Origin of the sequence: Nocardia puris (assembly GCF_003315035.1) — a bacterium.
GTDB lineage: Bacteria > Actinomycetota > Actinomycetes > Mycobacteriales > Mycobacteriaceae > Nocardia > Nocardia puris.
In genome coordinates, this window is the sequence record NZ_QNRE01000012.1 from 57,672 (window position 1) to 170,235 (window position 112,564).

The following is a 112,564-nucleotide window of genomic DNA, read 5'->3' on the forward strand; positions in this document are numbered from 1 at the left end:
TACGCCGTCCTCGACGAGCACTACAAGATCGTCCAGGACATCCAAACGCTGCACAACGTCATCAAAGACCGCTACATCGCCGCCGACGCCGAGTTCGCCCAACGCGTCAACGCCCTCCTCGAACGACTACCCGAGCACCCCACCCCGATCCGGGCGGTCCCCAGCCAGCCCGGTGTCACAACCGCCTCACCCCAGCCCGAACCGCTCTCCCCGTAGGGCGATCGCGACATGACCCAGAACGAACAGACCCGCATCACCGACGGCGGCGAGAACCCTCGCAAGTACAAGCACGTCGATATCAGCGCGGCGTTCAACCCGTTGCAGCCCGGCTCCGGGCACGATATCGCCTCGCGCTACAGCGCTTTGGCCACCCAATGGGAAGCCGGTGTAGGCGTGTTCGATTCGAGTATCAAGAAGTCGATCTCGACCGCGTGGGAGGGCGAAGCCGCGACGCAGTCGAAGGACGCGATCGAGCGGTACACGAAGTCCGCGCACGAGATGACCGACCCGTTGCGGCTTCTCGGCACGCGGGTGGCCGCCGCCGCGCAGGCGATCTCCGAGACCAATAACCGTCTCCCCGAGCCCGTCGAGGAAAAGCACCCCCTGCACAAGGATTCCTGGCCGTGGGTCGGCACCAACCGCGACTCCGTGATCGAGGATCGTCAGGAAGAGGCGCAGGCGGTCATGAGCGACTACTACGTCAAACCCTTCCTCGGACTCGACGGCCAGATCCCCGTCCTCCCGAAACCGGTCGACCCGACCAACCCCCTCGACATCTCCACCCCGACGGGCGCCAACAGCGACGATCCGGGCGGCACGCCGGGCTCCCCCGGCCCTGGCACGCCAGGCCCGGGCACGCCCGGCCCGGGCACGGGGGAAGACCCCGCCACGGAGGAGCCGGAGGAGGAAGAGCAGCCGGACGACGAGACTCCCGACGACACGGACGACACCTCGACCGACCCCGCCTCGACGGACCCGTCGTCGACCAATCCCGCTTCCACGCAACCGGATCAGAACCGCCCGACCACCCCGACCGTCCCCTCGGGCACCAACCCGGCGGGCACGCCCGGCTCGCCGGGACCCGGCACTCCCGGCTCGCCCGGACCCGGCAGCACGCCGTCCCCGGGCCGCAGTGTCCAAAGCCTGCAAGGGGTTCCGGGTTCCGGTTCCGCCGGCGCGGCTTCCGCGGCGACGAACCGCGCGATGTCGGGCCTCGGCGGTATGGGCATGCCCGGCGCGGGCGCGCGCGGCGGCAAGGGTGACGAAGAGTCCAACCGCGGCGTCCCCGACTACCTGATCAACCAGGAGAACACCGATGAGCTGCTCGGTGAGATCCCGAAGACCATTCCCGGCGGTGTGATCGGCGAGCACCCGTCCGACTAGCCCACCGCCGACCGGCCCGCCGCGGGAGCGCCGCGGCGGCCCGCAGTACGACCGAATGGATATACCGATGCTCGAATGGACCTGGGACCCCGAGGATTTCGCCGCCCTCTGGTACAGCGACGCCAACGACCGCTTCCCACGCCCGCTGAAGTACCTGAGCCGCTTCGCCTTTCAGAACGATTTCGCCCGCCACCGCCTGACCGTGCGCGGCCGCTACCCGGCCGGCGAGCTGGAGCGGATCGAGCTCGCGCTGCACACCCTGTCCACCTCGGAGATGCGTATCGAGATCCTCGGCGGCACCCGCAAGCACAAGGACAGCACCGGCGATGTGAAGCAGTACCGGATCGTCGGCGCGCGCAACAGATTCAGCGCGGTCGTCGCGTTCCAGACCGTGCGCGCGGAGGTGAACGGGCCCATCCGTCTGCGAGCGGTGAGCACGGAATCCCTTGCGGCGCATATCGTCCGCTCCATCCCCGCCTGCCGTCCCGGCTTGGAACCGCCCGCCACCTTCCACCCCGGCGACCTGCGCGCCGACCAGGGCACCTACCTGCGCGACAACGCCCGCAACACCCCGCGCGAACGCTACCGCCGGCTCCTGCACCGCCCCGCCGACGGTGGCGGCTCCGCCGGGCTGCGGGTGGGGCCGCTGCACTCGCGCCCCGAGGCCGTCGAAACCCTCCAGTGGTGGGACATCAGCGGCGACGGCCGCTACACCGAGAGCACCGGCCAGAACATCACCGTGCGACCCACCACCCCCGCCGAACTCGGCGCGACCTTCACCGGCTGGCTCGACCGCGCCGAACGCCGCCTGCGCGACGCCGAAGCCGAACGCGAGGAATGGGTGTAGGCCTGCCGTCGACCTCTGGCCGGATACCTCCGTCGCTCAGGTCGCGATCCGGCAAGGCGGAGTCGAGCTGATACTCGGCGTCTCGGGATGACGACAACCCGCGGGCACACGAGCCCGACCGCGCGACAGCGACACGCACCACGCTGCGCGAGGAACGCGGCCGCACGTCGGGGCCGGGTGGGATCGATACGGGACCGGCGCGACGATCGGCACTGCGGCCGTCCGCGTGAACGAGCGGGCCTGCGCGCGGGACGTCTCGGCTGTCCTGTTCACTCCCTGACGATGTCGACCGGATCGGTCAGCGCCAGCGCGATGGCGGACTGCTGCGCGGCGCCGCGCATCGGCAGCGCCTCGATGGCCTTGCCGGTCTGGGTGTTGAGGTTGCCGACAATCTGCTGGAGCTGGGTGACACCGCCGGTCATCATCGAGATGGCCTCCACCAGCTGGGCGCCGCCCTGTTCGGCCAGCTGCGGCAGGCCCTCCGCGAGCTTCGCGCCCTCGTTGAGCTGCGCGCTCGCACCCTGCAACCGCCCGACGACGGTGCGCAGCAGCGTGCCCAGATCGGTGTTCGGGTCCACCGCGCCGCCGACCAGCAGGTCCAACCCCTCGAGCTGCGCGCCCGCCTGACTCGAGACCGCCCGCAGCCCTTCGAGTTTCGCGATGATGTCGGCCACCGCGGGATCGCCCGCGAAGGGCAGCGCGCGCAGCAGCGGCAGGATCTGGTCCAGGCCGCCGCTGACGGTCCCGGCGGTCTGCTGCACCTGCGCGATGGTCACGCCCGTGGAATCCAGCGCGGAGGCCAACTGTTCGGCTTGGGCGGCGGCCCCGTCCACGGTCTCGTTGAGGATCGCGATGGCCGAGGTGAGTTGCGCGGAGCCCTCTTTCGCGAAGTCGAGGAAACCGAGCAGCTGATCGGCGCCCGAACTGAACTGATCCGCGCCCTGCGCCGCCGCGTTCACGCCCGCGCTCAGCAGCTGCGCGTTCAACTGCACACCGCTCAGCTGGGTGCGCGCCTGCGAGACGACCGCCAGCGCCGCGTCCACGCCCGCCGCGCCGATCCGGTGCGTCACCTCGCGCGCCGCGCCGTCGACGAACGCGTCGTCGGCGTTCTCGTGCGCGGTGACGGTGACCTTGGCCCGCTTCGGCTCCGTGGTCGCCAGGGTCCCCATCGACTCGGTGAGATCCGCGGGCAGGGTGATCACGGCCGCGTAGTCGTCGGCACTCGCGCCGGGTTCGGCGACGGTCCACTCGTATCCGCCGCCGTCCTGCTGCAACGCCTGCGCGATCCGCTCCCCCGTGGGACCCGCGTCCTGGTTCACCAGCGCGATCCCGGTGGGCGCGTCCCCGCCCCCGGAGCAGGCCGTCACCACACCACCGATCGCCCCGGCGGTAAAGATCCCGACAACGAGCAGCACCCAGCGTCCGCGATTTCCGATCACACCAGAACGCTAAACACCGCCTCTGGCAACACCATCGGCGATTCTCTGAGAATTCGGTAAGGGTCCCAACCCTGAAACGCGATATGCCCCATGTTCTCTAGAGAACATGGGGCATACGCGTTCAGCGTCGAACGGCAGAAATCAGTTCGCGTTCAGCAAATCGATGACGAAGACCAGGGTCTTACCCGCCAGCTGATGACCCGCACCCGCCGGCCCGTAGGCCAGCTCCGGCGGAATGGTGAGCTGACGACGTCCGCCGACCTTCATACCGGGAATGCCGTCCTGCCAGCCCTGGATGAGGCCGCGCAGCGGGAACACGATCGACTCACCGCGGCTCCACGACGAGTCGAATTCCTCACCGGTGTCGAATTCGACGCCGACGTAGTGCACTTCGACGGTGCCACCCGGCACGGCCTCCTTGCCCTCGCCCTCGATGATGTCCTTGATCACGAGCTCGGTGGGCGCGGGGCCCCCTTGGAATTCGACAACCGGCTTGGTCATGCGGCTATCCCCTTCGATAGTTGGTTCAGCGGTTGGTGATCTCACGGTATTCGCGCGCGCCGTATCCGGTGTAGATCTGGCGCGGACGGCCGATCTTCAGCGGCTCGCTGTGCATCTCGCGCCAGTGCGCGATCCAGCCGGGCAGCCGGCCCATCGCGAACAGCACGGTGAACATGCGGGTCGGGAAGCCCATGGCCTTGTAGATGACGCCGGTGTAGAAATCGACGTTCGGGTACAGGCGGCGCTCGATGAAGTACTCGTCGGTGAGCGCGGCCTCTTCGAGCGCCTGGGCGATGTCGAAGAGTTCGTCGTCGCCGCCGAGCTTGCGCAGGATGGCGTCGGCGTGCTTCTTGGCGAGGGCGGCGCGCGGGTCGTAGTTGCGGTAGACGCGGTGCCCGAAGCCCATGAGCTTCACGCCGTCTTCCTTGTTCTTGACCATGCGGATGAACTCCTTGACGTCGCCGCCGGAGGCCTTGATGTCGTCGAGCATCTCCAGCACGGCCTGGTTCGCGCCGCCGTGCAGCGGGCCCCACAGCGCGTTGATGCCGCCCGAGACCGAGGTGAACAGGTTGGCGTCGGAGGAGCCGACCAGGCGCACCGTGGAGGTGGAGCAGTTCTGCTCGTGATCGGCGTGCAGGATCAGCAGCATGTCCAGCGCGGCGGCCACCTCGGGGTCCACCTCGTAGGGCTCAGCCGGGAAGCCGAAGGTCATGCGCAGGAAGTTCTCCACCAGGCTCAGCGAGTTGTCCGGGTAGAGGAACGGCTGGCCGACCGACTTCTTGTAGGAGTAGGCCGCGATGGTGGGCAGCTTGGCCAGCAGGCGGATGGTGGACAGCTCGACCTGCTCGGGGTCGCGCGGGTCCAGCGAGTCCTGGTAGTACGCCGACAGGGCGTTCACCGCGGAGGAGAGCACCGGCATCGGGTGCGCGTTGCGCGGGAAGCCGTCGAAGAACCGCTTGAGATCCTCGTGCAGCAGCGTGTGGCGGCGGATGCGGTCGGTGAACTCGTCGAGCTGGGCCTGCGAGGGCAGCTCGCCGTAGATGAGCAGGTAGCTGACCTCGATGAAGGTGGAGCGCTCGGCCAGCTCATCGATCGGGTACCCGCGGTAGCGCAGGATGCCTGCCTCGCCGTCGATGTAGGTGATCGCCGACTTGGTGGGCGCGGTATTCATGAAACCGGGGTCGTAGGTGACGTACCCGGTGCTGGCCAGCAGTTTGCCGAGGTCGATACCGTCGTTGCCTTCCGAGGCTCCGGTGACGGTCATGGCGTATTCGCCACCGGGATAGCTCAGGACCGGCTTGGCGTCGTTGATGTGGTCGTTCTCGGGCACAGAAGGATCCCTCTCAGGCTAGGACCGTCGGCATCGAAGTGCGGTCGGCACGGCGGTGCGATTACCTAGACGCTAGTCGCTGTCCACTCCGCCCGGCCACGAGGGTGCCCACCCGGCGACCTCACAAACCTGTGGGCCTCACGTGAGGTTTCCGCCGTCATCCGGGCAGCGGAGCGGGGTGCGTCCGCGCTACCTTGTACCGCACGAACGCGGGGAACGCCACGGCGGCGAGCATCACGCCCACCACGACGAGCACACCGCCGCCCGCCGAGGCCACGGCCGTACCCAGGCTCGCCGCGGCGAAACCGTGGGCAACATCACCGATGCGCGGCCCGCCCGCGACCACCACGATGAACACCCCTTGCAGCCGCCCGCGCATCTCGTCGGTCGCCACGGTGAGCAACATGGCGGTGCGCAGCGCGGCCGAGACCATGTCCACCGCGCCGCCGAAGGCCAGGAATCCCAGCGCGATCCACAGCCACACGCCCAGCCCGAACCACTGCCCGGCCAGGCCCACCGCGACGCCGAATCCCACCATCGCCACGCCCCACAGCGCGATGCAGATCAGCACGGCCAGCCCTTGCCTGCGGATGCGCGGTATCCAGCCGGAGAAGACACCGCCGAGCACCGCGCCCGCCGACATCGCCGCGAACAGCAGGCCCAGCGCCACCCCGCCCGTGGCGGGGTCGGCGAAGGTCTCGTGCGCGATCTGCGGGAACAGGGCGCGCGGCATGCCGAACACCATCGCGATGACGTCGACGACGAACGAGGCCAGCAGGACCGGCTGGGTCGCCAGGTAGGAGAAGCCGTCGAACACGGCGCGCAGCCCGGCGCTGCGGGTGGCCCCGGCCGGCGGCATGGCGGGCAGCCGCCATACCGCCCACAGCGTGATGGTGAGGGCCACCGCGTCCACCAGGTACAGCGTGGACAGCCCGATCACCGGGATCAGCGCGCCGGCCAGCACCGGGCCCGCGATGGCGCCGACCTGCTGCACGGTCATGCTCAGCGAGCTGGCGGCGGCGAGCTGTTCGGGCGGCAGCAGGCGCGAGATGGCGGCGCTGCGGGTGGGCTGGTTCACCGCGAAGAAGGCCTGCTGCACGGCGAACAGCGTGAGCACCAGCCACACGTTGTCGAGTCCGGCGGCGGCCTGGGCCCAGAAGAGCACGGCGGTCAGGGCGGTGCCCGCGGTGGTGATGATCAGCAGCACCCGCCGGTCCATCGCGTCGGCGAGCGCGCCGCCCCACAGCCCGAACACGACCAACGGCACCAGGCCGAACAGCCCGGACAGCCCGACATAGCCGGAGCTGCCGGTGATCTGGAAGATCTGCGTCGGCACCGCCACCACGGCCAGCTGCGCGCCGATCACGGTCACGATGTTGGTGGTCCACAGGCGCCGGAAATCGGGGTAGCGCAGCGGTGTGGTGTCGGCGAGCAGCTTCACGCGACGGGAGAGTAGCGCGTCAGCGCGAATTCATCACATGTATATGGGTCACGGTTGCAGGCGGTCGACCGTCATCCGGCCGTCGATCACCCGCACCCGGATCCGGTTGTGCAGGCGGCCCCGGCGACCCTGCCAGAACTCGACCTCGTCGGGGCGCAGCAGGTAGCCGCCCCAGTGCGGCGGCACGGGAATCTCCTCGACGCCGGCGAAGCGCTCGGCGGTCTCGGCCAGCGTGCGGTCGAGTTCGGCGCGCGAGGAGATCGGCTGGGATTGCCGCGAGGCCCACGCGCCCAGCTGCGAATCGCGCGGCCTGGCACGCCAATACACGGCGGTCTGCTCGGCGGAGGTCTTGGTGACCGGGCCGCGCACGTGCACCTGCCTGCCCAGCGCGGGCCACAGGAACGTGGCCGCCGCGAACGGCACCTCGGCCAATTGCCGCCCCTTGGCGGAGTCGTAATTCGTGTAAAAAGTCACACCTTCCGGCGAGAGCCCTTTACACAGCACGGTTCTCGCGACCGGGCGAGGTTGCCCGCCGGTCACCGCGACGGTGGCCACCACCATCGCGTTGGGCTCGGGGATGCCGACCGCGGTGGCCTGCTCGATCCAGTGCCGCAGCAGCGGCTCCCAGCCCCCGGCCAGCCAGGTCTCGTCCAGATCGGTGTCCTCGCCGGAGCCGAACGGCGGGCCGCCGTACTCGGCCCGCATCGCGGACAGGTCGGTGGGCCCGGGCGCACCGGTCGTCTCCGGGCCCGGCGCGGTCGGGATCGGCGCCGCGGCGGGCGCCTCATTGTCCAGGTCACGCATGGGGCAGACGTTACTCCGCGGTAGCAGGGAGCTAAGGTTCTGGTGATCGGCATGTGCTCGGCGAGCGGCACCCTCATCGGCGAGAAGCGCATGCGACCCGAAGTGCAAGGAGAGTCACAACATGACTACCAGCCCCGCGGTTCCCAGTGGCCAGGCAGCGGTACCCAGCGATTTCGTCAGCGGACTCGAGGGCGTGGTGGCGTTCACCACCGATATCGCCGAACCGGACAAGGACGGCGGCGCGCTGCGCTACCGCGGCGTGGACATCGAGGACCTGGTCACCAACCGGGTGACCTTCGGCGATGTGTGGGCGCTGCTGGTGGACGGCGAGTTCGGCCGCGGACTGCCGCCCGCCGAGCCCTTCCCGCTGCCGGTGCACACCGGTGACGTGCGCGTCGACGTGCAGGCCGGCCTGGCCATGCTCGCCCCGATCTGGGGCTACCAGCCGCTGCTCGACATCGACGACGAGACCGCCCGCGAGAACCTCGCCCGCGCCTCGGTGATGGCGCTGTCCTACGTGGCGCAGTCCGCGCGCGGCATCTACCAGCCCGCGGTCCCGCAGCAGAAGATCGACGAATGCACCACTGTCACCGAACGTTTCATGACCCGGTGGAAGGGTGATCCGGACCCGCGCCACACCGAGGCCATCGACGCCTACTGGGTGTCGGCCGCCGAGCACGGCATGAACGCCTCCACCTTCACCGCGCGCGTGATCGCCTCCACCGGCGCCGACGTGGCGGCCTCGCTGTCCGGCGCGATCGGCGCCATGTCGGGCCCGCTGCACGGCGGCGCCCCGGCCCGCGTGCTGCCCATGATCGAGGAGGTCGAGAAGACCGGCGACGCCCGCGCGCTGGTCAAGGGCATCCTGGATCGCAAGGAGAAGCTGATGGGCTTCGGCCACCGGGTGTACCGGGCCGAGGACCCGCGCGCCCGCGTGCTGCGCGCCACCGCCCAGCGCCTCGGCGCGCCGCGCTTCGAGGTGGCGGCCGCGCTGGAGCAGGCCGCGCTGGCCGAGCTGCGCGAGCGCCGCCCGGACCGCGCCATCGAGACCAACGTCGAGTTCTGGGCCGCCGTGATCCTGGACTTCGCCGAGGTCCCGGCGCACATGATGCCCGCCATGTTCACCTGTGGCCGCACCGCGGGCTGGTGCGCGCACATCCTCGAGCAGAAGCGTCTCGGCAAGCTGGTGCGCCCGGCCGCCATCTACACCGGCCCCGGCCCGCGTCAGCCCGACGAGGTCGCGGGCTGGTCCGCCATCAACCACCTGTAGGACGCGAAGACCCGCGAGCCGGGTGCCTTCGGCGGCAAGGGCCCTTGCCGCCGAAGGCACCCGGCTCGCTTCTTTCTCCGAATTCAGTTGGCCCCGATGGGCTTTCCGAAGAACGAGGCCACGGTCTCGCCGAACACCTCGGCCAGGAAGGGCAACTGCCCCGGCGTGGCGACCATCGTCGGCATATCGCTGGTGGTGCAACCCTGTTGCGCCGGAACGCCGTTCAGCCGATCCATCAGCCACAGCAGTGCCGACGGGCCGCCGGTGATCTCGGCGATGATGTGCTCGCTGGCGTGATCGCGGGTGAACTGCACGCTGGCCTTCGGGTCCCGGCAGTAGGTGTTCACCAGTTCCTCGGTGGAGCCCAGCGGCAGGATCTCGTCCCACCGCGAATGCCAGATGAACATCGGCACATCGGGCACGGTCTTGCCGAGCTTGGTGTCCTCGAGCATCGCGGCCACCACAGGGTGGTGCAGCGGGTCGCCCTCACCGCGCAGGAACCCCTTGAGGTTCAGGAACGGCAGCAGCGCCGACTGGTACTGCACGCACAGCGGAGCTTTGACCGCCATGAGAGTCTTGCCGAACGTGTCCATTTCGCTCTCGAGGAAAGCCGCGAAGTCCGGGTACTCCCGCGCCAAACCCATGATCGCGCCGAAAACCAGCCCGGAAGTGGCCTGGTTATTGGCCATGTTCAGGGTGGCGCCCAGATCGGCGCCGACACCGCCCTGCGCGACGCCCACGATGTTCAGCTCGGGCGCGTAGCTGCGGTACATCTCGGCCGCGTGGCCGGTCGGCATGGACCCGCCCGAGTAGCCGTAGAGGCCCACTCGCGCGTCCGGGCCCGCCTCCAGCGGCGCGAACGAGGTGGCGGCGCGGATGCCGTCGAGGGTGATGCGCCCGCCGAGCGGGCCCGCCGCGTAGGCCGAGTTCGGGCCCTGATGGTCGGGGATCACCACCGCCCAGCCCTGCTGCAAGGCGGCCTGGGCGAGCAGGAACTCCCCGGGCGCGACGATCTGGCCGAGGAACGGCGCGGCCGAAAGATGTTGCAGGGCATAGGAGGCTGCGCAGTAGCCGGCGGTGGAGTCCTCCGCGATCTGGAGCGAGAGCAGCTTGCGCGGTCCGGGGGACGTGCCGCGCGGCTTGATCAGCGTCGCCACGGCCGAGAGCGGTTGGTCGCGGCTGTCGTTGGACCGGTAGGCCACCTGCCAGGCGTCCACGTTGAGCGGAATCACGCTGAGGTTGGCCAGATTCACCTGCCGCGCCGCGATGATCTCGCCCGGCGCGGCGGCGGCCAGCACCTCGGGCGGCTGGTGATAGAAGGTGGGGTCGAGTTCCGGCGGCAGCGGCAGCACCCGCGCCGGTTCGATCGGCGGTACGGGGGGCTCGCCCGGATCGGCGCTCGCGGACGCACCGCCACCGGCGACCACCACGGCCACCGCCGCCCCCATCGACAACACACGCAACCGGCGCCGCAGCGCCGATCCGAATCCGGTCCCCATCGACCCACATCCTTACGATTTCCCAATTGAGACGACTGCGTCTCAATGTGGGTCACACTATGGCACGACTGTGTCCCAGATCGCAATCGGCGGGGGTCAGCGCTCCAGCGCGAGCGCGGTGAACAGCGTGGTCAGCACCTCGACCAGCACGTCGACCGGCGGGCGCGGATCATCGAGGCTCCACTGGTGCGCCACGCCGTTGACCGCACCGATGAACGCGGCCATCGCCACCCGCCACCCGCCGGGCGGCGTCCGCACGCCGGGCAGCCCGGCCGCCGCCGCCTCGACCACCGCGCCCCAGCGGTCGCGCACCTCGGCGCGATGCCGCTCGACGGCCTCGCTCACGCCGACGATCTCCACGAACGCCACCTTGGCGCGCCGGATATCGCTCACGATGGCGGCGGCGTAGGCGCGCACGGCGACCTCGACCAGCACGCGCGCGTCGGTGGTGCCGGCCTCGGCAAGAGCGGTGACCACCGCGTCGCGGGCGCGCGCCTGGATGCTGTCGTAGACCTCGACGAGCAGGTCCTCGCGGGAGGAGTACTGCTCGTAGAACTGCCTGCGCGACAACCCGGCGGCCGCGCACACATCGGTGATGGAGCTGCGCGCGTAGGTCTTGTCCGCGAACACCGTGAGCGCCGCCTCGTGGAACAGCGCCCGCCGCTCGACCTGCCGCTCGGCGACCGACTGGCCGGCGTAGTTGTGTCTGGACCGCACCGCACTCACAGCCGGCAACCCTAGTCGCCGAGCGGCCCTCACTCCTCGCCGAGCGAGGCGGCCCAGTCCACCGCGACCGATTCCCCGCGGTCGACGGTGAAGAACGCGGCCTCCAGCCGCCTGCCCAGATCCACCAGGCCGATCGCGGCCAGCGGCACCGGCTGGGTGAGCCGCACCCGCCACGGCCGCGGCTCGTCCCAGGCGCGCAATTCGAGGTCGAGGCGCAGGACGGGATCGTCGCGGCCGGTGTAGTCGGCGGCCACCGGGGTGGCGGCCAGCACGGTGGCGTCGGCGCGGCGGCCGTCGGCCAGGATCTTGGCGATGCTCACCCGGACGGCCTCGTCCGCGTCGGGGACGTAGAGGACCAGCCGGTCGCGATCGCCGGGATCGACGCGGCAGCACACCACGTCACCCGGCTGCATCGCCGCCAGGTCGGCGTCGCGCACGCGCTGGCGCACGCGGGTCTCGTAGGGCTCGGCGCCGTCGATCGCGACGCGCACCCAGAAGAGGTGATCCGGATCGCGGTCACCGTCGCCACCCACGCCGAACGGCAGCGCGAATCCCGGCGAGGACGCGGAGCGCACGCCGAGAATCGTGGCCGAACCGGCCGTGCCGCGCATCAGGAGTTCGCGCCGCGCCGCGCTCGTGAGCGCGTTCGCCCGCTGACCGGAACCCCAGGATCTCCGACCGCGCAGCCGCCACCCGGGGTTCACCGCCGCCATGCCCATGGCCGCAGATCGTAACCTCGTTGTGTCGCAGCACACACCGATACCCGTCGCCTATGAGGGGTTGATCACAACCGCGCCGATTTCCGGACGTCGCGGCCGCCGACCGGCTACCCACGCGAACCGGCCAGGTCGGACACGCTTTACCCTGTTGGCCATGACCACTGCGTTCCCGACCATTCCCGCCGATCTGCTGCCAGCCGACGGACGATTCGGCTGCGGCCCCTCCAAGGTGCGCCCGGAGCAGCTGGAGTCCCTGGTGAAGGTGGGCGCCTCGGTATTCGGTACCTCGCACCGGCAGAAGCCGGTCAAGGACGTGGTCGCGCGGGTGCGCAGCGGTCTGCGCGAGCTGTTCTCGCTGCCCGAGGGCTACGAGGTGGTGCTCGGCAACGGCGGCACCACCGCGTTCTGGGACGCCGCCGCGTTCGGCCTGATCCGCGAGCGTTCGCTGCACCTGACCAACGGTGAGTTCTCCAGCAAGTTCGCCTCGGTCGCCAAGGGCAACCCGTTCATCGGCGACCCGATCGTGGTGTCCTCGGAGCCGGGCAGCGCGCCCGCGCCGGTGGCCGACCCGAACGCCGACCTCATCGGCTGGGCCCACAACGAGACCTCGACGGGTGTCTCGATCCCCGTCTCGCGTCCGGCCGGTTCCGAGCACGCTCTGATCGCCATCGACGCCACCTCGGGCGCGGGCGGCCTGCCGGTGACCATCACCGACGCCGACGTCTACTACTTCGCCCCGCAGAAGTGCTTCGCCGCCGACGGCGGCCTGTGGATCGCGCTGATGAGCCCGGCCGCGCTGGCCCGCGTCGAGGAGATCAAGGCCTCCGGCCGCTGGACCCCGGAGTTCCTGTCGCTGCCCGTCGCCATCGACAACAGCACCAAGGACCAGACCTACAACACCCCCGCGCTGGCCACGCTGCTGCTGTTCGCCGATCAGATCGAGTGGCTGGGCGGCAACGGCGGCTTGGACTGGGCCGTGAAGCGCACCGCCGATTCGTCCTCGCGCCTGTACTCGTGGGCCGAGGCCAGCGAGTACGCCACCCCGTACGTCACCGATCCCGCGCACCGCTCGCAGGTCGTGGGCACCATCGACTTCGCCGAGTCGGTGGACGCGGCGCAGGTCGCGAAGGTCCTGCGCGCCAACGGCATCGTCGACACCGAGCCCTACCGCAAGCTGGGCCGCAACCAGCTGCGCATCGGCATGTTCCCGGCCATCGACCCCGAGGACATCACCCAGCTCACCCGCAGCGTCGACTGGGTCGTCGAAAACCTCTGACCTGCACAAGGATTGCGGCCCGTGCTCCTTCGGAGCGCGGGCCGTTTCCGTATCGGCGGCCCGGCCGCGCGCGCAAACAAACACAGAAGATTAGCGGGTTATGTAACCTGTTGGCAGATATTCGTGCCGCGTGTCTTGCGTCGAGATCATCAACTGTGCACTACTGTTTCGGAAAGTGGGCGGTGTCGCGAGTCGACGCGATAAGGAGGTAACGGTGCGTGAACTTCGAGTGATCGGGGTGACGCCCGACTCCACCCACATCGTGTGCATCGACACCGAGTCCGGTCAGAAGTTCCGCCTGCCCGCGGACGACAAACTACGAGCCGCCGCGCGCGGAGACCTTGCCCGATTCGGCCAGATAGAGATCGAAATGGAAGCTTCCATGCGTCCCCGCGATATCCAGGCCCGTATCCGTGCCGGCGCCTCCGTGGAACAGGTCACCGAGGAGTCGGGCATGCCCGCGAGCCGGGTGGAGCGTTTCGCCTACCCGGTGCTGCTCGAGCGCGCCCGCGCCGCCGAGCTGGCCCAGAAGGCGCATCCGGTGCGCCCCGACGGCCCGGCCGTGGAAACCCTGATCGACGTCGTCACCGCCGCGTTCACCGAGCGGGGGCACACCCTCGACAATGCCGAGTGGGATGCCTGGAAGGACGAGAAGGGCTACTGGGTCGCCCAGTTGCAGTGGCAGAACGGGCGTTCCGAGATCGCCGCGCACTGGCGCTACCAGCCCGACGCGCACGGCGGTTCGGTCTCGCCGCTCGACGATCCCGCCACCGATCTGATCGACCCCGATTTCGGCCGGGCCCTGCGCGGTCTGGCCACGGTGCTGCCGCCGCAGCAGGAGCTGGAGCCGCCCGCGCCCGCCGAGCCGGTCGCCGAACCGCACCGGGAGCCGCCCGCCCCGGCCTCGCGTCCGGCCACCGCGCGTCAGCAGCCGCCGCAGCCCGCGCTGGACGAATACTACGAGCAGCGCGCCGTCGCGGCCGGTGGCAGCGCGGCCGCGATTCCCGCCGCGGCCGTGGGCCCCACGGTCACGGCGGGTGCGGCGACGAACGGCACCGCCGCGTCGGCGCCCGCGCCGAAGGCCCCCACCGCGCCGAGCGCGGGCACCGCGGATAAGCAGGCACCGCCCCCGGCGCCCGAGAAGGAGCCGGCCGAGCCCGCCGCGGCGGCGGAGCCGCCCGCCGAAGAGCCGGCGAAGCCCGCCAAGCCCGCGCAGTCCAAGCCCCGCACCAAGCGTGGCAAGGCGCCGATGCCGTCCTGGGAGGACGTGCTGCTCGGCGTGCGCAGCTCGGGTCACTAGCCGTTTCCCCCGGCGTGCGCGCAGCGGTTGCCCACACCGGCGCGCGCGTCGATTTCCCGGTGCGCCCGCGTGTTCGGGCACCGAAGGTCCGTCGCGGAACGTCCGAGGCGGGTACATTTCCGGATGAGTCGTACCCGGCGGGCGCCGGCTGGTAGCGAGAAGTTCGCGCAGGTGTTTCGCACAACCATCGGGAGGTGCCGGAAATGCTGTCCAAAGCCTCGTCCCTCTGGTATGTCGACGCGGCGGATCCGCCCGCCGTGCTGCGCGCGGAGCACGAACCCGATCCCGACGCGGCGCTCGCGCTGGCCAAACAGCTCTACGCCGACCGCGATGTGGTGCCGATCATGGTCGGCACGCTCGGCGGCTGCGCGGGTCCCGATCCCGACGAGGTGTATATCGGCTGCTATCCCGGTGTGACCGTGGTCTGCTCGGCGCAGGCGGCGATTCCCAAACCGACCAAACTGCCCGAATTCCTGGTGCGGCCGTTGGCATCCGAGCACACGTATCTGGTGTCGTTCGACACCGCGTACGGCTGGGGAGCGTTCGCGCATTGGGAGCGGGGCGAATTACGGCGCTCGTTCAGTTCGTCGCGAGTGAACATCCTCGAAGACGTCGGTCTGCCGCTGGTGTGGGAGCGGTCGTTCTGGGCGGGTGAGCATCCGGTGCGATGGCGGGCCGGGGAATTGCCCGACCCGCAGACCCTTCCGTTCGACCCGCCGGATTTCGCCGACGCCGCCAATGACGAATGGATCGGATTCCACTACCGCGCACCGGCCGCCGAGGACGCCCTGGCGCCGGGCGATATCGCGGTGTGCGGGTTCACGCTGTATCCGAAAGGCGAAGCGCCCGACCACGCCAGCCTCATCGAGCCCGAGGTGCCCGAACCCGAGCCAGCGCGGCCGCGGCGCGGGCTCTTCAGATGGCTCCGCGGCCACGACCGCGTCTCCTGACCCCTAGAGCGACGAAAGTCCTTTCACCACCAACGCGAACCAGCCACACGCGACGCCGATCCCCGCCCCGAGCAGGACCCAGCGCGCCACCGGGGTAAACCGCCAGCGCCACGCACTCGGCGCGGCCCCGCCGACCGCGACGAGGTTGACCAGGATCGCCAGCAGCGGATGCACCTGCGCCAGTGCCGCGCCGAACGCGTAAACCGCCGAGGTGACCAGCGCCGCCACCAACCCGGCCACGGCCAGTCCGGCCGCCCACGGTGTGGGCTCGTGCGTTGTCTCGGCCATACTCACCTTCCTTCCGCAGTCCGGACGCGTTCGTAGAATGCCATCGCGGCGGCGGTCGCGACATTGAGGGAGTCGGTGCCCGGCGCCATCGGGATGCGCGCGCGAATGTCGGTGGCGCGCATGGCCTCTTCGGTGAGGCCGGGGCCCTCCGCGCCGAGCAGCAGCGCCACCCGCTCACCCGTCATCGCCGTGGCCAGGGTGGGTGCGGCCGGATTCGGAGTGAGGGCGATGATCTGGAATCCCTTGTGCCGCAAGACTTCCAGATCGTCGGGCCAGGTGTTCATGCGCGCGAACGGCACCCGCAGCACGTGGCCCATCGACACCCGCACCGAACGCCGGTACAGCGGGTCGGAGCAGCGGTCGCCGAACAGGATCGCCTCCGCGCCCAGTCCGGCGGCGTTGCGGAACATGGAACCCAGATTCTCGTGGTCGTTGACGCCCTCCAGCACCGCGACGGTGCGCGCCCCGTCCAGCACCTCGTCCACCGTCAGCTCGCGCGGCCGCCGCGCCACCGCCAGCACGCCCCGGTTGAGGTGGAATCCCACGATCCGCGCCATCACCTCGGCATCCACCCGGTAATACGGCACCTCCACACCGTCCAGATCCGCCGCCAACTGCTCGTACCGCCGCGCCACCCCCAGCAGCGCATCCGGCCGGAATCGCGAGTCCAGCATCCGCTGCACCACCACAACCCCTTCGGCGATCACCAACCCCTTACGCCCCGGCAGATCCGGCCGCCGGTCCGCCGACGCCAGATCCCGGAAATCATCCACCCGCGGATCCCCGGGGTCCTCGATATCGATCACCAGCGCCACGCGCCATATCCTGCCCGGTGCGGTCGTCCACCCCGACACCGGCGTCCCCACGCAGCGCAGCCCGGCCATCGTGCGACACGCATCGTCCGACGAGTCCGCAACAGACGGTCGATGCCGCCCGGACTCGATCGGTTGCCTCGATCCCGATGCGCGACTCGACCACCTGGCACAGCGCGATCCCCTGGTGAGCCGTTACCCCGAGTTCCCGTCGCAATCCGAGGAAAATGCCGTGCGGCTCGGGGGCGGTTCGTGGGACGGTCGGGGTATGACACTGGGCGCTGGGATCACCATTCGGTCGGGTACGACGGGGGATCAGGGGGCCGTCGATACGTTGACAGCGGCGGCGTTCGGGGGGCGGGCCGACGCGGAGCGGACTGAGCGGCGGGCGCGGTTGTGGGATGCGGAGGAGGCGATCGTCGCGGAGGCGGGCGGCCGGGTCGTCGGGCATGTGCGGTCGCGGGATATGGAGGTGACCGTGCCCGGGGAGCGGCAGGTCGCGGCCTGCGGGATCGCCGGGGTGGCGGTGGCGCCGACGCATCGGCGGCGGGGCATTCTCCGGGCGATGTACGAGGAGCAGCACGAGCGGATCGAGGCGGCCGGGCTGCCGCTGACGATCTTCACGGCCTCCGAAGCCACCATCTACGGCCGGTTCGGCTACGGGCCCGCCGTGCGCGAGAACAGCGTGCGCATCGACCGCCGTTTCGCCGAATTCCGGCCGACCGCACCCGATCCGGGCGGTGTGGACCTGGTCGATCCGGGCGACGCGGAGGAACGGATCCGCGCCCTCTACGACCGCTGGCGCCGGCTCACCCCGGCCGCCCAGGAACGCCCCGACGCCTCCTGGGGCAACCTGTTCGCCGACCCGCCCGCCGAACGCGACGGCGGTTCGGAACTGTTCACCCTGCTGCACCCCGACGGGTACGCGATCTACCGCTACCACCACGACGAGTCGGCCATGAACGTCCGCGTGGACGAGTTCCGCGCCGTCACGGGCGAGGCGCACGCGGCGCTGTGGCGGGCGCTGCTGGGCCTGGACCTGGTCACCGAGGTGCGCGCGGCGATCGGCGACAACGACCCGCTCCCCTATCTGCTCACCGACTCCCGCCTGGTGCGCACCCGCTCCCGCCACGATTCGCTGTGGCTGCGGCTCATGGACGTCCCCGCCGCGCTCACCGCGCGCGCCTACCGCCGCGACCTGGACCTGACACTCGCCGTGACCGACCCGTTCCGCGAGGCGGGCGGCACCTTCGCGCTGCGGGTGCGCGACGGTCACGCCGAGTGCGCGCCCACCGGCCGCGAACCGGATGTGGAGACCGGCATCGACGTGCTGGCCAGCCTGTACTTCGGCGCGTACCCGGCGCGGGTGTTCGCGGCGGCGGACCGCTTGCGCGCCAAGGACATCGGATTCGTGCACGAGCTGGAGGAGGCCTTCGGCTGGGATCGCGACGCCGAACTGGGCTGGTTCTTCTGACCGGCCGCGCCGCGGGCGCGCGGGACTCCCGCGCGCCGCGGCGACCTGGCATCCTGGACACATGAAGCCGATACAGCTGATCCTCAACATCCTCTGGCTCATCTTCGCCGGACTATGGATGGCGATCGGCTACATCATCGCGGGCATCATCTGTTGCGTCCTGATCATCACGATCCCGTTCGGGATCGCCTCGTTCCGGATCGCCGCCTACGTGCTGTGGCCGTTCGGGCGCACGACGGTGGAGAAGCCGGGGGCGGGCGCGGGCTCGCTGATCGGCAATATCATCTGGTTCCTGGTGGCGGGCTGGTGGCTCGCGATCGGCCACTTCCTCACCAGCATTCCGCTGTTCCTGTCGATCATCGGGATTCCGTTCGGGTGGGCGAACCTGAAGTTCATCCCGCTCTCGCTGTTCCCGCTGGGCCGCGAGATCGTCGACAGCGACCGCCCCTTCGGCGACCGCTCCTGAATCGATCACGCCGAGCGGAATCCCCACCGGCGCAGCGGGTTCGGCGCCCGCTCCGGTGCGGCCTACTCCGATTCGGCGACGATGTCCTTCATGATCGACACCGCGCGGCTCAGCACCGCCAGCTGCTCCTCGCTGAGGGTGGAGAGCTGCTCGGTCATCCACGCCTCGCGCGCGCTGGCCTCGTCGGCGATCAGCGCGCGGCCCGCGGCCGAGAGCGAGACGATGATCTGGCGACCGTCGGTGGGGTGCGGCTCGCGTTTCACCAGGCCGATGTCGACCAGCGAGGCGATCACCCGCGTCATCGACGGCGGCTGCACCCGCTCCTTGGCCGCCAGGGCGCCCGGCGTCATCGCGCCGTCGCGCGACAGCGTCGCCAGTGCCGACAGCTGGGTCAGCGAGATCTGAGAATCGGCGCGGCGCCCCCGCAGATGGCGCGTCAGCCGCACCACCGCCAGTGAGAGCTCCCCGGCGAGGGTGCGGACGTCCGATGGTGTTGTCACACTGGCAAACGATACGTGACACGTGCGCGACCGGTCCCGAGTTCGCGCCGCTACGCTGGGGTTCGTGACGCAGAAAGTGCCGGAGATCCCGCCGCGCCTGACCGACCCGCGCCCGGTGCTGGCCGTGGGCAGCGCGCTGTGGGTCGTGGCCACCCTGGTGGTGTACGCGGGGGGTGAGCGCTGGGCGACGGCGCGCCCGATCTGCCTGATGGGTCTGGTGGTCGGCCTGCTCGGCCTGACCATCTTCCTGATCCAGCGGCGCGGCGCCCGGCGCGGCGACAAGGGCGCGCAGACCGGGCTCTGACTCGCCGTACGAACGCGCCCGGCGCCACGGCAATCGGTCAGCGAACGTCGAACTCGGCCGTCGTCCCCGTGAACGGCCGCAGCACACCGTCAGCCCCGAGGGCGTCGGCGAAGTGCACCATCCGGTAGGTGCCGGGTGCGGCGTCGGCGGGCACATCCCAGGTGAACCGCGCGATCGACTCGGCCGCACCGCGTTTGCTCCAGTGGAAGCGCACCGCCCACTCCCCCTCGTTGGCCACTCGTCGCCAACCACCGCCGGTGCGGCGCTGCACTTCGAGGAAGGTGCCGTTGCGCCTCGGGTTGTGTTTCGGGTGGGCCGAGACGAATTCGGCTTCGACCCGCTCGCCCCGCGCGCAGGACGCGGGCTGCACCAGCACGTCGCCGAATCCGCGTCCGGGCGGCGTGACGTCCGGGCCGGGCGGGGTGCTCAGCGTCGGCTGCATCCCGGACACGTCGCGCGGCGCGGGCCCGCGCGGCACCGGTGTGCGCGCGGCGAAAGCCGTTGCCAGGCGGGCGAACTCCTGCTGATAGGCGGGCAGCGTGTAGCGGCCGAACAGCGTCGATCCGCCCTCGTACTGCTGCACGTCGTATTCCTCCGGCGTGGTGACATATTGGTGGTAGGCGTTCGAATAGCCTTGCAGCAGCACCTGATCCACCCCGACACCCAGCGCCTCGGCCACCGTGCGGCGCACGCGCAGCCCCGACACGATGGTGAACTCCCCGCCCGCCGCCGCCAGGTACAGCTCGCCGATCCGCATGATCTGGATCGGCACCACGTTCGGCACCCACGCCACCGGCGGCAGCAGGCCCAGCGGCGCGGCGATCAGCTTGGGCGCCTGGGCATCCGCGAGCCACGTGGGCGCGGGCTGATACGGATCACCGAGCGGGACGAGCGGATTGCGCACCCCTTCCGGAACGGGTCCACCGGGCAGCCCGGGACCGTCCTCCACACTGCCGGCCACCAGCGAGACGCCCGCGGCAGCGGGGGCGGTGCGCTTGGGTTGCCCGTCCGGGGTGAACCGCCCGTCCACGGTGATGGCGGCGAGGTCGATGTAACAGAGCATCGCGTCCACCGGGCCGCTGATCGAAATCGCCGCTCCCAGCGCCCTTTCGGCCGCCCGGTGCTGGCGCTCGCCGATGATCCTGGTGTTCTCGAACTCGTCCTCGGTGGGTCCGGAGCCGGGCTTCAGGTTCAGGTTCGGCGACATGTCGCCCGCGTTGGTCTGCGCGAAGGCGGACACGAAACCCGGTGCGCCGTCGAGGTATCGGACGCCGTGGTCGAGGTACTCGTGCGCGAAGGACGCGTAACCCTTGTTGTCGGAACTGATCAGCCGGTTCTGGTTGGTCATGGACGTGTTGTGGGTGGCGAACCAGGTGATCGCGCCGACCCGCTCGCCGCCCTTGACGATCGACAGCGACGTGACGGCCGGATCGATGGCGCCGGGGAAATGCGCGCGGTCGGCGGCCGGATTGCGCTCGAAGGCCACCCGCGACCGGTTGACGCTCGCATCGTGCAGTTCGGCGCGGCCCAGCGCCAGCGTGCCGGGCGAGAGGTCGTCGTGCGCGGCGGCGATCGCCTCCACGATCCCGTTCACCTCGGCGTCGTAGACCTGCTGCTGGAAGCCCATGGTCGCCAGGTTGTAGGCGTAGTCGTGGCCGGACCCGCCGCACGTCGCGTGCGAGTGCGTGGAGGTGAGCAGCACGTTCTGCTCGGTGTAGAGGTCGCCGTAGCGGCGGGCCAGTTCCAGCAGCACACCGCGGTGCACGGACTGGAAGATCACCCCGTTCTCGGCGACCGCGAACACCACGCGCCGCCCGCCGGCGGCGATCACGAAGGCGCGGGCGCGCGGGCGCAGGTGGGTGCCCGCGGTGGTCTGCTCGAACTGCGAGTACCCCATCATCCCGCATTCGGCCGCGGGGCCGGTGAGGTCGGACATGCCGATACCGATCAGATAGCCGCCCGTGGCGGGTGCGGCGCCCGCGGGCGGGGCCGTGGGTCCCGGCACGGCGCCCGCGACGGCGAGCGCGGCCGATCCGGCCGCGGCGCCCGCGACGACTGTTCTGCGTGATATCGACATGCACGACTCCCTTCACCTGGTTTGGTGAGCGAACCACACAACTGGACGCACGTCCAGTACAGATTCCTCGGTGTTCCGAATTGACTCGAAGCGTAACGGGCGCTTAACTCCCTGAGGTGTCCTCCCGATTGAGCGTCGAAGAACGACGGGCCCATCTCATCGAGGCAGCCATCGGCCTTGCCGAGAAAAAGGGCGTCGCAGGCGTGACCACGCGCGATGTCGCTCAGGCAGCCGGCGTCTCGCTCGGTGTGGTGCATTACTGTTTCGAAAATAAGGACGCGCTGATGACCGAGTTGGTCAAGGCGCTATCGATGGAATTGCGCGATTCCGTCGATGCCAATGAAACGGTCTGGCAGGACGTAGAGACTGGAAAAGAAGCGCTTCAAAAACTGATCCGCGCCGGACTGGAACTGATGTGGCTCAACATCGAGGCCACGCCCGAACGGCAGTTGCTCACCTACGAGACCACCACCTACGCGTTGCGCGAGGGTGAGCAGACGCCCGCGAAGCTGGCCATCGCGCGCGAGCAGTACGCGTTCAACGACTCCACCGTCGGCGACATCCTGGAACACGCCCGCGATGCCACCGCCACCCACTGGTCCGTACCGGTGCAGACGCTGAGCCGGTTCACCCTCAACGTCATCGACGGCGTGGTGCTGCGCTGGCTGGTCGACAACGACAGCGAGGCCGTGCGCACCCAGCTCGACCTGCTCGCGGAGATGGTGGCCCAGTACGCCGACTGACGGCGCTCAGACCCCGGCGGGCGCGAGCACGTGGGTCACCGCGCCTTCGCGCCACCACGGCACCCGCACTGCGCCCGTCACCGCGCCGCGCACCCGCACGCGCAGGTCGTCGTGCAGTACGAGCTCGCCCTCCTGCGGGGGCAGCGAGAACACGTGGCGCAGCACCACTCCCAGCGGCTCGTCCGTCCACGAGGCGCGGCGGCCCGCGCCGAGCACCTCGGCGGTGACCGATTCGGAGACCAGCGGCAGATCCAGCAGTGTGGCCAGGTCGGCGGCGGTGGCCTCGTCGCCGAAGACCAGGCGATCCGGCGGCACGACCAGGCCGAACCACGGCAGGTCCAGCACCATCGCGTCGGCGGCGTCCACGGTCGCGCCGGAGAGCGCCCGGACCCGTTCGGGCAGGACGAGTTCGGCCGGGTCCAGGCGGTGCGACGCGGCGGCCAGGCGGGCGTGCGCGCGGGTAACCACTTCGGGAGCCGGGGTTTTCGCCGGATCGGCCAGGGACTCGAGCAGCGTTTCGGCGAGATCGAGGGTGAGGGCGTTCGCGTCGGCCAGGACGCCACGCAGGACGTCCAGGTCGGCATCGGTCAGTTCGGGCACCGCGAATTCCGGGAGCAGACCGGCGAATTCGGGGTCGCGGGGGTGGCGGTGCAGACCGAGCGGAACCCCGTCCACGCGGGCGTGGGTGCGCAGCCACCACGCGGAGTAGCCGTCGCGGTCGGCCAGCAGCGGGCGGGTGCGGGGTTCGGCGAGCAGCTGGTGCAGGGCGTCGGGCCAGGCGATCTCGTCGACCAGGTCCAGATCGCGGACCGCGACCAGCTCCGGCGGGTCCTCCGGCAGGCCCGCCCACCAGGTCTCCTCGTCGTCCAAGTGGTGGTCGGGACCGGTCGGATCGGTCTCGGTGACCACCCCGAAATCCCAGCCGACGCCCACGGCGCGCAGGGCGGGTGCGCCGTAGCGGTCCACGACCTCGGTGGCGACGGTGCCGAACGGAGCGTCCTCGACCAGCAGCGCGTAGAGCGGGGCGTCGGGCAGCAGCAGTTCGTCGGCCGGGCGCGGGTCGCCCTCGGTGTCGGGCAGTTCGAGCAGGCCGAGCCAGGACGGCAGCGCGGCCGGGTCGGCGTACGCGGCCAGGCGCAGGACGGCGTCGGCCAGGTCCGGGTCGTCGGGGCGGTCCTCCAGGTCGGCCTGTAGCGCCGGGTCGGACAGCAGGTCCTCGGCGGTCTCGGTGCGGGCGCCCAGGCGCGCCAGGAGCGGATGCGCGGCCTCCGGGTGCACCAGGCGCGCCCAGTGCAGCGGGATCGGCTCGGCGAGGTTGTCGTCCAGGACGGTGGTGCGCGGGCCGGTGACCAGGCGTCCGTCGGCCAGCGGGACCGCGAGCGCACCCAGTTCCTCGGCCGAAAGCTGGTCGTTCACATAGGGTTCCAGGGCGGCGTAGAAGTCTCGCCACCAGGCCGGCGGGCGTTCCAGACCGGCGGAGAGTTCCGCGAGGCGGGCCAGGCCGAGGCGGTGCACGTCGAGGACGGCGGTGGCTTCGGTGTGGGCGCGGCCCGACAGCTCGGGCAGCAGGAGTGGGCCCACCACGTCTTCGAGCAGGGCGGCCAATTCCTCGGTGAGGTCGGGGAATACGGTCGCTCTGGTGGGGATCGCCTCGCCGTCGCCGTGGACGGGAAGCCAAGCGTGCGTGCGGAGTTCGTCTACCAGCGCTTCGCGGAGCAGCCCGTCGACCTCGCCGCGCGCGAAGCCGGGAGCCGGGACCAGGACGAGGCGGTCTCGCGGTGGTAGGGCGCGGGCGAAATCGGCGTAGCCCCGGGCTAATTCGGCGACGCGCGCGCCGGGCAGGAGGCGTCGCCGGTCGGGCTGCGTCGGGATGTCGGCGACCAGCACGGCGGGGAGGGAGAGTTCCTCGTCCGAGCGGGTGGGCGCGCGGAGCACGTCGTGGGCGGCGGGGCGCGGGCGGCCGTCGCGGACGGGGACCAGCCATCGTGTCCGCTTCGCGCGGAACTGCCACCAGACTCGTTCGTCCGCGCCGGGGCCGAGGATGCGCAGTTCCTCGAGGTTGCCGCCGAGATCGGTTATGGAGGAGGTGAATTCGGCGGTGTCAGGGCTCGTGCCGATGCGGATCGTGCGCAGGGCCGGGAGTTCGAGGAGCAGGTCCGGGGCTTCGCTCCGGAACGCGGCGAGAAGTGCTGCGGGGTCCGCGCTTTCGCGCAGCCGGATGACTATTTCGGAGTCGTAGCCCGGAGCGGGCGGGGTGGGCGAGGGCCAGGCCAGGCGTAGGGCCGGCGGGTGGAAGGACGGGTCCTCGGGTTCGCGGATGCCGTTGTCGCGCAGGGCTTCGCGGGTGCGGGTACGGGAGAAGTGCAGGGAGCCCGTGGTGGAGCGGAACTCGATGTCGTCGCCGACTGCGAGGACGGCGGTGAAGCCGACGCCGAACCGGCCGACGGACGCGTCGGACTTACCGGAAGCGCGCAGCGCTGTCAGTGCGTGTACTCCGGAAAGATCCAGGGGCACACCGGCGTTCGCGATGTAGAGGGCGTCGCCGTCCAGGCGCACGGACAGCCGGCCCGGTACCCCGGCCTTCGCGGCCGCGTCGGCGGCGTTCTGCGCCAGCTCGGTCAGCAGCCGGTCGCGGTAGCCCGCGCGCACCAGATCCGCCTCGGAGGCGGCGTCCTCGCGCAGCCGCGTCGGCGAATCCCGCCACGCGGCGAGCACACCCGCCCGCAGCCCGCCGAGCCCGAACGGATCGTCCGCGCTCAGTTCGGCGACGATGACCCGGACTCCGACCGCTCGGCCTCGATATCCGAGTTCTCGGCCTCGACGGACGCCTCCTCCGTGCCAGTCGCGGAAGCGTCGTCCGCGACGGTCGCAGGAGCCTCGTCCGCGCCGGTCGCGGAAGCCTCGTCCGCACCGCTCTCGGACGACTCATCCTGCGCGACAACCCGGTCGGAAGCGTCGCTGCGCTCGGCATCCGCAGGAGAGTCGGCAACCGACTCGGCGAAACCCTCGCCCGCCGCACCGACCTCGTCGGAAACGTCCTCCGCGACAACCGCTTCGGCATCGGCGGGCACAGCCTCTTCGGCGACCGCCGCATCCTGCGCCCCCGCATCGACAGCGGACGCTTCCGCCGCCTCGACACCGGTCGGCTCCGGGGTGATATCGGCGGCAGGCTGGTCGGACTGTCCGAACGACGCCGATTCGGTGGCGGACTCCCCCGTCTCCGCATGCTCGACATCGGCGGCCGCCGTCTCCGCATCTGCGGCGACCTCGGCGTCCCGCACGGAAGCGATACTCGCGGCGTCGACCTCGGCGACCTGCGCGACCGGCACCTCATCGGTATCCGACGAGACGTCCCCGGTCTCCGAGCCGGAAACCCCTTGGGCCGGCGCGGCTTCCACCGCGCCCTCGGCCGACTTCCGCAGTGCCTCGGCGGGGATCACATCGAAGGCGGCGTCGTCGAAGGCTTCGTAGAGGGGGCTGCCCGCGCCGGTGGGGATCTCCACGTCGGAGTGGGCGCCGCAACCGTATTCGGTGTGGACGACGCGGCCGTCGGCGCCCATCGCGTTGGCGCAGACGCCGAACGCGGCGCGCAGGGCGCCGGCCAGTGGCAGGTAGAACCCGCACAGCCCGCAGGTGGCGGGCGCGGCCTTCGCCATCTCGGTGCCGGGGCCGAATTCGGAGTACCACCGCTCGGCGGCCTCGAGGCGGCCCTCCTCGCTGAGCACCTTCGAGCGGCCGAGGCCGATCTCGAGCGCCACCTCGGCCACCTCGGGATCGCCGTTGTCGACGTAGCCGGGCACCAGGCGCGGATCGTCGGGGGCCGTGGCGAGCAGGTCGCCGGGCGACAGGTCACCGGGGCGCACGCGCTGGTCCCACGGCACGAAATCGGGCGCGACGAGCGCGTCCGGGCCGGGCAGCAGGGCGGATTCGCTCACGGTCGCGCGGTCGGCGCCGGGCGGGGCCGCCACCACCACTTCCCACTGCCACCCGCGATAGCCGGGCAGCGTGGCGGCGAAGCGGTGGGTGGCCGCGCTCTCGTCCTCGGCGTTGACGCCCAGGTGGTCGCCCACCCCGGACGGCTCCAGGTCCAGGAGCGCACGCCGCGCCAGGCCTGCGGCTTCGACGAGAACCGGTCGGACGTCGGGGTCCGAAACAGAAACTGCGCTCACGACCTACATTTTGCCGTATGCAACACACCCGCCGTTCGGTGGCCGTCGCAGTGCTCGCCGGTCTGCTCGCGACCGGCGGCTGCGCGGACCCGGGTCCCGACGCGCCCCGGCTGCGCGTCGAGGTCGTGGGCACGCGCCCGCACGACCCGCGCGCCTTCACCCAGGGCCTCGAGGTCCACGGTGACGTGCTCTACGAGGGCACCGGATTGGCGGGCCGATCCACCGTGCGCGCCACCGATCTGCGCACCGGCGCGGAACTCGCGCGCGTCGAGGTGCCCGCCCCCTACTTCGGGGAGGGCATCACCAGGGCGGGCGACACGCTGTGGCAGCTGACGTGGCGGGAGGGCACCGCGTTCGCCCGCGATCCCGTCACGCTCGCGGTGCGCGCCGAGCACTCCTACGACGGCGAGGGCTGGGGCCTGTGCGCCCGCGACGGCGGACTCGTGATGAGCGACGGCTCGAACACGCTGACTTTCCGCGACCCGGTCACGTTCGCGATCACCGGCACCACCGACGTGGATTTCGCGGGCGCGCGGCTCAACGAACTGGAGTGCGCCGCCGACGGTTCCGTCTACGCCAACGACTACCCCACCGACCGCATCCTGCGCATCGACCCCGAGTCCGGCGCGCTGCTCGGTGTCGCCGACGCGAGCGGCCTGCTCCCCCGCGATCAGCGCGCGGGCGCCGACGTGCTCAACGGCATCGCCCAACTCCCCGGCACCGACCGCTTCCTGGTGACGGGCAAGTACTGGCCGACGATGTTCGAGGTCCGCTTCGTCCCGGAGTAGGGACCCGATTCCGCTACCGGCGAACGCAAGATCCGTCACTTCCGCCCGACATCCGGCAGCACCGCCCGCCGGGTGTCGGCGGCGTACGACAGAATTGGGGGGTGACTACTCCGCGCGATCCCTACGGTGCCGAGCGTGGTCCGTGGGATGGCGAGGAGGCGCCGATCGAACGGCATCCCGGCTACGACCGGTATCCGCCGCCGAACGCCCCCACCCGGCGCAGGCCGCTGCCGCCCTTGGACACCGAGGGCGAGCCCGGCCGCGCGCCGCTGGGCCCGCTGCGCAAGCGCCCGGTGCGCCCCGATGCGCCACCGCGCGGCGTCTCCGCGCCCGTCCCCGACGACGCGGCACCTCCGGCCGACACCAAGCGCTACGAGATCCCCGACGAGACCGCCCACCCCCAGCGCGTGCCGCGCAAGCTCACGGTCACGCGCGTCGCCGCACTGCGCGGGCGCGAACTCACCGAAAAGGGCATCGCCACCTTCCAGCGCGCGGCCAAGGCCGACGGCGCGGACAAGTCGGGCCTGACCGCGCTCACCTACGCCACCATGGCGAACTTCGCGCTGGACGCGGCGATCGCGGTGTCGCTGGCCAATACGCTGTTCTTCGCCAGCGCCACCGCCGAGAGCAAGTCCAAAGTGGCGCTGTACCTGCTGATCACCATCGCCCCGTTCGCGGTGATCGCGCCGCTGATCGGTCCGCTGCTGGACCGGTTGCAGCGCGGCCGCCGCCTGGCACTGGCCACCTCGTTCGCAGTCCGCGCGGTGCTCGCGGTGGTGCTGATCCTCCAGTTCGACACGTGGGCGCTGTATCCGCTCGCGCTGTGCATGATGGTGGGCTCCAAATCGTTCTCCGTGCTCAAGAGCGCGGTCACACCCCGAGTACTCCCACCGGATATCGACCTGGTGCGCACCAACTCCCGGCTCACCGTGTTCGGCCTGGTCGGCGGCACCATCGGCGCGGGCGCGGTGGCGGCGGCCGTCGCGGCACTCACCGGGTCGGCGGGCGCGCTGGTGCTGGCCGCGCTGATCGCGGCCGCGGGCACCTACCTGAGCCTGCGCATCCCGCGCTGGGTGGAGGTCACCGAGGGCGAGGTGCCGGCCACGCTGAGCTATCACGGCGAGGACGAGCACACCGAGGTGCTGCGCGCCGGCGAACGGTCGGCCGTGCCGCCGCGCAAACGCAGGCAGCCGCTGGGCCGCGCCGTGGTCACCGGCCTGTGGGGCAACGGGTCGATCCGCGTGCTCACCGGCTTCCTGACCTTCTACGTGGCGTTCGTCGCCAAGGCCACCGAACATCGCCCGCTGCAGCAGGCCGCGATGCTCGGCGCGGTCGGCGCGGCCGCCGCGGTCGGCAACTTCACCGGCAACGCGACGGGCGCCCGCATGAAACTGGGCAAACCCGCGCTGATCGTCGTCGGCTGCACCGCGGCCTGCGCGGCGGTGGCGCTGTTCGCCGTGTTCGCCGACAACCTGCTGGGCGCGGCGGTGGCCACGCTGATCGCCGCGGGCGCGAGCGCGCTGGCCAAGGTGTCGCTGGACGCCTCGATCCAGGACGACCTGCCGCCGGAGTCCATCGCCTCCGGTTTCGGCCGCTCGGAGACCGTGTTGCAGCTGAGCTGGGTGATCGGCGGCGCGGCCGGCGTGCTGCTGCCGACGGACTACTGGAAAGGCTTCGCGGTGGTCTCGGGGATACTCGTGCTCGGACTGATCCAGACCTTCGTCAGCTACCGCGGCCACTCACTGCTGCCCGGTTTCGGCGGCAACCGGCCCCAGCACGCCGAACAGGAAGTCCCCGCAGGCCCACGCACACAAGGAGATCCGCTCAGGTGAACAAGCTCTCAGGCCGCACCGTCGCGGCCCTCGTCGCGGTCGCGCTGCTGGTGCTCGCCGGCGTCACGGCGGGACTGGTGGCCGTGGCGGTCCGCAACGCACCCGAGCACGATCCCGAGATCACCGCCTACGCGTACGGCAAGACCGTCACGGTGCCGCCGTACCACTACTGCGATGTGCGGCTGGTGGAGGGCCAGCGGCTGGAGATGTCGGACTGCCGCTCGGGCGAATCCGTCGATCTCGCGGTGCCGCAGGGCTACCCGCTGCAGATCTCGCTACCGCCCGACATCGCCGAGGCGCCGTGGCTGGCGCAGCTGGTGTATGCGCTGCCCAGCGGCGACATCGTGGACCGCGTGGTGAGCCGCAACGACTACCCGAAGGGCGCGGTGGCGATCACCATCGATTCGCAGCCGCTGCCCGAGCTGCGGCTCATCGGCGTGGAGTTCCAGCTGCCGGTGCCCGCGATCGACGAGCAGGGCCGCGAGTCCACCGTCCCGCACGCCACCTGGTCGATCCGCACCGAGTCGTGAGAGAACGCCGCGGGGCGCACGGCCCCGCGGCGTGCGAATTCCCGCGTGGGAGTTAGTGATCCAGCTCGCGCGCTACGGCGCGGACCACCTCGGAGATGGTGCGCGACATCTTGCGGTCGGGGTAGCGCCCCTTGCGCAGGTCGGGCTGCACCTTCGTCTCCAGCAGGGTGATCATGTCCTCGACCATCCCGTGCAGTTCGTCGGGCGTGCGGCGCGGACCGGCGACGGGCTCCTTGCGGCCCCCGCGCTCCTGGCCCTGGCGCACCGAGGGCGGCGCCTCGAGCAGCTTGAGACTCAGCGCCTGCGGACCGCGACGGCCCGCGGCCATCCCGAACTCCACGCGCTGCCCCGGCTTGAGCCCCTCGACGCCGTCGGGCAGCGCGGACGAGCGGACGTAGACGTCCTCACCCTCGTCCTGGGAAAGGAAGCCGAAGCCCTTTTCGACGTCGTACCACTTCACCCTGCCGGTCGGCACTGCGCTCACCCGTTCATCGTCGACACCCGCGCCACCGTGGCGCGGACACATCCTTACTACTCGAAGCCGCCCGGCGCGCGCGCCGGGCGAGACTCCTTGCAGTTTGCGAAAAGAACGCGCCCCACAAACCTGTAGGACGCGATTCACTTCGAGTCTACCCCGGTGGTGATAACGCGAGCACATCAGTTTTACGGTCCTAGGGTGACGACCCCTCCCGCCGCGCCCGGTCCGCGCCGCTCCGCCCCCTGGTTGCTGTACGTCGCGATGGGCCTGTTCCTCGCCGGGGTGCTGGCCGTGATCGCGATCTTCCTCACCGCACTCATCACCGGTTCCGCACCGGGCCTGTGGGTGTACCTGATCGCCATGCTCGCGCCCGTCGGCTTCCTGCTCGGATTGATCTACGCGCTCTGGTCGGGCCGCCGGTCCCGATAGCTGACGCGCGAATACCCCGGCGCGCGTTCCGTTACTCGATCCATCCTGTGATCCTGGTCACATAACGAGCCGATAACGGCGCCTGCGCGAGCGTGACTGTGAGCCACGCAACGGCTCCTAGCTGCACAGAAGGGATCTCGCGAGGGTCGAGACCGGTTCGAGACCCTGGCGCACACGCCGGTTACCAAATGGTGATTTTTCGCGGCGATCGTCGTACCGTCTATTCCAGCCGGGGACACCCGGCACCACCGGCCCGCCGCACCGAGCCTCGCCCCGCGGGTACCGGACCCCGACGGATTGCAGGGGTGAGGGCGGGACGGACGACCTCTCAGTCCGAACCCGAGCGAATCCTCGCAGGTGCGTACGAGAGGAAGACACCCGATATGAGTGGACGCCATCGCAAGCCGACCTCCACCGGGCGCACCGTCGCCAAGGTCGCCGTCACCGGCGCGATCTTCGGTACCGCGAGTGCCGCCCTCGCCGGAAACGCCAGCGCGGCTCCCGACTCCGACTGGGATCGCCTCGCGCAGTGCGAAGCAGGCGGCAACTGGGGTATCAACACCGGCAACGGATACCACGGCGGCCTGCAGTTCTCCCCGAGCACCTGGAACGCTCACGGCGGCCAGCAGTACGCCGCGACCGCCAACCAGGCCACCCGCGAACAGCAGATCGCGGTGGCCGAGAAGGTCCTCGCCTCGCAGGGCTGGGGCGCCTGGCCCTCCTGCTCGGCCAAGCTGGGCCTGAAGAGCTCGCCCACCCCCCGCTCGGCCCCCGCCACCCCGGAGGCCCCGCGCTGGAACCCCGCCCCTTCCGCGCCGCAGCAGCAGGCCGCGCATCCCAACCAGGAGATCTTCGAGGCGGTCGATCGCGCCATCGCGACGGTGCAGCAGCAGGGCGTGCACATCCCGCAGCCCGCGCTGGACTTCTTCAACGCCGCCAAGTCGAGCAATGTGCCGCTCGATCCCGCGGTCGTGAACTTCTACGAGGCGAACAAGGGCCTGCTGCCCTCCTGATCTCGCCCCGCACGGACAAGGCCCCCGCATCGACGAGGATGCGGGGGCCTTGTCCGTGCCTGCGGGCGCGCCGTCAGCGGTTGATCACCGTGTGGGGGTGCACGTAGGCCAGTGTCTCGGCGGGCACCGGGAATTCGGTGTCCTCGCCGTAGGGCGACAGGTTGCCCGCCCGGCTGGCCGCGAGTTCGGTGACCGCGTGGTCACCGTCGGCCGTCTCGGGCCAACCGTTGTCGACATAGGGTTTCTTCGATTTGTTCACCACGCCCACATGCTAACCCGAGCCCTCCCCCGAGCCACCCTGAGCCGCGCGATCTTGCCGCCGCACGCACGAACGTCCGCGCAAACGCACGAACCGATGCACGTGCCAGGCCTTTCACACCTGCGCACCGACACACCGGAACGCGGAAATGGGAGGATCGACTCTGTGACTTCGCGACGGATCCCGAGCGCACATGGCTGAGACTTCGAGTGTGACCGCGTCCCTGGAGGGCTGGCTCGCCGCCCGCGAGGACGCGCAGTTGGTGCGATTGCTCGAGCTGCGGCCGGATCTGGCGGTGCCGTTGCCGTCGTCGATGGCGGTGCTGGCGGCCCGCGCCGAGCAGCGCGCCTCGGTACTGCGGGCCACCGACGACCTCACCACCCTCGATTTCGCCATCGTGGAAACGCTGACGGCGCACGGCACCTCGCGCGCGCCCGGCGACGACGCCGCGCTCACGCGCACCGCCCTGCTCGCCGCGCTGAAGGGCCGCGCCACCAAGACCGCCATCGAGGGCGCGCTGACCCGCCTGACCGAGCGCGCGCTGGTCTGGCAGCACGGCGACGATCTCCACCTCGTCGGCGCGGCGGCCGAAGCGCTGCCCTGGCCGGTGGGCACCGCCACCGAACTCCCCGACGAGCTCACCGAGGACGAGACCACCGAGGCCCTGGCACGGATCTCCCCGGCCGAGCGCGCACTGCTGGACAAGCTCGCCACCACCGGCCCGCGCGGCCGCACCCGCGACGCCGCGCCGGGCACGCCCGCCGACCGTCCGGTGCCGCAGCTGCTTTCCCGCCGCCTGCTGCACCGCGTCGACGACGAAACCGTGGAACTGCCGGTCACCGTGGGGCAGGTCCTGCGCCGCGAACCCGTCACGCATCCGTACACGCTCACGCCGCCGCGCCCGACCGTCACCAAACACACCCCCGCCGAGGTGAACGCAGTCGCGGCGGGCGAGGTGGGCGAACTGCTACGCCACTGCGCCGACATCCTCGACGTGCTCGGCGAGGTTCCCGCCCCCGCGTTGCGCGCGGGCGGGCTGGGGGTGCGCGAACTGCGCCGCATCGCCAAGCACACCGGCATCGAGGAGACCAGGGCGGGACTGCTCGTCGAACTGCTGGCCGCCGCGAAACTCCTCGAGAAGGGCCAGCCCGAGCCGCCCGTCGACATCGACGGCGTGGACGACTACTGGGCCCCCACACCCGCCGCCGACGGCTGGCTGGACGCGCCGCCCGCGCGCCGCTGGACGGTGCTCGCGATGGTCTGGCTGGAGCTGGACCGGATGCCGTGGATGATCGGCATGCGCGACGCCAACGACAAACCGCTGGCGGCACTCTCGCTGGAACTGCGCAACCCGGTGGCGCCGCGCGACCGCGCCGCGATCCTGCATCTGCTGGCCGAACAGCCCTCGGGGGTGGCGGTCGATCCCGCCGATATCGGCCGGGTGCTGGCCTGGCGGCAGCCGCGCAGGCGCCGGCACTTCCGGCGCGAGGTCGTGGAGAACACGCTGCGCGAGGCGGCGGAGGTGGGGCTGCTCGGGCGCGGGGCGCTCGGCTCGGCGGCCCGCGCGCTGCTGCACGGCGCGGCGACCAGCGCGGCCGACGCCGAGAAGGAGATGGACGCGGCACTGCCCGAGCCGGTGGATCACGTCCTCGTGCAGGCGGACTTGACCGTCATCGCGCCCGGCCCGCTCACCCCGGAACTGCGGCAACGGGTGGCGCTGGTGGCCGACGTCGAATCGGCCGGGGCCGCAACCGTTTACCGGATCAGCGAGGACTCGGTGCGACGGGCGCTGGACGCCGGCATGACGGCCGCCGAACTGCACACCTTGTTCACCACGCATTCGCGCACGCCCGTCCCGCAGGCGCTGACCTACCTGATCGACGACGTCGCGCGCAGGCACGGACAGTTGCGGGCGGGCATGGCGCAATCGTTCCTGCGCAGCGACGATCCCGCGCTGATCGCGCAGGTGCTGGCCGCGCCGGTCGCGCACGAACTGGCGCTGCGGGCGATCGCGCCGACGGTGGCGATCGCGCAGGCGCCGCTCGGCGAGGTACTGGAGCGATTGCGCGCGGCGGGATTCGCACCCGCGGGCGAGGACTCGGCGGGCGCGATCGTCGACCTGCGCGGGCGTGGCGCACGAATCCTGGTGCGGCCCAACGCCCGTCAGGCGTACCGGCCCGCCCCGCCGAGCATCGAACAGCTGGAACTACTGGTCGCCGAACTGCGGTCGGGCGAGCGCGCGGCCAGCGCCCGCGCCGGGCAGTCGGTGCGCACGGACGGCACCAGAACGAGCACCGCCGCCACACTCGCGCTGCTGCAATTGGCGGCGCGGGTGCGGCGGTCGGTGAACATCGGCTACGTCGACGCGTCCGGGCGGGCGTCCCAGCGCGTGGTGGAACCGCTCAAGGTGGGCAACGGCCAGCTCGACGCGCTCGACCCGGTGACGGGCACGGTGCGGCATTTCACGCTGCACCGGATCGCGTCGGTGGCGCTGCTGGAGTGATCAGGGCTTGCCGAGGCAGAACAGGGTCTTGGGGTCGGAGACCGTGATGAACTCGGTGGCCTGGTCGCACAGCAGTTCGTCGGTCTCGCCGTCGACGCGCTGGAGCACCTTGAAGGTGGCGTCGGTGGAGCCGCAGTCGACCCACATGTAGGGCGAGGTGCCCACGTCGTTGTAGCAGGCGTCCTGGGCGAAGTTCGGCGCCAGGCACAGGAAGGCGGTGCCGCCGGAGGCGAGCTGCTCGGTGTAGCTGGTGTACTCGTTCGACGCGCAGTCGCTCTGCTGGTCGAAGCTCTGGTGCACCTTGTAGACGGCCTTCGGGTCCGCGCAGTCGATGGGCTCGCCCTCGGTGGCGGTGGGCGAGTTGTCGGTGATGTTGATGCAGTCACCGACCTCCGTCTTGGCCACGTCGGATTTGGTGGCCTCGTCGACCGCCGAACAGCCGGCCACCGCGAGCGCGGCCACCGCCAGGAGCGCGAGCACAACACGTGCCGGCAGACTCGTCCCGGGGAACTTCACGTGAAAACCTCTCTGGAGCGAAAACGTTCACGGGAGTGAACGCGCCAGAGGATACCCGGATGCTCGCGGTGACCGCACCGCCACGAGGGCGGCCGCGGGTATCAGTAGAAGCCGAGACCCGACAGCGCGAGCAGGGAGAAGCCGAGCACGCGCGGCAGCAGCTGGGTGAGGGACTGAAGTCCGAAGTAGTTCACTGGCAATGCCTTTCACAGATCGCCCACGATGTGGACGTACGTCCAATACGTGGACCTTGTCGTCACCGGACGACATGTCGTTACGCTTGGCAAGTATGACGCCAGACGAGGTCGCCGTCGACCTGTACGGTCTGCCGCCCGCGGAGTTCACCGCGGCGCGGGCGGCCCGGGTCGCCGAGGCCAAACGCGCGGGCGACAAGGAGTTGGCCGCCGCCATCGGGGCGCTGCGCAAGCCCACGGTGTCGGCCTGGGCGGTGAACCTGCTGGTCCGCGCCGAACCCGGCGAGGTGGACGCGCTGTTGCGGCTGGCCTCGGCGCTGCGCGCGGCGCAGCGGGAACTGTCCGGCGAGCGGCTGCGCGAACTGTCCGTGCAACGTCAGCAGGTGGTGAACGCGCTGGCCCGCCGCGCGGGCGCGCTCGCCGCCGACGCCGGGAAACGGATCGGCGAGACCGGGTTGCGCGAGATCGCCGCGACGCTCACGGCCGCGCTGGCCGATCCCGAGGTGGCCGAGCGGGTGCGCACCGGGACGCTGAGCGCGGCCGCGACCTACGAGGGTTTCGGCCCGGCCGGGTTGTCGCTGGTTCCGGCCGCCGCGCCCGAAGCGCCCGAGCCCGCCGAATCCGCCGAGCCCGAGGAGACCGGCGAGGCGGCGCGGCGAGAGCTGGACGACGCCCTCGCCGATCTCGAAATAGCCAGGGCGGCACTGGATTCCGCCACGGAGGCGGCCGCCGAAGCCGAGCGCCGGTTGGCCGAGGCGCGCGCCAGGATCACCGAGCTGCGCGAGGAACTCGAACACGCGGAACAACAGAAACAGTTCGCCCGGACGGGAGAACGCGCGGCCCAGGACCAAGTGGTCTCGGCGCGACGGCAAGTGGAGCGCGCGAAGAGCCGTGTGGATCGCGCCCGAGCCCGAGCCGGAGACTAACTCGGCACGAAAAGGCAATGCGCCACGGGCCTTTACGGACGCAGGTCCCCTGGGAACAGGAATTCGTCCGGCGGCGGGGTGGTGCGGTTCAACCACGCGTCGAAGAAACCGCTCAGATCCGTGCCCGACTTGCGCTGCACGAATTCGCGGAACTCCGGCATGGACGCGTTGCCGTAGGCGTGCGCGGCCGGGAATTCCCGCAGCACGCCGAAGAACACCTCGTCGCCGATCTGCTTGCGCAGGGCGTGCAGGAACAGCGGGCCGCGGTAGTAGACGGCGGTGAATTCCTTTCCCGCGCCGGGATTCTCGAGCGGCACCTCCCAGAACCTGGCGTGGTCGCGCCATTCGGCGATGGTCTCGCGATACTCCGCGTCGACGTCGACGCCCTCCTTGCGCTCCGGCCACAGGTAGTCGGCGGTGTAGCTGGCGAAGCATTCGTTCAGGCAGATGTCGGACCACTGCCGCACCGACACCGAATCGCCCCACCACTGGTGCGCGATCTCGTGCACCACGGTCGGCAGATCGGTCCACGGCGCGTAGATGGGGCGGGTCTGGGTCTCCAGCGAGAAGCTCAGGTCCGCCGACACGTAGATGCCGCCCGCCGCGTCGAACGGGTAGGGGCCGAACAGATCCCGGCCGAAGTCCAGGATCTCCGGCAGTCGCTGCTCGGTCTCCCGATTGCCCTCCGCGCCGGGCGCGAACGCGCTCAGCAGCGGCACACCGCCCCAGGTCTGCTCGAGGAAGGTGAACCGGTCGATGGCGACGGTGGTGAGGTAGCCGATCACGGGCTGGCGCGCCTCCCAGCTGACCGTGCGCTTGTCGCCCTCCACCGCGTTGCGGGTGCGCACGCCGTTGGACACCACGTCGTAGTCCGCGGGCACGGTGGCGTGCAGCGTGAAAGTCGCCTTGTCCAGCGGGGTGTCGTTGAGCGGGTACCAGGTGGAGGCCGAATGCGGTTCCCCAGCGGCGAACGCGCCGCCGTCGGGCGCGATGGTCCAGCCCTCGCCCTCGCTGTTCACGGCCTCGCCCGCGTAGTCCACCGTGACGGTGAAGCCCAGGCCCGGCAGCAGCGGCAGCATCGGGGTGACGGTGAGTTCGTGTTCGCCGTGGCGATCGAAACCCGCGGGCAGGCCGTTCACCGTGACCGCGCGCACCGGCGGCCCGGAGTAGTCGAGGTTGAACACGCGCAGCCCTTGGGTGGCGGTCGCGTCGACGCGGGTGCTGCCGGTGAGCGTGCGGGTGGGCGGGTCGTAGTCGATGGTCACCTCGTAGTGGCTCACGTCGTAGCCGCCGTTGCCGTCCAGCGGGTAGTAGGGGTCACCGGCCCCCGGCGCGCCGGCCAGTGGATCGCCGTGCGCCGGGCCCGCTCCGCAGACCACCAGCACGCCCGCCACCACCGCACCCACCGCTGCGGACCATTTCACGCGACCGACCCCTCTCACCACCCGACTCCGCTGCCGGGTGGATGCTAGCCGTTGTGACCGGTCGCGCCGCCGACGGCCACCGACGCGCCGAGCCCGACGATCATCGCCCCGCCCGCCCCGCCGACCGCCTCCAGCCTGCGCGGCGACTTCGCGAACCAGCCGCGCGCCGAGGCGGCCAGCAGCGCCCACGCGCTGTCGGAGACCAGCGCGATGAGCAGGAACACCGCGCCGAGGATCAGGAACTGCACCGGCAGCACGCCCGCGGCGGGGTCCACGAAATGCGGGAGCACCGCCGAGAAGAACACGATCGCCTTCGGATTCGTCACGCCCACGATCACGCTCTGCCGGAACACCCGCCGCTCGGCGCCCGCCCGGACCGGCTCACCCAGCGCCTCGCGCAGCGACTTGCGTTCGCGGATGGCCTGGACGCCCAGATAGATCAGATACAGCGCGCCCGCGAACTTCACGACCGTGAGAGCGACCGACGACGCCGCCAGCAGCGTGCCGAGCCCGACGGCGACCAGCACCAGGCACGCCATCACGCCCGCCGCGTGCCCCAGCACCGAGATGAGCGCGGCGCGCCTGCCCAGCGCCAGCGCGCGGCCGATGGTGAACAGCACACCGGGACCGGGGATCACGACGATGACGGTGGCCGCGACGGTGAACGCGACGAGGTTGGCCATGGGCACCATTCCCCGAGTCTAGGCCCGCGCCGCAACCGATTTCGCGGCTCAATCCCGCAGGTCGTCGGGCAGTTGCCTCGGGTCGAGCAGCAGGCGTTTGGCCGAGGTGCGGCGGACCTGCGCGGCGAGGGCGAGATTGTCGGTGAGCAGACGCCATTCGGCCTCGCTGATGGCGGCGCAAGCCCGCTCGATGACGCCGACGTCGGCGGTGCCCCAGGCGATCGGCATAGTGCTCACCGACCGCAACCCCTCCCCGGTCGGGCGCGCGGTGCGATCGTTGCGGATCGCGACGGCGGGCACCCGCTCCCCCGCGCGCCTGCGGTGGCCGGGCAGATGCCGCGCCACGCGCACCACCAGCGCGTACCGGCGCGACGCGGCCTCGGGCACCGACAGATCGACCAGCGCCATCAGCACGATGCCGCGCCGGTCGGCCTCCGACACCACGGCGGGCACCAGCTCGCCGTCGGCGTAGAGGCGGTCGACGCGCGATCGGTGGCGCGCCCAGAACGCCACCCACACGGCGGTCATCCCGCCGAGCGCGGTGGCCACGGCGAGCAGATACGACCACGGGTGGTTCAGCCAGATCAGATAGGCCGTGGCGGCCGAGGCTCCGGCGGCGGCCGCGATCGCCATGATCCACAGGCGACGCAGGTCGGCGAAGACTTCGTTCACCGCGTGCGCGTGCCCGGGGTCCACCGCGAATTCGAAGCGTCGCACGTCTTCTTTCCTAGCACACGTTGCGGAGGATTTGCCTCCGCTTATCCGACGGCCGGGCCGAGCAGATCGTCGGCGTCGGTGATGCGGTAGGCGTACCCCTGTTCGGCCAGAAAACGCTGGCGGTGCGCGGCGTATTCGGCGTCGAGAGTGTCGCGGGCGACCACCGAGTAGAAGTGCGCCTGCCCGCCGTCCTGCTTCGGGCGCAGCAATCGGCCCAGGCGCTGCGCCTCCTCCTGCCGGGACCCGAACGTGCCCGACACCTGCACCGCCACCGCGGCTTCGGGCAGGTCGATGGAGAAGTTCGCGACCTTGCTCACCACCAGCACCCGGATCTCGCCGCGCCGGAACGCGTCGAAAAGTTCTTCGCGCTCTTTGGTTTTCGTCGAACCTTGGATGACGGGCGCGTTCAGAGCCGCGCCGAGTTCGTCGAGCTGGTCCAGATACGCGCCGATCACCAGCGTCGGCGAATCGGTGTGCCTGGCCAGGATCGACTCCACCACCGCGATTTTCGTGCGCGCGGTGGAGCACAGCTTGTAGCGCTCCTCCGGTTCGGCGGTGGCGTAGGACATGCGCTCGGCGTCGGTGAGGGTGACGCGCACCTCCACGCAGTCGGCGGGCGCGATCCAGCCCTGCGCCTCGATGTCCTTCCACGGCGCGTCGTAGCGCTTGGGGCCGATGAGGGAGAACACGTCGCCCTCGCGGCCGTCCTCGCGCACCAGCGTCGCGGTGAGGCCGAGCCTGCGGCGGGACTGGAGATCGGCCGTCATGCGGAACACCGGCGCGGGCAGCAGGTGCACCTCGTCGTAGATGACCAGGCCCCAGTCGCGGCTGTCGAACAACTCCAGATGCTTGTACTCGCCCTTCGTGCGGCGGGTGATCACCTGGTAGGTGGCGATGGTGACCGGGCGGATCTCCTTGCGCTCGCCGGAGTACTCGCCGATCTCGTCCTCGGTGAGCGAGGTGCGGGCCAGCAACTCGCGCCGCCACTGCCTGCCCGCGACCGTGTTCGTCACCAGGATCAGCGTGGTCGCCTTCGCCTTCGCCATCGCGGCCGCGCCCACCATCGTCTTGCCCGCGCCGCACGGCAGCACCACCACGCCGGAGCCACCCGCCCAGAACGAGTCGGCCGCCATCTCCTGGTAGTCGCGCAGATGCCACTGGCCGCCGGTGTAGTCCAGCTCGATCGGATGCGCCTCGCCGTCGACGTACCCCGCGAGATCCTCGGCGGGCCAGCCGATCTTGAGCAGCATCTGTTTCACCCGGCCGCGCTCGGAGGCGTGCACGATCACCGTGTCGTCATCGATGCGCGCGCCGAGCATGGGCGCGATCTTCTTGTGCCGCAACACTTCTTCCAGCACCGCGCGGTCCAGACTCACCAGCGTGAGGCCGTGCGCCGGATGCTTCACCAGCTGGAGCCTGCCGTAGCGGGCCATGGTGTCCACGATGTCGACCAGCAGCGGCTGCGGCACCGCGTAGCGGGAGAAGCTCACCAGCGCGTCCACCACCTGCTCGGCGTCGTGCCCGGCGGCGCGCGCGTTCCACAGCGCCAGCGGCGTCACCCGGTAGGTGTGCACGTGCTCGGGTGCGCGCTCCAACTCCGCGAACGGCGCGATGGCCTGGCGGGCGGCGTCGGCCAGCTCGTGGTCGACCTCCAGCAGCAGCGTCTTGTCGCTCTGCACGATCAGCGGACCGTCGGTCACCTGGCCTCCTGTGTTGGTTGGCGCGCTGGTGCGCGCGTGTTCGCGGCCCTTCATGTCTCGCAACTCAGCGCTCGAGACGCGCGCTGCGCGCATGCGCTACGAGCGCTGAGTTGCGAGACGGCCGCGAACGGTCGGTCGTCGGGCTCCCTCCCCGACGTGGCTGGGAGGGTGGGGTGTGTCGGGTTCCCGGCTGGTGTTGTGGGGGCCGGGAGCAGGGTTACCCGCTTCGGAGCCATTGTTCCCGACGGTACCGACATCGCGCAGGGAGCCGGGATGTGGTCGTCGGGGCTCGGATGTACAGCGTTCGGTGGGGCGGAATTGTTCCGAGCGGGACTGTCGGCGGATAACACAGGCCGTGGTGTGACAGGCACGACTCCGGGAGCGCCCGGCCGAAGGTCGCTGTCGCCCTCCAGTCCTGACGTCTGTCGGGCCGCAGGCGGATCGGCCGGGCCGGGGTGCGGACCGCGGCAGGCCAGCGACCTCGAACTGGCCCGAGACAACCGCCGGTGCGCCCGGGGAGGATCGACGGATGATCGAGACGACTGCGGTGCTGGGGGTTGCGGCGGCGGCGCTGGGGATGGTGCTCACCCCGGGGCCGAACATGATGTATCTGGTGTCGCGCACGGTGTCGCAGGGGCGGCGGGCCGGGCTGGTCTCCTTGGCGGGGGTGGCGGCCGGGTTCGGGGTGTATCTGGCGGCGGCGACGGCCGGGATCGTGGCGGTGTTCGCGGTGGTGCCGGGGCTGTACCTGGCGGTGAAGCTCCTCGGCGCGGCCTATCTGCTGTGGCTGGCGTGGCAGGCGGTGCGGCCCGGGGGCGGGTCGGTGTTCGCGCCCTCGGAGCTGCCCGCCGATCCGGCGCGGCGGCTGTTCACCATGGGCCTGCTCACCAATCTGCTCAACCCGAAGATCGCGATCATGTACCTCGCGCTCATCCCCCAGTTCGTCACGCCCGAGCACGGCGCGGTCTGGTTGCAGAGCCTCTACCTCGGCGCGGTCCAGATCACCGTGGCTCTCACCGTGAACGGCCTGATCATCCTGGCCGCCGGCGCCATCGCCGCCTTCCTCGCCACCCGCCCCCTCTGGCTGCGCACCCAGCGCTTCGTCACCGGCACCGCCCTCGGCGCCATCGCCCTCACCGTCGCGACCGACCGCACCAGGCCCGTCCCGGCGTAATTCCACTACGCCCGAGCGACTGCATCCGGATGCGGCACCTACTCAGGCACTCGACCGAATACCAGCCCTCGCGGCGACACTTCGCGGTCGGCGTGCGCCGTGGCTTGTCACCGCGTGGGACGCTGCTGGCAGGACGGTGAAGGGAGTGGGCGTGACGCAGGTGCTGGCGCAGTGGCAGTCCGCCGTGGATTTCGCGCAGCGCGGTGGGGAGTTGCTGGGGGTGGTGTCGTTCGCGGCGTCGGGGGCGCTGCTGGCGGTGCGCAAGAATCTCGACATCTTCGGGATGGCGGTGCTGGCGTGCGGGTGCGCGCTCGGCGGCGGTGTGATCCGGGATCTGTTGATCGGGCGGACGCCGCCTGCCGCGTTCACCGACCTCACCTACCTGTGCGCGGCGGCGCTGACCGCCTTCGCCATCTTCTTCCGGCACCCTTCGCACCGCCTGACGCGCAGCGGGCTGGAGATCTTCGACGCCATCGGCCTCGGCCTGTTCTGCGTCACCGGCACCGCCATCGCCTACGCGCACGGCACCGGCGCGCCCACGGCCGCCCTGCTGGGCATGGTCACCGCGATCGGCGGCGGCGTCATCCGCGACGTGCTCGCCGGCGAAGTGCCCGCCGTCCTGCGCCCCGACCAGGAGCTCTACGCCGTCCCCGCCCTCTTCGGCGCCGCCGCCACCGCCACCCTGTTGCACTTCGGCGCCTACCGCGCCTGGTCCGGCTTGCTCGCCGCCGCCGGTGCCATCACCTTCCGCCTCCTCGCCCGCCGCTACAACTGGCGCGCCCCCCAACCCCGCCACCGCCCCGACCCCCAGCCGGACTGAGACGACCGCCCGCACACCGCAGACGCCTGAATCTCGCAGCGGCACCGACCTACCGGCGACGTCTCAGCGCCAACTCCGGAAACTCATCACACCATCCCTTCCGTCGACATTGCCTCGAGGTCGGCCAGGCCGCTATCGTCGAGGGAGGTCCGGGGGGTGAAAGAAGTCGGTATGCCCCGGGAAGGGGCAGAGGCTATCGACGAGGAACTACACCTTGAATCCGTTTCCGCGGCAGCAGCGGAAATCGTCACATCAACTCTCCGTGGATCTGAAATAGATTCGATCACCGCATAAGCACAACAACCGACCAAGCAGGGGCGAAACGATAGCATGGCACAGGAATTCAAGGTAGATCCCGACGACATTGAAACAGCAGCGCGTGAGCTGTGGAAGATCGCCGAAGACAACACCCGAGCAGTCCGATATGCCCAAGAATGGCTTGATGTCCAGAGCAGTGGAGGCATCCTCCTCTCGCCGGTACTCGATCAACTGCAGGATGCCTGCAACCAGCTGAAATCAAACTATGAGCGACTCGGCAGCGTTACCCATTCTTCATCCACGGAGCTGAATAATGCCGGGAAACTCTACCGCACACAGGATTCAAAAACATCCAAGACCATGGACTCCTACTATGAGGAGCTCGGGAAGTGACGAGTGATCCGATCGACAAGCTTGCTACACCCGATATATCGGACCCCATTCACGACTATGTCGAATTGATAATCAGCGGAAACGGGCTCAGTCTCACATACCACCTGAACAACCTGATCGCGATGGCCACATCGCCATTCGTGTCGGGCGGTGGCTTCAATACAATCAGTACGATAACCAACAATTTTTCCGGAGACTGGTCCACCCTCCAGAAATCCGCCGATGCAATACACAACCTGACCGAGTACAACCGCGCGTATCGCGAGTCGATCGATGCCGCTATGCTCAACGTCGAGAAATCATGGCAGGGCAACGCAGCCGAGAGCGCGCGCTCCTATTTCTCCGCGTTGACTACTGCCATCGACAACCAAATCGATCCTATGACGAAGGTAGCCGACGAGATCAAGGCCTACGCGCTTGCAGCTTACGGCATGGCGAACGGCATAGCTGATGCCGTCCAAACTCTCGGCGACTGCGCTCTTCAATGGCTTTTGACACAGATCGCAGCGGCGAAGGCTGCCGCGACCGGCGTAGGCGCCGGAATAGCCGCCGGATTGCAGGCCATCGCAGCAGGCCTGGTATTGATAATGACGTCGAAGATCGCCAGTATACTCAGCTCGATCGGTCATCTCGTCAACGCCGCCGAGGCTCTCACCGGCGTTATCGCAGCCGGAGTCAGTGCGGCAACGGAGGCTTCTGAAATTCCAGCACTTCCCGCGTCGTCGTATGATCACCCCGGAGTATCATAGTGAACCCCGACCACGAGCCGATGCTCGATCTGGCGAATGGCGATATCGGCATGTCACGCCACCTTTCCAAGGTTCTGAAGATTATAGCCGACGACATCTCGGACAAAGACCTTCAGAATCAGATCAACGAAGTCGCAAACGGCCGACAAAGCCTGCGAGAGTTCGCCCGAGGCGAAGCAATGATGCGACTGAGTGATGCCTATGAACCGGCCATTCGCGAGAACGCGGCAAACAAGACACGCGAGGAAATAGAACAACTGGCCGAATTGGGCGAGGATATACTTGCGCGCTATCGAGCCGACCGTTTCGATAGCGACAACAATTCGACTATTGCCGCCGGACAAGACATCGAGACGGACTCGAAAACCAAGAGAGAAGTTCCGGATGCGGCGTCCGACGCATCAACGATTTCCATAGGAGGGGATTCACTTGCGAGTGAGCCTTTCAAGCCGCAGAACACCATCCCCGGTGCCCGCAGACCTGATCGGGAACGAATTGTAGTTCCAGAAGAGCCGGACGACGACGATCGCTACTTTCAAGACCGGCGCGCAAGAGGTTGGCTGGAATAAAATGGATGAGAAGCATCTCTATCCGCCGATGACCTACCAGCGGCCTTGGACCGCCGAGGGCGACGCCACCGTGCAATTGCGCCGCTGCCGCGAACCGCTTTCGTCCACCACCCTGCTGTATCACAATGGGCCGCCGCGAAGTGTGGAGCCGCTCGAGCTGGAGATCGCCGAGGAGCTTCCGGACATCTGTAGCAATCATGGGCGGCCTGCGATATCACGCACGCCGATCCGAGTGTTGTTCTATGACACCAAGCAACATCCCAGATTTCATCGCCCCTCGGGGATCGAACCGTCCCGAATATCACCCGTGTCGACCATCGTCGTGGGGAAGTGGCCGGTTTGTGAGCGTTGCCGGCAATCCGGTCGGTCGCACCGCCTAGTCGCCAATCTTCTTCTGGGTGTGATGGCAGCGAATCTGATCGCCTTGACGATCGTGATCGTCCTGGGGTGGTCCGGAATCGTGCTCGGCACTGTGATCCGGCCATTGCTGTTGGCATTTTTCCCCGGCACGGTTCCCATTGGCTTGTGCGTGTGGATGTGGCTTGTCAAGAGAAGTTCCGAGCCGGTGACAATCCGGCCGATCTACGATGAACGATTCGCTTTCGTACAGGCTCATCCGAATTTCCGCGCGGGGCTCGATGCCCAGCGCGGCGTCGCGACTCCAAAGGGTCCGGATGCGCGCGGTTAGCGGCGGTCGGGACGGAGAGCCTCGCGACCGTCCCCCTCAGTCGAGGATGGCGTAGGCCTCCACTTCCACGAGCACGTCCGGTTCGAAGAGGTAGTCGACGCCGATGGCCGACAGGGGTGGGGGGGGTTGGGGGAGGGCGAGTTCGGTGGCGACGCGGTCGATACCTTCGAGGAAGGCCGGGTACTTGTCCGGCGTCCAGTGGGTGACGTAGAAGCGCAGGCGCACCACGTCGGCGAAGGTCGCGCCGGCGCCGGCGAGGCCGCGCGCGGTGTTGCGCAACGCCTGGGCGAGTTGCCCGGCGAGGTCGCCGGGCGCGACCGGGTTGCCGTCGGCATCGCGCGCGATCTGTCCCGCGACGTGCACGTGCCGAGTGCCCGTACTCACCGAAACGTGGTGGTACGGAACGGGAGTGAACATGCCTTCGGGGGTGCTGAGTCGCACTGCCATGGGATTTCCCTTCGCCGGAAGTAGGTATCCGAGGTATATCTGGTACTCGAAGGGAACTTCAACGAGACTAGGTGTCATGACGGATACCGCGCTCACCGCGCAGCACCGCGAACTGCTGGACCAGGTGCTCGACAAGTGGTCGCTGCAGGTGCTCGACGCTCTCTGCGCGCAGCCGCTGCGCTTCAACGAACTCCGCCGCGCGATCCCGCTGGTCACGCAGAAATCGCTGACCACCGCGCTGCGCCGCCTGGAACGCAACGGCATGGTGGCGCGCGTCGTCACCCATACCAGGCCGGTGGCCGTCGAGTACCGCATCACGGAGGTCGGCCGGTCGTTGCAGGGCCTCATCGACGCCCTGCTGCACTGGGCCACCGTCACCCTGCCCGACGTCGAGCACGCGCGCGCCCGTTTCGACGCCGAACTGCCCGGGTAGCCACGCCCGGGAAAAATCTCGAGAAAGTTCGCCAGCGGATGTCGAGAACGTCGTGACGGCTCCGTCCCAGTGGTGAGTGACCCACCGGGGTCACCGAAACCGAAAGGGAGAATCCCATGGCCAAGTACCTGCTCCTCAAGCACTATCGCGGCGCCCCGGCTTCGGTGAACGACGTGCCGATGGACCGCTGGACGCCCGCCGAGATCGAAGCCCACCTGCAGTACATGAGCGATTTCGCCGATCGCTTGCGCGACACGGGCGAATTCGTCGACAGTCAGGCGCTGTCCGCGCAGGGCGAGTGGGTTCGCTCCGACGGGGAGGGCAAGCCGCCCGTCACCGACGGCCCGTTCGCCGAGACGAAGGACCTGATCGCGGGCTGGATGATCATCGACGTCGACTCGCACGAGCGCGCGATCGAGCTGGCGGGCGAACTGTCGGCGGCCCCCGGCGCGGGCGGGGAACCGATCCACGAATGGCTCGAGGTGCGCCCGTTCATGTCGACGAAAGCGACCGGCGGCGAATGACTTCCGCCGACGCGGTGGACGAGCTGCGGGACCTGATCCCCGGTGTTCTGGCGGCCCTCGTCCACCGCGGGGCGGATTTCGCGACCGCCGAGGACGCCGTCCAGGACGCGCTGCTCAAAGCCGTCGAGACCTGGCGGACCGACCGCCCCGCCGACCCCAAGGGCTGGCTGATCACCACCGCGTGGCGGCGCTTCCTCGACTTGGCGCGCGCCGACGCGGCGCGCCGCCACCGCGAACTCCGCGTGTCGGACGAGCCGCCGCCCGGCCCGGCCGCGTCCGTGGACGAAACCCTCCAGCTCTACTTCCTGTGCGCGCACCCGAGCCTCACCCCGGCCTCGGCCGTCGCGCTGACGCTGCGGGCCGTCGGCGGGCTCACCACTCGCCAGATCGCGCAGGCGTATCTCGTGCCGGAATCGACGATGGCGCAGCGGATCAGCCGGGCCAAGCGCACGGTGAGCACCGTCCGGCTGGATCGGCCCGGCGACCTGCGCACCGTGCTCCGCGTGCTGTACCTGGTGTTCAACGAGGGCTACAGCGGCGACGTCGACCTCGCCGCCGAGGCGATCCGCCTGGCCAGGCAGCTGGCCGCCACCACCGGCGACCCCGAGGTGGCGGGCCTGCTCGCCCTGTTCCTGCTGCACCACGCCCGCCGCCCGGCCCGCACCCGCGCCGACGGCAGTCTGGTGCCGCTGGCCGAACAGGACCGCACCCGCTGGCGGCGCGATCTCATCGCCGAGGGCGTGGTCGTGCTCCAAGCCGCGCTGGCCCGCGACCGGCTCGGCGAGTTCCAGGCCCAGGCGGCGATCGCCGCCCTGCACGCCGACGCGCAGACGGCCGAGGAGACCGACTGGGTGCAGATCGTCGAGTGGTACGACGAATTGGTCGCCCTCACCGACAGCCCCATCGTGCGGCTCAACCGCGCGGTCGCCGTCGGGGAGGCGGACGGGCCGCGCGCCGGGCTCACAGCACTCGCCGAACTCGACCCCACGCTGCCCCGCTACACCGCCTCCGCCGCCTACCTGCACGAACGGGCGGGCGACCTCGCCGAGGCGGCCGACCTCTACGCGCAAGCCGCCGCCGAGGCCCTCAACGTCCCCGAACGCAACCACCTCACGCTGCGGGCGGCCGCCCTGCGCCAGCGGCTGACCGGCGAATAGCGCCGCTCACCCCAGCCGATACGTGAGTCTCGCGAACTGCCCGGCCTTTTCGACATCGACCAGCCGCAACCGATCCGAGAGCAGACGGCGCGGCAGCAGCGGCGCACCCGCACCGAGCGTCACCGGCGCGACGCCGACGATCACCTCGTCGAGCGATCCCGCGTCGGCGAACTGTCCCGCCAGATCGCCGCCCCCGCCGATCCACACCGTGCGATCCCCTGCGGCCGCGCGCATTTCGCGGTGGACCGGCGCGACATCTCCGGAGACGAACCGCAGATTGGCCCCGGGAATCGCGGGCAGATCGCGGTGGGTGAACACCCAGCACGGGAGGTCGCCGTGCATCTCGTGCCACGACTCGGGCGGTTCGTTGGCCCGGATCCACTCGTAGGTGTTCGCGCCCATGCACATCGCGCCGATGCCGTCGAAGAACCCGTCGTCCTCCTCGATCGATTCGACGCCGGCCAGCCAGTCCAGGGAGCCGTCCTCGCCGATGAGGAACCCGTCGAGGCTGGCGGCGGTGTAGTAGACGGTCGTCATGGATCGATCCTGACAGGGCGCAGGGGTCTCGCGCGGCGATACGGGTGGCCGAGTACGGCCGAGGTCCGTAGCCTCGGGGAGGTGACGGCCACCGAGGCGCCGCGGGACGGGACTGTAAGCCGGGAGCGGCGCGCGACGCGACTCGGGATCGAGTTCGGGGTGCTGTTCTTCGTCCTGGTCGGGGCGTACGCGGCGATCGGCAGTCCCGGCAGCCCGATCCCGCTGCTGGTGCTGCTGGCCGTCGGCGCGCACTTCTGGCTGCGCGGGCGCGAGGGAGTGCCGAGGGCGAGCGTCCGGGAGCAGCTGCGCACCCTGCGGGCGGAGTTGCCGTCGATGCTCGGGCTGTGGGTGGCGGCGACGGTCGCCAGCGGTGTGGTGCTGGCGGTGTTCAGCCCGGAGCGGCTGTTCGACCTGCCGCGCACCGAGCCCGCGGTGTGGGCGATGGTGATGGTGTTCTACCCGCTGCTCTCGGTCTATCCCCAGGAGCTGATCTACCGAACCTTCGTATTCCACAGGTACGCAACGGTTTTCGGTAGCGGGTGGGCGATGATCGCGGCGAGCGCCGTGGCGTTCGGGTTCGCGCACATCATCTTCGGCAACTGGATCGCCGTGGCGCTCACCCTGATCGGCGGCCTGCTCTTCGCCCACCGCTACCGGCGCACCGGTTCGATTCTCGTGGTCACCGTCGAGCACGCCCTCTACGGCTGCCTCGCCTTCACCGTCGGGCTCGGCGGCTTCCTGTACTCGGGCGCGACCTGAATCAGGTTGCGGCGCCGTCCAATCGGTAGCCGAGCTTCGCGAACTGCCCCATCCGCTCCACCGACACCAGCCGCATCCGATCCGACAGGATGCGCCGCGGCAACAGCGGCGCGCCGCCGCCCAGCGTCACCGGCGTGATCCCCACGATCACCTCGTCGAGCAGTCCCGCATCGGCGAACTGGCCCGCCAGATCACCGCCGCCCATCACCCAGATATCGCGCTCCCCGGCCGCCTCGACCATCTCCTGGTGCACCGGCTCCACCGCACCCGACACGAAACGCAGGGTGGCGCCGGGGATTTCGGGCAGGTTCCGGTGGGTGAACACCCAGCATGGGCGGTCACCGTAGTTCTCGGCCCAGTACCCGGCCGGATTGTTGGCCGCGATCCACTCGTAGGTCGTCGCGCCCATGCACAGGGCTCCGATCCCGGCGTAGAAGTCGTCCACGTCGCTGGTCGCCTCCTCCTCATCGGCCACGGCGAACAACCAGTCCAGCGAGTTGTCCGTGTCGGCGAGGTATCCGTCGAGGCTGGTCGCGGTGTAGTAACTAGTCGTCATGGCACCGATCGTCACAGCCAAACCTGACAACGCCGGTCAGGTTTTATGGCGCGAGTGCTTTGCGCAGCGTGCGCAGGCAGTTGCGCAGCGTCAGGTGCCGCGACATCCCGGTGTCGTCGTTGACCGACATCCAGGCCACGTAGGCGAACGACCAGATCATGTTCTCCACCCAGCGCGGGTCGAGTTCGGCGTCCAATTCGCCCGCGTCCCTACCCCTTTCGATGGTCCGGCGAATCTGCCCCTCGCACGGGCCGTCCTCCCAGGACGCCTCCGCGAACACCGGATCGTCGAGCGTGAGCAGCATCTGTTGCGCCGCCAGATCGAACAGTTCCACGCACAGCCGCTCCAGCGCGTCCAGCGCGGAGCCCTCGTCGAGCCGGGCCCGCTGCTGCGCCGCCGTGAGCTTGTCGCGGGTGTCGACGGCGATGGCGTTGATCAAGTCCGTGCGCTCCGGGAAGTAGCGGTGCACAGTGGTGCGCCCGACGCCCGCCTCGGTCGCCACGTCCCCCAGCGAGCCGGACGGGTCGCGCGCCAGCACCCGCACGGCGGCGTCCATGATCGCGCGCCGGGTGCGTTCCCGCGCGGGAGTGCTGACCGTCATAGGTCGCATGGTAACTCCTATACCCATAAGGAAAGGAATTGACCATAACGGAACAAATATGTTCCACTTGCGGACATGAACGTTCCCGAACCGAACGCGAAGTTCCCCAGGCTGCGGCTGCTCTGGTCGTTCGCGCGGCCCTACCCGGGCACGCTCGCGCTCGGCCTGGTCCTCGCGCTCGCCGGATCGGCGATGGGACTGGCGACGCCGCTGGTCACCAAGTGGATCCTGGATTCGCTGAGCGAGGGCGGCGGACTGGGCGGGCCGGTGCTGGCCTTGCTCGCGCTGACGGTCGTCGGCATCGTGTTCAGCTACTGGCAGTGGACGCTGCTGGGCACCCTCGGTGAACGGGTCGTGCTCGGCGCGCGTGAGCGCATGGTGCGCCGCTTCCTCACCGCCACCGTGCCCGCCGCGACCCGCCGCCCCGCCGGCGAGATGGTCACCCGCGTCACCTCCGACACCGTGCTGCTGCGCGAGGCCGCGACGTCCTCGGTGATCGGCCTGATCAACGGTTCGGTGATGCTGATCGGCTCGCTGACCTTGATGGCGGTGCTGGACCTCATGCTGTTCGGCACCACGGTGCTGGCCGTGGTGATCGTCGCGATCCTGTTCTCCACGCTCATGCCCTCGATCGCGAAGGCCCAGACCCGCGCCCAGGAGTTCGTGGGGCGCGTCGGCGGCACGCTGGAGGGCGCGCTGCGCGCGTTGCGCACGGTGAAGGTGAGCGGGGCGGAGGACCGGCAGGCCGAGCAGATCATGGTCGACGCGCGGGAATCGGCCCGCCACAGCGTGATCGCCGTGCGGCGCGAGGCGATGGCCTGGTCGATCGCATGGACCGGCGTGCAGCTGGCGATCATCGCGATCCTCGCGGTCGGCGCCTGGCGGGTGTCGCAGGACGCGATGGTCGTGTCCACGCTCATCGCGTTCCTGCTGTACGCGTTCGGGTTGATGGGCCCGATCAGCGAACTCACCCAGAACGTGACCGCCCTCCAGGCCGGGATCGCGGCGGCCGAACGCATCCGCGAGGTCGAGTCGATGCCGGTCGAGCCCCGCACGGCGACAGCGCCGCGCGGACCGGCCGGACCCAACGGCGGGCCGGTGCTGGAATTGCGCGACGTCACCGCGGGCTACGGTCCGGATCTGCCGCCGGCCGTGCGCGATCTCGATCTGGTCATCCCGCGCCACGGCCACACCGCGATCGTCGGCCCGTCGGGGGCGGGCAAGACGACGGTGCTCTCGCTGATCCTGCGCTTCCTGGAACCGCAGGATGGCGAACTACTGCTCGACGGCCGCCCCTACCGGGAGTACACGCACCGCGAGATCCGGGAGCGCCTGGCCTATGTCGAACAGGACACCCCGGTGGTGCCCGGCACCATCGGCGACAACATCCGCTACGCCCGCCCCGACGCCACCGAGGCCGAGGTCCGGCGGGTGCTCGACACCGTCCACCTGTCCGACCGCGTCGGTTCCCTCGACGAGCCGCTCTCCCCGACCACCGTGTCGGGCGGCGAACGCCAGCGGATCGCGCTGGCCCGCGCCCTGCTGCGCGAGCCCGAGGTGCTGCTGCTGGACGAGGCGACCGCCCAGCTGGACGGGCTCACCGAGGCCACCGTGCACGAGTGCATCCGGGAGATGGCCGAGCGCGGCGCGGTCGTGACGATCGCGCACCGGCTCTCCACCGTGGTCGACGCCGACACGATCCTGGTCATGGAGGGCGGCCGGGTGCGGGCCCGCGGCGACCACGGGACCTTGCTGGCCACGGATGAGCTGTACGCGGGGCTGGTGGAATCGCTGCGGCTGGCCGACCCGGTGGGCTGACGATCGGGCTCAGCCCACCCGCACGCCGGCGCGCAACCTGCGCACGCCCTCGTCCAGTGTCTCGTCGCGCTTGCAGAAGGTGAAGCGCACCAGGCGATTCCACGACGGCTTGTCGTCGGCGAAGACGCTCACCGGGACCGCGGCCACGCCGAGGGTCCCGGGGAGCGCGCGGCAGAACTCGAGACCGTCGGTGGCGCCCATCGGCGTGATGTCGGCGCACACGAAATACCCTCCGCCGCTTTCCTTCACGCCGAAGCCGGTGTCGGCCAGCGCCGACGCGAGGCGAACCCGGCGGTCCGACAAGGTATCCCGCAGGCCGGCCACCCAGCCGAGTTCGTTGTTCAGCGCGTGCGCGACGGCGGGCTGGAACGGGCCGCCGCCCACGAAGGACATGAACTGCTTGGCGGCGAGCACACCGTCGACGAGCGGCGCGGGGCCGCACGCCCAGCCGATCTTCCAGCCGGTCACGCTGAAGGTCTTGGCGGCGCTGGACACCACCACGGTGCGCTCGGCCATCCCGGGCAGCGTCGCCAGGCTGACATGTTCGCGTCCGTCGTACACCAGATGCTCGTACACCTCGTCGGTGAGCACGAGAAGGTCGTGCTCACAAGCGATCTCGGCGATGGCGGTGAGATCGGCGCGGTCCAGGACCGTGCCGGTGGGGTTGTGCGGCGAGTTGACCACCAGCATCCGGGTGCGCGGCGTGACGGCGGCGCGCAGGCTGTCGAGATCGAGCACGAAGCGGTCGCCCTCGGCCACCAGTCGCGCGGTGCGCCGCGTCGCGCCCGCCAGCGCCACGGCCGCGGCGTAGGAGTCGTAATAGGGCTCGATGAGCACCACCTCCGCGCCGGGCTCGACCAGGCCGAGCAGCGCGGCGCTGATGGCCTCGGTGGCGCCGACGGTGACCAGCACTTCGGCGTCGGGGTCGTAGGCGGTGCCGTAGCGGCGGGCGCGATCGTCGGCGATGGCGCGGCGCAGCACGGGCATACCGCGGCCGGGCGGGTACTGGTTGACGCCGTCGGCGATCGCCTGGCGCGCGATCTCGAGCATGCCCGCCGGGCCGTCGGTATCGGGGAAGCCCTGGCCCAGGTTGACCGCGTCGTGGCGGACGGCCAGTTCGGTCATCTCGGCGAAGATCGTCGAGGCGAAGGGGCGCAGGCGGGCGACGGTCTGGGGTGGAACGGACATACACGGAGAGTAGCGGAGCGGTCGCCATTGTTGCCGATAGATAGCGAACAGCTATGTTTCACTTTTCTTTTGTGCCTTTTACCTGCATGGTTGTGCGTTCTCCCACCGGCCGCTAGCCTCGCCGTGTTCCATCTCACAAACCACCGCCCCCGGGCGGTGGCATTCGGAAAGGGGCGCTCATGGCCTCGTATCTCGACCTCGTACTGAATCCGGCCGCGTCGGAGGTCGCCGGAACGGTGCTCGGTCTGGTGCGCAACGTCGCGCACGATCTGATCGCGGGCACCGGCGACTGGTTCACCGGATCCTCCACCGGTGACTGGTTCACCGGCTCCACCACCGGCAACGGTGGCACCGGTTCCTCGACGGGCGACTGGTTCACCGGGTCGACCACGCCGTGACCCTCGGCCGCCGGGGCCGGGCGATGAGGGCCCGGCCACGGCGGCTCAGCCCAGGCGCACGCCGGTCAGTTTGGCCGGGTTCGCGTGATCGTAAGCGCCCCAGATCACTCCGTCGCGCACGGTGAAGCCGACCACCCGCGCCGGATGCCAATCCTGTTCGTCGGTAGCGGAATCCAGATTCATCACCACACCCGTGCGCCCGTTCACCGTGGCGAGTTCGTAGCGGGTGGCGGCGTCGCAGGACGCGCCGATTCCGTATCGGCGCACCAGCGCCAGCATTTCGCGGGCGATCCGCTCCGCCCCGCCGACCACGGTGACCGTGGGCGTGGTGCCGTTCGCGTCGCCCATCAGTACGGCGTCGGGGTGCAGCGCCGCGACCACCGCCGCCTCGTCGCCGGATTCCAGCGCCGCCAGCAACTTCCGCACCGCCGCGTCGTGCTCGGTGTCGGAGACCGGAGCGGGCACGTCCCGCACGGTCTCGCGCCCCTGTTCCGCCGCGCTTCGCGCCTGGGCCACGGGCACTTCCAGAATGTCGGCGATTTCCTCGAACGACAGCCCGGCCTCGTGCAGCACGAGCGCCAGCCGCCGTTCCGGCGTGAGCGCGTCCAGCGCCACCATCATCGCCATGCGGCATTCCGGTTGTCGCACAACGGTTTCCAGCGGATCAGACACGCCGGACGCGGCCGGTTTGGTGACGACCGGTTCCGGCAGCCACTGCCCCACATAGGTTTCCCGGCGCGCGGGCGCACCGCGCATGTGGTCCAAGCAGATTCGGCCCACCATGGCGATGAGCCAGGGCCGCAGCTCGTCGATCTCGGACTGGTGGGTGCCGGTGAGCCGCAACCAGGTCTCCCCCACCGCGTCCTCGGCGTCGACGACGCCTCCGGTGAGCCGGTAGGCGACGGAAAGCAGGGGCGCCCGATGCGATTCGAACAGGTCTGCGAGGAGAGCGGCAACCATCGGGCAGATTCTACGGTCGTTCGATCACGGCCCGGACGCCGCCCGTGCCACGATGGGGCATGGAGATCCGGAACCCCGCCGCGGGGTGCACCCGTGGGTGACGCGCGGTTCGGCTGGTTCGCCGACACCATGGACCTGCGCCCGTCCGACCAGGTGCTCGAGATCGGTCCCGGTTCCAGCCCGTCGCCGGGACTGCTCGCCGAGCGGGTGCCCGAGGGCAAGGTGATCGGCGTCGATCGCTCCGCCACCGCCGTCACCCGCGCCGCCGCCCGCCTCGCGCCGCAGCTCGAGGCCGGACGCATCGGCCTGCTGCACGCCGACCTCGACTCGTCGCTGCCCGCCCGCCTGCGCGCCGAGTTCGGCATCGACCGCTTCGACAAGATCCTCGCCGTCAACGTCAACGTCTTCTGGACCAAGCGCCCCGTCACCGAACTGGCCACCCTCGCCGCCCTGCTCACCCCCGCGGGCACCCTCCACCTCTGCTACGGCTACGGCGACCCCACCGACCCCGCCACCTCCCCCAAACCCCCACCGGGCAAACTCGAAGCCCACCTCACCACCGCCGGCTTCCTGCCCCGCCTCCGCCAATCGGGCGACCTGCTGTGCGTCTCGGCCACGCGAGCGTGAAGCCGCCTGCGCCCCAACCTCCGCGCGCAACGGCTCGACACAGCAGGCTCGCCCACCCTGGCCTCACCCACTCAGCACCACCCGGCGCGGCGCCCCGCTCGCCCGACCCTCAGCAGACAACGCAACATCCCCACCCTCCCAGCCATCTCGGGGAGGGAGCCCGACGACCGACCGTTCGCGGCCGTCTCGCAACTCAGCGCTCGAAGCGCACGCGCGCAGCGCAAGTCTCGAGCGCTGAGTTGCGAGACATCAAGGGCCGCGAACCCGCGCGCCCCGGCGCGCCAAAAAACACAGCTCAGATGTTTCGGCGCCGACCGACAGCGTCCGCGAGGCGATCCAGCTGCGCGGCCGTGGTCTCCCAGTCCAGGCACGCGTCGGTGATCGACTGCCCGTAGGCCAGATCCTCCGAACGCCCCAGCGTCAGGTCCTGGCGGCCCGCGACGAGGAAGCTCTCCAGCATCACGCCGACCACGCCGTTCTCACCGGCGGCGAGGCGCTCGGCGATATCGGTGACGACGTCGACCTGGCGGTTGTGGTCCTTGTTGCTGTTGCCGTGGCTGGCGTCGACGACCACGCGCTGCGGCAGCGCGGCCTTCTCCAGGCGCAGGCACGCCTCGGCGACCGAGGCCGCGTCGTAGTTGGTGCCGTTGGTGCCGCCGCGCAGGATGACGTGGCAGTCGGGGTTGCCGCTGGTGCGGATGAGGGCGGCGCGCCCGTCCAGATCGGTGCCGGGGAACACGTGGCTGGCGGCGGCGGCGCGCACGCCGTCGACCGCGACCTGCACGTCGCCGTCGGTGCCGTTCTTGATGCCGACCGGCATGGACAGCGCGCTGCTGAGCTGACGGTGCACCTGGCTGGCCGCGGTGCGCGCGCCGATCGCGCCGTAGGAGACGAGGTCGGCGATGTACTGCGGGGTGATCGGGTCGAGGAATTCGCACGCCACCGGCAGACCGAGGGCGGTGATGTCGACCAGGACCTTGCGGCCGATGCCGAGGCCGGTGTTCACGTCGAACGAGCCGTCCAGGTGCGGGTCGTTGATCAGGCCCTTCCAGCCCAGGCTGGTGCGCGGCTTCTCGAAGTAGACGCGCATCACCACGTGCAGCCGGTCGTTCACCTCGGCGGCCTTGGCGGCGAGGCGGCGCGCGTAGTCCAGCGCGGCCGCGGGGTCGTGCACGGAGCACGGGCCGACGATCACCATGAGGCGGTCGTCGTCACCGTTGAGTACGTCGACGGTCGCCTTGCGGCCGGCGCGCACGGTGTCGGCGAGCGGGTCGGTGATCGGGTGCACCAGGCGCACCTCGGCCGGTGAGCGCAGCGGGCTCACGGACAGGGTGCGCTGGTCGTCGAGGTCGGAATGCCGCGCGTCGACGTCGGCTGCGGTTGTCATTTCGGTGGGTTCCTTTTCGTTCAGGCCGACCCACGGATTTCGAACACCCGACGAGCCGGTCCGTATCCGGCTCGGGGTGGAAGGAAGTCAGCGCATGTGGTTGCCGCAGACCGACCCACCCAGGGCCGGCTTGCTAAACCAAAAATATGCGTGCTGCACGACGGCGACTGTACCAGCCGAGTACGCCGAAGTGGCGCGCACGCCAACTCCACACCCCGCTTCGCGACGCAGCTCACACCGTCAGTCGAACTGGCCAGGGGTGTAGCTGCCCGCCGGTGTGCCCGCGATCACGTTCAACCGGTTGTAGGCGTTGATGATCGCGATGAGCGAGATCAGCGCGGCGATCTGGTCGTCGTCGTAGTGCTTGGTGACCAGCTCCCAGGTGCGCTCGGAGACGCCGACGTGCGCGTCGGCCAGGCGGGTGCCCTCCTCGGTGAGCGCCAGTGCCGCGCGCTCGGCCTCAGTGAACACCGTCGCCTCGCGCCAGGCCGCGACCAGGTTCAGCCGCACCTGATCCTCGCCCGCGGCGAGCGCGTCCTTGGCGTGCATGTCGGTGCACATGCCGCAACCGTTGATCTGGCTGGCGCGCAGCTTCACCAGTTCCTGCGTGGCGTGCGACAGCTCGGTCTGGCGCAGCACTCCGCCCGTATTGCCGAGGCGCTGGATGACCTTCATCGCGATTTGGTTGCCGAAGAGGTCGAATCGGGGTTCCATGGCGTACTCCTTCGTTCCGGTCGGCCGCTCGGGGGCGGCCGCTACCGGGAAGACGACGCGTGGGCCCGGAAGTGTGACAGCGCTCAGCGGAACGAGTACGTGACCCCGGTGAGCTTCTCCGACAGCTCCCACAGCCCGCGCGCGACCGCCTCGTCGCGCGACTGCTTGGTGGAACCGGAGCGGCCCGGGTAGCCGCGCATGCCCGCCAGCCCGGTGGGGCCGTAGAACGCGCCGGGCTCGACCTCGGCAGTGGCGGCGAAAAGCTGTGGGAGCGCGCCCATCTCGGGGCTCTGCGCGAACAGCCGGTTGCCGAGCGACATGATCGGATCGAGGAAAGACTCGGTGTGCGACTGCAATTCGGTCGCCGCGTAGCCGGGATGCGCGGCCACCGACACCACCGGCGAACCGGCCGCGGTGAGCTTGCGCTGAAGCTCGTAGGCGAACATCAGGTTCGCCAGCTTGGCCTGGCCGTACGCGCCCCAGCGCTGGTACCTGCGGCGCTCCCAGTTCAGGTCGTCGAGGTCGATGCGGCCGATGGCGTGCGCGCCGCTGGACACCGTCACCACCCGGTCGGCGACGCGGTCCAGGAGCAGGCCGGTGAGCGCGAAGTGGCCGAGGTGGTTGGTGCCCACCTGCTTCTCGAAACCGTCGGCGGTGCGCCCCTCCGGCACCGCCATCACGCCCGCGTTATTGATCAGCACATCGAAAGGCTCTGTGTGCTCGGCGAATTCGCGCACCGAGGACAGGTCGGCGAGATCCAGCTCCCGCACCAGCGCCCGCTCCCCGATCTCGTCCGCCACCCGCCGCCCCTTCTCCACATTGCGGCAGGCCAGCACCACCCGCGCCCCCGCCGCCCCCAACGCCCGAGCGGTAACCGCCCCGAGCCCACTGTTGGCCCCCGTCACGACGAACGTCCGACCGGCTTGATCGGGAATGTCAGCGGCGTCCCAGCGCGTCATGCCGCGAGTCTAGCGCGCCCCACCCCTCCCGTCGCTCGCTGCGGATGCGCCGAAGCCCGGTGGAACGAGTCCGCCCGGAGATATCCTCACATCCTGAGATAGGGTTACCTAACTAGCCCCCCGCCGTCAGTACCTGTGAGGCATATCGTGAGCACTGCCAGCAATCATCGTGAAGGCTTCGTGCCCTTCCCCGAGGACGCGGCCGCGAGCTATCGCGCCGCGGGCTACTGGACCGGGCGTCCGCTGGGTGATCTGCTGCGCGAGACGGCGCGGCGCACGCCGGAGCGCACCGCGCTGCTCACCGGCGAGGGCGCCCGCACTTACACCCAGGTGGACGCCGAGGCCGATCGGATGGCGCACGGCCTGCTGGCCCTCGGCATCGCGCCCGGCGACCGCGTGGTGGTGCAGTTGCCGAACGTGCCCGAATTCCTCACGGTGCTGTTCGGCCTGTTGCGCGCGGGCATCATCCCGGTGCTCACCCTGCCCGCGCACCGCAGGGCCGAGATCGAGCATCTGGCGGCGCTGTCGGAGGCCGTGGCCTACATCGTCGCCGACCGGCAGGGCGATTTCGACTACCGCGAGCTGGCCACCGCCGTGCGACCGGCCGTGCCGAGCCTGCGCCACGTGCTGGTGCTGGGCGATCCCGGCCCGTTCACCGACCTGCAAACCGTGCCGCGCGAGGGTGATTCGCTGCCCGAGATCGACGCCTCCGATATCGCGCTGATGCTGGTCTCCGGCGGCACCACCGGCCTGCCGAAGTTGATCGCGCGCACCCACGACGACTACGTCTACAACGCGACCGCCAGCGCCGAGGTGTGCGCGCTCACCGCCGACGACGTCTACCTGGCCACATTGCCCGCCGCGCACAACTTCCCGCTGGCCTGCCCCGGCATCCTGGGCACGGTGAGCGTGGGCGGCGCGGTGACGTTCGCCGCCGACCCCAGCCCGGAGAACGCCTTCGCCACGATCGAACGCCACCGCGTCACCGTCACGGCCGTGGTGCCGCCGCTGGCGCAGCTGTGGTGCGCGGCCACCGACTGGGAGGAGGCCGATCTCTCCTCGCTGCGCCTGCTCCAGGTGGGCGGCGCGAAGCTGGCCGAGGTGAACGCCAAGGAGGTCACCCCCGCCCTGGGCGCCACCCTGCAGCAGGTGTTCGGCATGGCCGAGGGCCTGCTCAACTTCACCCGCCTCGACGACGACGCCGAAATCCTGCACACCACGCAGGGCCGCCCGCTCTCGGAGTCCGACGAGGTGCGCGTGGTCGACGGCGAGGGCAATGACGTGGCACCCGGCGCGGAGGGCGAGCTGATCACGAAGGGCCCGTACACGATTCGCGGTTACTACCGCGCGCCGGAGCACAACGCCCGCGCCTTCACCCCCGACGGGTACTACCGCAGCGGCGATCTGGTGCGCCGCCTGCCCTCGGGCCATCTGATCGTCTCCGGCCGCATCAAGGACGTGATCAACCGCGGCGGCGAGAACATCTCCTGCGACGAACTCGAGGAGCACCTGCTCGCCCATCCCGCGGTCCGCCACGCCGCCGCCGTCGGCCTGCCCGACGCCGCGCTCGGCGAAAAGGTCTGCGCCGTCCTGGTCGTCGACGGCGAGATGCCCTCACTGGCCGAGATCAAGACCTTCCTCACCGAGCGCGGCCTGGCCACCTACAAGCTGCCCGACGTGCTGCGCCAGGCCGACAAGCTGCCGATCACCGCGGTCGGCAAGATCGACAAGAAGGCGCTGCGCGCCGCCGAGTGAAACGCGAAGGACCGCACACCGATCGGCCTGCTGCCCGGACCGAGAACTCGGTTCCGGGCAGCGGTTCAGATCCGGTGCGGCCCTTGTCCGTTGAACAGCGCCCCTACGCCTTGACCACGTAAGGCGCGATGCTGCCGAGCTTTTCGCAGGTCTCCTCGAACTCCCGCTCGGGCGTCGACTGCGCGACGATCCCCGCGCCCGCGCGCAGCCACGCACCCTCGGCGGTCTGGTAGACCGCGCGCAAGACGAGCGTGGCCTCCAGCGCACCCGTCGGTGAGATCGCCACCACCGCACCGGAATACAGTCCGCGTGGGCTGCCGTCGTTGCGGAACACCGAGTCCACGCCTTCGCGCTTGGGGATGCCCGAAGCTGTCACGGAGGGGAACAGCACCTCGAGCGCGTCCCAGCTGGAGCGGTCGGCGGCCAGCCTGCCGCGCACCGTGGAGGCCAGGTGCTGCACGCTGCCGCGCTCGCGCACCGCCATGAAGTCCGACACCACCGGCGTGCCCGGATCGGCCACGGCGCTGATCTCGCCGAACGATGTCTGCACGGAGAGCGCGTGTTCCACGATCTCCTTCGGATCGCTGAGCAGATCGGCGCGGGCGGCCATATCGGCCTCCAGTCCGCGGCCGAAGGCGCGGGTGCCGGCCAGCGGCTCGGTGGTGACCACGCGATCGTCGTCCACGGAGGCCACCAGCTCGGGACTGAAACCCGCCGCCTCGAGCCCGCCGAGGCGCAGCAGGAACGAACGCGCCGGGGTGTTGTGGGCCCGGCCGAGGCGGTAGGTGGCCGGCACGTCGACAGTGAACGGCAGCTCGACCTTCCTGGACAGGATGACCTTCTGATAGCGGCCCGCCCGGATCTCCTCGATCGCCGCGGCGACCCGGCCGTGATAGCCGGTGGCGTCCACGCGGATGTCGGCGGGTTGCGCGCTCGGCAGTTCGGCGTCCTGCGACGAGGCGATCAGATCGTGGATGTCGCCGGTCTCGGTAGGCGAAGCGCCCGCGACGCGAATGCCGGACTCGTCCACCCGGACCTCCACGCGCGGGATCATCAGCCGCGCCACGACGGTCCGCTCATCCAGATACGCGGTGGCGTCCAGCGACCACGCGCAGAATTCGAACCCGATCCACCCGTAGGCCCGGCGGCCCTCGGTCTGGAGCAGGCCCAGCGCCTGATCCAGCGCCTGCGCGGGCGAACCGGACCACGGGCGCACCGTGGTCTCCCCGTCCCAGGTGACGCGCAGTTCGCGCGCCGTCAACTCGATTCCGCCGATCGGATCGGCCGCGAAGATCCACTCCCCCGGGCGCTCGTACATGACGTACTCGCCGAACCTGTCCGCTGCCGCCAGCCGGGACATCGCTGCCGCCGGATCGGTCACATACTCAACGCGCACGCGTTCGCCCGTGGTCGACAACGATCCTCCAAGTAATGCTGAACCCACTTCGAGAGGTAAGGTTAGCATTACCTGACTGTTGCCACGCTGTGCGCGCTGCCACAGGCGAACCATCTTGCCCGCCCTTCCCGCCCCCGTCACGCCCCGATTCCAACTCGCCGCGCGGAGTGCCTGCGCACCGGCCCGCGGCAGGCTTGAATGGGAGGAGCGTCACTGCGGAGGGAAGAGCATCGATGATCGAACACCGCGGCGACCCGTCGACGACGACGAGGTCCGCCACCGAACCGCGCTCGGTGGTTGCGCTGGTCGACGCCGCCTCCGGGGTCGAGCGCGATCTCATCGGGTCCTGGCTCGGCGCGGGCGGGATCGCCCGCGAGACGGGCGTGGGCGCGCCCGTCACCCAGCTGGACCTGGACCCGCGCGCCGTCGCCGAACGGCTGGCGGGCCGCCGCGACGATCCGCTGGTGGTGCCCGTGCGGGTGCTCTGGCTGCCGCCGGAACGAGATGGCGTGCGACGATTGACGTTCGCCGATCTGGCCATGCTCACCAACCCCCGCAAACCGCACCGGCTGGCGCAGCGGCGGCTGGTGCGCCGCCATCCCGACCGGCACGCGGTGATCATCGGTCAACCCGCCCTGCTCAGCGAACTGCGGGCCAATAACCCGGAGGCCGCGGCCCTGCACGCCGCGGGCACCACCGAACCGCTGGCCCGCGCGGTGGTGCGCGCCGCGGTGGTGGCGCTGGAACGCGCCGAGCGCACCGTCATCGGTGACCGGTACAAGGTGCCGCGGCTGGTCACCGAGGAGATTCTCGACTCGCCCGATTTCCTGCGCCGCCTCGAGTACATCGCCGACAGCATCGGCGAGGACCCGCAGGAGGTCTACCGCCGCGCGGAGAAATGCCTCGGCGAACTCGTCGCCGCGCAGAGCAGGCTGGTGTCGGACCTGTTCACCCAGGCCATGCGGCCGGTGCACGCCTCGACGTGGAAGGTGGACACCGACGAGTCCGGCCTGGTCGCGCTGCGCGCCCTCAACCGTCGCTACCCGCTGGTCTTCCTGCCCTCGCACCGCTCCTACGTCGACGCGTTCGTGCTCGGAGACGTGCTGGCGCGCAACGACTTCCCGCCCAACCACGTGATCGGCGGCGCGAACCTGCGGTTCTGGCCGATGGGCCCGATCGCCCGGCGCACCGGCACCGTCTTCATCCGCCGCAGCTTCGGCGACGACGAGGTGTACAAGGCGGTGGTCGAGGAGTACTTCGCCTACCTGCTGGCCAAACGATTCAATCTGGAGTGGTACTTCGAGGGCGGCCGCACCCGCACGGGCAAGCTGCGCCCGCCCCGCTACGGCCTGCTCAACTACCTGGCCTCGGCGGTGCGCGCCGACCGCGTCGACGACGTGATGCTGGTGCCCGTCTCCATCACCTACGAACGGCTCAACGAACTCGGCGCGATCGCCACCGAACAGGTCGGCGGCACCAAGAAGCCCGAGGGCCTGACCTGGCTGGCCAGATACATTCGCAATCAGCAACATTCGGCCGGTCACGTCTACGTGCGCTTCGGCGAGCCGCTCTCGGCGCGCGACCGGCTCGCCGCGCACGGTGATCCGCTCGCCGCACCCCGGGTGTCGATTCCGTTGCACAGCATCGACTCCGGGCGCGACTCGGTCGCCGAGGAGGACGCCGAGATCGCCGAGCTCGAGCGCAAAGCCGTGCAGCGGTTGGCCTTCGAGGTCGCCGTGGGCATCAACGCGGTCACCCCGATCACGGTCAACGCGCTCGTCACGCTGGCGCTGCTCGGTGTGCACGAGCGCGCGCTCACCCTCGGCGAGGTGCGGGCCCTGCTCGCGCCGGTGCTCGGCTACATCGCCGAACGCGGACTGCCCAGCGGCGAGATCGACGCCCTGCGCGACGAACAGAACCTGGCCGTGGTGCTGGAACAGCTCTCGGTGGCCAAGGTGGTGACCGTGTACCGGGGCGGGCTCGAGCCGGTGTACTCCATCGAGAGCGGCGCGCACCTCGAGGCCGCGTTCTACCGCAACAGCGCGGTCCACTGGTTCGTCAACCGCGCCATCCTGGAACTGTCCATCCTGGCCGCGGTGGACGCCGGCGAACCCGATCAGCTCCAGTTCGGCTGGGACGAGGCGTTCCGGCTGCGCGACCTGCTCAAGTTCGAGTTCTTCTTCCCCGACCGGGCCGAGTTCACCGCGCAGATCACCAGGGAAGTGCTGCTCATCGATCCGGAGTGGAACACCCGCACCCGCAAGAACACCCTCGGCGCCGATGTGCTCGGCAAGCTCACCGCCTCGGGCTTCATGATGGCCCACCGTGTGCTGCGCTCGTTCGTCGACGCGCAACTGGTGGTGGCCGAGCGGCTCGCGGCGCGTGACGCGGCCGAGGAGATCGACCGCAAAGAGTTCCTGGCCGAATGTGTTTCGGTGGGCAAGCAGATGTTGCTGCAACAGCGGCTGCACAGCCCGGAGTCGGTGTCGACCGAATTGTTCGGCAGCGCACTCAAACTCGCCGACAACTACGGGCTGCTGGCGCCGGTGTCGAGCGAGTCGGCCAAGGACCGGTCCGAACTCACCGAGCGCCGGAGGGAATTCGCGGCCAGGCTGCGTTCGATCGGCGCGCGCATCACGCAGGCCGCCGCGCTCGACCCGTCCAACATCCCGGGCCGGGAGGCGTGATGAGCCACGCCGCCGCCCCCGAACCCGCCGAACCGGAACGCGCCGCACCGGCCGATCTGGCGGCCACGCTGGCCGCCATCCGCTCCGGACCGCACGGCCCCGGGATCGCGGCGTTCTTCGACCTCGACGCCGTGCTGGACGGCTTCCGGCGCCCCTGGTACCGGCGGCTGCGCGGTGGCAACGGTGTGGAGTCGACGCTGCTGGCCGGACTGCGCGACGGGCTGACCGACGGCGAGTACAGCCGCTTCCTGCAACAGCTCTCGCACACACTGGCGGGACTGCCCGAGGACGAGGCCGACGAACTCGGCACCCGGCTGTTCCGCCGCACCGTCTACGGGCACTTGTATCCCGAAGCGTGGCAACTGATCCGTACGCACGAGGCGGCCGGGCACACCGTGGTGCTGACCAGCGCGCTCACCCGGTTCCAGGCCGAGCCGGTCGCCGCCGAACTCGGCGTCGACCGGGTGCTGTGCACCACCATGTCCACCGAGGACGGCGTGCTCACCGGATATCCCGAGGGAAAGACCCTGTGGCGCAACGGGAAGGCCGACGCCGTGCGCGCCTTCGCCGACTCTGCCGACGTGGACCTCAGCGCCAGCTGGGCCTATGGCTCCGACCTGGCCGACCTCCCGCTGCTCACGCTGGTGGGCCACCCGGTCACAGTGAACCCCGAGCGCGGGCTCGGCGCCGCCGCCGACGAGAACGCCTGGACCGCACTGTCTTTCCGCCCGCGTCACGCGCCGCGGGTACTCGACTACGTGCGCACGGTCGCGGGCTTGGCCGCGCTGCTCGGTGGCGCCCTGTTCGGCGTGGTCGCCAAGTCCTACACGCGGCAGCGCCGCAAGATGGCCGATGCCCTGATGGCCTACGGCACCGGCGCGACATTACGGGTGCTGGGCGTGCGATTGCGGATCACGGGAGCGGAGCACGCGCGGGCACCGCGACCAGCGGTGTTCCTGTTCAACCACCAGAGTCAATTCGACGTGATCATCGTGCCCAAAGTGCTCGGCGGCGGCGTCACCGGCATCGGGAAAAAGGAACTCACCCGCAATCCGATTTTCGGCCCGCTCATGCGCTTCGTCGGGGTGACATTCATCGATCGGTCCGATACCTCGCGCGCCAAAGCGGCGCTGGCGCCGGTGGTGGAGACTCTGCGCGGCGGCCTTTCCATCGCGATCTCGCCCGAAGGCACCCGCTCCTACACACCGGAAGTGGGGGCGTTCAAGAAAGGCGCATTTCATATCGCGATGCAGGCGGGCGTTCCGGTGATCCCGGTGGTGATCCGCAACGCGGGGGAGATCTCCTGGCGCAATTCGATGGTGGCGCGGCGCGGCACGGTGGATGTGGCGGTGCTGGCCCCGATCGACGTGAGCGGGTGGAATCCGGCCGATCTGGACGACCGGGTGGAGCAGGTCAGGCGGCTTTTCCTGGAAACGCTGGTGGAGTGGCCGGATTCGAGCATCCAGTGATGTGAGTCACATCGGATATCTCGTGCCTTGACCTGAATATTCGTTGAGGTCTCACGATGGGATCCACACCGAGCACGTCGATCCCATCGGGAGGACACCATGACAACCACCACCGCGAACCCGGCCTCCACCGGTTCCTTCACCGACCGCATCCCCGCCCTGAGCCGCAAGGTCGCCGTCGTCGGCGCGGTCGTGGGCGCTGTGCTGGTCAACCTGGTCATCTGGTTGATCGGCGAAGCCGCGGGTGGGTCGTTCACCACCGTCGACGGTGACACCACCATCGACGTCGCCCCCGGCGGCGTGATCGTCCTGTCGGCCGTGCCGATGGCGATCGGGCTGACCGCCGCGGCCCTGCTGGCCTACAAGTGGGTCGGCGCGCTGCGCCTGGCCGCCGTGATCGGTTCGGCGCTGTCGCTGGCGACCATCGGCCTGACCGTCACCACCGACTTCGACACCCCGTCCATGGTGGCGCTGTCGGTCATGCACGTGGTGCTGGTGCCGGCCCTGGTGATCGCCACCGAGGGGATGCGCCGCAAGCTGCTGGAGCGCTGAATGCCCGGCGAATGCGACACGGCCCCGCATCCGATGGATGCGGGGCCGTTTGTCGTCCGGGCTACTGAACCGAGCGGCCGAACAGCAGCTTCCACGGCATGAGCGCCGACTCCAGCTGCACCTTGAGGCTCATCTTGGACGCGCCCTTGGTGCGCTCCTCGAACCGGATCGGCACCTCCGCGATGCGGAAGCCCTTCTTCACGGTCCGGTAGTTCATCTCGACCTGGAAGGAGTAGCCGTTGCTGCGGATGCCCGCCACGTCGATGGCGCGCAGGGTGTCGGCCCGCCACGCCTTGAATCCGGCGGTGGCGTCCTTCACGCCGAGGCGCAGGATGAGGTTGACGTAGAAGTTGGCCCAGGCCGAGAGCGCCTTGCGGTACCACTTCCATTCCTCGGCGGTGGAGCCGCCGGGTACGTAGCGGGACCCGAGGACGACGCCCGCGTCGCCTTCGTCCAGCTTGTCCAGCATGGCCGGGATGACCTCGGCGGGGTGGGAGAGATCGGCGTCCATCTGGATCACCACGTCGGCACCCTCGTCGAGCGCGCGGCTGATGCCCGCCACGTAGGCGCGGCCCAGACCGTCCTTCTCGGTGCGGTGCAGCACGCCGACGACGTTGGGCAGTTCGGCGGCCAGCTTGTCGGCGACCTCGCCGGTGCCGTCCGGCGAATTGTCGTCGACCACCAGGATGTGCAGATCCGACACCGGCAGCGCGGTCAGCCGCTCCACCGCCACCGGCAGATTCTCCCGCTCGTTGTAGGTCGGCACAACAACGGTAACCCTCAAGGGTCGCCCTCCCTGCTCACCTGGTCGAGCCCGCAGCCCACAGCGGGCGCCGAGCGTTCGTCGATTTCCAGTCACCGTACTCGATCCACCTGACGGACTCCTGAGCGGATACGGCGACCGACCAGCGTAACGCACCCCCGCCGAACGCCACGATCCCCCGCACCGAATCAGCCGCCACCCCCGAAACCCGAAACCCGTTGCCCCCACAGGGGAGCCAACGCCTTCGGCGCATTGCTCAGCATCGCGCGCCCCCACGAAGAGGTCATGGCAGCTCTCCGAGCAGTCCACCTCAGGCCCGCAACATCCCCACCCAACGCAACCACCCACGGAGGGGGTCCGGGGGCGAAGCCCGCGGGGCGGGGTGTGGGGGTCGCACCCCCACAAGACACTTGAAATGAGCGAAGGCCCATGCCCTGAATGGGCATGGGCCTCGCGGCGAATGGAACGTGGCCAGGGCCGGGATCGAACCGGCGACCTTCCGCTTTTCAGGCGGACGCTCGTACCAACTGAGCTACCTGGCCGCAGGCACCCGTTCGGAATGCCATACGCGAAGCGCCGGATTTCTCCGGCGCTTACTTGCGACCCTGACGGGACTCGAACCCGCGACCTCCGCCGTGACAGGGCGGCGCGCTAACCAACTGCGCCACAGGGCCTTGCTGTGCTTCCAACGATCCGAAGACCGTACCCCCTACGGGATTCGAACCCGCGCTACCGCCTTGAAAGGGCGGCGTCCTAGGCCGCTAGACGAAGGGGGCTCGTCCCGGGTTTCCCCGGACCGGCTTTCAACGGCTGTCCGTTGGGAGCTCGCATAGCTTATGACAGGGTCGGCGAGCTTTCCAAATCGCCTGGTCACAGGCCCAGTCCGAGCTCTTCGAGGCGGGCCGACGCGCGCCACCCGTGCAGGCGGAATTTCTCGCCCCACTCGGGGGTCGCCATGGAGTCGACGATGACCTCGAGCACTTCGGTGAAGCGAGAGCGCAGATCGGAGGCGCCGCCGAGCAGATCCATCATGTAGCGCTGGCCGGCCAGGGCGGCGGCGAGCGTGCGGGTGAACCGGTCGGGGTCGGCGTCGGCGCGCAGCTGCCCGTGTTCGATGGCGCGCACGGCGAGCACGCGGGTGGCGCGGCCGAGGATGCGCCCGCCGCCGGCGGGGACGTCACGGTAGAAGTCGGGTTCGATGATGAGCCGGTACTCGGCTTGCACGATGATGTCGTGTTCGAGCCGCAGCGCCATCTCGTCGACGATGCCGTGCAGGATGTCGAGGGGACCCAGATCCGTTCGCGCGAGCCAGCGTTCCGCCGACGAGCGATAGCGCTCGACGGCCGTGTCGAGCACGGCGCGCGCCAGGTCCTCCTTGGAGTCGAAGTGGAAGTACATGGCGCCCTTGGTGGCGCGCGATCCTTCCAGAATGCGGTTGAGCGATGCCGCGGCATAACCGCTCTTGCCGAACTCTACGGCGGCGGACCTGATTATCGCCGCACGTGTCCGGCGGGCCCGCTCTTGTTGCCGTGCCATGCTCGAAACGCCTCCGAAGCCACTCGCCACCAATCGGCGCTCCCCCGGAAGGAAACGAACCTTTGGCGCGAAGTCATGCGATTGATCAATACTTCAAACCGGGTTTTCGCCCGATTTCAAACTTTGGGTACGAAAACTGAGGGAAAACCTGAAACACACCGGCTGGTATAGTTTTCCTGCCCGGGTGCGCCGCAGGGGGTGCGCATCCGGGCATTACGTCGTCTCGGCTCAGCCTCCTGCGGCATAGACTCCTTGTTCGCCACGATCGGGCATCCCGGTCGCGACACGTTCGGGCCCAACAACGACAGGTTCAATTCCGAACCCCCGGCAGCAACGGCGATTCTTCCGGAATTCACCAAGGCGTCACCGTACCCGGAATCCGCCGCCGACACGCGGCAAACCGTGCAGCCGACCGCCCGAAACGCGCCGATATCCGTGACAGCAAACATCGCGCAATCGGAGTGCCCGGGCTGCGGGCCGCGCGAATTCGCCAGCGTCGCAGCGGCGTTCACGACGGCCACCACCGCGCACCGGCGTGCGGACACCACGCCGGTGACCACCCGGGGCGCGGGGCGCCGCCCCACGCGAAGGTGACCCCTGACGATCCAAAGCCAGTGGTAGACAACATGATTCGATGATATCCAGGTTATACCGGATTGAACAAAGCCGTACAGGTGACAATTACCGGCACCATCGTGTCCGGGCCCCTCGCCGTTACCACCGGCCCGCGCATCCGGCACCCGAATCCCCTTGCCTCGCACACCGGATCGGCGGGCGGCGCCGCCGGGATCGCCCGCACCCGTTCCCCAGAGGAACCGGTGCGCGAAACGCACGATGCTCCATATCTACCAGACGGGACACCGGAATCGGCGGGACAGCGGCCCGGGGAACTCCCCAGACGAACGGCGAGCGCGCACGGCTCGCCCCAATCGACGGTGCCCCCTGTAGGACTCGAACCTACGACCTAGTGATTAAAAGTCACCAGCTCTACCAACTGAGCTAAAGGGGCTCGGCACGACAGCATAGCGGACCGTCCGCGACGGGCACGAACGCATTGTCACCTCGCGTCCGCGGCCTCCGGCGGTGCCGCGAGCCGGGCGCGCCGCGACGCCGCAGGTGAAAGCTTCCCCGCGAAGTATCGCGGCCGGAACCTTCGGCGAATCCCGGTTCAACCCATAGGATCTCGCCCATGAAGAAAAACGCACACCGCACGATCTCCATCCTCGCCGGAGCCGCCATCGCCGCCGTGCTCCCCCTCGTGGCCGCCGGTCAGGCCGCCGCGAACCCGGTCGACGAGGCCTACGTGCAGGCGGCGAAGCAGGCCTGCGCGGACGCGGGCTACCAGTACGACACGAGCCTCGCCGTCACCGGGTTCCGCCCGGCGTCGGTGCAGTGCGTCGACGACACGCGCCTGGCCTCGGTGTTCGTGCCGATCGCCAACGGCACGGCCTGCACCATCCTCGACGGCCTCACCACCCGCGAGGGCCGGGCGCTCGACGGGGCCTGCCTGCCCGCCTGATCCAGGTCGGGCCCGGAGGCGGCAGCCCCAGCGTGACCACGCGGGGCCCGACCGGGTTCAGGCCCATCGGACACCGCCTGATTCGCGGCGCGACGCGTGCTCACAGCAAAGGGGAAACCCCACACGCCACGCGGGGTTTCCCCTACTGTGAGCGCGTCACGGGCACACCCGGGGCATCCATTCGACACAGGTGGAGCTGATGACTTCCTTCGACGAACTGCTCTCCAACGTTCCCATCGGACAGATCGCCCAGAAGCTGGGCGTCGACGAGGCCACCGCGAGCTCCGCGGTGCAGGCCGCGCTGCCGACCCTGCTCGGCGGGTTGCAGGCCAACGCCACCCAGCCCGAGGGCGCCGCCTCGCTGGTCGGCGCGCTCGGCAAGCACGACGGCGAGCTGGTGTCCGGCGCGGGCGCGGTCGACATCGAGCAGGTCGACGTCGCCGACGGCGCCAAGATCGTGGACAACGTCTTCGGCGCGGAGAAGAACACCGTGATCAGCGCCCTCGGCGCCACCGAAGGCACCGGCGGCAACGACCTGGTGGCCAAACTGCTGCCCATCCTCGCGCCCATCGTGCTCGCCTACCTGGCCAAACAGATGGGCGGCGGCGGTGCGGCGGCCCCGCAGGCGCCCGCGCCGTCCTCCGGTGGCGGTGGGATCGGCGACATCCTCGGCGGACTGCTCGGCGGCAGCGGCAACAGCGGCGGCATCGGCGGCGCGATCGGCGAGGCCCTCGCCAAGAACGCGGGCGGCGCGATCGGCAGCGTGCTCGGCGGACTGCTCGGCGGCAAGCGCTGACGCCCCCGGGTGTCGGTGCCCGGCTAACACCCCCCGGCCCGCAGCGATAGACCCTTCGCTGCGGGCCGGCCCCTCTCCGTACATCGGACACCGGACCGTGCCGGGCCTACACTCAGGACAGGCACACCTTCGTCAGCGCAGACGTATGAAGTGTCACACAGAGCACCTGAAGTAAGCCGGATGCGTTTCGCATCACACCTACGGTCCCGTAAGGTATGGCTGCATCAGCACGGTCAAACCCCGGGGGAGCCGACCTGCAAAAGCGTGCACGCACTCAATGAAGGGCTATTACATGGCAAGGGATCTGACTCAACTCGAGCTTCTGACGGAGTTGGAGCCGGTTGCCGAAGAGAACGTCAACCGGCACCTCTCCCTGGCGAAGGAATGGCATCCGCACGACTACGTCCCGTGGGACGAGGGCCGCAACTTCGCGGCGCTCGGCGGCATCGACTGGGACCCCGAACAGTCCCGCCTGAGCGAGGTCGCCAAGGCGGCCATGATCACCAACCTGCTCACCGAGGACAATCTCCCCTCCTACCACCGCGAGATCGCCGAGAACTTCTCCCAAGACGGCGCCTGGGGCACCTGGGTCGGCCGCTGGACCGCCGAGGAGAACCGGCACGGCATCGTGATGCGCGACTACCTGGTGGTCACCCGCGGCGTGGACCCCGTCGCCCTCGAAGAGGCGCGCATGATCCACATGACCAACGGCTTCGCCTCCCCCACCGAAGCCGACGCGGGCTTCCTGCACTCGGTCGCCTACGTCACCTTCCAGGAGCTGGCCACCCGCGTCAGCCACCGCAACACCGGCAAGGTCTGTGACGACCCGATCGCCGACCGCATGCTCCAGCGCGTGGCCGCCGACGAGAACCTGCACATGATCTTCTACCGGAACATGTGCGGCGCGGCGCTGGACCTCGTGCCCGACCAGGCGCTCGACGCCATCACCCTGATCCTGGAGAACTTCCAGATGCCGGGCGCCGGCATGCCCAACTTCCGCCGCAACGGCGTGCTGATGGCCAAGCACGGCATCTACGACCTGCGCCAGCACCTGGAGGAGGTCGTCAACCCGGTGCTGAAGAAGTGGCGCATCTTCGAGCGCGACGATTTCAGCGCGCGCGGCGAGGAAGTCCGCGAGCGCCTGGGCAACTTCCTGGAGAAGCTGTCCAAGGACGTCGTGAAGTTCGAAGAGCAGCGCGACCGCATGCTCGCGCGCGAGGCGAAGAAGGCCGAACTGGCTGGCGCCGCCGCGGGCTGATCCGCGAAACGACGAGAGCGCGCCGCCCCGGGAACGAATCCCGGGGCGGCGCGCTCTCGTCGTGTCCGACGTCAGTTCAGTGAGAGGGCGCCGTCGGAGCCGCCCACGTCGGTGATCTTCCAGTCCGAGTTCTCGTCCAGGGTCACGGTGTAGGTGACCGTGGTCTGCGCGCCCTCGGGGGTCTGCGCGTTGGTGGAGTTCACGGTGACGAAGACGTTCACCTTGTAGACGCCGTTCTCCTGCGACATCACCTTCGCCGAGATGGGCGCGGCGGTGGAGGTCCACTTCAGCGGGATCAGGATCTGCTCCAGCTTGGGCGCGGTGGCGTCGAACTTGGTGGACAGCTGCGGGGTGGTGTTGGCCTTCAGCTTGCCGACCCAGGCGTTGATGTCCTGGTAGTTCACCGTCGCGGCGCCCACCGCGTACTCGGTGGCGACCTGTTCGGCGCGGGCGACGTCGGCGGCCTGGGCGTCGCGGTCGTCCAGATCGCCCTTGGCCGACCACCACATCACGCCGAACACCACCACCAGCGCCGCGAGGACGGCGACCGCCGCGCCCCACAGCAGCGAACTGAGGGGGATGGAGACGGCGGCGGGCTGGGACGTCGCGGCCGAAGCGGCCGGAGCGCTCGGCGCGGCGGGCGTCGAATCGCCCTGCTCCGGCGCCTGATCGTCCTTCTTCAGGTGGACGGTGTCCTTGTCGTCTGGGGTCACGTCCGATTCGCTGTCCTCGGCTGGCATGGGGGTACTCCGATGTCGTTTTTCGATGTCAGGACGAGGGCGGGCGGCCCGTGACGCCGCGGTGCCTTCTGTCCCAGACTATGCCGTCCTGCGATTTCGTCCCCCGCGAGGTCCCTCGTCGCGGCCCGGTGGGCCGGCACACACCAGCTTCTCCGCGTGGGCGACGACACCGCCGCAGGGGCGCGCGCGGGCGGTTGCCTCGGCAGTGACGCAGGCCCTTTGCCACACTGGAAGGCGTGACGATGACTACCGAAGCGCCCGTCGGCCTGCGGATCGGCCCCTACCCGGTCGACCCGCCGGTGGTGCTCGCGCCGATGGCTGGCATCACCAACCTGGCCTTCCGCAAGCTGTGCCGCGAGTTCGGCAGCTCCACCTCGATCTACGTGTGCGAGATGATCACCGCCCGCGCGGTGGTGGAGCGCAACGAGAAGACACTGCACATGATGTCCTTCGACGCCGACGAGCACCCGCGCTCGATGCAGCTCTACGGCGTGGATCCGGAGACGCTGGGTGAGGCCGTGCGGATCATCGTCGGCGAGGGTTGGGCCGACCACATCGACCTGAACCTCGGCTGCCCGGTGCCCAAGGTCACCCGCCTCGGCGGCGGTGCCGCGCTGCCCTACAAGCGCGCGCTGTTCGCCCGGATCGTGCGTGCGATGGTCGGGGCGGCCGAGCCGGCGGGCGTGCCGGTGACGCTGAAGTTCCGCATCGGCATCGATGACGACAACCTGACCTACCTGGACGCCGGCCGCATCGCCGAGGCCGAGGGCGCCCGCGCGGTCGCGCTGCACGCGCGCACCGCCGCGCAGCGCTACTCCGGGCAGGCCGACTGGACCGCCATCGCCCGGCTCAAGGAAGCCGTCACCACCATCCCGGTGCTCGGCAACGGCGACATCTTCTCCGCCGACGACGCGGTGCGCATGATGGCCGAGACCGGCTGCGACGGCGTCGTGGTCGGGCGCGGCTGCCTGGGCCGCCCCTGGCTGTTCGCGGAGTTGCAGGCCGCACTGCGCGGCGAACCACTGCCCACACCGCCGAACCTGGGCCGCGTCGGCGAGGTGCTGCACCGCCACGGCACGCTGCTGGCCGAACACCTCGGCGAGGAGAAGGCCATGCGGGATCTGCGCAAGCACATGGCCTGGTACCTGATGGGCTTCCCGGTGGGCGCCGATCTGCGCCGCGCCTTCGCCACCGTCTCGAGCGTCGCCGAACTCGGCGACCTCATCGCCCAACTCGACCCCACCGCACCGTTCCCCCGCGACGCGGAAGGCCCGCGCGGGCGGCAGGGCTCCCCCGGCAAGGTCGCCCTCCCCCACGGCTGGCTCGACGACCCCGACGACCCGGCCGTCCCCACCGCCGCCGACGTGATGCACAGCGGCGGCTGACACGCCACGATGCCGCCCTCGGCGGGCGCGCCCGGCGCACGCGCGACGCGCCGATCGTGCGAGATCGCGCACACCGATCGCGAGAAGTGCCACCGGGCCGGACGATCGATCGGGCAAATCGCCGTTAACACGATCGGCGCAGAACAGCGCGGACGCCGACGAATTCGCTACTATTCGGCTAACGGACAGCGACGAATAGCGAACGGCTTTGCGGCGTTATCGGATCCGCTCCCGGCTGGCCCGCCGTGGCGGAATCGTTATCATTGGCGAAATCGGTCATGCCGGTCGAGCTCGGCCCAGGCGGCGGCAAAGACGAAAAGCGAGGTTCGTTGGTGGGTGACGATCGGCACGGGCGTGCGCCAGGGCCCGGAGGTCGCGCCCCGTGGGAGCGCTATCCCGCGGCGGACACCGAGCACGACGGTGCGCGCACCGGCCGGCGCTCGCGCCATGCCGACGCCGCGGCCGACGCCGGCGGCGCCCCGCTGACCGTCCAGGATCTGGTGGAGAAGGTCGACAGCGAACGTGTCGGCCGCAGGCGCCGTCGCGCCGAGGCGCCGCCCAGCCGTCCCCTCGACGCCACTCCCCGCGCCGCGGCCACGCCGACCCGTCCGGCCGACCCGGTGCCGCAGCGCCGCGCCCCCGAACCCACCCGGCGTGCCGACGAACAGCCGCGCGGGCGGCGCGCACCCGAGTCCGATCCGCCGGAGCACGCCCGCACCCGCCGCGCGTCCGATCCGGCCGAGCACGCCCGTACGCGTCGAGCGCCCGAGTCCGTCGACCCACGCCGCGCCCCCGCCTCTCCCGGCCCGGACAAGCGAACCCGCGCCCACCGTGCGCCGGAATCGGTAGATCCCCGCCGCGCCCCCGAAGGCCTCGACGAGCGAGCCCGCACCCCGCACGAATCGATCGACCCGCGCCGCGCGCCCGAATCACTCGCGCCCGACGAGTCGACCCGGTCTCGCCGATCGCCGAACGCGAACCGCTCCCCCGACGCAGCCGGACCCGAGTCCGTTCACCGCGCGCCGGCATCCCCCGGCCCCGACGACGCCCGCACGCGCCGCGCCCCCGAGGCCGCACCCCGCCGCGCGGAGAAGGCCCGCAAGAACGCGCCGCGCCGCGCCGCCTCACCCGTCGTCGACGACATCACCGGCGCCGCCCCCGCGCCGCGCCGCCTCGATGCGGAGCCCGCCGAGGCCGTCACCGACATCATCCCGCCGGTCGTCGAACCCGACGACGAGCCCGCCGAGAAGCGCACCACCGAGACCGGCTGGCCCACCACGGAAACCGTCGAGGCCAAGCCGTCCAGCGGTAAGGCCGCACCCAAACCCGTCGGCACCCAGCCGCTCTCGCGCCTGGCCGCGGCCAAACAGCGCCGCAGCCGCAGGCTCCGTGCCATGGGCCGCTCCACCGCGGCGGTGTTCGCGGTGCTCGCGCTGCTGATCACGGGAGGCGGCTGGAGCTATCTGCGTACGACCGGCAACAGCTTCACCCAGGTCTCCGCCGTGGACGGCAGCACCGAGGACGTCGTCGACTCCGCCGCCCAGCTCGGCGACGAGAACTATCTGATCGTCGGCACCGACACCCGGGCTGGCGTCAACGGGCAGATGGGCGCGGGCACTCTCGCGGACGCGGAGGGCGCGCGCGCCGACACCGTGATGCTGGTGCACATTCCGCAGAACCGCCAGCGCGTCGTGGCCGTCTCCTTCCCCCGCGATCTGGATGTGACCCGCCCGAAATGTGAGCGCTGGGACAACGACGAAGGCGATTACACGGGCGAGATGTACCCGTCGGCGATGGGCGACAAGCTCAACGCCGTCTACGCGCTGGGCGGCCCGCGGTGCCTGGTGGACGTGATTCGCAAGATGACCGGCTTGCAGATCGGGCACTTCATCGGCATCGACTTCGCCGGTTTCGAAGCGATGGTGAACACCATCGGCGGCGTCGAGGTGTGCGCGAACAAGCCGATCGAGGACAGCGTGCTCGGGACCGTCATCGCCAACACGGGCAGGCAACGGGTCGACGGCCAGACCGCGCTGAACTACGTACGCGCCCGCCACGTCTACGGCGAGGAGCGCAGCGACTACGACCGCATCAACCGCCAGCAGCGCTTCCTGGCCTCGCTGCTGCGCGAATCTCTGTCGAGTCGGGTGCTGTTCGATCCGGGACGTCTGAATCGGTTCATCAACGACTTCACCAATCACACCTGGGTCGACAAAGTCACCCCACAAGATCTGCTGACGCTGGGCCGCTCACTGCAAAAAGTCGACGCGGGTGCCGTCACGTTCCTGACCGTGCCCACCGCAGGCACCACCTCCTACGGCAACGAGATCCCTCGGGAGACCGATATCAAGGCCATCTTCAAGGCCATCCGCGACGATCAGCCGCTGCCGGGCGAGAAGCCGCCCGCAGCTCCCGATCCGGCCACCACGACGTCGGCCCCGCCCGCGCCCCCGACCTATATCGCGGTCGATCCCAGCACCGTCTCGGTGCAGGTTTCGAATGGCGCGGGCGTCACCGGCCTGGCCGGCGTCGCGGCCACCAGGTTGAGCAACCAGGGCTTCCAGATCTACACCACCGGGAACTACGCCGAAGGCGCATCCGCGACCACGAAGATCCGCTACGCGAGCGGGCACGAGGCCGAGGCCGCGACCGTGGCCAGCGCCATCCCCGGAGTTACTCTCGAAGTGGCCGACGAACTCGGCTCGATCATCGATGTGGTGGTCGGCGCCGACTCCGCGACCGGCCTGGTGGTGAACGCGCCGACACCGGTCGGCGACACCATCACCGATGTGCCCGCCACCAGCGCACCCGATACGACGCCGGTCACCCTTCCGTCCGACCTCGAGCATGTCAACGCCGGGGAGGATCTCTGCGACTGACAGCGGCACCGCCCCGGTGGACCGGCGCGCACCAGCCATTCACCCTCCGTTGGTGACTTGGACAGTGCTGGGAACTAATGTCTGGTTTCATGCGTGTCATCTACAACGAGCAAATGGCCGATCTCGCCCACCTGCTGGGCGAAATGGCCGGTCTCGCGGGTTCGGCGATGGACCGGGCCACCCAGTCGCTGCTCCAGGCCGACCTGGCTCTGGCCGAGCAGGTGATCACCGAATACGACCGGATCGCCGAGCTGATCGGCGACGCCGAGGAGAAGGCGTTCGCCCTACTGGCGCTCCAGGCGCCGGTCGCGGGCGACCTGCGTCAGGTGGTCAGCGCGATCCAGATCGTGCAAGACGTCAACCGGATGGGCGCGCTGGCCTTGCACGTGGCCAAGGTGACCCGCCGCAGGCACCCCAACCACGCGCTGCCCGAATCGGTGAACGGCTACTTCGCCGAGATGGGGCGCATCGCGGTCGCCATGGGCGCCTCGGCCCGCGAAGTGCTCGAGACGCGAGACCCCGAGCGCGCCGCACAACTCACCGAAGAGGACGAGGCGATGGACGACCTGCATCGCCACCTGTTCACCCTGCTCATGGACCGCGACTGGAAGTACGGCGTCGCGGCGGCCGTCGATGTCACGCTGTTGGGCCGCTATTACGAGCGCTTCGCCGACCACGCGGTGGAGATCGGGCGACGGGTGGTGTTCTTGGTGACGGGCGAACTGCCGGCCGACCCTGACGCCGAAAGCTAGGTTCGTCCGCCTCTCCGCGTTTCTGGCCTGCGTCAGGTGCGTGGAGGGTGTGGACGCGACAGGCGTTGGCGTGGGTGGCTGGGTTGGCCCGTCCCCGGTGAGTTACCCATGTTCTCGCGTGATACGTGGGTAGCGTCGGGCGTCCTGGCGGAGATCGACTGCTGGTCAAGGTGTTCCAACGAAATGGGCCCGCGTACACAGCGCGGGCCCATTTCGTCGAAACTCTTTATCCGAAGCGGCCGGAGATGTAGTCCTCCGTGGCCTTGTTTCCCGGGTTGGAGAAGATCTTCTCCGTGTCGTCGATTTCGATGAGCTTGCCGGGCTTGCCCTGGGCTTCCAGGTTGAAGAAGCCGGTCTGGTCGCTCACGCGGGCGGCCTGCTGCATGTTGTGGGTCACGATGACGATCGTGAACTCCTTCTTCAGCTCGGTGATCAGGTCCTCGATCGCGAGCGTGGAGATGGGGTCCAGGGCCGAGCAGGGCTCGTCCATGAGCAGCACGTCGGGCGAGACCGCGATGGCGCGGGCGATGCACAGGCGCTGCTGCTGACCGCCGGACAGGCCGCCGCCCGGCTTGTCGAGACGGTCCTTGACCTCGTTCCACAAGTTGGCCCCGCGCAGCGAACGCTCGGCGACCTCGTCGAGTTCGCTCTTGCCGCGCACGCCCTGCAACTTCAGGCCCGCCACCACATTGTCGCGAATGGACATGGTGGGGAACGGGTTCGGGCGCTGGAACACCATGCCGATGGTGCGGCGCACGCCCACCGGGTCCACCTGCGCGCCGTAGATGTCCTCGCCGTCGAGCAGCACCGCGCCCTCGACGCGCGCGTTCGGGGTCACCTCGTGCATCCGGTTGAGCGAACGCAGCACGGTGGACTTACCGCAGCCGGACGGACCGATGAAGGCGGTCACGCTGCGCGGCAACACGGTCAGGGCGACATCGGCCACGGCGTGGAACTTGCCGTAGTAGATGTTCAGGTCTTTGACGTCGATCCGCTTGGCCATTGTGGTTTCCGTTTCGCCTTCTATCGGTTCCGCGTGAGCAGCTTGTTGACACCGGCGGCCGCCACGTACAGCAGCGCGATGAGCAGGATCAGCGTGAGCGCCGCACCCCACACACGCTCACGTCCGGCGGCTTCGGGGTTGGCCAGCTCCTGGTAGATCATCAACGGCAGCGAGGCCATGTTGCCGTCGAAGAGATCGGTGTTGATCGACTTGCTGTAGCCGACCAGCACCAGAACCGGTGCGGTCTCACCCATGACTCGCGCCAGGGCGAGCAAAATACCGGAGATCATGCCCGGCAGCGCCGTCGGAATGACGATGCGCATGATGGTCTTCCACTTGGGGATGCCCAGCGCGTATGAGGCTTCGCGCAACTCGTCGGGGACGAGTTTCAGCATCTCCTCGGTGCTGCGCACCACCACCGGCAGCATGAGCAGCACCAGAGCCAGCGACACCGCGAACGAACTCTGCGGGAAACCGAGCGTGGCGATCCACAGCGCGAAGATGAACAGGGCCGCGACGATCGAGGGAACACCGGCGAGGATGTCGACCATGAAGGTGGTGACGCGGGCCAGTCTGCCCCGGCCGTATTCGACCAGGTAGACCGCGGCCATGATACCCAGCGGCACCGCGAGCACGGCGGCGACCGCCGACTGCACGACAGTGCCGTAGATCGCGTGGTAGACACCGCCGCCGGTCTGGTCGGGCAGGATGCCCCGCTGCGAATTCAGCCACCACTCCGAGGTCAGAATGGCGCCGATCCCCTTGCTGATCACCATCCACAGCACCCATCCCAGGGGGATGAGCGCGATGACGAAACAGAGCGTCACCAAGCCGGTGGCGAGGTGGTTGCGGATCCGGCGCCCGGTGCTGACGTGCCGGAAGGTGGGCGCCTTGACCGGCGCGTCGAACTTGGTCATTGTCGCCATCAGCCGTTCACCTTTCCGCCGGCGGCGAGCCGCGCCAGCGCGTTGACCACGAAGGTCAGTGCGAAGAGCACGAAGCCCGCCGCGATGTAGGCACCGGTCGGCAGCGGCGAGGAGAACTCCGCCGCCGAGGCCGCGATGCGGGACGCGAAGGTGTAGCCGCCGTCGAACAGCGACCATCCGCCCGCCTGCGCCGCGGTGCGCAGCACGACCAGAACCGCGATCGTCTCGCCGAGCGCGCGGCCCAAGCCGAGCATGGACCCGGCGATCACACCACTGCGGCCGTAGGGCAGTACGGTCATCCGCACCACTTCCCACTTGGTGGCGCCCAGCGCCTGCGCGGCCTCGATGTGCTCCCTCGGGGTGAGATGGAACACCTCACGCGACACCGAGGTGATGATCGGCAGGATCATCACCGCGAGCACCACACCCGCGGTGAAGATGGTGCCGCCGCCTGCGATGGAGACGTTGCCGTCGGAGAACAGGAAGAACCATCCGAGATTGTCGTTGAGGAAACGCTGCACCGGTTCCAGCTCAGGCGCCAGCACCAGAAATCCCCACAGGCCGAATACGATCGACGGCACCGCCGCCAGCAGGTCGACCAGCGTCGCGAAAGGCCGCGCTACCGACTTGTGAGCGTAGTGGGTCAGGAACAGCGCGATGCCGACACCGATCGGCACCGCGATCACCAGGGCGAACACCGAGCTCAGCACCGTGACCATGAACAAGTCGCGAATACCGAAGCGCAGGTGGTCGGCGTCGGAAGTGTTGAATTCGGTGCTGGTGAAGAAGTTCGCTTCGTTCGCCATGACCGAGGGCACCGCGCGGATCAGCAGGAACAGCGCGATCAGCGCGATCGCGGCCACGATGGTCGCACCGGCCGCCGTCGCCAGCGATCGGAAGATCACTTCATAGCGCTCGTTCGGAGCGGCGCGTCGCGGGGCAGGCTTATCAGCCTTCGGTTCGCTCGACATAGGCGCAGTATCTCCAGCCGCCCGCGGGCTCGTCGAGTCCGACGAGCCCGCGGGGGTCACCTCAGGGTGCACGGTCATGGCAGCGCGACGATCAGGAGATCGCGTTGATCGCGGTGGTCAGGCGGGTCTTGAACTGGTCCGGGATCGGGATGTATCCGTTGTCCTCGAGACCGGTCTGGCCGTTGGTGACCGCCGAGGTCAGGAATGCCTTGACCGCGGTGGCGGTGTCGGCGTCGGCGTACTTCGAGCACACGATCTCGTAGGTGGCCAGCATGATCGGGTACGAGCCCGCCTCGGTGGGCGTGTAGAACGAGCTGGTGTCGAGCACCAGGTCGTTGCCCTCTCCCTTGATCTTCACGCCGTCGATGGCCTTGCCCGCGGTCTCGACCGTGAGTTCCACCGGGTCCGGACCGGCCGAGGTGACGATCTGGGCGACCGACAGGTTCTGCGCCTTGGCGAAGGACCACTCGTTGTAGGTGATGGAGCCGGGGGTGCCCGCGATGGCGGCCGAGGTACCCTCGTTGCCCTTCGCGCCCTCACCGACGCCGCCGGCGAAGCTCTTGCCGCCGCCCTTGCCCCAGGCGCCGTCGGAGGCGGCATCCAGGTAGAGCTGGAAGTTGTCGGTGGTGCCCGACTCGTCGGAGCGGTAGATCACCTTGATGGTGTCGCCGGGGAGGGTGACGCCCGGGTTGAGGGCCGCGATCTCGGGGGCGTTCCAGGTGGTGACGGTGCCGTTGAAGATCTTGGCGGCGGTCGGGCCGTCGAGTACCAGGTCGGACACACCGGCCAGGTTGTAGGTGATCGCGATCGGGCCGAACACGGTGGGCAGATTCCACGCCGGAGCCCCGCAGCGCTCCTCGGCCTTGGCGTACTCGCCCTTGGACTCGCTCAGCGGGGAGTCGGAGCCGCCGAAATCGGTCTGGCCGCCGACGAATTCGTTGACGCCCGCACCCGAGCCGCTGGACGTGTAGTTGAGCGTGAAGCCCTCGCAGTTGGCCTCGTAGGCGGCGATGAAGCGCTCCATGGCGTTCTTCTGCGCCGACGCGCCACTGGCCTTGAGGGCCTCCTTGCCTCCGCACTCGAGGTCGGAGTTGACCGACACATTGCCGGTAGTAGAGGTGTTGTCGTCGCTGCCACAAGCCACGAGCGGCATGGAGACCGCGGCCAGCACACCGACGAAGGCGCTGCTGCGCTTGAAATTCACTATTCCTCCGGGAATCGCGTCCGACTCGCCCGGTCCCTCACCGGCCCGGGCGGGTGTTGTGGTGCCGTTCGCGGGGAACTTGCGCACCAGGCAGCTCGCACTGCCCACAAGTAACGTAGATTCGCCCGGTTGACAGTTGGACCAGGCTGGGTGAACGCAAGGTGAACAGCCCGGCGCGATTCCGCCCGTTATGTGTGATGTTTGCCGCAGCTTTACTGCCCGTGCCCGCAATAGTCCCGCACCGGCCGCTCGGCGGCCGTGCGGATCGGCCTGGGCCTGCCGCTCATTCGGGTGCCGAGTAGGCCACATCGACGTGCGCGACCGCGAACCCGAGGCGGGTGTAGGTGTGCACGGCGGCGGCGTTGTCGGCCTCGGTGTAGAGCAGTACCTCGCCGAGCCCGCGGTCGCGCAGGTGGCGCAGGCCCGCCAGCGTGAGCAAGCGCCCGAGCCCGCGCCCCTGGGTGGCCGGATCGATCCCCACCACGTACACCTCGCCGACCGGCGGCCGCTCGTCGAGATGCACCTTGGTCCAGTGGAACCCGAGCACCGTGCGCTCGTCGGCGGCGGTGGCGATGAACAGGCCCGCCGGGTCGAACCACGGCTCCGCGCGGCGCACCGCGATATCGCGCTCGGTCCACGCGCCCTGCTCGGGGTGCCAGGCGAAGGCGGCACCGTTGACGCGCAACAGCTCGGCGTCGTCGTCCGGTCCGGCGTAGGTGCGCAACCGCACGCCGTCCGGCACCGTCAGTTCCGGTAGCTCCGGCGTTGCCAAAGACCTGCGCATCTGCCACAGCTCCCGCGCCGTGACCAGCCCGAGCCGCGCCGCGACGGCCTTGGCGGCGGGCCGGTCGCCGTGCGCCCACACCCGCGCGCCCACACCGCCTTCGGCCAGCGCCGCGCGCACCAGCTCGGTGCCCAGGCCCTGGCCGCGCGCGGACGGCGCGACCGCCGCCTCCGCCATCGCCGGATGATCGCCGTGACCGGGCACGAGATTCGCGTATCCGGCGATCACGCCGTCGCGCTCGGCCACCAAGTGCCGCGCCGCGCCGGATTCGCCGAGCGACAGCACGGCCTGCTCGGAGACCGGTGCCACACCGTCGGCGCCGGTGGCCTCGGCGAGCAGCGCGCGCACCGCGTTCGCGGTCGCCGGGTCCACGTCATCGATCCATCGCCGCTGGGCCACGGGCCGTCCTCTCTGGCTGGTCGCCCGCGCCGGGCGTCGTCATCGTCACATCGGACAGCGCGCGACGACACCGCCGCATTCCGCGCGCGCTACGGGGCCGAGCCGTTGACCGGGGTGAGGCCCGCGTCGTCCTCGGATTCGTCTTCGGGGAACGCCACCGCCTCGCCCTTGGCCGCCGTGCGCGAGGGGCGCACCGCCTTGTAGCCGACGTTGCGCACGGTGCCGATCAGCGACTCGTACTCGCTGCCCAGCTTGGCGCGCAGGCGCCGCACGTGCACGTCGACGGTGCGGGTGCCGCCGAAGAAGTCGTAACCCCACACCTCCTGCAGCAGCTGGGCGCGGGTGAAGACGCGGCCCGCGTGCTGCGCGAGGTACTTGAGGAGCTCGAACTCCTTGTAGGTGAGGTCGAGGGGGCGCCCGCGCAGCCGCGCGGTGTAGGTGCCCTCGTCGATGACCAGCTCGCCCAGGGTGATCTTGCCCGTGTTCTCCGGGCTGGCCACACCGCCGTTGCGACCGACCAGCAACCGCAGGCGCGCGTCCAGCTCGGCGGGGCCGGTGCCGGGTAGCAGGATGTCGTCCAGACCCCAGTCCGCGTTCACCGCCACCAGGCCGCCTTCGGTGAGCACGGCCACCACCGGCACCGAGGAGCCGGTGCTCCCCAGCAGGCGGCACAGGCCGCGCGCGGCGGCCAGATCGGTGCGCGCGTCCACCAGCGCGACATCGGCGGTACCGGCCTCCAGCAGCGACGCCACCTCGGTCGGGGCGGGCCGCACGTTATGCGCCAGCAGCGCGAGCGAGGGCAACACCGACTCGGGATTGGGGTCGGAGGTCAGCAGGAGCAGCTCCACAGGCTCTCCTCCGTTCTCGTAGCTCCGGGCAACAACTCAGCACCGCGAAAAGCCACATCGCTGATCCACAGGTGATTCGGATGCAAGGTTAGCGCGTCAACCCAGGTGAGCACGCCCTACGGGTACCCCGGCGTGCGCGTGGCGACACCGTGGCTGCCGCGACCGCGCCACCGGATTACTGTGCAGAGCATGCGCAAGCTGATCATCGGACTGCTGGTACTCGCGGGTGTGGCTGTGATCGCCGACTTCGGCGTCGCCGCCTACTCGGAGTACCGCGTCTCGCGCGCGCTGCGCGACGGAGCCGACCTCGGCGCCGACCCCGCGGTCACCATCCAGGGCTTCCCGTTCGTCACGCAGGCCGTCGACGGCCGCTACCAGAGCGTGCTGATCCGCGCCGACGTGGTGCGCCCCGACATTCCGGGCGAGATCTCCATCGACGCCACCCTCACCGGCGTGCGGATCGGCCTGCGCGACCTGGTCGACGGGAACCTGCGCCGGGTGCCGGTGGAGCGGGTCGAGGGCGCGATGCGCATCCAGCCGACCGAACTCGGCAAACTCTTCAATATCCCGGACCTGCAAGTGCATTCGCGCCCGGCGGACAAATCCGACGGAACGGGCGGATCGGGCGGATCGGGGGTCACCACCGAGGGCGCGCTGGTGCTCACCGGCACGCTGCCCGGCACCGGCGCACGGCAAGGCACGGCGGGCGGACCGGTCGGCGACAAGGTCGCGGTGCAGGCCGATCTGCTGCTCGACGGCGACAAGGTGCAGATCGTCGCGACGGGCTTCCACCGCAGCAGCGACACCGACCTCACCACCACCGCCGTCGTCCCCGAAGCCGACCGGCCCGCCGTGCTCGCGCGATTCTCGCGCACCATAGATACGAAGGACCTGCCGTTCGGCGTGCTCCCCACCCGGGTGTACGCACTCGGCGGACAGATAGTGGTCGAAGGCAAAGGAGACAACGTGACCATCGACCTGGACCAGTTGCAGCGGACATGATCGAGATCACAATCCTGGCCCTGGTGCTGGTGGCGGGCCTCGCCGTCGGCCTCGCCGTGCGCGGCCGCGAGGGCAAGGTGCGCGCGGCCGCACCCGCCGCGGACACCCGCACCCACCTGCTCGCCGCCGTCGGCGTCTCCGGCACGGGTCCCGCCGTGCTGCACTTCTCCGCCGACTGGTGCGGGCCGTGCGCCGCGGTGCGCCGTGTAGTGGCCGGTGTCGCAACGGATCTCGCGGACGCGCCGAAACCGCCGCAGGACATCGAGGTCGACATCGACGCCGAACCCGCGCTGGCCAAGGAGCTGAACGTGCTCTCGCTGCCGACCACGTTCGTGTTCGATGCCGAGGGCCGCGAGCGGTTCCGCATCTCCGGTGTGCCCAAGGCCGGCGATCTGCGCTCGGCGTTGGCCCCCTTGACAGCCTGAAACCCGCGGGCCGGGCGCCCGCGCGGCCTCATCCGACGGACCCGGGGCCCATTTCCCCCGCCGAGTTGGTAAACTGCCTCTCGTGCAATCCGACCACGAGCTGATGCTCACACGACGCCGCACAGTGGATCTGTGTCGGCTCGGTGGTTGTTGCTGCCTGTGCCGCTGATCGGTCGGCCCTCCCCAGTTTTCCTGGCGCCGACCCAGCGTTTGCCGCGCGAGTGATCGTTGATCCCCCGGCAGACCGGCAATCTTTCAGCCATTCGCCGCATTCAGCGCAGGAGTACGCACGATGTCCACCGAATCCACCAAGTTCACCGAAACGTCGAACACCGACCCGGCCGCGGCCATTCCCGCGCCCGACCGCGTCGACGTGCGTGGCCCCCGCTTCGCGGCCTGGGTCACCACCGCCGTCCTGGTGCTGGTGCTGCTCGCCGCGATCGTCTCGACCGTCCTCGCCGCGGTGCTGATCGCCGCGCAGGCGGTCGTCTTCGCGATCGGGGCCGTCGCGGGCCCGCGCAAGCACCCGTACGGCCGGATCTTCGCCACCTTCGTCGCGCCGCGGCTCGCACCCGTCAGCGAGACCGAACCCACCCCGCCGCTGCGGTTCGCCCAGCTGCTCGGGTTCGTGTTCGCGGCCGTCAGCCTGCTGGGCTTCGCGCTCGGCGCCACCGTCGTCGGCGCGGTGTTCACCGGCCTCGCCCTTTTCGCGGCGTTCCTGAACGCGGCGTTCGGGATCTGCCTGGGCTGCCAGATGTACCCGCTGGTCGCCCGCTTCCGCCGGCATCCGGCACCGAACTGACCCTGCAAGTTCCCCCTCTGAAAGGAAAACAATGGCTCGCTCCGATGTCCTGGTCTCCGTGGACTGGGCCGAAGAAAACCTCAACAAGCCGGGTGTGGTCTTCGTTGAGGTCGACGAGGACACCTCCGCCTACGACAACGGACACATCGAGGGTGCCGTCAAGCTCGACTGGAAGAAGGACCTGCAGGATCAGGTTCGTCGTGACTTCGTGAACCAGGAGCAGTTCTCCGATCTGCTCTCGGCGCGCGGCATCGCCAACGACGACGAGGTCGTCCTCTACGGCGGCAATAACAACTGGTTCGCCGCCTACGCCTACTGGTACTTCAAGCTGTACGGCCACAACAACGTCAAGCTGCTCGACGGCGGACGCAAGAAGTGGGAGCTCGACGGCCGCCCGCTGTCCAAGGACGCGGTCTCGCGCCCGGCCACCCAGTACAAGGCCTCGGCTCCGGACCTGTCGATCCGCGCGTTCCGCGACGAGGTCATCGCGGCCATCGGCGCCAAGAACCTGGTCGACGTGCGCTCCCCCGACGAGTTCTCCGGCAAGATCCTGGCTCCCGCGCACCTGCCGCAGGAACAGAGCCAGCGTCCCGGCCACATCCCCGGCGCCATCAACGTGCCGTGGAGCAAGGCCGCGAACGAGGACGGTACCTTCAAGTCCGACGAGGATCTGACCAAGATCTACGCCGAGGCCGGGTTGGACGGCGCCAAGGAGACCATCGCCTACTGCCGCATCGGCGAGCGGTCCTCGCACACCTGGTTCGTGCTGCAGGAGATCCTCGGCCACCAGAACGTCAAGAACTACGACGGCAGCTGGACCGAATACGGTTCGCTCGTCGGCGCTCCGATCGAGTTGGGAGAGTAAGGAATATGTGCGCAGCACCGACCCAGGGTCAGGCCATTCCGGCGGGCGTGGACGTGGAGAAGGAGACGGTCATCACCGGCCGGGTCCTGAGCACCGACGGCCAGCCGGTGGGCGGCGCGTTCGTGCGCCTGCTCGACGGCAACGGTGACTTCACGGCCGAGGTCGTGGCGTCGGGCACCGGCGATTTCCGCTTCTTCGCGGCGCCGGGTGCGTGGACCGTGCGCGCGCTGTCCTCGGCGGGCAACGGTTCGGCCGAGGTCCGCCCCGAGGGCGCGGGCATCCACGCCGTGGACGTCGCGGTCGCCAAGTAAGCCGCATCCGACGGCCCCGGAGCACACTGCTCCGGGGCCGTCGCACTGTCCGCCGAGCGCGGTCGTTAAAATCCAGGTGTGATCCTCTTCTTCGAGATTCTGCTGGTCGCCGTATCCATCCTCATCGGGTGGTTCGGGCTCTACGTCTTCTACCGGCTGTTCACCGAATCATGAGTGACCTCGCGAGCGAAGGTTCCGAACCGGCCGAGCGAGCGAGTGACAACATGAACGGCCACGCGCCCGCCGACCGGCCGGACGGTGAGTCCCCGCGTCGCAGCGGCGACCAGGCCGTCGCCGAGGCCGCCGAACGCGCGAAATCGACCGCCGCGCGCAATATTCCGGTGCTGCCGGACCTGCCGCTGCCCGAGGACACCGCCAACCTGCGCCTGGGCCCCGACCTGAGTTCGTCCATGCTGGCGCTGCTGCCCATGGTCGGCGTGTGGCGCGGTGAGGGCGAGGGCAACCACCCCGAGCGCGGCGACTACCGCTTCGGCCAGCAGATCATCGTCTCCCACGACGGCGGCGACTTCCTGTCCTGGGACTCGCGGTCCTGGATCATCGGGTCCGACGGTGCCTACGAGGGCCCGGACCTGCGCGAGACCGGATACTGGCGGGTCGGCATCGACGGCGACGACGAAGTGCTCGAACTGCTGCTCACCCACAGCACCGGCATCGTCGAACTCTTCTACGGCACCGCGCTCACCCAGTCCTCCTGGGAGCTGGCCACCGACGTGGTGATCCGCAGCCAGTCCGGCGTCGTCGTCGGCGGCGCCAAGCGCCTCTACGGCATCGTCGAAGGCGGCGACCTCGCCTACGTCGAAGAGCGCGTAGTAGCCGACGGCCCCCTCGAACCCCGCCTCTCCGCCCGCCTCCAGCGCTACATCGGCTGAGGATCACACCCGGTGCCGGTGCGGGGTTCCGCACCGGCCTGACGGCCTATTTCGACGCGCAGTCAGCCCCGCCTCCGGACAACGGTCAGATCGATCGCGATCGGGAAAGGCACGCTGACTTCCAGCCGGTCGTGGAAGATCCCCGTCGGCACGTACCGGTTCGTGGCGGGGTCGAGTTCGTACACGTAGACCACAAGGGCGTCACCGCCGCCGCGCTCCACACGCCAATAGTGCGCGATACCTGCTTTCGCGTACTTCGGCGGTTTGGTTTCGCGATCGCGCTCTTCGGAGTCTGGCGACACCGCTTCCAGGGCGAGCACCACATCGTCGGCGAAGTAGTACGACGAGGGATCGGGCCGCTCGAACGCTTCGGCGGTGACCACGATGACATCCGGTTCCGGCATCTGGCGGTTGCTCAGCCGGACCGCCATCTCCCGGTCGGCTCGGAGATGCTGCGGCGCTTGCAGATCCAGCTCGCGACGGAACAGGTCGAGAACTTGGCGATGCCACTTCTGCTGCGGACTCACGAAGACCAACCCCCCGTCGATCAGTTCGGTGTGCTTCGGAAGTCCGCGGAGCTGTAGGAAGGCGTCGACGGTGTAGCCCCCCGCAGGCGGAATGACCCAGTCTGGTAGTGGCGCAACAGTCATTGGCCCTGCCTCGATGTCGTGGACCACCGCCGGTCCACTGTCGAAGGAGTATCCCCGCACGCGTGGGGAGCACCGGACCAGTGTCACCAATTCGATGGTCTGCCTACCGACCCCACCTATGTGAGGTCTCATCCCCGCGCGCGCGGGGAGCACCGAGCGCGCAATGGAGTTGGAAAAGCGACTAGCACCCTCGTCCCCACACGCGCGGGGAGCACCGTCATCGTACTTGACCTGGCCGATTACGTGAGAAACATCCCCGCACACGCGGGGAGGCGAGTTCGCGGACTCCTAGATGGCGCGGGCTCATCCCCACATGCGCGGGGAGCGGCGATACCTCCATTAGCACTCCCCCGGGAACAGGAACGGCCCCCGAGCCGTACCGGTGCGGGCGGTGCCTGCACGGGTCCCGGTCGGACGGACCGGGGGCTCGGGGGCCGGGTGGCTGCCTGGTATTCGCTCAGCACTTCGGCTCGGGCGGATACGCCTACAGCGGTGGTGCCTAGCGGGCAGCCACCTCACGTGTCCTGGAATTCATATTTCCGACCACCTCCTTCCTTGTGTACGGACGAAGGTAGTCCGCCCTCGATGGTCCGGCAACGGATTTTCCGTCAGGCGAACGCGGCCGGTTTCTCGGTGGCGAATTCGGCGCTGACCTGGCCCGATGCGTCGACGTGGACGACGGCGTCGGCCCGGTGCCCAGCGGGCGGCTGATGTGTGACGACCACCACAGTCCGGTCGGGTTCGACGAGTCCGCCGGACGGGTCGAGCAGGGCGCGCAGCAGGTCGGCGCCCGCCTCGGCCTCGAGGTGTTCGGTGGGCTCGTCCAGCAGCAGCACGCGCGCGGGGGCGAGCAGGGCGCGGGCGAGCAGGATGCGCCGGCGCTGACCGCCCGACACCGCCGCCGCGCCGCCGACCAGATCGGTGTGGACGCCCTCAGGTAGCGAGTCGAGCCAGTCGCCGAGGCCGACCTTGCGCAACGCCTCCTCGGCCTCGGCGTCGGTGATGTCGCCGCGCGCCACCCGCAGGTTCTCCAGCACGCTGGTGCCGAACAGGTGCGCGTCCTCGGCGAAGAACGTGACGCCGGGGCGCGGGGTGTCGAACAATCCCGCCCACGCCATGAGCAGTGTCGTCTTGCCCGCACCGCTGGGACCGACCACCGCGATCCGGCGGCCCGCGGGCAGATCCGGCAGGTCGGGCGGCGAGACGCGGCGCGCGTCGGGGGTCTCGGCGGCGTCGAGCCTGCGCAGCGCGGCCCGCGCGGTGGTGATCGCCTGCGCGGCCGCGGGCAGCGGACCGACCGCCTCGAACGCCGAAAGCGGCAGCAGCACAAGGATGGTGAGCGCCATCGGCGTCATACCGCCGGGCAGCCCGCCGCTCGGACCGTAGATCGCGAGGCCGATCAGCAGCGCGCCGAGCACGCTGACGCCGATGGCGAACGGGGTGGCCGCGGCCGCCCACGCACCGTGCCGGGCCGCCCGGTCCTCCGCCGCGACGGCACGCCGTCCCGAATCGCGCGCCGCGGCGAGGGCGGCGTCGAGCCGTCCCGCGACGCGCAGTTCGGCGGCGTGGTCGAGCACGGTGAGCGAGCGCGCGGTGAACTCGGCGCGGTCGGCCCGCACCGCGATCTCGGCCTCGCGCGCGGCCCGCGCCGACAGCCACGGCGCGAGCACGCCGGAGAGCACCAGGCACGCGGCCAGAATCCCGGCCGCCGCCACGGAAATCGTGGCCAGCAGCACGACCGCCGCGATCGCCAGCACCACGGCCACCGCGATCGGCACCAGCGCCCGCACCACGACGGCACCGAGATCGTCTATGTCGCTGCCGATCCGGACGAGCAGATCACCGCGCCGCATCCGAGCGGGACTGTCGGCCGCGGGCTCATCACCGCGGAAACCGTTCGCGGGCAACGCCTTCCCGAAGGCAGGACGCCGAGCGGCGGCGGTGGTCGGCTCCGCTCCCGAACCTCGTTCCCCGACGGGACCCACGGCCGGCGATTCGCCGCCCGAGGTCCGTTCCCGCCGCATCCACACATCCGACCGCGACAGCGCCCGATACACCCCGGCCCGCGCCGTCGTCATGGACCGCAGCGCGACGTCATGCGTCGCAAGCCTTTCCAGGTACCGGCACAACCCGCGCGAGATGCCCAGCGCCCGCACCGTCACCACCGCGACGGTCAGATCCAGCACCGGCGGCATCTGCCAGGCCCGCGCGATCAACCACGCCGCCAGCGCCGCCAGCCCGAGCCCGCTGCCGAGCGCCAACACGCCCCACCCCACCGCGACGGCCACCCGCCACCGGGAGAGCTCCAGCAACCCCCACATCCGCCGCACGTCCGCGATCAGACCGGGTCCGGACTTCGCGCTCCTCGCCGCACTGCCCGAAGCGGGCACGGCCCTTCCACGCTGCTTCATGCCCGGCTCACCGCCTCGTCCACGAGTTCCGCGCGCACCTCGACCACGTGGTCGGCGGCCGCGAGAACGGTGGGCCGGTGGCCGACCACGATCACCGTCGCACCGGCGCGCGCTCGGGCGCGCAGGGCCGCGAGGACGGCGGCCTCGCTGGCGATGTCGAGGTGGGCGGTGGGTTCGTCCAGGAGCAGGACGGACCGGTCGGTGGCGAGCACGCGGGTGAGGGCGAGGCGCTGGCGCTGCCCGAGCGACAGGCCGACGCCGCCGACGCCCACCACGGTGTCCCAGCGATCCGGGAGTTCGTCGAGGACGGCGTCGAATCCCGTGGCCGCGCAGGCCGCGTCGAGGTCGTCCAGTACGCGCACCGCGCCGTGCGCCGCGTGGTCACCGTCGTGCGCACCGAACAGTTCGAGGTTCTCCCGCAACGTGCCGGGCACCAGCACCGGCCGCTGCGGCAACCACGCCACCCGCGACCACCACTCGCGCGAATCCAGCTCCCGCACGTCGGTGCCGTCGACCAGCACGCACCCGCGGTCGGGCGCCACCAACCCCAGCAACGCCAGCAGCGCCGTGGACTTGCCACTCCCGTTGGGCCCGGCCAGCACCGTCACGGCCCCGGGTCGCATCTCCGCATCGAGCCCGGACGGAGCCCACCCCTCCCGCGCCCGCACCCCGAGCCCGCGAATCTCGATCCGCCCCAAACCTTCTGAGCTGCCGGCCGTCGACCCGTTGGACACATCCGCGCGCCGACCCGCTCGGACCGCCGAACCTCCCGGCCCCGCCGCGCCTACCTCACGATCCTCGCCCCGTTCCGGCTCGAGCACCGCGAAAGCCTTGTCCGCCGCCGCCATTCCGTCCTGCGCCGCGTGGAAGCGCTCACCCACCAACCGCAGCGGCAGGTACACCTCGGGCGCGAGGATCAGCGCCACCAGCCCGTCGTAGAGCTCCATGTTGCCGTACACCAGGCGCAGGCCGATGGAGACGGCGATGAGCGCCACGCTCAGCGTCGCCAGCACCTCCAGCACCCCGGAGGAGAGGAACGCCATCCGCAGCGCCCGCATGGTCCGCACGCGCAGGGTGTCGCCGAGCTCGCGCACGCGACCGGCCATCGTGCGCGACGAATCCTCCGGCGCGACAACCTCTCCCCCTTCCCGCCCGAGCGCGCGCAACGTCGGCATACCCGCGAAGAGGTCGAGGATCTGATCGGACAGCCGCGTGGTGGCCACCAGCGTCGCGGCGGCCCGCCCCTGGGTGAGCAATCCGATGAGGATCATGAAGATCGGGATCAGCGGCAGCGTCACCACCGCGATCCCCACCGACACCAGGTCGTGCCGGGCGATCACCACCAGCAGGATCGGCGGCACCAGCACCGAAAGCAACAGCGCCGGAATGTATCCCGCGAGATATCCGCGCAACCCGTCGAGCCCGGTGCTCACCACCACCGCGAGTTCGGTTCGGCGGCTTTCGAGTTCGCGCGGCGGCAACTGCGCACCCGCGGCCAGCACCGCCGATTCCAGCTCCGCCACCGCCGCCGCGCCGACCCGGTGCCCGATCCGCGCCTGCGCCCAACTCGCCAGCACGCGGGTGCCGAGCGCGAGGCCCAGCACCACGAGTTCGACCGTCCAGTCGTCGAATCCGCGCAGCGCGGGATCGGTGATCACCCCGGCCAGCACCCGCCCGAGCATCACCGCGACCACCACGATGCACAGCGTGATCACCACCGACAGCGCCACGCTCAGCACCAGGTAGCGCCGGGTGGACCGCGCGTGCCGCCACAGGCGCGGGTCGACGGGCGGGCGGGCCATCGCTCAGTCCCCGGCGGGTTTGAGCGGCAGGCCGATGTGGCCCGGGATCTGTTCCACCGTCAGGCGTTTGCGGAACACCCAGTACGTCCAGCCCTGGTAGCCGAGCACGATGGGCGTCACCACGATCGCCGCCCAGCTCATCACCTTCAGCGTGTACGGCGTGGATGACGCGTTGTCGATGGTGAGGCTGAACGCGTCATCGAGGGTGGAGGGCAGCACATTCGGGAACAGCGAGCCGAACAGCAGCACGGTGGCCGCGCCGATCGCCAGCGTGGTGCCGGTGAACGCCCAGCCGTCACGATGGGCGAGCACCGCCGCACCCGCGACCACGAGCCCGACCACGGCCAGCCCCAACGGAATCCACGTCCAGCCGGTGCCGTACGCCAGCTGCGTCCACACCCCGAACACGCCGACCACAGCGGCCGTCGGCACCAGCAGCCAGCGCGCGATCCGCATCGAATCGTCGCGCACCTCGCCGCCGGTCTTGAGGTTGAGGAAGATCGCGCCGTGCAGCAGGAACAGCAGCCCCGTTGTCAGCGCGCCCAGCAGCGCGTACGGGCTGAGCAGGTCCCAGGCGGTGCCGACGATCTTGTTGTCCTCGTTCATCGGCACGCCGCGCACCACGTTGGCGAACACCCAGCCCCACGCGAGAGCCGGTATCCAGGAACCGATGCCGATGCCGAGATCGCAGCGTGCCCGCCAGCGCGGATCGTCGATCTTGCTGCGGTACTCGATCGCGCACACGCGCAGGATCAGCGCGACCAGCACCAGCAGCAGCGCGAGGTAGAACCCGGAGAACAGGCTCGCGTACCACTCGGGGAACGCCGCGAACATGGCGCCGCCCGCGGTGAGGAGCCACACCTCGTTGCCGTCCCACACCGGCCCGATGGTGTTGAGCACCACGCGCCTTCGGGTGTCGGAGCCCTTGCCGAGTATCGACATCAGCATGCCGACACCGAAGTCGAAGCCCTCCAACACGAAGTAACCGGTGAACAGGACGCCGATCAGAATGAACCAGAACTCTTGCAGACTCATCGCCGGGCTCCTCTAGTACGCGAACGAAAGCTGTTCGACGGCAGGTTCTTCGGCATCGCGGTCAGGCCCGGTTTCGTCGGGTCCGGCGCCGTTCTTCGTGGACGCGGCCGGTTCCGGGCCGGCGATCACATACCGCCGTATCAGGTAGAACCACACCACCGCGAGCAGGCCGTACAGCAGCGTGAACACCACCAGCGAGGTGATCACGGTGCCCGGCGCGTGGTCGGAGACACCTTGCTGCACCGTCATGCTCAGGTTCGGATCACCGGTCGGATTCGGCACCACCACCCACGGCTGGCGGCCCATCTCGGTGAACACCCAGCCCGCGCTGTTGGCCAGGAACGGGGTGGGGATCGCGATCAGGCACAGCCGCGAGTACCACTTCTGGTCGGCGATCCGCCCGCGCCGGGTGACCCAGAATCCGGCGAACACCAGCAGCGCCGAGCCCGCGGCCAGGCCGATCATGGCGCGGAACGACCAGTAGGTGACGAACAGGTTGGGCCGGTAGTCGCCGGGGCCGTACTTCTCGACGAATGCCGCTTGCAGATCCTGCACACCCTCGAGGGTGACGTCGCTGAACTCGCCCTTGGCCAGGTACGGCAGCACGTAGGGCACTTCGATGAGGTGCGTCACGCTGTCGCAGTTGTTGTGCGTGCCGACGGTGAGCACCGAGAACTTGGGGTCGGTCTGGGTGTGGCACAGCGATTCCGCCGAGGCCATCTTCATCGGCTGCTGTTCGAACATCAGCTTGCCCTGGATGTCGCCGGTGAGCACCAGCGCGACACCCGAGACGACCACCACCAGCAGTCCGGCGCGTCCGGCCGGACGCCACATCGACCGCGCCTCGTCGACTTTCGCCGGATCGCCGCTGCGCGCGTTGCGCACCATCCACCAGCCCGCGATGCCCGCGACGAACGTGCCCGCCGTGAGGAACGCGCCCGCGATCACATGGGGGAACGCGGCCAGCGTGGTGTTATTGGTGAGCACTTCCCAGATGCTGGTGAGCTCGGCGCGTCCGCGTTCGGGGTTGTAGCGCGCGCCCACGGGATGCTGCATGAACGAGTTCGCGGCGACGATGAAGTACGCCGAGGCGTTCACGCCGATGGCGACCATCCAGATCGCCGCCAGATGCAGCAGTTTCGGCAGTCGCGTCCAGCCGAAGATCCACAGGCCGAGGAACGTCGACTCCATGAAGAACGCGACCAGCGCCTCCAGCGCCAGCGGCGCGCCGAACACGTCACCGACGAAGCGGGAGTACTCGCTCCAGTTCATGCCGAACTGGAATTCCTGCACGATGCCGGTGGCGACGCCGAGCGCGAAGTTGATCAGGAACAGCTTCCCGAAGAACTTCGTGAGGCGGTACCAGTGGTCCTTACCGGTGACCACCCAGGCGGTCTGCATGGCCGCGACGAGCGGGGCCAGACCGATGGTCAGCGGCACGAAGATGAAGTGGTAGACGGTGGTGATGCCGAACTGCCACCGCGACAGGTCCAGTACGTCCATCCGACCCTCCAGCCGATCTACGACAAGTCGTAGTACAGCCTACGCCGGAGTGGCCGAAGCTCAACGTGCTCTCGGACACGACACACTGAAGATTCGCCGGGATCACCAGTCGCCGATCGCGCCCGCCCGCTCGATGCCGCGATCCACCAGCTCCACGATCTCGGCGGCGTTGTCGGGCGCCGACATCCGCAGCCCGTCCAGCGAGTTCACCCGCGCCGCCAGCGTGATGCTCGACAGCAGCCAGATGCTGTCGCAGGTGAGCAGATCCGCGGTGTACAGCGAGTCGTAGCGGCACTCCCAGCCCGCCTTCTGCGCCTCGGCGAACAGCGCGCGCTGCGTGACACCCGGCAGCACACCGTTTTTCGCGGGCGGGGTGATGAGCTGTTTGTCGCGCACGATCACCACGCTCGAGCGCGGGCCCTCCAGCACGCGGTTCTCGGTGCTGGTGAAGATCACGTCGTCGGCGCCCATCCGGTGCGCGAACCGCAGCGCCGCCATGTTGGTGGCGTAGGACAGCGTCTTCGCGCCGAGCAGCTGCCACGGCGCGGCCTGGGCCAGGTCGATCGAGATGCCGCGCGCCAACGTGACCACCGAGACGCCCTCGGTGCGCGCCTTGGCCACCCGGTCGGGCACCGGGACCACTAGCACGTAGGACGTGGGCACCGGGACGGCGGCGGCCAGATCACCCGAGGTGACACTCGAGCGCGAGGACGGTAGCTCGGCGTCGCGGCCGCGGGTGAGCACCAGCCGCAGCACGCCCTCGCGCTCGGCGCCCCATTCCTTGGCCGCGATCTCGACGGCCTCGCGCCACTTGCCGGTCTCGGGCTCGGGTAGGTCGAGCGCCTGGGCGGAACGGCGGAGGCGACCGAGATGGAACTCGATTGCGCACGCGTTGCCGGCCCGCACCAGCACCGTCTCGAAGACACCGTCGCCGCGCAGCACCCCGATGTCGTCGGCAAACAGCAACGGCGCGTCCGCATCCCGGACCGCGCCGTCGAGGGTGACAAGAACTCGATCTACCATGCGTCGAGCGTAGGCGGTAGGCGTGTGGTCCGCTCGTGTTTGTCCCGGGCACCACACGAGCCCGCCCTGGGCGCCCGATCCGCGGCGCGCCTACAGTGGATGTGTGTCCTCGGTCGATACACCCAGCCCCCTCCTCTCCGCTCCCGGCGCCGTGCCGGGTCAACCCGGCTCCCCCGACGCCACGGTCGCCTGGCACCACGGCGATCCGTTCGGTGAACAGCGGGCCGCCGCCGAGCGGGTGGCGGTGGTGGATCGCTCGAACCGGTACGTCCTGGCCATCACCGGCGCCGAGCGGCTGAGCTGGTTGCACACCATCACCAGCCAGCACATCGCGAACCTGGGCGACGGGCGCACCGCCGAGAACCTGGACCTCGATCTCAACGGCCGCGTGCAGCACCACTTCGTGCTCACCGATCTGGACGGCACGGTGTGGATCGACACCGAGCCCGAGCGCGGGCCCGCGCTGCTCGACTTCCTGCGCAAGATGGTCTTCTGGGCCGACGCCCAGCCGCGCGAGGCCACCGACCACGCCGTCCTCAGCCTGCTCGGCCCCGGCGTGGCCGACCTCACCGACGCGCTCGGCGTCGCGGAGCTGCCCGAGGTGTACGCGGCGGTGCCGCTGCCCGGCGGCGGTTTCCTGCGGCGGATGCCGTGGCCGACCGAGGATTCCTACGATCTGGTCGTCCCGCGCGATCGGCTCGGGGACTGGTGGACCAAGCTCACCGCGGCCGGTGCGGAACCGGCCGGGCTGTGGGCCTTCGAGGCGCTGCGGGTCGCGGCGCTGCGCCCGCGCATCGGGCTCGACACCGACGAGCGCACCATCCCGCACGAGGTCCGCTGGATCGGCGGCCCCGCCGAACGCGGCGCCGTGCACCTGGACAAGGGGTGCTATCGCGGGCAGGAGACGGTCGCCCGCGTGCACAACCTCGGCAAGCCGCCGCGCAAGCTCGTGCTGCTGCACCTCGACGGGTCCGCCGACGACCGCCCCGCCACCGGCGACGACGTCACCGCGGGCGGGCGCACCGTCGGGCGGCTCGGCACCGTCATCGACCACTACGAACTCGGCCCCATCGCCCTCGCCCTGATCAAACGCACGGTCCCCACCGAAACCGAACTCGTCGCGGGGCCCAGCGCCGCCGCCATCGATCCGGATTCGGTGCCGGTGGACGACGCGCCCCAAGCCGGCCGCCTCGCCGTCGACCGGCTGCGCGGGCGTTGAGCGCGGGCGCCCTACGGCCCGAAACGCTCTCGGCGCGGGCGTATCGCACGACCGTCGTCGGCGGGCGCCTCGTGGCAAGCGCTGAACGCGCACCGGGTTCACCCTGGTGTCGTCGACAAGTGGCGGGCGGGACGCGTTCACACTCGACGGCCGCGATGTCCATCGCGGGGCCCTTCGTTGTGGCTCCCGAGCATGACCCGGACTCGCATGCACAGAGTCAGCGCAGTGCGGGCGCATCGCACCACGCCCCTCCGGCCGCTGCGGCACCGCGATGCGGTCTTTCCCCATGTCACACGAGCTGAAAGAGGAGCGCCGATGACCGATCCCCGCGTGCTGGCGGTGTGCGTGGTCCACGCCGAGCTCGAAGTACCGGGTCGCGTCGGCCGCACCGCCATCGACAAGCGGCCGGTGCCCGGTCGGGTGCGGGTGGGCACGCTCGGTCTCGCGGGCGATCACGTGTGCGACACCGCGCACCACGGCGGCACGCACCAAGCCGTCTACGCCTATGCCGAGGAGGACGCGCGCCGCTGGGCCGGCGAACTCGGCCGCGAGCTGCCCGCGGGCTGGTTCGGGGAGAATCTGCGCCTCACCGGGCTCCCGGTCAGTGACGCCGTGCTCGGCGCGCACTGGCGCATCGGCGACACCCTGCTCGAGGTGAGCGCGCCGCGCGTGCCGTGCGCCACGTTCCAGCACTGGTCGGGTGCGGCCCAGTGGGTCAAACGGTTCACCCTGCGCAGCGACACCGGCTGCTATTTCCGCGTGCTCGAGGAGGGCGCCATCGGGGCCGGCGATCCCGTCGAAGTGGTGTACGAACCCGCGCACGGCATCACCGTTCGCGACGTCTTCACCGGCGCCGATATGGACCGGCTGACCCGTTTGCCGGACGTCGAGCCCACCGTGTCCGACGATATCCGCAAGCAGATCGCCCGCCACGCCCGCCGCCACGCCGCCACGGCGGGCACCACGACAGGAGCCGCCCGATGAGCGTCGAACTGGTCGAAGTGGTCCGTTCCGGCTTCCGCGAATGCGTGCACCGCGGATCGCTGGTGGTGCTCGGCGCCGACGGCGAACCCACCCACCAGCTCGGCGAGGTGCACCTGCCGATCTACCCGCGCTCCACCAACAAACCCATGCAGGCGATCACCCTGCTGCGCAACGGCTTCGAACCCGTCGACGACGCCGAACTCGCCATCGTCACCGCCTCGCATTACGGCGAGTCCGACCACGTCGCGCTGGTGCGCCGGCTGCTGGAGCGCTTCGGGTTCACCGAACACGACCTGGCCTGTCCGCCCGACCTGCCGTTCGAGGAGCGGGCCAGGGCCGCGGCGATCCGCGCCGACGGCGCCCGCCGGATCTACATGAACTGCTCCGGCAAGCACGCGGCGATGCTGGCCACCTGCGCCGTCAACGGCTGGCCCACCGAGGGCTACCTGGACGAGGGCCACCCGCTGCAGAAGGCGGTGATCTCGACCGTCACCGAGATCACCGGCGAACCCGAGACCGATCTGGGGATCGACGGCTGCGGATTGCCGATCATCCCGGTCTCGCTGGTCAACCTCGCCCGCGCCTTCGCCACCATGGCCACGGCGGAGCCGGGCAGCCCGCCGCGCCGGGTCGCCGACGCCATCCGCGCCCATCCGCGAGTGATTTCGGGCACGGACGCACCCGATCTGCTCACCATGTCGGCGACCCCCGGACTGGTGTGCAAAATCGGCGCCGACGGCGTGCACGCCGGGGCGCTGCCCGACGGGCGGGCCTTCGCGTACAAGATCGATGACGGCCACGACCGCGCCCGCATGCCCCTGACGCTGGCGATTCTGCACGCGATGGGGGTGGACTGGACCGATGTCCACACCGAGCTGGCGGCTCCGCCGGTGCTGGGCGGCGGCGCCAGGGTAGGGGTGATCCGGGCGATTCCCGGCATACTGTAGGAGACAGCACACACGGCGAAGACCGGGCAAACGGCGTCCGTTCGGGAGATCTTCCCCCACTCCTGGAAGCGCGACCGCCGGACACACGCTAAAGTGTCTGTCAGGAAGAGTATTAATTCGAACGGGGCCGCCAACACACCCCAGGCCGCCCCGCAGTGACGCGAGGGGGTCAGCCATGGGCCGTGGCCGGGCTAAGGCAAAGCAGACCAAGGTCGCACGCGAGCTGAAGTACAGCTCCCCCGCGACCGACTTCGCGAGCCTTCAGCGTGAGCTCTCGGGAAGCCCCAGCCACAGTGGCGGTGGGCTGCTGTCCGATGAGCACGACGCGGACGAGTCCCGCTCCCGCTGGGACGACGACTACGACGACGATTGGCGCCGCTGACCCGGACATAGACACGTTGTAAGGGGGAGGCCACCCGGCCTCCCCCTTACAACGTTGTCACCGGTAGCAACGCCTCTGACGGCTTGCTGTACACGAAGAACAGCGTCCGCATCACTCACGATGCGGACGCTGTCGTCGTCTGTTCCCAACCCCTAGAAGCGGGGGTGTTCGCCCAGGAGTACGGCGCGCACGGCGTCGCTGTCCTTGGCCTTCTTCACCGTGCCCAGCGTCCAGCACTCGATGTGCCGAGCGGTCAGCACGGCCAGCGCGCGGTCCACGTCCTCGGGGGCGACGACGGCGACCATGCCGACGCCCATGTTGAACGTCTTCTCCATCTCGGGGCGCTCCACCCGGCCGCGCTGGGCGATCATCTTGAACACCGGCGCGGGGTTCCAGGTGCCGCGGTCCAGTTCGGCCACCAGGCCGGCCGGGATGACGCGGGCCAGGTTGGCGGCCAGGCCGCCGCCGGTGACGTGGGAGAAGGTGCGCACGTCGGTCTCGGCGATCAGCGCCAGGCAGTCCTTGGCGTAGATGCGGGTGGGTTCGAGCAGCTCCTCGCCGAGGGTGCGGCCGAACTCCTCCACGTGGCCGGTGAGCGACATGCGGTCGATGTCGAGCAGCACCTTGCGGGCCAGGCTGTATCCGTTGGAGTGCAGGCCCGACGAGCCCATCGCGATCACCACGTCGCCCGGGCGCACCCGGTCGGGGCCGAGCACCGCGTCGGCCTCCACCACGCCCACGCCGGTGGCGGAGAGGTCGTAGTCGTCGGGGTCCATCAGGCCGGGGTGCTCGGCGGTCTCGCCGCCCAGCAGCGCGCAACCGGCACGCACGCAACCCTCGGCGATGCCGGACACCAGTTCGGCCACCTTCTCCGGGACGACCTTGCCGATGGCGATGTAGTCCTGGAGGAACAGCGGCTCCGCGCCGCACACCACGAGATCGTCGACGACCATCGCGACCAGATCCAGGCCGACCGTGTCGTGCTTGTCCATGGCCTGGGCGACCGCGATCTTGGTGCCCACACCGTCGGTGGAAGCGGCCAGCATTGGCTCCTTGTAGCCGCCCTTCAGCGCGAACAGGCCGGCGAATCCGCCCAACCCACCCTGCACCTCGGGACGGGTGGCTTTCTTCGCCAATGGCCCGAACAACTCGACCGCGCGGTCACCCGCCTCGATATCCACGCCTGCCGCGGCGTACGAAGCACCACCAGTGGGGGTCTGTTCAGTCATTGTCGGGGAAAGCTCCAAACCGATCGGGCGGATGTTGGCCAGCTCAACCTAGCTTAGCTTCCCCGCCTCCCCGGGATTTTCGCCGGTCGTGAGAGCCACACAAGGTGATCGTCGGGCCGACAGCTGGTGGCATGGCCGGGTTCTGGACGTACCCGGCGAGTTACCGATGTGCTCAACGAGATCAGTCGCCGGCTGTGACAGGAAGATCGTCTACGGCCGACTCAGTGCGCTGGCGTTGGCATTCTCCGCCAGCAGGGCCGCTTCCGGGCGGCCGCTGAGCATTCCTTCCAGAACGTTCTTGCCGATGGCGGCTTCGGTGGGGAGGGGGATCGGGTAGTTGCCGTCGAAGCAGGCGCAGCACAGGCGGGTGCGGGGCTGTTCGGTGGCGGCGATCATGCCCTCGGTGGAGATGTAGCCGAGGGAGTCGGCGCCGATGGAGCGGCGCACGTTCTCGACCATGTCGGCGTAGTCGTCGTCGGCGCCCGCGCCGTTGGCGATCAGCTCCGCGCGCGAGGCGAAGTCGATGCCGTAGAAGCAGGGCCACTTGACCGGCGGCGAGGCGATGCGCACGTGGATCTCGATGGCGCCCGCCTCGCGCAGCATGCGCACCAGGGCGCGCTGGGTGTTGCCGCGCACGATGGAGTCGTCCACCACGATGAGCCGCTTGCCGCGGATCACCTCGCGCAACGGATTGAGCTTCAACCGGATGCCGAGCTGACGGATGGTCTGGCTCGGCTGGATGAAGGTGCGGCCCACGTAGGCGTTCTTCATCAGGCCCTGCCCGTAGGGCACACCCGAGCCCTGCGCGTAGCCGACCGCCGCGGGCGTGCCCGATTCGGGCACGGGGATCACCAGATCGGCCTCGACCGGATGCTCATCGGCGAGCCTGCGCCCGATGTCGACGCGGGTGGCGTGCACCGAGCGACCGGAGATGGTGGAGTCGGGGCGCGCCAAGTAGACGTACTCGAAGACGCAGCCCTTGGGCTCGGGGTTGGCGAAACGCATCGAGCGCACCCCGTCGGCGTCGATCGCCAGCAGTTCGCCCGGCTCGATCTCGCGCACGAACGACGCGCCGACGATGTCGAGGGCGGCGGTCTCACTGGCAACGACCCAGCCACGCTCGAGCCTGCCCAGGCACAGCGGACGCACGCCGTGCGGGTCGCGCGCGGCGTAGAGGGTGTGCTCGTCCATGAAGGTCAGGCAGAACGCGCCCTTCAGCTGCGGCAGCAGCTGCATGGCGGCCTGTTCGATGCTGGAGTCGGCGGCGCCGTGCGCGAGCAGCGCGGTCATCACGTCCGAGTCGGAGGTGGCCCCGACCGGCTGCGGCCGCCCGCCCTGCACGGGGTTGCCGATCAGGCCGAGTTCCCGTGCGCGACTTGCCAATTCGGCGGTGTTGACCAGATTGCCGTTGTGGCCCAACGCCAGTCCGGAGCCGACGGCGGTGGTGCGGAAGATCGGCTGGGCGTTCTCCCAGGTGACCCCGCCGGTGGTGGAGTAGCGACAGTGCCCGACGGCGATGTGGCCGGGCATGGCGGCCAGCGTCTGCTCATCGAACACCTGGGAGACCAAGCCCAGATCCTTGAACACCAGGATCTGCTGGCCGTCGGAGACCGCGATGCCCGCCGCCTCCTGGCCTCTGTGCTGGAGGGCATACAGCCCGTAATAGGTGAGCTTGGCCACGTCTTCGCTCGGTGCCCAGACACCGAACACGCCACACTCCTCGCGTGGCTCGTTCTCGTCCTGGTCGGGGGTGGCTGCGAGGCTGTCGACGGGTGGTTCGACGTTGGTCACCGTTTGCTCCCTGTTAGGGCGGGCTGGGGGCACACGTCATTCTACGGGTGCGCGGCCGATCCCGATCACGACCTCCGCATACCGGCAGCAATCTCCCGTGTCGATCCCCCGCGCGAGCACGGTCGCGGCGGTACCGTGCGATCGTGGTCACAACGCGGAGCGTGAGCGGGGACGATTCGGACACACCGGCGCGCAGCGTGCCCGGTTACCTGCGACTCGGCGGCCCACCGCTCGCGGTGCTGGCCCTGCTCGCCGCCCTGCTCGGCTACATGTACCTGGTCTACGTGGCCGATCCCGAGGAGAACCTGCACCACTTCCCCATCGCCCTGGTGAACCAGGACGTGGGCGAGACACTCGGTCAGCCCGGCCAGGAGCAGCGCGTCAACTTCGGCGAGGAGGTCGCGGCGGGTTTGCGCGAAGCGGTGCCCGCCGACAAGATCGACCTGCGTGTGCTCGGAATCACCGAGGCGCAGCGGCAGATGCAGACCGGCGCGGTCTACGGCGCGATCATCATCCCGGGCGATTTCAGCAAGCGGCTGGGGATTCTCGGCGTGGGCAGCGTGGTGCCCGGAGATATCGAACGGCCGATCCTCACCTTCCAAACCAACCCGCGCACCGGCGCTTTCGCTACCGCGATCGTCAATCGCATCACCGCGCAGGCGTTCCCGCAGATCAATGAACGCGTCGGGCAGCAGCTCACCGAACAGGTCACCGCGCAACTCGCCCCGCCCGACGGCGGACCCGCGCCCGAACTGTCCGGGGCCACGCGGCTCACGCTGGCCAGTCCCGTGCATCTGGTGGCGGAGGAATACCGGCCGCTGCCCGCCGGGACCGGTGCCGGGCTCACCGCGTTCTTCTACGCCCTGCTCCTGTTGCTGATCGGCGTGGTCGGCTCGATGACGATTCACACCATGGTCGATTCCGCGCTCGGGTTCACGCCCACCGAATACGGGCCCTGGTACGTGCATTTCCCGCCGACGCCGATCTCGCGCTTCAAAACCCTGCTCATCAAATGGGGCGTGATGGCGGTGCTGGCGGTTGTCGCCTCGCTGGTCTATCTGCTGGTGGCGAAGGCTCTGGGGATGCCGGTGGACCGGCCGCTGGGGCTGTTCCTCTACAGCGCGTTCGCGATCCTCGCCGTCGGCTTCACCGGTCTGTCGGTGCTGGCCGCGATCGGGTCGGCCGGGCTGCTGGTGAACCTCATCCTGTTCATCGTGCTGGGCCTGCCCTCCTCCGGCGGCACGGTGCCGATCGAGGCGACCCCGCGCTCGGTGGCCTGGCTCGCCGAATTCGAGCCCATGCACCAAGTGTTCCTCGCCGTGCGCTCCATCCTGTACTTCGACGGCAACTGGTCCGCCGGCCTCACGCGCGGCTTCTGGATGACGTTGTTCGGCCTGTTCGTCGGCCTCGCCTTCGGCGCGATCATCACCCGCTACTACGACTACAAAGGCCTGCACCGCGTGAACCGCGCGACCACCTGAATCCACGTTGGAGCGCGGTCGTACGTCGAGCCGCGGCTCCTGGGCGACACCCGTTGCGGTGGGGACGAATCGGTTGCCGCGAGTTCAGTCGGCGCGGGCGATGGGGAGCCAGTGGGCGACTTCGGCGGCACGGATGCCCGAGGCGGTGAGGGCGCCGGAGGTGGCGGCGGTGTCGAAGTCGAGCAGGCCGGTGGCGAGGAGAAGCCAGGTGCGCGGGTCGGTTTCGACGACGTTGGGTGGGGTGCCGCGGGTGTGGCGGGGGCCTGCCACGCATTGAACCGCGACGAATGGCGGGACGCGCACCTCCACCGAATGGCCGGGCGCGGTGGCGGCGAGGGTGCGGGCGGTGGTGCGCACGGCCGCCGCCAGCTCGGTGCGCGCCGGCTCGGGCACCGTCTCGTCGCGCAACCACGCGCTCACCGCCGCCACCGCCGCCCGCATCTCCGCCGGGTCCACCACCGCTCGTCGTCCCACGCCGCCAAGGGTACCGAGACCGTCCGACTCCGTTCCCGCGCCGGCCGCCCCCGCACGTCGCCACACAATCCCCGCGACGGTCACGACGGGCCGGCTCTTCGGCCTGGAGTCCGCCCGCCCGATCCCCGACCTCGATCACGGGACACGCTGCCCGGCACCGCGCGACTCGCTCACTCCGCCCAGGGTCCGATGCCGCCGACCTTCTCGATGCGGACGTGGGTGATGAGGCCGGGTGGGGCGTCGGCGGGCGGGAAGTCGATGCCGGGTGCGGCCAGGGTTTCGGCGAGTTCGGCGAGGAGTTCCGGGCCGCCGCCCTCGGTGACGTAGGCCGTGCCGGTGACGGCGAGGTATGGGGTCATGAGTTCGCCGCGCTCGCGGGAGACGACGGTGACGGCGACGCGAGGGTCGCGGCGCACATTGCGGACCTTCTTGTACTCGCCGAGGTGCCCGACCAAGAGTTCGTCGTCACCGTCGTCGTTCGTACGCAAACCCACCCACACCAGGCTGACTTGCGGGCTGCCGTCGGGATTGAGCGTCACCAAAGTCGCATCCGCGCCGGCGCCGATCAGAGCGCGCGCCGAATCATCGAGTTTCATGCCCCGAGCCAACACCATTCACGCTCGATAATTCCCGCCCACGGACCGGCGTGGTGGACCCCAACGCCGCCGCCACGTGCGTGACCAGCACCCCGCCCGCGTTGAACGCCCAGTGCAGCAGCGCCGGGGCGGTCGCGCTCCCGGTGCGGCGGCGGAGTTCTCCGAACAGCACACCACCACCGGCCGTGACGAGCACCGTCGCCGGAACGCTGTCGCCGCCGGCGCGGGCGGGGTGGATGTGCCACAGGCCGAAGGCGGCAGCGCCCAGCAGTGGGCCTGCCTTGGGAAAAGCGTTGTCCAGCAACGGTTCCAAGGTGGCGCGGAAGATCAACTCCTCGCTGTACACCGTGCCGAACGGGATGTGCACCAGCACCCATTCGGCGGTGCTCACATCCTGATCGCGCCCCGACAACTCCCCCAACCGCGCACGCACCGACGGAATCGCCAGCGCCGCACCGTAACCGGCGAAGACCACCGCACCGGCCAGCGCACCCGCGCGCGCCCCGCGCGATGACCACCACCGCGGCCGCCCACCGAGAACCGCCGCGTACCCACTCGCGAACACCACGTTGGCCGCCGTGCGCCCCCGATGATCCATCCCCAGCCTCGGCAGGACCACATTGCTCCACAGCAGCGGAAGCGCGCACGCGACAGCCGCGTCGACGAAGCGACCGCTCCCCCTCACTTGGTCTCCCGCTCCTGCTCCTCCGCCAACTCCAGGTTGACCCGGATGCGTTCGGCCAGTTCGGCATTCCAGTCGGGGGGTTCGGTGATGGCGGCCCACCCGTCGAGCACCAGGCTGCCGTAGCGGTGGCCGTGGCCGTCGGAAACCCCTTGGGCGTTGGTGAGATCGGCCGTCACCTGCCAGAACGTGACGAACGGAGCCCAGCGCATCTGCGACGACACGTCCGATCCGCGCGGCTCGGACAGCCAATCCGGTTGGGAGAAGATGAGATCCGGCGACCACCAGACGATCGGGTCGGACGGGTGCATGAGGTAGGCGATGCGCGGCGCCCGCCACTCCGGCCCCGGCACCGCGAGATCGGCCGCCTCGGCGGCGAATCGGACCACCAGCCCGTCGGCGTAGATCGGCTGCACCTCGCGCGAGCCCGGGTCGCGGCGCGAAACGAACTGCTTCCACAGGCGATTCGAATTCGGCGGCCCCACCCACAGCGCGCCGTCCACCTTCTCCCGCAGATCGGCCAGTCCCTCGAACGCGGCTTCGGATCCCTGCGAACCCAGGCTCTCGCCGTACACGAACAGCCTCGGGCGCGAGTCGGCGGGCCGCAGCGACCAGTGCGCGTACACCGCGTCGAACAGCTCGCGCCCCGCCGCGGCCGCCTTCTCCCGGTCGGACAGGAACGACAGCACGCTCGGCAGGTACGAGTACTGGCTCGCGACGATCGCGGTGTCGCCGCCGTACATGTACTCGATCGCGCCCGCCGCAAGGGAATTCACCCAGCCGGTGCCCGTGGTGGTGACCACCACCATCACCTGGCGCTCGAAGGCGCCGGCGCGCTCCAGTTCCTCCACGGCCAGCGCGGACTGCTCCTGGTCGTTGCGCGCGGACTCCAACCCCACGTACGCGCGGATGGGTTCGCGCGCGGTGCGCCCGGTGACCGCTTCGATGCGGCTGGCCGTGGGCCCGGTCGAGACGAACCAGCGGCCCTCGAAGCCAAGGGTTTCCCACGCCGCCAGCGACTGCGGGCTGCCGGAGCGCTCCGGCTGCTGCGGCTGCACGGCGTTGGGCGAGGTGTGGTCGTTGCGCACGCTGAACGCCGAGTTGGCCACCGCGGTGAACGCCCGCGACGCGACACCGTTGAACAGCGTCACCGCCAGCACCACCAGCACCAGCGCGCCCGCGGTGGGCGCGAGCTCGCGCGGCACCTTCATCCGCCGGTTGAGCTGGCGCGCCAGGAACAGGATGATCTCGCGCAGCGTGCGGTAGGCGGCCACCACGGCCGCCGCGACCGCCAGGCTCAGGAACCCGGTGCGCAGGTAGGCGGGGGTGGTGGTGCCCTCCATCCCCATCAGTGCGGTGATCTCGCGCTGCCAGCGCGCCGACTGCACCAGCATCAGCGCGGCCGTGAGCGCCGCCGTGAACAGCAGCGCCGATTTCACCGCGTACCGCACCCAGGTCGGCGGCGCGGGAATGGTCCAGCGCGGCCGCACCAGCGAGCGGAACCCCCACTCCACCAGACAGCCGAGGCCGTAGCCGAGCGCGGCGTTGATCCCCGAGATCAGACCTTGGAACAGCCAGTCGCGCGGCACCAGCGACGGCGTCACCGACAGGGCGAAGAACACCGTAGCGACCACCAGGCCGACGTAGTTCAGGTCGATGATGTCCTCGGCGCGGCGCACCACGACAGCCACGCGGGCGCGCAGCTTCGTCAGAGTGTCGGCCTTCTCGAGCACCCGAACAGTATGGCGGTCCGCGCCGACAGCCGGACGCGTTGGCGGCGGGCCACGCGGGGCGACCGGGTAGGGATCACAGTTCGGCGCGCGGCAAATACCCACGCGCCTCGAGTATTCCTACACGGTCGCCGGACCGCCCGCTCGAGCACACTCGATGACCATGAGCACTCCAAACGCCTCGCCGAAAAGCACCTCGGCATACGTGGCGCAGGCCGCGATCGCGTTCGGCGTTAGCTTGTTCGGGGCGGGCGTCGGCATCTTCTATCTCCCACTGGACGTGTGGCAGCGCGGCTTCATGGCGATGTCCGTGTTGTTCCTGGTGACCAGCAGCTTCACCCTGGCCAAGGTCGTCCGCGACCAGCACGAGGCCAACTCCACCACCCACCGCATCGACGCGGCGCGGCTGGAAAAGCTGATGGCTGAACACAATCCGTACGAACCGAAGATCTGACCACCGCGGGCGAACACTCCGCGCGCGGGTCCGGCGACGAGGGGTCCGGGCCCGCCCGGGGGTGTTCGCCCCCTTCGGGCCGGGCGCACACCGCGACCTCCGATGACGCGCCCCGCCCTACTTCAACTCGCGCTCCCGATCCGCCGACTCCTCCAGATACGCGCGCACCCGCTCGGCCAGTTCCTCGGACCAGCCCGGCGGGTCCGCGATGGCGGCCCACGCGTCGAGCACCAACGTGCCGTAGCGATGACCGTGCCCGTCGGCGACGCGCTGCGCGTTCGGCAGGTCGGCGGCGACCTGCCAGAACGTGACGATCGGATACCACGTCATGGTGGGCGTGACGTCGGGCCCGCGCGGTTCGCGCAGCCAATCCGGTTCGGTGAACAGCAGATCCGGCGACCACCACACCACCGGATCGGACGCGTGCTGGAGGTACACCACGCGCGGGTTCAACCAGGTCTGCCCGGTACTCCACAGGTCGGCGCGCGCGTCGGCGAAACGCACCACCAGCCCGTCGGCATAGATCGGCAGCACCTCGGGTGAACCCGGATCACGCCGCGTGACGAACTCGCGCCAGAGGCGATTGGAGTTCGGCGGCCCGACCCACAGCACACCGTCGGTGCGCGCCCGCAGGTCGGCCAACCCGCTGAACGCGCCCTCCGATCCCTGCGAACCCAGGCTCTCGCCGTAGACCAGCAGCTTGGGCCGCGATTCCGGGGGCAGCGCCGACCAGCGCTCGTGCACCTTGTCGAACACCAGGCGTCCGGACTCGGTGGCCTTCTCCTTGTCGGAGAGGAACGAGAGCGCGCTCGGCAGATACGAGTACTGGGTGGCGACCACGGCGGTGTCGCCGTCGAACATCAGCTCGATCGATTCGACGCTCGTGGAGTCCACCCAGCCGGTGCCGGTGGTGGTGACCACGACGAGCACCTCGCGCTCGAATGCCTTGGTGCGCTCCAGTTCCGCGACGGCCAGCTCGGCCTGCGCTTCCATGCCGTCGGCGGATTCCAGGCCGGTGTAGACGCGGATCGGTTCGCGGGCGGGGCGTCCGGTGACCTGCTGGATGGTCTCCGCGCCGGGGGCGTAGGACACGAACCAGCGGCCTTCGGAGCCGAGGGTGTCCCACGCGGCGAGCGAGGCCGGGCTGCCGGAGCGTTCCGGCTGGATCGGTGGCACGGCGTTGGGCGAGGTGTTGCTGTTGCGCACGCTGAACGCCGAATTGGCCACGTCGAAGAAGACCCGCACCAGCACGCCGTTGCCGAGCAGCAGCGCCAGCACCACCACGGTCACCACGCCGATCGGCAGCGCGACCCGGCGCGGGATCTTCACCCACCGGACCAGCTGGTTCGTCACCCAGCGCACCAGCCACCGCAGCCCGCGGGCGAGCCCGATCACCAGCGCGCACACCGCGGCGCTGAGCAGGCCGGTGCGCAGGAAGCCCGACGTGGTGGTCGGTTCCATGTCCATCAGCGCGGTGATCTCGCGCTGCCAGTAGGCCGAGCGGATCATCACCAGCACCGCCGCCAGCGCGCACACCGCCACCAGCGCGCCCTTGGCCACGGGCACCAACCAGCCGGGACGGGCCGCGATCCGCTCCTCCACCGACGCGGGCAGGCGCACCTTCGGCGCGACCCAGCGCCGGTAGGCCCAGTGCAGCAGGCAGCCGACGCCGTAGCCGATCGCGGCGTTGACGCCGCTGACCAACCCCGCGAACAACCAGTCGCGGGGCAGCAGCGACGGCGTCAGCGACCAGCAGAAGAACAGGGTGGCGACCACCAAGCCCGGGTAGTCCGGATGGAACCAGCGAGCGAATCTGCCGCCCAGACGGGCGAACCTATCGCGTAGCTCAGCGGTTGCCATCCGAGCCTCCCTGGAGGGTCAGATTGCGCTGGCTCCGAACAGTTTCGGGAGCGTGCCCTCGTAGGCGTCGCGCAATTCGGCCATGGTAACCGAGAAGTGGCCCTGCACCTCGACGGAATCGGAACCTTGGTCCACGACGCCGATCCGGGTCCACGGCAGGCCGCGCGCCTCGCACATCTTGGTGAAACGGGTCTCCTCCGACCGCGGCACCGCGACGAGCACGCGGCCCGCCGACTCCGAGAACAGCGCCACGAACGGGTCGGCGCCCTCGGGAAGCAGGATGCGGCAACCGGTTTCGCCGGCCAGCGCGGCCTCCACCACGGTCTGCGCGAGCCCGCCCTCGGAGAGGTCGTGCGCGGCGCTGATCATGCCGTCGCGGGAACCGGCGGTGAGCACCTCGGCCAGCAGCCGCTCGCGGGCGAAGTCCACCTTCGGCGGGACGCCGCCCAGGTGACCGTGCGCGACCTGCGACCAGATGGAACCGCCGAACTCGTCGTGGGTCTCGCCGAGCAGGATCAGCGTCTCGCCGGGCTCGAGGCCCAGGCCGGTGGGAATGCGGCGGTGCACGTCGTCGATGACGCCGAGCACACCCACCACCGGGGTCGGCAGGATCGCGTCCTGGCCGGTCTGGTTGTAGAAGCTCACGTTACCGCCGGTGACCGGGATGCCGAGGGCCACACAGCCGTCCGCCAAGCCGCGCACGGCCTGCTGGAACTGCCACATCACGCCCGGGTCCTCCGGCGAACCGAAGTTCAGGCAGTTGGTGACGGCCTTCGGCGTGGCGCCGGTGGTGGCGACGTTGCGGTACGCCTCGGCCAGCGCCAGCTGCGCGCCCGTGTACGGGTCGAGCTTGGTGTAGCGGCCCGACGCGTCGGTGGCCAGCGCGATGCCGCGGCCGGTCTCCTCGTCGATGCGGATGACGCCCGCGTCGGCGTGCTCGGCCAGCACGGTGTTGCCGCGCACGTAGCGGTCGTACTGCTCGGTGATCCACTTGCGGCTGCACAGCTGCGGACTGGCCAGCATGGTCAGCAGGGTCGCGCGCAGTTCGTCGGCGGTCTTGGGGCGCGAGAGCTTGTCGGGAGTGTCGGCGACCAGCGCGTCCTGCTCCTCGGGGCGCCGCACCGGGCGCTCGTAGACCGGGCCCTCATGGGCGACGGTGCGCGGCGGCACATCCACCACGGTCTCGCCGTGCCAGGTGACGATCAGGCGCTCACCGTCGGTGACCTCGCCGATCACCGTGGCCAGCACGTCCCACTTGCGGCACACGTCCATGAACGCGTCCACGTTCTCGGGGGTGACCACCGCGCACATGCGCTCCTGCGATTCGCTGGAGAGCACCTCGGCCGGGGTCATGCCGGTCGCGCGCAGCGGCACCTTGTCGAGTTCGATGTGCATACCGCCGTCCCCGGCGGCCGCGAGTTCGGAAGTGGCGCAGGACAATCCGGCGCCGCCGAGGTCCTGGATGCCGACCACCAGATTGGCCGCGTACAGCTCCAGACAACACTCGATGAGGACCTTCTCGGTGAACGGGTCGCCCACCTGTACGCTCGGCAGCTTCTTGCGGCCGGTGCCCGACTCGTCACCGGAGAAGGTGTCCGAGGCCAGCACCGAGACGCCGCCGATGCCGTCCAGACCGGTGCGCGCGCCGAACAGGATGATCTTGTTGCCGGTGCCCGAGGCGAACGCCAGGTGCAGGTCCTCGACCCGCATCACCCCGGCGCACAGCGCGTTGACCAGCGGGTTGCCCTGATAGGAGGCGTCGAAGACGGTCTCGCCGCCCACGTTCGGCAGGCCGAGGGAGTTGCCGTAGCCGCCCACGCCGCGCACCACGCCGTCCACTACGCGGCGGGTATCGGGCGCGTCGGCCGCGCCGAAGCGCAGCTGGTCCATCACCGCGATCGGGCGCGCGCCCATCGCCATGATGTCGCGCACGATGCCGCCGACGCCGGTGGCCGCGCCCTGGTAGGGCTCCACGTAGGACGGGTGGTTGTGGCTCTCCACCTTGAAGGTGACCGCCCAGCCGTCGCCCACGTCCACCACGCCCGCGTTCTCGCCGATGCCCGCCAGCATGGACGCGCGCATCTCGTCGGTGGTGGTCTGCCCGAAGTAGCGCAGGTGGACCTTGGAGGACTTGTAGGAGCAGTGCTCGCTCCACATCACCGAGTACATGGCCAGCTCGGCGTCGGTGGGGCGGCGGCCGAGGATCTCCCGGATGCGGGCGTACTCGTCGTCCTTGAGGCCGAGCTCTTTGTACGGTTGCGTCACGTCGGGGGTTGCTGCGGCTGCGCTGACGGTGTCGACCTGCGGAGTCACGGAGTTACCTGGGTCCTTTCGGCCGGGCAGAGGGTTCGGCGAACCGGCGGAGCCG

At 69.9% G+C, this 112,564-nt stretch carries 108 protein-coding genes and 4 tRNA genes (1 of these 112 running past the window's edge); 53 read left to right on the forward strand and 59 right to left on the reverse strand.

All coding sequences use genetic code 11. The features are described from left to right. The 3 genes from DFR74_RS25350 to DFR74_RS25360 form a co-directional block, all read left to right on the forward strand. Positions 1 to 216, forward strand: the 3' portion of a protein-coding gene (locus DFR74_RS25350; RefSeq protein WP_067511711.1) for a hypothetical protein. The gene continues 279 nt to the left of window position 1, outside the view; only the last 216 of its 495 coding nucleotides appear in the window; the start codon falls outside the window, past its left edge; the stop codon is at positions 214 to 216. Positions 217 to 228: 12 nt separating this feature from the next. After that, positions 229 to 1,383: a WXG100 family type VII secretion target gene (locus DFR74_RS25355; protein ID WP_067511709.1), complete on the forward strand. Its 1,155-nt coding sequence runs from the start codon at positions 229 to 231 to the stop codon at positions 1,381 to 1,383. A 67-nt stretch (positions 1,384 to 1,450) separates the two neighbouring features. Next, the gene (locus DFR74_RS25360; protein ID WP_067511707.1) at positions 1,451 to 2,230 is read left to right on the forward strand and encodes an ESX secretion-associated protein EspG; all 780 of its coding nucleotides are present in this window, start codon (positions 1,451 to 1,453) and stop codon (positions 2,228 to 2,230) included. Positions 2,231 to 2,499: 269 nt separating this feature from the next. Here DFR74_RS25360 and DFR74_RS25365 read toward each other — a convergent pair whose 3' ends face one another. The 5 genes from DFR74_RS25365 to pdxH all read right to left on the reverse strand — a co-directional run bounded on the left by DFR74_RS25365 (position 2,500) and on the right by pdxH (position 7,745). Beyond that, entirely contained in the window at positions 2,500 to 3,669 is a 1,170-nt protein-coding gene (locus DFR74_RS25365; RefSeq protein ID WP_067511705.1) for a YhgE/Pip domain-containing protein, read from the reverse strand. A gap of 141 nt (positions 3,670 to 3,810) precedes the next feature. After that, on the reverse strand, positions 3,811 to 4,170 hold the full coding sequence (locus DFR74_RS25370) for an FKBP-type peptidyl-prolyl cis-trans isomerase (protein ID WP_067511703.1): 360 nt from the start codon (positions 4,168 to 4,170) through the stop codon (positions 3,811 to 3,813). 25 nt (positions 4,171 to 4,195) lie between these two features. Continuing rightward, a complete protein-coding gene (locus DFR74_RS25375) occupies positions 4,196 to 5,500 on the reverse strand; it encodes a citrate synthase (RefSeq protein ID WP_084537956.1) in 1,305 nt (434 codons plus the stop codon). Positions 5,501 to 5,657: 157 nt separating this feature from the next. After that, positions 5,658 to 6,941: an MFS transporter gene (locus DFR74_RS25380; protein WP_084537955.1), complete on the reverse strand. Its 1,284-nt coding sequence runs from the start codon at positions 6,939 to 6,941 to the stop codon at positions 5,658 to 5,660. Positions 6,942 to 6,989: 48 nt separating this feature from the next. Then, positions 6,990 to 7,745 carry a pyridoxamine 5'-phosphate oxidase gene (gene pdxH / locus DFR74_RS25385; RefSeq protein ID WP_084537954.1) on the reverse strand — a complete coding sequence of 252 codons (756 nt, stop codon included), beginning with the start codon at positions 7,743 to 7,745 and terminating at the stop codon, positions 6,990 to 6,992. A 121-nt stretch (positions 7,746 to 7,866) separates the two neighbouring features. On the opposite strand from pdxH, the gene DFR74_RS25390 reads away from it, so the two are divergent. Continuing rightward, complete coding sequence (locus DFR74_RS25390) at positions 7,867 to 9,015, forward strand: citrate synthase 2 (protein WP_067511699.1); 1,149 nt, start codon at positions 7,867 to 7,869, stop codon at positions 9,013 to 9,015. 83 nt (positions 9,016 to 9,098) lie between these two features. On the opposite strand, the gene DFR74_RS25395 is transcribed toward DFR74_RS25390, so the two are convergent. The 3 genes from DFR74_RS25395 to DFR74_RS25405 all read right to left on the reverse strand — a co-directional run bounded on the left by DFR74_RS25395 (position 9,099) and on the right by DFR74_RS25405 (position 11,959). After that, entirely contained in the window at positions 9,099 to 10,514 is a 1,416-nt protein-coding gene (locus DFR74_RS25395; RefSeq protein WP_067511697.1) for a lipase family protein, read from the reverse strand. Between the two features lie 96 nt (positions 10,515 to 10,610). Continuing rightward, positions 10,611 to 11,240 (reverse strand): TetR/AcrR family transcriptional regulator, encoded by a 630-nt coding sequence (locus tag DFR74_RS25400; protein ID WP_067511695.1) that lies wholly within the window; start codon positions 11,238 to 11,240, stop codon positions 10,611 to 10,613. A 29-nt stretch (positions 11,241 to 11,269) separates the two neighbouring features. Continuing rightward, complete coding sequence (locus tag DFR74_RS25405) at positions 11,270 to 11,959, reverse strand: hypothetical protein (RefSeq protein ID WP_067511693.1); 690 nt, start codon at positions 11,957 to 11,959, stop codon at positions 11,270 to 11,272. Between the two features lie 154 nt (positions 11,960 to 12,113). On the opposite strand from DFR74_RS25405, the gene serC reads away from it, so the two are divergent. The 3 genes from serC to DFR74_RS25420 all read left to right on the forward strand — a co-directional run bounded on the left by serC (position 12,114) and on the right by DFR74_RS25420 (position 15,485). Then, complete coding sequence (serC, locus tag DFR74_RS25410; RefSeq protein WP_067511690.1) at positions 12,114 to 13,235, forward strand: phosphoserine transaminase; 1,122 nt, start codon at positions 12,114 to 12,116, stop codon at positions 13,233 to 13,235. 214 nt (positions 13,236 to 13,449) lie between these two features. After that, complete coding sequence (gene sepH, locus DFR74_RS25415; RefSeq protein WP_113975283.1) at positions 13,450 to 14,535, forward strand: septation protein SepH; 1,086 nt, start codon at positions 13,450 to 13,452, stop codon at positions 14,533 to 14,535. A gap of 203 nt (positions 14,536 to 14,738) precedes the next feature. Beyond that, positions 14,739 to 15,485 carry a DUF6928 family protein gene (locus tag DFR74_RS25420; RefSeq protein WP_067514779.1) on the forward strand — a complete coding sequence of 249 codons (747 nt, stop codon included), beginning with the start codon at positions 14,739 to 14,741 and terminating at the stop codon, positions 15,483 to 15,485. Between the two features lie 3 nt (positions 15,486 to 15,488). Here the strand turns inward: DFR74_RS25420 and DFR74_RS25425 are convergent, their stop codons facing one another. Beyond that, positions 15,489 to 15,773 carry a DUF2537 domain-containing protein gene (locus DFR74_RS25425; RefSeq protein ID WP_067514781.1) on the reverse strand — a complete coding sequence of 95 codons (285 nt, stop codon included), beginning with the start codon at positions 15,771 to 15,773 and terminating at the stop codon, positions 15,489 to 15,491. Between the two features lie 2 nt (positions 15,774 to 15,775). Next, positions 15,776 to 16,588, reverse strand: coding sequence for a TrmH family RNA methyltransferase (locus DFR74_RS25430; RefSeq protein ID WP_067514784.1), 813 nt, complete (start codon positions 16,586 to 16,588; stop codon positions 15,776 to 15,778). Between the two features lie 265 nt (positions 16,589 to 16,853). Between DFR74_RS25430 and DFR74_RS25435 the strand changes: the two genes are divergently transcribed. Both DFR74_RS25435 and DFR74_RS25440 read left to right on the forward strand, forming a co-directional pair. Then, positions 16,854 to 18,059 carry a GNAT family N-acetyltransferase gene (locus DFR74_RS25435; protein WP_067514787.1) on the forward strand — a complete coding sequence of 402 codons (1,206 nt, stop codon included), beginning with the start codon at positions 16,854 to 16,856 and terminating at the stop codon, positions 18,057 to 18,059. A 61-nt stretch (positions 18,060 to 18,120) separates the two neighbouring features. After that, complete coding sequence (locus tag DFR74_RS25440) at positions 18,121 to 18,525, forward strand: YccF domain-containing protein (protein ID WP_067514789.1); 405 nt, start codon at positions 18,121 to 18,123, stop codon at positions 18,523 to 18,525. A 62-nt stretch (positions 18,526 to 18,587) separates the two neighbouring features. Here the strand turns inward: DFR74_RS25440 and DFR74_RS25445 are convergent, their stop codons facing one another. Further along, entirely contained in the window at positions 18,588 to 19,025 is a 438-nt protein-coding gene (locus DFR74_RS25445; protein ID WP_067514791.1) for a MarR family winged helix-turn-helix transcriptional regulator, read from the reverse strand. A 64-nt stretch (positions 19,026 to 19,089) separates the two neighbouring features. On the opposite strand from DFR74_RS25445, the gene DFR74_RS25450 reads away from it, so the two are divergent. After that, positions 19,090 to 19,329: a DUF2530 domain-containing protein gene (locus tag DFR74_RS25450; protein ID WP_067514793.1), complete on the forward strand. Its 240-nt coding sequence runs from the start codon at positions 19,090 to 19,092 to the stop codon at positions 19,327 to 19,329. Positions 19,330 to 19,366: 37 nt separating this feature from the next. Here DFR74_RS25450 and DFR74_RS25455 read toward each other — a convergent pair whose 3' ends face one another. Further along, positions 19,367 to 21,406: a neutral/alkaline ceramidase gene (locus DFR74_RS25455; RefSeq protein WP_113975284.1), complete on the reverse strand. Its 2,040-nt coding sequence runs from the start codon at positions 21,404 to 21,406 to the stop codon at positions 19,367 to 19,369. 128 nt (positions 21,407 to 21,534) lie between these two features. Here DFR74_RS25455 and DFR74_RS25460 point away from each other — a divergent pair, with 128 nt between their 5' ends. Continuing rightward, entirely contained in the window at positions 21,535 to 22,149 is a 615-nt protein-coding gene (locus DFR74_RS25460; RefSeq protein ID WP_228790253.1) for a TetR/AcrR family transcriptional regulator, read from the forward strand. Between the two features lie 6 nt (positions 22,150 to 22,155). Here the strand turns inward: DFR74_RS25460 and DFR74_RS25465 are convergent, their stop codons facing one another. After that, positions 22,156 to 24,864: a sacsin N-terminal ATP-binding-like domain-containing protein gene (locus DFR74_RS25465; RefSeq protein WP_084538067.1), complete on the reverse strand. Its 2,709-nt coding sequence runs from the start codon at positions 24,862 to 24,864 to the stop codon at positions 22,156 to 22,158. 41 nt (positions 24,865 to 24,905) lie between these two features. Beyond that, entirely contained in the window at positions 24,906 to 26,318 is a 1,413-nt protein-coding gene (locus DFR74_RS38070; protein ID WP_067513067.1) for a DUF3027 domain-containing protein, read from the reverse strand. A 17-nt stretch (positions 26,319 to 26,335) separates the two neighbouring features. Between DFR74_RS38070 and DFR74_RS25475 the strand changes: the two genes are divergently transcribed. From DFR74_RS25475 to DFR74_RS25485, 3 genes are all read left to right on the forward strand, one after another. Beyond that, entirely contained in the window at positions 26,336 to 27,106 is a 771-nt protein-coding gene (locus DFR74_RS25475) for a glutaminyl-peptide cyclotransferase (RefSeq protein ID WP_067513065.1), read from the forward strand. Positions 27,107 to 27,207: 101 nt separating this feature from the next. Beyond that, complete coding sequence (locus DFR74_RS25480; RefSeq protein WP_067513063.1) at positions 27,208 to 28,938, forward strand: MFS transporter; 1,731 nt, start codon at positions 27,208 to 27,210, stop codon at positions 28,936 to 28,938. Beyond that, complete coding sequence (locus DFR74_RS25485; RefSeq protein ID WP_067513061.1) at positions 28,935 to 29,468, forward strand: DUF2771 domain-containing protein; 534 nt, start codon at positions 28,935 to 28,937, stop codon at positions 29,466 to 29,468. The genes DFR74_RS25480 and DFR74_RS25485 overlap by 4 nt, the downstream gene beginning before the upstream one ends. Positions 29,469 to 29,520: 52 nt before the next feature. Here DFR74_RS25485 and DFR74_RS25490 read toward each other — a convergent pair whose 3' ends face one another. After that, complete coding sequence (locus DFR74_RS25490) at positions 29,521 to 29,943, reverse strand: cold-shock protein (protein ID WP_195125403.1); 423 nt, start codon at positions 29,941 to 29,943, stop codon at positions 29,521 to 29,523. A gap of 201 nt (positions 29,944 to 30,144) precedes the next feature. Here DFR74_RS25490 and DFR74_RS35570 point away from each other — a divergent pair, with 201 nt between their 5' ends. Further along, complete coding sequence (locus DFR74_RS35570) at positions 30,145 to 30,375, forward strand: hypothetical protein (protein ID WP_067513059.1); 231 nt, start codon at positions 30,145 to 30,147, stop codon at positions 30,373 to 30,375. A gap of 383 nt (positions 30,376 to 30,758) precedes the next feature. Further along, complete coding sequence (locus DFR74_RS25495) at positions 30,759 to 31,388, forward strand: resuscitation-promoting factor Rpf1 domain-containing protein (protein ID WP_067513057.1); 630 nt, start codon at positions 30,759 to 30,761, stop codon at positions 31,386 to 31,388. 73 nt (positions 31,389 to 31,461) lie between these two features. On the opposite strand, the gene DFR74_RS25500 is transcribed toward DFR74_RS25495, so the two are convergent. Beyond that, the gene (locus tag DFR74_RS25500) at positions 31,462 to 31,650 is read right to left on the reverse strand and encodes a hypothetical protein (RefSeq protein WP_067513089.1); all 189 of its coding nucleotides are present in this window, start codon (positions 31,648 to 31,650) and stop codon (positions 31,462 to 31,464) included. A 190-nt stretch (positions 31,651 to 31,840) separates the two neighbouring features. On the opposite strand from DFR74_RS25500, the gene DFR74_RS25505 reads away from it, so the two are divergent. Beyond that, a complete protein-coding gene (locus DFR74_RS25505) occupies positions 31,841 to 34,150 on the forward strand; it encodes a helicase-associated domain-containing protein (protein ID WP_067513055.1) in 2,310 nt (769 codons plus the stop codon). On the opposite strand, the gene DFR74_RS25510 is transcribed toward DFR74_RS25505, so the two are convergent. Beyond that, positions 34,151 to 34,666 carry an LppU/SCO3897 family protein gene (locus tag DFR74_RS25510; RefSeq protein ID WP_067513053.1) on the reverse strand — a complete coding sequence of 172 codons (516 nt, stop codon included), beginning with the start codon at positions 34,664 to 34,666 and terminating at the stop codon, positions 34,151 to 34,153. Between the two features lie 289 nt (positions 34,667 to 34,955). Here DFR74_RS25510 and DFR74_RS25515 point away from each other — a divergent pair, with 289 nt between their 5' ends. Further along, positions 34,956 to 35,786 carry a hypothetical protein gene (locus DFR74_RS25515; protein ID WP_067513051.1) on the forward strand — a complete coding sequence of 277 codons (831 nt, stop codon included), beginning with the start codon at positions 34,956 to 34,958 and terminating at the stop codon, positions 35,784 to 35,786. A gap of 32 nt (positions 35,787 to 35,818) precedes the next feature. Here the strand turns inward: DFR74_RS25515 and DFR74_RS25520 are convergent, their stop codons facing one another. Genes DFR74_RS25520 through DFR74_RS25535 form a run of 4 tightly spaced genes read right to left on the reverse strand, consistent with a single transcriptional unit; the run spans position 35,819 to position 40,310 of the window. Further along, on the reverse strand, positions 35,819 to 37,210 hold the full coding sequence (locus tag DFR74_RS25520) for a M1 family metallopeptidase (RefSeq protein WP_067513049.1): 1,392 nt from the start codon (positions 37,208 to 37,210) through the stop codon (positions 35,819 to 35,821). Between the two features lie 44 nt (positions 37,211 to 37,254). Continuing rightward, the gene (locus DFR74_RS25525) at positions 37,255 to 37,902 is read right to left on the reverse strand and encodes a LysE family translocator (protein WP_067513047.1); all 648 of its coding nucleotides are present in this window, start codon (positions 37,900 to 37,902) and stop codon (positions 37,255 to 37,257) included. 39 nt (positions 37,903 to 37,941) lie between these two features. Next, positions 37,942 to 38,610, reverse strand: coding sequence for a DUF3239 domain-containing protein (locus DFR74_RS25530; RefSeq protein WP_084538066.1), 669 nt, complete (start codon positions 38,608 to 38,610; stop codon positions 37,942 to 37,944). Positions 38,611 to 38,651: 41 nt separating this feature from the next. Beyond that, positions 38,652 to 40,310: a DNA repair helicase XPB gene (locus DFR74_RS25535; protein ID WP_067513085.1), complete on the reverse strand. Its 1,659-nt coding sequence runs from the start codon at positions 40,308 to 40,310 to the stop codon at positions 38,652 to 38,654. Positions 40,311 to 40,839: 529 nt separating this feature from the next. Between DFR74_RS25535 and DFR74_RS25540 the strand changes: the two genes are divergently transcribed. The 6 genes from DFR74_RS25540 to DFR74_RS35585 all read left to right on the forward strand — a co-directional run bounded on the left by DFR74_RS25540 (position 40,840) and on the right by DFR74_RS35585 (position 44,961). Then, a complete protein-coding gene (locus DFR74_RS25540) occupies positions 40,840 to 41,484 on the forward strand; it encodes a LysE family translocator (protein ID WP_067513045.1) in 645 nt (214 codons plus the stop codon). Between the two features lie 151 nt (positions 41,485 to 41,635). After that, positions 41,636 to 42,304, forward strand: a complete 669-nt coding sequence (locus tag DFR74_RS25545) for a trimeric intracellular cation channel family protein (RefSeq protein WP_232331877.1) — start codon at positions 41,636 to 41,638, stop codon at positions 42,302 to 42,304. Positions 42,305 to 42,634: 330 nt separating this feature from the next. Then, positions 42,635 to 42,955, forward strand: coding sequence for a type VII secretion target (locus DFR74_RS25550; RefSeq protein WP_084538064.1), 321 nt, complete (start codon positions 42,635 to 42,637; stop codon positions 42,953 to 42,955). Further along, positions 42,952 to 43,704 carry a hypothetical protein gene (locus tag DFR74_RS35575; RefSeq protein WP_147265922.1) on the forward strand — a complete coding sequence of 251 codons (753 nt, stop codon included), beginning with the start codon at positions 42,952 to 42,954 and terminating at the stop codon, positions 43,702 to 43,704. Before DFR74_RS25550 ends, DFR74_RS35575 begins: the two co-directional genes overlap by 4 nt. After that, a complete protein-coding gene (locus DFR74_RS35580; RefSeq protein ID WP_147265923.1) occupies positions 43,704 to 44,273 on the forward strand; it encodes a hypothetical protein in 570 nt (189 codons plus the stop codon). The genes DFR74_RS35575 and DFR74_RS35580 overlap by 1 nt, the downstream gene beginning before the upstream one ends. Before the next feature lies 1 nt (position 44,274). After that, a complete protein-coding gene (locus tag DFR74_RS35585; protein WP_147265924.1) occupies positions 44,275 to 44,961 on the forward strand; it encodes a hypothetical protein in 687 nt (228 codons plus the stop codon). Positions 44,962 to 44,997: 36 nt separating this feature from the next. On the opposite strand, the gene DFR74_RS25555 is transcribed toward DFR74_RS35585, so the two are convergent. Then, positions 44,998 to 45,408: a RidA family protein gene (locus DFR74_RS25555; protein ID WP_067513041.1), complete on the reverse strand. Its 411-nt coding sequence runs from the start codon at positions 45,406 to 45,408 to the stop codon at positions 44,998 to 45,000. Positions 45,409 to 45,484: 76 nt separating this feature from the next. Between DFR74_RS25555 and DFR74_RS25560 the strand changes: the two genes are divergently transcribed. From DFR74_RS25560 to DFR74_RS25570, 3 genes are all read left to right on the forward strand, one after another. Continuing rightward, positions 45,485 to 45,841: a winged helix-turn-helix transcriptional regulator gene (locus tag DFR74_RS25560; protein WP_067513039.1), complete on the forward strand. Its 357-nt coding sequence runs from the start codon at positions 45,485 to 45,487 to the stop codon at positions 45,839 to 45,841. A 116-nt stretch (positions 45,842 to 45,957) separates the two neighbouring features. Then, positions 45,958 to 46,365 carry a YciI family protein gene (locus DFR74_RS25565; RefSeq protein ID WP_067513037.1) on the forward strand — a complete coding sequence of 136 codons (408 nt, stop codon included), beginning with the start codon at positions 45,958 to 45,960 and terminating at the stop codon, positions 46,363 to 46,365. Further along, complete coding sequence (locus DFR74_RS25570; RefSeq protein ID WP_067513036.1) at positions 46,362 to 47,522, forward strand: RNA polymerase sigma factor; 1,161 nt, start codon at positions 46,362 to 46,364, stop codon at positions 47,520 to 47,522. The genes DFR74_RS25565 and DFR74_RS25570 overlap by 4 nt, the downstream gene beginning before the upstream one ends. Before the next feature lie 6 nt (positions 47,523 to 47,528). Here the strand turns inward: DFR74_RS25570 and DFR74_RS25575 are convergent, their stop codons facing one another. Then, the gene (locus tag DFR74_RS25575) at positions 47,529 to 48,059 is read right to left on the reverse strand and encodes a dihydrofolate reductase family protein (protein WP_067513033.1); all 531 of its coding nucleotides are present in this window, start codon (positions 48,057 to 48,059) and stop codon (positions 47,529 to 47,531) included. 81 nt (positions 48,060 to 48,140) lie between these two features. Between DFR74_RS25575 and DFR74_RS36750 the strand changes: the two genes are divergently transcribed. After that, complete coding sequence (locus DFR74_RS36750; protein WP_067513031.1) at positions 48,141 to 48,818, forward strand: CPBP family intramembrane glutamic endopeptidase; 678 nt, start codon at positions 48,141 to 48,143, stop codon at positions 48,816 to 48,818. Position 48,819: 1 nt separating this feature from the next. On the opposite strand, the gene DFR74_RS25585 is transcribed toward DFR74_RS36750, so the two are convergent. Both DFR74_RS25585 and DFR74_RS25590 read right to left on the reverse strand, forming a co-directional pair. Then, positions 48,820 to 49,374 carry a dihydrofolate reductase family protein gene (locus DFR74_RS25585; protein ID WP_067513029.1) on the reverse strand — a complete coding sequence of 185 codons (555 nt, stop codon included), beginning with the start codon at positions 49,372 to 49,374 and terminating at the stop codon, positions 48,820 to 48,822. Between the two features lie 43 nt (positions 49,375 to 49,417). Further along, the gene (locus tag DFR74_RS25590; RefSeq protein WP_228790246.1) at positions 49,418 to 49,975 is read right to left on the reverse strand and encodes a TetR/AcrR family transcriptional regulator; all 558 of its coding nucleotides are present in this window, start codon (positions 49,973 to 49,975) and stop codon (positions 49,418 to 49,420) included. 75 nt (positions 49,976 to 50,050) lie between these two features. Between DFR74_RS25590 and DFR74_RS25595 the strand changes: the two genes are divergently transcribed. Next, positions 50,051 to 51,793 carry an ABC transporter ATP-binding protein gene (locus DFR74_RS25595; protein WP_067513025.1) on the forward strand — a complete coding sequence of 581 codons (1,743 nt, stop codon included), beginning with the start codon at positions 50,051 to 50,053 and terminating at the stop codon, positions 51,791 to 51,793. 9 nt (positions 51,794 to 51,802) lie between these two features. Here the strand turns inward: DFR74_RS25595 and DFR74_RS25600 are convergent, their stop codons facing one another. After that, complete coding sequence (locus DFR74_RS25600) at positions 51,803 to 52,981, reverse strand: pyridoxal phosphate-dependent aminotransferase (RefSeq protein ID WP_067513023.1); 1,179 nt, start codon at positions 52,979 to 52,981, stop codon at positions 51,803 to 51,805. A gap of 179 nt (positions 52,982 to 53,160) precedes the next feature. Here DFR74_RS25600 and DFR74_RS25605 point away from each other — a divergent pair, with 179 nt between their 5' ends. Continuing rightward, positions 53,161 to 53,379, forward strand: coding sequence for a hypothetical protein (locus DFR74_RS25605; protein ID WP_067513021.1), 219 nt, complete (start codon positions 53,161 to 53,163; stop codon positions 53,377 to 53,379). A 45-nt stretch (positions 53,380 to 53,424) separates the two neighbouring features. On the opposite strand, the gene sigJ is transcribed toward DFR74_RS25605, so the two are convergent. Further along, on the reverse strand, positions 53,425 to 54,339 hold the full coding sequence (sigJ, locus tag DFR74_RS25610) for an RNA polymerase sigma factor SigJ (RefSeq protein WP_067513019.1): 915 nt from the start codon (positions 54,337 to 54,339) through the stop codon (positions 53,425 to 53,427). Positions 54,340 to 54,432: 93 nt separating this feature from the next. Between sigJ and DFR74_RS25615 the strand changes: the two genes are divergently transcribed. Further along, positions 54,433 to 54,966: a class I SAM-dependent methyltransferase gene (locus tag DFR74_RS25615; RefSeq protein WP_084538063.1), complete on the forward strand. Its 534-nt coding sequence runs from the start codon at positions 54,433 to 54,435 to the stop codon at positions 54,964 to 54,966. A 295-nt stretch (positions 54,967 to 55,261) separates the two neighbouring features. Here DFR74_RS25615 and DFR74_RS25620 read toward each other — a convergent pair whose 3' ends face one another. The 3 genes from DFR74_RS25620 to DFR74_RS25630 all read right to left on the reverse strand — a co-directional run bounded on the left by DFR74_RS25620 (position 55,262) and on the right by DFR74_RS25630 (position 58,026). Then, positions 55,262 to 56,353: a 3-deoxy-7-phosphoheptulonate synthase gene (locus DFR74_RS25620; RefSeq protein WP_067513018.1), complete on the reverse strand. Its 1,092-nt coding sequence runs from the start codon at positions 56,351 to 56,353 to the stop codon at positions 55,262 to 55,264. A 240-nt stretch (positions 56,354 to 56,593) separates the two neighbouring features. Next, positions 56,594 to 57,067: a carboxymuconolactone decarboxylase family protein gene (locus DFR74_RS25625; RefSeq protein ID WP_067513016.1), complete on the reverse strand. Its 474-nt coding sequence runs from the start codon at positions 57,065 to 57,067 to the stop codon at positions 56,594 to 56,596. 83 nt (positions 57,068 to 57,150) lie between these two features. Next, positions 57,151 to 58,026, reverse strand: coding sequence for an oxidoreductase (locus DFR74_RS25630; RefSeq protein ID WP_067513014.1), 876 nt, complete (start codon positions 58,024 to 58,026; stop codon positions 57,151 to 57,153). 144 nt (positions 58,027 to 58,170) lie between these two features. Between DFR74_RS25630 and DFR74_RS25635 the strand changes: the two genes are divergently transcribed. After that, positions 58,171 to 59,781 carry a (2,3-dihydroxybenzoyl)adenylate synthase gene (locus tag DFR74_RS25635; protein ID WP_084538068.1) on the forward strand — a complete coding sequence of 537 codons (1,611 nt, stop codon included), beginning with the start codon at positions 58,171 to 58,173 and terminating at the stop codon, positions 59,779 to 59,781. A 103-nt stretch (positions 59,782 to 59,884) separates the two neighbouring features. Here the strand turns inward: DFR74_RS25635 and DFR74_RS25640 are convergent, their stop codons facing one another. Then, a complete protein-coding gene (locus DFR74_RS25640) occupies positions 59,885 to 61,198 on the reverse strand; it encodes a salicylate synthase (protein WP_067513010.1) in 1,314 nt (437 codons plus the stop codon). A 212-nt stretch (positions 61,199 to 61,410) separates the two neighbouring features. On the opposite strand from DFR74_RS25640, the gene DFR74_RS25645 reads away from it, so the two are divergent. The 3 genes from DFR74_RS25645 (at position 61,411) to DFR74_RS25655 (ending at position 65,885) form a co-directional block, all read left to right on the forward strand. Then, positions 61,411 to 63,864, forward strand: a complete 2,454-nt coding sequence (locus DFR74_RS25645) for a glycerol-3-phosphate 1-O-acyltransferase (RefSeq protein ID WP_084538062.1) — start codon at positions 61,411 to 61,413, stop codon at positions 63,862 to 63,864. Further along, positions 63,864 to 65,333 carry an HAD-IB family hydrolase gene (locus tag DFR74_RS25650; RefSeq protein ID WP_084538061.1) on the forward strand — a complete coding sequence of 490 codons (1,470 nt, stop codon included), beginning with the start codon at positions 63,864 to 63,866 and terminating at the stop codon, positions 65,331 to 65,333. The genes DFR74_RS25645 and DFR74_RS25650 overlap by 1 nt, the downstream gene beginning before the upstream one ends. Positions 65,334 to 65,432: 99 nt before the next feature. Continuing rightward, positions 65,433 to 65,885, forward strand: a complete 453-nt coding sequence (locus DFR74_RS25655) for a DUF6069 family protein (protein ID WP_067513008.1) — start codon at positions 65,433 to 65,435, stop codon at positions 65,883 to 65,885. Positions 65,886 to 65,946: 61 nt separating this feature from the next. On the opposite strand, the gene DFR74_RS25660 is transcribed toward DFR74_RS25655, so the two are convergent. The 7 genes from DFR74_RS25660 to DFR74_RS25690 all read right to left on the reverse strand — a co-directional run bounded on the left by DFR74_RS25660 (position 65,947) and on the right by DFR74_RS25690 (position 69,193). Beyond that, the gene (locus DFR74_RS25660; RefSeq protein ID WP_228790244.1) at positions 65,947 to 66,669 is read right to left on the reverse strand and encodes a polyprenol monophosphomannose synthase; all 723 of its coding nucleotides are present in this window, start codon (positions 66,667 to 66,669) and stop codon (positions 65,947 to 65,949) included. 447 nt (positions 66,670 to 67,116) lie between these two features. Then, positions 67,117 to 67,190: transfer RNA gene (locus DFR74_RS25665), tRNA-Phe, on the reverse strand. A gap of 58 nt (positions 67,191 to 67,248) precedes the next feature. Further along, positions 67,249 to 67,322 (reverse strand) — tRNA-Asp (locus DFR74_RS25670). Between the two features lie 29 nt (positions 67,323 to 67,351). Next, positions 67,352 to 67,424: transfer RNA gene (locus DFR74_RS25675), tRNA-Glu, on the reverse strand. Positions 67,425 to 67,518: 94 nt separating this feature from the next. Continuing rightward, on the reverse strand, positions 67,519 to 68,184 hold the full coding sequence (locus tag DFR74_RS25680; RefSeq protein ID WP_067513005.1) for a TetR family transcriptional regulator: 666 nt from the start codon (positions 68,182 to 68,184) through the stop codon (positions 67,519 to 67,521). A gap of 116 nt (positions 68,185 to 68,300) precedes the next feature. Further along, positions 68,301 to 68,696, reverse strand: a complete 396-nt coding sequence (locus DFR74_RS35590; protein WP_147265925.1) for a hypothetical protein — start codon at positions 68,694 to 68,696, stop codon at positions 68,301 to 68,303. Positions 68,697 to 69,120: 424 nt separating this feature from the next. Next, a tRNA-Lys gene (locus tag DFR74_RS25690) sits at positions 69,121 to 69,193 on the reverse strand. Between the two features lie 180 nt (positions 69,194 to 69,373). Here DFR74_RS25690 and DFR74_RS25695 point away from each other — a divergent pair. The 3 genes from DFR74_RS25695 to DFR74_RS25705 all read left to right on the forward strand — a co-directional run bounded on the left by DFR74_RS25695 (position 69,374) and on the right by DFR74_RS25705 (position 71,757). Beyond that, positions 69,374 to 69,703, forward strand: a complete 330-nt coding sequence (locus DFR74_RS25695; RefSeq protein ID WP_067513001.1) for a hypothetical protein — start codon at positions 69,374 to 69,376, stop codon at positions 69,701 to 69,703. 199 nt (positions 69,704 to 69,902) lie between these two features. Next, positions 69,903 to 70,499 (forward strand): DUF937 domain-containing protein, encoded by a 597-nt coding sequence (locus tag DFR74_RS25700; protein ID WP_067513076.1) that lies wholly within the window; start codon positions 69,903 to 69,905, stop codon positions 70,497 to 70,499. 292 nt (positions 70,500 to 70,791) lie between these two features. Beyond that, positions 70,792 to 71,757, forward strand: a complete 966-nt coding sequence (locus DFR74_RS25705; RefSeq protein ID WP_067513074.1) for an acyl-ACP desaturase — start codon at positions 70,792 to 70,794, stop codon at positions 71,755 to 71,757. A 71-nt stretch (positions 71,758 to 71,828) separates the two neighbouring features. On the opposite strand, the gene DFR74_RS25710 is transcribed toward DFR74_RS25705, so the two are convergent. Further along, complete coding sequence (locus DFR74_RS25710; RefSeq protein WP_232331876.1) at positions 71,829 to 72,497, reverse strand: hypothetical protein; 669 nt, start codon at positions 72,495 to 72,497, stop codon at positions 71,829 to 71,831. A gap of 242 nt (positions 72,498 to 72,739) precedes the next feature. On the opposite strand from DFR74_RS25710, the gene dusB reads away from it, so the two are divergent. From dusB to phoU, 3 genes are all read left to right on the forward strand, one after another. Beyond that, complete coding sequence (dusB, locus tag DFR74_RS25715; protein WP_113975296.1) at positions 72,740 to 73,882, forward strand: tRNA dihydrouridine synthase DusB; 1,143 nt, start codon at positions 72,740 to 72,742, stop codon at positions 73,880 to 73,882. Between the two features lie 332 nt (positions 73,883 to 74,214). After that, the gene (locus DFR74_RS25720; protein WP_233444461.1) at positions 74,215 to 76,761 is read left to right on the forward strand and encodes an LCP family protein; all 2,547 of its coding nucleotides are present in this window, start codon (positions 74,215 to 74,217) and stop codon (positions 76,759 to 76,761) included. An 89-nt stretch (positions 76,762 to 76,850) separates the two neighbouring features. After that, entirely contained in the window at positions 76,851 to 77,513 is a 663-nt protein-coding gene (phoU, locus tag DFR74_RS25725; RefSeq protein WP_067504789.1) for a phosphate signaling complex protein PhoU, read from the forward strand. A gap of 226 nt (positions 77,514 to 77,739) precedes the next feature. Here the strand turns inward: phoU and pstB are convergent, their stop codons facing one another. From pstB to DFR74_RS25755, 6 genes are all read right to left on the reverse strand, one after another. Continuing rightward, the gene (gene pstB, locus DFR74_RS25730) at positions 77,740 to 78,516 is read right to left on the reverse strand and encodes a phosphate ABC transporter ATP-binding protein PstB (RefSeq protein WP_067504783.1); all 777 of its coding nucleotides are present in this window, start codon (positions 78,514 to 78,516) and stop codon (positions 77,740 to 77,742) included. 20 nt (positions 78,517 to 78,536) lie between these two features. Further along, positions 78,537 to 79,442 (reverse strand): phosphate ABC transporter permease PstA, encoded by a 906-nt coding sequence (pstA, locus tag DFR74_RS25735; RefSeq protein ID WP_407675156.1) that lies wholly within the window; start codon positions 79,440 to 79,442, stop codon positions 78,537 to 78,539. Further along, entirely contained in the window at positions 79,442 to 80,413 is a 972-nt protein-coding gene (pstC, locus tag DFR74_RS25740; protein WP_407675157.1) for a phosphate ABC transporter permease subunit PstC, read from the reverse strand. The genes pstA and pstC overlap by 1 nt, the downstream gene beginning before the upstream one ends. A 91-nt stretch (positions 80,414 to 80,504) precedes the next feature. Further along, complete coding sequence (gene pstS, locus DFR74_RS25745) at positions 80,505 to 81,617, reverse strand: phosphate ABC transporter substrate-binding protein PstS (RefSeq protein ID WP_113975287.1); 1,113 nt, start codon at positions 81,615 to 81,617, stop codon at positions 80,505 to 80,507. A gap of 283 nt (positions 81,618 to 81,900) precedes the next feature. Continuing rightward, positions 81,901 to 82,800: a mycothiol synthase gene (mshD, locus tag DFR74_RS25750; protein WP_195125312.1), complete on the reverse strand. Its 900-nt coding sequence runs from the start codon at positions 82,798 to 82,800 to the stop codon at positions 81,901 to 81,903. An 89-nt stretch (positions 82,801 to 82,889) separates the two neighbouring features. Then, positions 82,890 to 83,648 (reverse strand): winged helix-turn-helix transcriptional regulator, encoded by a 759-nt coding sequence (locus tag DFR74_RS25755; RefSeq protein WP_067504802.1) that lies wholly within the window; start codon positions 83,646 to 83,648, stop codon positions 82,890 to 82,892. Between the two features lie 189 nt (positions 83,649 to 83,837). Here DFR74_RS25755 and DFR74_RS25760 point away from each other — a divergent pair, with 189 nt between their 5' ends. From DFR74_RS25760 to DFR74_RS25785, 6 genes are all read left to right on the forward strand, one after another. Next, a complete protein-coding gene (locus DFR74_RS25760) occupies positions 83,838 to 84,650 on the forward strand; it encodes an LmeA family phospholipid-binding protein (RefSeq protein ID WP_067505075.1) in 813 nt (270 codons plus the stop codon). After that, positions 84,647 to 85,075, forward strand: a complete 429-nt coding sequence (locus DFR74_RS25765) for a thioredoxin family protein (protein ID WP_067504805.1) — start codon at positions 84,647 to 84,649, stop codon at positions 85,073 to 85,075. Before DFR74_RS25760 ends, DFR74_RS25765 begins: the two co-directional genes overlap by 4 nt. A 292-nt stretch (positions 85,076 to 85,367) precedes the next feature. Then, complete coding sequence (locus DFR74_RS25770; RefSeq protein ID WP_084537386.1) at positions 85,368 to 85,877, forward strand: DUF4395 domain-containing protein; 510 nt, start codon at positions 85,368 to 85,370, stop codon at positions 85,875 to 85,877. 31 nt (positions 85,878 to 85,908) lie between these two features. Further along, positions 85,909 to 86,742: a sulfurtransferase gene (locus tag DFR74_RS25775; protein ID WP_067504808.1), complete on the forward strand. Its 834-nt coding sequence runs from the start codon at positions 85,909 to 85,911 to the stop codon at positions 86,740 to 86,742. 5 nt (positions 86,743 to 86,747) lie between these two features. Then, positions 86,748 to 87,053, forward strand: a complete 306-nt coding sequence (locus tag DFR74_RS25780) for a DUF1416 domain-containing protein (protein ID WP_040773727.1) — start codon at positions 86,748 to 86,750, stop codon at positions 87,051 to 87,053. A 170-nt stretch (positions 87,054 to 87,223) separates the two neighbouring features. Next, positions 87,224 to 87,943 carry a heme-binding beta-barrel domain-containing protein gene (locus tag DFR74_RS25785; RefSeq protein WP_084537387.1) on the forward strand — a complete coding sequence of 240 codons (720 nt, stop codon included), beginning with the start codon at positions 87,224 to 87,226 and terminating at the stop codon, positions 87,941 to 87,943. 62 nt (positions 87,944 to 88,005) lie between these two features. Here DFR74_RS25785 and DFR74_RS25790 read toward each other — a convergent pair whose 3' ends face one another. The 6 genes from DFR74_RS25790 to DFR74_RS25815 form a co-directional block, all read right to left on the reverse strand. Continuing rightward, positions 88,006 to 88,620: a Uma2 family endonuclease gene (locus tag DFR74_RS25790; RefSeq protein WP_232331660.1), complete on the reverse strand. Its 615-nt coding sequence runs from the start codon at positions 88,618 to 88,620 to the stop codon at positions 88,006 to 88,008. 581 nt (positions 88,621 to 89,201) lie between these two features. Continuing rightward, positions 89,202 to 90,914 (reverse strand): ATP-binding cassette domain-containing protein, encoded by a 1,713-nt coding sequence (locus DFR74_RS25795; RefSeq protein ID WP_067504814.1) that lies wholly within the window; start codon positions 90,912 to 90,914, stop codon positions 89,202 to 89,204. Positions 90,915 to 91,000: 86 nt separating this feature from the next. Next, positions 91,001 to 92,806, reverse strand: a complete 1,806-nt coding sequence (gene cydD, locus DFR74_RS25800; RefSeq protein WP_067504817.1) for a thiol reductant ABC exporter subunit CydD — start codon at positions 92,804 to 92,806, stop codon at positions 91,001 to 91,003. Positions 92,807 to 92,809: 3 nt separating this feature from the next. Further along, positions 92,810 to 93,841: a cytochrome d ubiquinol oxidase subunit II gene (gene cydB / locus DFR74_RS25805; protein ID WP_067504821.1), complete on the reverse strand. Its 1,032-nt coding sequence runs from the start codon at positions 93,839 to 93,841 to the stop codon at positions 92,810 to 92,812. A 12-nt stretch (positions 93,842 to 93,853) separates the two neighbouring features. Further along, a complete protein-coding gene (locus DFR74_RS25810) occupies positions 93,854 to 95,344 on the reverse strand; it encodes a cytochrome ubiquinol oxidase subunit I (protein ID WP_067504824.1) in 1,491 nt (496 codons plus the stop codon). Positions 95,345 to 95,446: 102 nt separating this feature from the next. Beyond that, on the reverse strand, positions 95,447 to 96,367 hold the full coding sequence (locus tag DFR74_RS25815; protein WP_067504827.1) for an aminodeoxychorismate lyase: 921 nt from the start codon (positions 96,365 to 96,367) through the stop codon (positions 95,447 to 95,449). Positions 96,368 to 96,470: 103 nt separating this feature from the next. On the opposite strand from DFR74_RS25815, the gene ygfZ reads away from it, so the two are divergent. From ygfZ to DFR74_RS25835, 4 genes are all read left to right on the forward strand, one after another. Beyond that, a complete protein-coding gene (gene ygfZ, locus DFR74_RS25820; protein WP_067504829.1) occupies positions 96,471 to 97,586 on the forward strand; it encodes a CAF17-like 4Fe-4S cluster assembly/insertion protein YgfZ in 1,116 nt (371 codons plus the stop codon). Positions 97,587 to 97,901: 315 nt separating this feature from the next. After that, positions 97,902 to 98,570 carry an MOSC domain-containing protein gene (locus tag DFR74_RS25825; RefSeq protein WP_067504832.1) on the forward strand — a complete coding sequence of 223 codons (669 nt, stop codon included), beginning with the start codon at positions 97,902 to 97,904 and terminating at the stop codon, positions 98,568 to 98,570. Then, positions 98,567 to 99,517: an asparaginase gene (locus DFR74_RS25830; RefSeq protein WP_067504835.1), complete on the forward strand. Its 951-nt coding sequence runs from the start codon at positions 98,567 to 98,569 to the stop codon at positions 99,515 to 99,517. Before DFR74_RS25825 ends, DFR74_RS25830 begins: the two co-directional genes overlap by 4 nt. 175 nt (positions 99,518 to 99,692) lie before the next feature. Then, positions 99,693 to 99,899 carry a DUF3073 domain-containing protein gene (locus DFR74_RS25835; RefSeq protein WP_067504838.1) on the forward strand — a complete coding sequence of 69 codons (207 nt, stop codon included), beginning with the start codon at positions 99,693 to 99,695 and terminating at the stop codon, positions 99,897 to 99,899. 152 nt (positions 99,900 to 100,051) lie between these two features. Here the strand turns inward: DFR74_RS25835 and purM are convergent, their stop codons facing one another. Together purM and purF are read right to left on the reverse strand one after the other, a co-directional pair. After that, complete coding sequence (gene purM / locus DFR74_RS25840; RefSeq protein WP_067504841.1) at positions 100,052 to 101,128, reverse strand: phosphoribosylformylglycinamidine cyclo-ligase; 1,077 nt, start codon at positions 101,126 to 101,128, stop codon at positions 100,052 to 100,054. Between the two features lie 210 nt (positions 101,129 to 101,338). After that, complete coding sequence (gene purF / locus DFR74_RS25845) at positions 101,339 to 102,919, reverse strand: amidophosphoribosyltransferase (protein ID WP_067504844.1); 1,581 nt, start codon at positions 102,917 to 102,919, stop codon at positions 101,339 to 101,341. 143 nt (positions 102,920 to 103,062) lie between these two features. Between purF and DFR74_RS25850 the strand changes: the two genes are divergently transcribed. After that, positions 103,063 to 104,400: a YhgE/Pip domain-containing protein gene (locus tag DFR74_RS25850; protein ID WP_325050994.1), complete on the forward strand. Its 1,338-nt coding sequence runs from the start codon at positions 103,063 to 103,065 to the stop codon at positions 104,398 to 104,400. A gap of 84 nt (positions 104,401 to 104,484) precedes the next feature. On the opposite strand, the gene DFR74_RS25855 is transcribed toward DFR74_RS25850, so the two are convergent. The 4 genes from DFR74_RS25855 to DFR74_RS25870 all read right to left on the reverse strand — a co-directional run bounded on the left by DFR74_RS25855 (position 104,485) and on the right by DFR74_RS25870 (position 107,885). After that, entirely contained in the window at positions 104,485 to 104,874 is a 390-nt protein-coding gene (locus tag DFR74_RS25855) for a sterol carrier family protein (protein WP_407675158.1), read from the reverse strand. A gap of 170 nt (positions 104,875 to 105,044) precedes the next feature. Then, positions 105,045 to 105,470, reverse strand: coding sequence for a TIGR03618 family F420-dependent PPOX class oxidoreductase (locus tag DFR74_RS25860; RefSeq protein ID WP_067504847.1), 426 nt, complete (start codon positions 105,468 to 105,470; stop codon positions 105,045 to 105,047). Continuing rightward, positions 105,457 to 106,155, reverse strand: coding sequence for a CPBP family intramembrane glutamic endopeptidase (locus DFR74_RS25865; protein ID WP_067504851.1), 699 nt, complete (start codon positions 106,153 to 106,155; stop codon positions 105,457 to 105,459). The genes DFR74_RS25860 and DFR74_RS25865 overlap by 14 nt, the downstream gene beginning before the upstream one ends. Beyond that, on the reverse strand, positions 106,152 to 107,885 hold the full coding sequence (locus DFR74_RS25870) for an alpha/beta hydrolase (RefSeq protein WP_067504854.1): 1,734 nt from the start codon (positions 107,883 to 107,885) through the stop codon (positions 106,152 to 106,154). Before DFR74_RS25870 ends, DFR74_RS25865 begins: the two co-directional genes overlap by 4 nt. Positions 107,886 to 108,045: 160 nt before the next feature. On the opposite strand from DFR74_RS25870, the gene DFR74_RS25875 reads away from it, so the two are divergent. Then, entirely contained in the window at positions 108,046 to 108,336 is a 291-nt protein-coding gene (locus DFR74_RS25875; RefSeq protein WP_067505091.1) for a YiaA/YiaB family inner membrane protein, read from the forward strand. Positions 108,337 to 108,453: 117 nt separating this feature from the next. On the opposite strand, the gene DFR74_RS25880 is transcribed toward DFR74_RS25875, so the two are convergent. Continuing rightward, a complete protein-coding gene (locus tag DFR74_RS25880; protein WP_067504857.1) occupies positions 108,454 to 110,196 on the reverse strand; it encodes an alpha/beta hydrolase in 1,743 nt (580 codons plus the stop codon). 18 nt (positions 110,197 to 110,214) lie between these two features. Beyond that, positions 110,215 to 112,509: a phosphoribosylformylglycinamidine synthase subunit PurL gene (purL, locus tag DFR74_RS25885; RefSeq protein WP_067504860.1), complete on the reverse strand. Its 2,295-nt coding sequence runs from the start codon at positions 112,507 to 112,509 to the stop codon at positions 110,215 to 110,217. Positions 112,510 to 112,564 lie beyond the last annotated feature (55 nt).

What these genes read in the sequence shown, in the direction of transcription:
- DFR74_RS25355 (WP_067511709.1), top strand. Translation starts at nt 229, where the DNA reads ATGACCCAGAACGAACAGACCCGCATCACCGACGGCGGCGAGAACCCT.
- DFR74_RS25360 (WP_067511707.1), top strand. Translation starts at nt 1,451, where the DNA reads ATGCTCGAATGGACCTGGGACCCCGAGGATTTCGCCGCCCTCTGGTAC.
- DFR74_RS25370 (WP_067511703.1), bottom strand. Translation starts at nt 4,170, where the DNA reads ATGACCAAGCCGGTTGTCGAATTCCAAGGGGGCCCCGCGCCCACCGAG.
- pdxH (WP_084537954.1), bottom strand. Translation starts at nt 7,745, where the DNA reads ATGCGTGACCTGGACAATGAGGCGCCCGCCGCGGCGCCGATCCCGACC.
- DFR74_RS25390 (WP_067511699.1), top strand. Translation starts at nt 7,867, where the DNA reads ATGACTACCAGCCCCGCGGTTCCCAGTGGCCAGGCAGCGGTACCCAGC.
- DFR74_RS25395 (WP_067511697.1), bottom strand. Translation starts at nt 10,514, where the DNA reads ATGGGGACCGGATTCGGATCGGCGCTGCGGCGCCGGTTGCGTGTGTTG.
- DFR74_RS25405 (WP_067511693.1), bottom strand. Translation starts at nt 11,959, where the DNA reads ATGGGCATGGCGGCGGTGAACCCCGGGTGGCGGCTGCGCGGTCGGAGA.
- serC (WP_067511690.1), top strand. Translation starts at nt 12,114, where the DNA reads ATGACCACTGCGTTCCCGACCATTCCCGCCGATCTGCTGCCAGCCGAC.
- DFR74_RS25420 (WP_067514779.1), top strand. Translation starts at nt 14,739, where the DNA reads ATGCTGTCCAAAGCCTCGTCCCTCTGGTATGTCGACGCGGCGGATCCG.
- DFR74_RS25425 (WP_067514781.1), bottom strand. Translation starts at nt 15,773, where the DNA reads ATGGCCGAGACAACGCACGAGCCCACACCGTGGGCGGCCGGACTGGCC.
- DFR74_RS25435 (WP_067514787.1), top strand. Translation starts at nt 16,854, where the DNA reads ATGACACTGGGCGCTGGGATCACCATTCGGTCGGGTACGACGGGGGAT.
- DFR74_RS25440 (WP_067514789.1), top strand. Translation starts at nt 18,121, where the DNA reads ATGAAGCCGATACAGCTGATCCTCAACATCCTCTGGCTCATCTTCGCC.
- DFR74_RS25455 (WP_113975284.1), bottom strand. Translation starts at nt 21,406, where the DNA reads ATGTCGATATCACGCAGAACAGTCGTCGCGGGCGCCGCGGCCGGATCG.
- DFR74_RS25475 (WP_067513065.1), top strand. Translation starts at nt 26,336, where the DNA reads ATGCAACACACCCGCCGTTCGGTGGCCGTCGCAGTGCTCGCCGGTCTG.
- DFR74_RS25495 (WP_067513057.1), top strand. Translation starts at nt 30,759, where the DNA reads ATGAGTGGACGCCATCGCAAGCCGACCTCCACCGGGCGCACCGTCGCC.
- DFR74_RS25505 (WP_067513055.1), top strand. Translation starts at nt 31,841, where the DNA reads ATGGCTGAGACTTCGAGTGTGACCGCGTCCCTGGAGGGCTGGCTCGCC.
- DFR74_RS25515 (WP_067513051.1), top strand. Translation starts at nt 34,956, where the DNA reads ATGACGCCAGACGAGGTCGCCGTCGACCTGTACGGTCTGCCGCCCGCG.
- DFR74_RS25525 (WP_067513047.1), bottom strand. Translation starts at nt 37,902, where the DNA reads ATGGTGCCCATGGCCAACCTCGTCGCGTTCACCGTCGCGGCCACCGTC.
- DFR74_RS25540 (WP_067513045.1), top strand. Translation starts at nt 40,840, where the DNA reads ATGATCGAGACGACTGCGGTGCTGGGGGTTGCGGCGGCGGCGCTGGGG.
- DFR74_RS25550 (WP_084538064.1), top strand. Translation starts at nt 42,635, where the DNA reads ATGGCACAGGAATTCAAGGTAGATCCCGACGACATTGAAACAGCAGCG.
- DFR74_RS35585 (WP_147265924.1), top strand. Translation starts at nt 44,275, where the DNA reads ATGGATGAGAAGCATCTCTATCCGCCGATGACCTACCAGCGGCCTTGG.
- DFR74_RS25555 (WP_067513041.1), bottom strand. Translation starts at nt 45,408, where the DNA reads ATGGCAGTGCGACTCAGCACCCCCGAAGGCATGTTCACTCCCGTTCCG.
- DFR74_RS25560 (WP_067513039.1), top strand. Translation starts at nt 45,485, where the DNA reads ATGACGGATACCGCGCTCACCGCGCAGCACCGCGAACTGCTGGACCAG.
- DFR74_RS25565 (WP_067513037.1), top strand. Translation starts at nt 45,958, where the DNA reads ATGGCCAAGTACCTGCTCCTCAAGCACTATCGCGGCGCCCCGGCTTCG.
- DFR74_RS25570 (WP_067513036.1), top strand. Translation starts at nt 46,362, where the DNA reads ATGACTTCCGCCGACGCGGTGGACGAGCTGCGGGACCTGATCCCCGGT.
- DFR74_RS25575 (WP_067513033.1), bottom strand. Translation starts at nt 48,059, where the DNA reads ATGACGACCGTCTACTACACCGCCGCCAGCCTCGACGGGTTCCTCATC.
- DFR74_RS25585 (WP_067513029.1), bottom strand. Translation starts at nt 49,374, where the DNA reads ATGACGACTAGTTACTACACCGCGACCAGCCTCGACGGATACCTCGCC.
- DFR74_RS25590 (WP_228790246.1), bottom strand. Translation starts at nt 49,975, where the DNA reads ATGACGGTCAGCACTCCCGCGCGGGAACGCACCCGGCGCGCGATCATG.
- DFR74_RS25595 (WP_067513025.1), top strand. Translation starts at nt 50,051, where the DNA reads ATGAACGTTCCCGAACCGAACGCGAAGTTCCCCAGGCTGCGGCTGCTC.
- DFR74_RS25600 (WP_067513023.1), bottom strand. Translation starts at nt 52,981, where the DNA reads ATGTCCGTTCCACCCCAGACCGTCGCCCGCCTGCGCCCCTTCGCCTCG.
- DFR74_RS25605 (WP_067513021.1), top strand. Translation starts at nt 53,161, where the DNA reads ATGGCCTCGTATCTCGACCTCGTACTGAATCCGGCCGCGTCGGAGGTC.
- sigJ (WP_067513019.1), bottom strand. Translation starts at nt 54,339, where the DNA reads ATGGTTGCCGCTCTCCTCGCAGACCTGTTCGAATCGCATCGGGCGCCC.
- DFR74_RS25620 (WP_067513018.1), bottom strand. Translation starts at nt 56,353, where the DNA reads ATGACAACCGCAGCCGACGTCGACGCGCGGCATTCCGACCTCGACGAC.
- DFR74_RS25625 (WP_067513016.1), bottom strand. Translation starts at nt 57,067, where the DNA reads ATGGAACCCCGATTCGACCTCTTCGGCAACCAAATCGCGATGAAGGTC.
- DFR74_RS25630 (WP_067513014.1), bottom strand. Translation starts at nt 58,026, where the DNA reads ATGACGCGCTGGGACGCCGCTGACATTCCCGATCAAGCCGGTCGGACG.
- DFR74_RS25645 (WP_084538062.1), top strand. Translation starts at nt 61,411, where the DNA reads ATGATCGAACACCGCGGCGACCCGTCGACGACGACGAGGTCCGCCACC.
- DFR74_RS25650 (WP_084538061.1), top strand. Translation starts at nt 63,864, where the DNA reads ATGAGCCACGCCGCCGCCCCCGAACCCGCCGAACCGGAACGCGCCGCA.
- DFR74_RS25655 (WP_067513008.1), top strand. Translation starts at nt 65,433, where the DNA reads ATGACAACCACCACCGCGAACCCGGCCTCCACCGGTTCCTTCACCGAC.
- DFR74_RS25680 (WP_067513005.1), bottom strand. Translation starts at nt 68,184, where the DNA reads ATGGCACGGCAACAAGAGCGGGCCCGCCGGACACGTGCGGCGATAATC.
- DFR74_RS25695 (WP_067513001.1), top strand. Translation starts at nt 69,374, where the DNA reads ATGAAGAAAAACGCACACCGCACGATCTCCATCCTCGCCGGAGCCGCC.
- DFR74_RS25700 (WP_067513076.1), top strand. Translation starts at nt 69,903, where the DNA reads ATGACTTCCTTCGACGAACTGCTCTCCAACGTTCCCATCGGACAGATC.
- DFR74_RS25705 (WP_067513074.1), top strand. Translation starts at nt 70,792, where the DNA reads ATGGCAAGGGATCTGACTCAACTCGAGCTTCTGACGGAGTTGGAGCCG.
- DFR74_RS25710 (WP_232331876.1), bottom strand. Translation starts at nt 72,497, where the DNA reads ATGCCAGCCGAGGACAGCGAATCGGACGTGACCCCAGACGACAAGGAC.
- dusB (WP_113975296.1), top strand. Translation starts at nt 72,740, where the DNA reads ATGACTACCGAAGCGCCCGTCGGCCTGCGGATCGGCCCCTACCCGGTC.
- phoU (WP_067504789.1), top strand. Translation starts at nt 76,851, where the DNA reads ATGCGTGTCATCTACAACGAGCAAATGGCCGATCTCGCCCACCTGCTG.
- pstB (WP_067504783.1), bottom strand. Translation starts at nt 78,516, where the DNA reads ATGGCCAAGCGGATCGACGTCAAAGACCTGAACATCTACTACGGCAAG.
- pstA (WP_407675156.1), bottom strand. Translation starts at nt 79,442, where the DNA reads ATGGCGACAATGACCAAGTTCGACGCGCCGGTCAAGGCGCCCACCTTC.
- pstC (WP_407675157.1), bottom strand. Translation starts at nt 80,413, where the DNA reads ATGTCGAGCGAACCGAAGGCTGATAAGCCTGCCCCGCGACGCGCCGCT.
- DFR74_RS25760 (WP_067505075.1), top strand. Translation starts at nt 83,838, where the DNA reads ATGCGCAAGCTGATCATCGGACTGCTGGTACTCGCGGGTGTGGCTGTG.
- DFR74_RS25765 (WP_067504805.1), top strand. Translation starts at nt 84,647, where the DNA reads ATGATCGAGATCACAATCCTGGCCCTGGTGCTGGTGGCGGGCCTCGCC.
- DFR74_RS25770 (WP_084537386.1), top strand. Translation starts at nt 85,368, where the DNA reads ATGTCCACCGAATCCACCAAGTTCACCGAAACGTCGAACACCGACCCG.
- DFR74_RS25775 (WP_067504808.1), top strand. Translation starts at nt 85,909, where the DNA reads ATGGCTCGCTCCGATGTCCTGGTCTCCGTGGACTGGGCCGAAGAAAAC.
- DFR74_RS25780 (WP_040773727.1), top strand. Translation starts at nt 86,748, where the DNA reads ATGTGCGCAGCACCGACCCAGGGTCAGGCCATTCCGGCGGGCGTGGAC.
- DFR74_RS25785 (WP_084537387.1), top strand. Translation starts at nt 87,224, where the DNA reads ATGAGTGACCTCGCGAGCGAAGGTTCCGAACCGGCCGAGCGAGCGAGT.
- DFR74_RS25795 (WP_067504814.1), bottom strand. Translation starts at nt 90,914, where the DNA reads ATGTGGGGGTTGCTGGAGCTCTCCCGGTGGCGGGTGGCCGTCGCGGTG.
- cydD (WP_067504817.1), bottom strand. Translation starts at nt 92,806, where the DNA reads ATGGCCCGCCCGCCCGTCGACCCGCGCCTGTGGCGGCACGCGCGGTCC.
- cydB (WP_067504821.1), bottom strand. Translation starts at nt 93,841, where the DNA reads ATGAGTCTGCAAGAGTTCTGGTTCATTCTGATCGGCGTCCTGTTCACC.
- DFR74_RS25810 (WP_067504824.1), bottom strand. Translation starts at nt 95,344, where the DNA reads ATGGACGTACTGGACCTGTCGCGGTGGCAGTTCGGCATCACCACCGTC.
- DFR74_RS25815 (WP_067504827.1), bottom strand. Translation starts at nt 96,367, where the DNA reads ATGGTAGATCGAGTTCTTGTCACCCTCGACGGCGCGGTCCGGGATGCG.
- DFR74_RS25825 (WP_067504832.1), top strand. Translation starts at nt 97,902, where the DNA reads ATGACCGATCCCCGCGTGCTGGCGGTGTGCGTGGTCCACGCCGAGCTC.
- DFR74_RS25830 (WP_067504835.1), top strand. Translation starts at nt 98,567, where the DNA reads ATGAGCGTCGAACTGGTCGAAGTGGTCCGTTCCGGCTTCCGCGAATGC.
- DFR74_RS25835 (WP_067504838.1), top strand. Translation starts at nt 99,693, where the DNA reads ATGGGCCGTGGCCGGGCTAAGGCAAAGCAGACCAAGGTCGCACGCGAG.
- purM (WP_067504841.1), bottom strand. Translation starts at nt 101,128, where the DNA reads ATGACTGAACAGACCCCCACTGGTGGTGCTTCGTACGCCGCGGCAGGC.
- DFR74_RS25860 (WP_067504847.1), bottom strand. Translation starts at nt 105,470, where the DNA reads ATGAAACTCGATGATTCGGCGCGCGCTCTGATCGGCGCCGGCGCGGAT.
- DFR74_RS25875 (WP_067505091.1), top strand. Translation starts at nt 108,046, where the DNA reads ATGAGCACTCCAAACGCCTCGCCGAAAAGCACCTCGGCATACGTGGCG.
- DFR74_RS25880 (WP_067504857.1), bottom strand. Translation starts at nt 110,196, where the DNA reads ATGGCAACCGCTGAGCTACGCGATAGGTTCGCCCGTCTGGGCGGCAGA.